Origin of the sequence: Pseudomonas sp. MF5691, from assembly GCF_016405645.1 — a bacterium.
Lineage (GTDB): Bacteria > Pseudomonadota > Gammaproteobacteria > Pseudomonadales > Pseudomonadaceae > Aquipseudomonas > Aquipseudomonas shahriarae.
In genome coordinates this window covers 1-113,627 of sequence record NZ_JAEKDC010000014.1, presented here as the reverse complement: position 1 = coordinate 113,627, position 113,627 = coordinate 1, and the positions used below count along the sequence as shown (strand labels likewise).

Sequence of the window (113,627 nt, the reverse complement as noted above, 5' to 3'; positions counted from 1 at the left end):
CATCAGCAACTTCCTGTTGTGGCAGTTGGCCTATACCGAGCTGTACTTCTCCGACCTGTTCTGGCCGGACTTCAAACACGATGCCATGCGTAATGCGCTGGCCGATTTCGCTTCCCGTCAGCGTCGCTTCGGTAAAACGAGCGAGCAGATCGAAGCTGGAGCCCGGGTTTAATGCTTAAACAACGAATCATCACGGCACTGATCCTGCTGCCGATCGCCCTGTGCGGGTTTTTCCTGCTCGAAGGTGCAGGCTTTGCGCTGTTCATTGGTCTGGTCGTGACCCTGGGCGCCTGGGAATGGGCGCGCCTGGCAGGGTTTGCCGAACAACTGCCGCGGGTGGTGTACGCCGCCGTTGTCGCGTTGTTGCTGTTCCTGATGTACATCCTGCCGGATGTCGCACCCTGGGTGCTCGGGGCGGCGGTGCTGTGGTGGGCGTTGGCGACATTCCTCGTGTTGACCTACCCGCGGACCAGCAGCAAGTGGTCCAGCGTCGCCTGCAAGCTGGTGATCGGCCTGCTGATCCTGCTGCCGGCCTGGCAGGGCCTGGTCTATATCAAGCATATGGCCCTGGGCAACTGGTTGATCATGGCGGTGATGGTCCTGGTCTGGGGCGCGGATATCGGTGCGTACTTCTCCGGCCGTGCTTTTGGCAAGCGCAAGCTGGCCCCAGCGGTCAGTCCCGGCAAGAGCTGGGAAGGGGTATACGGCGGGCTGGCCTTGACGTTGTTGATTACCCTGGTTGTTGGCGTTATGCGTGATTGGGGGGGCAAACAAATCCTCCTGGCCCTGATGGGCGCGGCGGTGGTCGTACTGATCTCGGTGGTCGGCGACCTCACCGAAAGCATGTTCAAGCGCCAGGCTGGCATCAAGGACAGCAGTAACCTGCTGCCGGGCCATGGCGGTGTGCTGGACCGCATCGACAGCCTGACGGCGGCGATCCCGGTGTTTGCCGTATTGTTGTGGATGGCCGCTTCGTGAGCCGCCTGCAGCAGGTAACCGTGCTGGGGGCAACCGGCTCGGTCGGATTGAGCGCGCTGGATGTGATTGCCCGTCACCCTGAGCGCTACCAGGTATTTGCCCTGACCGGCTTCAGTCGCTTGAGCGAGCTGTTGGCGCTGTGCGTGCGGCACCGGCCGCAGTTCGCAGTGGTGCCGGATGGGACCGCTGCCCGTGGTTTGCAGGACGATCTGCGGGCTGCGGGTCTGTCGACCCAGGTGTTGGTCGGTGAGGAGGGCTTGTGCCAGGTATCCGCTGCCTCTGAAGTGGATACCGTGGTCGCTGCTATTGTCGGCGCCGCGGGTTTGCGTCCAACCCTCGCAGCGGTGGATGCTGGCAAAAAGATCCTGTTGGCCAATAAAGAAGCGCTGGTCATGTCCGGCGCGCTGTTTATGCAGGCCGTGCGCAAGAGCGCAGCGGTACTGTTACCGCTGGACAGCGAACACAACGCGATTTTTCAGTGCATGCCGGGCGATTTTGCCCGCGGCCTGAGTCAGGTCGGCGTACGGCGTATCCTGCTGACAGCCTCTGGCGGCCCGTTCCGTCAGACGCCGCTGGCCGAGCTGGAGCACGTCTCTCCCGATCAGGCTTGCGCTCATCCCAATTGGTCGATGGGGCGCAAGATCTCGGTGGATTCGGCCAGCATGATGAACAAGGGCCTGGAACTGATCGAAGCCTGCTGGTTGTTTGATGCTCGCGCCGATCAGGTCGAAGTGGTGATTCATCCGCAAAGTGTGATTCATTCCCTGGTCGACTACGTGGATGGCTCGGTGCTGGCCCAGTTGGGCAACCCGGACATGCGCACGCCGATTGCCAATGCCCTGGCATGGCCAGAGCGGATTGACTCGGGTGTGGCGCCCCTGGACCTGTTTGCTATTGCCCGCCTGGATTTCGAAGCACCGGATGATCAGCGCTTCCCTTGCCTGCGCCTGGCACGTGAGGCGGCAGAGGCGGGCAACAGCGCTCCGGCGATGCTCAATGCGGCCAATGAGGTCGCGGTTGCTGCGTTTCTTGATCGGCGCATCCGCTTTCCACAGATCGCGAGTATCATCGAGGAAATTTTGAGCCTTGAGCCGGTGGTTGCCGTGAATGATTTGGGCGCCGTGTTCGAGGCGGATGCCAAGGCCCGGGTCTTGGCCGAGCAATGGTTGAAACGCCACGCAGGTTAGTCGGCAGGCGCTGGATTGGAATGCGGAGAGATTAGATGAGTGCGCTCTACATGATTATCGGCACCCTGGTTGCTCTGGGTGTGCTGGTCACTTTCCACGAATTCGGTCATTTCTGGGTGGCGCGCCGTTGTGGCGTCAAAGTCCTGCGTTTTTCCGTGGGTTTTGGCATGCCGCTGCTGCGCTGGCACGACCGCAAGGGCACCGAATTCGTGATTGCTGCCATTCCCCTGGGCGGCTACGTCAAGATGCTCGACGAGCGCGAAGGCGAAGTGCCGGCTGATCAGTTGGATCAATCTTTCAATCGCAAGACCGTTCGTCAGCGGATCGCTATCGTGGCTGCCGGCCCGATCGCCAACTTCCTGCTGGCCATGGTGTTCTTCTGGGTCCTGGCAATGCTGGGCAGTCAGCAAGTGCGGCCGGTCATCGGTGCGGTGGAGGCGGGCAGCATCGCCGCCAAGGCTGGTTTGAGCGCCGGGCAGGAAATTGTTGCTATTGATGGCGAGCCTACTACAGGCTGGGGGGCGGTCAATCTGCAGCTGGTTCGACGCCTGGGTGAGAGCGGCACCGTACAACTGGTGGTGCGCGAGCAGGACTCCACGGCCGAGACACCGCGCGAGCTGGTCCTGGACAAGTGGCTCAAGGGCGCTGATGAACCTGATCCGATCAAGTCCCTCGGTATTCGTCCATGGCGCCCGGCACTGCCGCCGGTATTGGCTGAGCTCGATCCGAAGGGGCCGGCCCAGGCGGCCGGCCTCAAGACCGGTGATCGTTTGCTGGCCCTGGATGGCCAAGTGCTGGGTGACTGGCAGCAAGTGGTCGATCTGGTTCGTGTACGTCCTGATACGAAAATTGTGCTGAAAGTTGAGCGCGACGGTGCTCAAATCGACGTCCCTGTCACCCTCGCGGTGCGTGGAGAGGCCAAGGCAGCCGGCGGATACCTGGGTGCCGGGGTCAAAGGTGTCGAATGGCCGCCATCGATGGTGCGGGAGGTCAGCTTCGGGCCGTTGGCTGCAATTGGCGAAGGTGCAAGACGCACTTGGACCATGAGTGTGCTGACCCTCGATTCGCTGAAGAAAATGTTGTTCGGCGAGCTCTCGGTAAAAAACTTGAGTGGGCCGATAACCATTGCTAAAGTGGCGGGCGCTTCTGCCCAGTCGGGCGTTGCTGATTTCCTGAATTTCCTGGCTTATCTGAGTATTAGCCTAGGAGTTCTGAATTTGTTGCCCATTCCAGTATTGGATGGGGGGCATCTGTTGTTTTATCTCGTCGAGTGGGTGCGTGGTCGCCCCTTGTCGGATCGGGTGCAGGGTTGGGGGATACAGATCGGTATCAGTTTGGTGGTCGGGGTGATGTTGTTAGCCTTGGTCAACGATCTGGGACGTCTGTAACGCTTCGCTGAATTGCGAATCTGCCGCATTTTGCGGCAGTTTGTTTATTGCCAGTTGGAATAAGAAAGGACTTCATGAAACGTCTGCTGCTAACTGCGGTTCTCACCGTATTGATGATCGCCGAAGTTCACGCCGAGTCCTTCACCATCTCCGATATTCGCGTCAACGGCCTCCAGCGGGTTTCCGCGGGTAGCGTCTTTGGCGCCTTGCCGTTGAACGTTGGGGAACAGGCTGACGACCGTCGCCTGGTGGAATCCACTCGTGCGCTGTTCAAAACCGGCTTCTTTCAAGATATCCAACTGGGTCGTGAAGGCAACGTCCTGGTCATCACTGTCGTCGAGCGGCCTTCTGTCGCCAGTATCGAGATCGAAGGCAACAAGGCGATCTCCACTGAAGACTTGATGAAGGGTCTCAAACAGTCCGGCCTGGCCGAAGGCGAGATCTTCCAGCGTGCCACCCTCGAAGGCGTGCGTAACGAGCTGCAACGTCAATACGTTGCCCAGGGCCGTTACTCCGCTTCCGTGGAAACCGAAGTGGTGCCGCAGCCGCGCAACCGTGTCGGTCTGAAGGTCAACATCAACGAAGGCACTGTGGCGGCGATCCAGCACATCAACGTGGTGGGTAACACCAAGTTCGCCGACGACGACCTGATCGACCTGTTCGAACTCAAGACCACCAACTGGCTGTCGTTCTTCAAGAACGACGACAAGTACGCCCGTGAAAAACTCTCCGGTGACCTGGAGCGCCTGCGTTCCTACTATCTGGACCGTGGCTATATCAACATGGATATCGCTTCGACCCAGGTGTCCATCACCCCGGACAAGAAACACGTGTACATCACCGTCAACGTCAACGAAGGCGAGAAGTACCGTGTTCGTGACGTGAAGCTCAGCGGCGACCTGAAAGTGCCTGAAGACCAGGTCAAGTCCCTGCTGCTGGTCCAGAAGGACCAGGTGTTCTCGCGCAAGCTGATGACCACGACTTCCGAGCTGATCACCCGTCGCCTGGGTAACGAAGGCTATACCTTCGCCAACGTCAACGGCGTGCCGACCCCGCACGATGATGACCACACTGTGGACATCACCTTTGTCGTCGATCCAGGCAAGCGTGCCTACGTCAACCGCATCAACTTCCGTGGCAACACCAAGTCCGAGGACGAAGTGCTGCGTCGTGAAATGCGTCAGATGGAAGGTGGCTGGGCTTCGACCTACCTGATTGACCAGTCCAAGACCCGTCTTGAGCGCCTGGGCTTCTTCAAGGAAGTCAACGTCGAAACCCCGGCCGTACCGGGTGTGGATGACCAGGTCGACGTGAACTACGCCGTGGAAGAACAAGCCTCCGGCTCGATCACCGCCAGTGTCGGTTTTGCACAGAGTGCCGGCCTGATCCTTGGTGGCTCGATCACCCAGAACAACTTCCTGGGTACTGGTAACAAGGTTTCCATCGGCCTGACCCGCAGTGAATACCAGAGCCGCTACAACTTCGGTTATGTGGACCCCTACTGGACTGCTGATGGTGTGAGCCTGGGCTACAACGCTTTCTACCGCACCACCGACTACAAAGACCTCGACGTCGACGTTGCAAGCTATGCGATCGACAGCCTGGGTGCCGGTGTCAACGTGGGCTACCCGATCAGTGAGACTTCGCGTCTGACCTTCGGCCTGACCGCGCAGCAGGATGAGATCAAGACCGGTGTCTACACCGTGGACGAGATCTTCGACTTCACCCGTCGTGAAGGTGACAAGTTCCTCAACTTCAAGGCCTCTGCCGGTTGGTCCGAGTCCACCCTGAACAAAGGCGTGCTGGCGACCCGTGGTCATTCCCAGAGCCTGACCCTGGAAGCCACCACCCCAGGTAGCGACCTGTCGTTCTTCAAACTCGACTACCGTGGCCAGTTGTTCACGCCGTTGAGCGATAACTACACCATGCGCCTGCACACGGAATTGGGCTATGGTGATGGCTACGGTTCGACCGATGGCCTGCCGTTCTACGAGAACTACTACGCCGGTGGTTTCAACTCGGTACGTGGCTTCAAGGACAGCACCCTGGGTCCACGTGGTACGCCAAGCCGTGGTGTTGGTGAAACCGGTAACGTCGGCACCGTGCGTGACTCGGACAATGATCCGCTGCCATTCGGTGGTAACGTGCTGATTCAAGGTGGTGCTGAAATTCTGTTCCCGCTGCCGTTCGTCAAGGACCAGCGTTCCCTGCGGACCTCGGTCTTCTGGGATGTGGGTAACGTATTCGACTCCAAGTGCGAGCAGATCCGTAACCCAAGCGGCTTGAAGTCCAACACCCAGTGCAACGACGTCAGCTTGAGCAATCTGGCCAGTTCCGTGGGTGTGGGGGTGACCTGGATTACTGCCCTGGGTCCGCTGAGCTTCGCCTTGGCGATGCCAGTCAAGAAACCGGATAACGCTGAAACCCAGATTTTCCAATTTTCCCTCGGCCAGACGTTCTAAGCGTCCGACCCAAGATAACGACAACGGATTCTGTAGGAGTGCATCGTGCGTAAGTTGACTCAATTGGTTCTTCTGGCAACTGTGCTGGTAGCGACCCCGGCGTTTGCCGAAATGAAAATCGCCGTCCTGAACTATCAGATGGCTCTGCTGGAATCCGATGCGGCCAAGAAGTACGCCGTGGATGCCGAGAAGAAATTTGGTCCGCAACTGACCAAGCTCAAGACCCTGGAAAGCAGCGCCAAGGGCATCCAGGATCGTCTGGTCGCCGGTGGCGATAAAATGCAGCAAGGCGAGCGCGAGCGTCTGGAGCTTGAGTTCAAGCAAAAGGCCCGTGACTATCAGTTCCAGTCCAAGGAGCTGAACGAAGCCAAGGCTGTTGCTGACCGTGAAATGCTTAAGCAACTGAAGCCAAAACTCGACAGCGCCGTGGAAGCAGTCATCAAGAAAGGTGCCTTTGACCTGGTCTTCGAGCGTGGCGCCGTGATTGACGTCAAGCCTCAATACGACATCACCCGCCAGGTGATCGAGCGCATGAACCAGCTGAAGTAAGCCATGACCGCGACTATCAAACTCGGTCAATTGGCCGAGTTCCTGGGGGCTACCTTGCGTGGCTCCCCGGAGAAGGAAATCACTGGGCTAGCCACCTTGCAGGAGGCTGGCCCAGCTCAGTTGAGCTTCCTCGCAAACCCCCAATATCGTAAATACCTGGGCGACAGCCAGGCTGCAGCCGTATTGCTGAAGGCCGCTGACGCCGAGACGTTTGCCGGGGATGCGCTGGTGGTGGCTGACCCTTACGCGGCTTACGCGCGGGTGTCGCACCTGTTCGATCCGAAACCCAAAGCGGCTCCTGGTATCCATCCTTCTGCTGTCATCGCCGATGATGCTCAGGTAGATCCTGCGGCGAGCATCGGTGCTTTTGTGGTGATCGAGAGTGGTGCGCGCATTGGCGCCGGTGTGACTGTCGGAGCCCATTGCTTTATCGGTGCCCGCAGTGAAATCGGTGCAGGTGGCTGGCTCGCGCCGCGCGTGACCCTGTACCACGATGTGCGTATCGGGCAGCGAGTGGTGATTCAGTCGGGTGCCGTGATCGGCGGCGAAGGCTTTGGCTTCGCCAACGAGAAGGGCATCTGGCAGAAGATCGCCCAGGTCGGCGGTGTGCTGATCGGTGATGATGTGGAGATTGGCGTCAACACTGCCGTCGATCGCGGGGCCCTGGCCGATACCGTGATTGGCAATGGTGTGAAGCTGGACAACCAGATCCAGATCGCCCACAACGTACAGATTGGCGATCACACGGCCATGGCCGCGTGTGTCGGCATCTCTGGCAGCACCAAGATCGGCAAGCATTGCATGCTGGCCGGCGGTGTCGGCTTGGTGGGCCATATTGAAATCTGCGACAACGTATTCATTACCGGAATGACCATGGTGACCCACTCGATTACCGAGCCAGGGGCCTACTCTTCCGGTACAGCGATGCAACCCGCGGCCGAGTGGCGCAAGAGCGCGGCCCGTTTAAGGCAGCTCGACGACATGGCGCGGCGCCTGAAACATCTGGAAAAGCGTGTTGGGGACGTGACCCCTGGCAGTAATGTTTCATCAGATGGCTGATACCATTTCCATATCAAGTGTGCACAGCAGCTAGACTGCCTTCTTGATTTGCTAGAGGGGCGTGCCTTAGTCCGCGCGCTCCCAATCTTTATTACAGGCTTCCCCCCGAAATGATGGACATCAACGAGATTCGCGAATACCTGCCTCACCGTTACCCGTTCCTGCTGGTGGACCGTGTAGTGGAACTGAATGTTGAGGAAAAGCGCATTCGTGCCTACAAGAATGTCAGCATCAACGAACCATTCTTCAACGGTCACTTTCCCGCGCATCCGATCATGCCGGGCGTGCTGATCATTGAGGCAATGGCCCAGGCCGCTGGTATCCTCGGTTTTAAAATGCTCGACCTCAAGCCTGCCGATGGCACGCTTTACTATTTCGTGGGCTCCGACAAGCTGCGCTTCCGCAACCCGGTCACCCCAGGTGACCAGTTGATCCTGGAAGCCAAGTTCGTGAGCTGCAAGCGCCAGATCTGGAAATTCGAATGCCAGGCCTCCGTTGACGGCAAGCCTGTGTGTTCCGCCGAAATCATCTGTGCGGAACGCAAACTATGAGTTTGATTGACCCTCGCGCAATCATCGATCCGACGGCCGTGCTGGCCGCCGACGTTGAGGTCGGCCCCTGGTCGATCATCGGCGCAGGTGTGGAAATCGGCGAGGGGACTGTCATCGGGCCGCACGTGATCCTCAAGGGTCCGACCCGCATTGGCAAACACAACCGCATCTACCAGTTCTCCTCGGTAGGCGAAGATACGCCGGACATGAAGTACAAGGGTGAGGAAACCCGCCTGGTAATCGGTGATCACAACATCATTCGTGAAGGCGTGACCATTCATCGTGGCACAGTGCAGGATCGGGCGGAAACGACCCTGGGTGATCACAATCTGGTGATGGCCTACGCCCATATCGGTCACGACAGTGTGATCGGCAACCACTGCATCCTCGTCAATAACACTGCGCTGGCCGGCCATGTGCACGTTGACGACTGGGCGATTCTTTCCGGTTTCACCCTGGTGCATCAGTACTGTCATATTGGTGCCCATAGCTTTTCCGGCATGGGTACCGCTATTGGCAAGGATGTACCGGCGTTCGTCACGGTTTTTGGCAACCCTGCCGAAGCCCGCAGCATGAACTTCGAAGGCATGCGCCGACGTGGTTTCAGCGAAGATGCCATCCACGCCCTGCGCCGCGCTTATAAAGTGGTGTATCGCCAGGGGCTGACGGTTGACCAGGCGCTGGCCGAGCTGGCCGAGCCGGCGGCGCTGTTTCCAGAAGTTGCCATCTTCCGCGATTCGATCCAGGCATCGACTCGCGGCATCACCCGCTGATCATGGCCACGCTGCGTATTGCATTGGTGGCCGGAGAAGCTTCCGGCGATATCCTCGGCGCTGGCCTGATGCGCGCCATCAAGGCGCAGCATCCAGCCGTTGAATTCATTGGGGTCGGCGGCCCGCTGATGCAGGCCGAAGGCCTGACTTCCTACTTTCCCATGGAGCGTTTGTCGGTCATGGGGCTGGTGGAAGTGCTGGGGCGCCTGCGCGAGCTGCTGGCTCGGCGCAAACTGCTGATCCAGACCCTGATTGCAGAAAAACCGGACGTCTTTATCGGTATCGACGCACCGGACTTCACCCTCAATATCGAACTCAAACTGCGTCAGGCCGGGATCAAGACCGTGCATTACGTCAGCCCGTCCGTATGGGCGTGGCGGCAAAAGCGTGTGCTGAAGATCCGCGAAGGCTGCGACCTGATGCTGACCCTGCTGCCTTTCGAGGCGCGGTTCTACGAAGAGAAGGGCGTGCCGGTCAGGTTTGTCGGCCACACCCTTGCCGATACCATTCCGCTGCAGGCTGATCGCGCCGCCGCCCGCGCCGCGTTGGGCCTGCCCGACGGGCCGCTGGTGGCGTTGATGCCCGGTAGCCGTGGCGGTGAAGTCGGGCGCCTGGGCGCACTGTTTTTCGATGCGGCCGAGCGTCTGCTGGCCTTGAAGCCCGGGGTGCGGTTTGTACTGCCGTGCGCCAGCCCGCAACGGCGTGCACAGATCGAGGCCTTGCTGGTAGGACGTGACCTGCCGTTGACCCTGCTCGACGGTGGTTCGCACCTGGCCCTGGCGGCCTGTGATGCGGTGTTGATCGCCTCCGGTACCGCCACGCTGGAGGCTTTGCTCTACAAGCGGCCGATGGTTGTGGCCTATCGCCTTGCGCCGCTGACCTACTGGATTCTCAAGCGCATGGTCAAAAGCCCGTACATCTCCTTGCCCAACCTGCTGGCCCAGCGGTTGTTGGTGCCGGAGTTGCTGCAGGACGCTGCTACCCCCGAGGCCTTGGCCCAGACCATTCTGCCGTTGATCGATGGTGGCGAAGAGCAAACCCGCGGCTTTGACGAAATTCACCGTACCTTGCGCCGTGATGCGTCGAACCAGGCCGCAGACGCCGTGTTGACCTTGATCGGCCGCCAGCAGGAAACCCTATGAAGACGCAAATGGGCCTGGATTTCAGCCTGGTCGCCCAAACCCACGAACTGGTCGCCGGTGTCGATGAAGTAGGGCGCGGCCCGTTGTGCGGCGCGGTGGTCACGGCGGCGGTGATTCTTGATCCGAATCGTCCGATCCTCGGTCTCAACGACTCGAAGAAGCTCACCGAAGCCCGTCGTGAAAAGCTTTTTGATGAAATTTGCGAAAAAGCCCTCAGCTGGCATATCGCCCGGGCCGAAGTCGAAGAAATCGACGAACTGAACATCCTGCATGCCACGATGCTGGCCATGCAGCGCGCCGTCGAGGGCCTGCACATCACCCCCAAGCTGGCGATGATCGACGGCAATCGCTGCCCGAAGCTGGCGATGCCGGCCGAGGCGGTGGTCAAGGGTGATAGTAAGGTGCCGGCAATTGCCGCCGCCTCCATCCTGGCCAAGGTCAGTCGTGACCGTGAGATGGCGGCGTTCGAATTGATCTATCCGGGCTATGGCATAGGCGGCCATAAAGGCTACCCGACGCCCGTTCATCTGGAAGCCCTGGCTCGATTGGGCCCGACGCCGATCCACCGCCGCTCGTTTGCCCCGGTACGCCAGGCTTATGAGGTGCGCGAAAGCCTGGTCGAGCTTTAGGCGCAGGCTGATGTTTTACTCAAGGCCCGGTACAATCCGGGCCTTGTTGTTTTCACACGTATCTAGACAGGATCACTATGCCGGCTTCATTCGTTCACCTGCGCCTGCACACTGAATACTCCCTGGTCGACGGCCTGGTACGGATCAAACCGCTGGTCAAAACCCTGGTGGGCATGAATATGCCGGCCGTGGCGGTGACCGACCAGAACAACATGTGCTCCCTGGTCAAGTTCTACAAGAGCGCCATGGGCGCCGGCATCAAGCCGATCTGCGGCGCCGACTTGTGGCTGTCCAACAAAGACCCCGATAACGCCTTGAGTCGCATCAGCCTGTTGGCGATGAACGGCGTGGGTTATCGCAACCTGACTGAACTGATTTCCCGCGGTTTTATCGACGGCCAGCGCAACGGCTCGATCATCATCGAGCGCGAATGGGTGGCCGAGGCCAGCGAAGGGCTGATTATGCTGTCGGCTGCCAAGGAAGGGGAGGTTGGCCTCGCCTTGCTGGGCGGCAATCCCCAGGAGGCAGAAGTGCTCGCCCGGGAGTGGATGGCGGTGTTCCCTGACCGCTTCTACCTGGAAGTTCAGCGCACCAATCGCCCCAACGACGAAGAGCACCTGCACGCTGCCGTGGCCCTGGCCGAAAAGCTGGGTGCGCCGCTGGTCGCCACCAACGATGTGCGTTTTATCAAGAAGGAAGACTTCGAGGCCCACGAAACCCGCGTGTGTATCGGCGAAGGCCGGGCGCTGGACGATCCGCGTCGCTCGAAGAACTACAGCGAAGAGCAGTACCTCAAAAGCGCCGAGGAAATGGCTGAGCTGTTCAGCGACTTGCCCGAGGCCCTGGAAAACTCCGTCGAAATTGCCAAGCGCTGCAATATCGAAGTGAAGCTGGGCAAACACTTTTTGCCCAACTTCCCGATTCCCGATGGCATGACCATCGATGAGTATTTCCGCAAGGTGTCGTTCGATGGTCTGGAAGAGCGTCTTTCCGTCCTGCTGCCCAAGGACACCACCGAAGATTACGAGGCCAAGCGCCAGGTGTATGTCGACCGGCTGAACTTCGAGCTGGATATCATTATCCAGATGGGGTTCCCGGGTTACTTCCTGATCGTAATGGACTTTATCCAGTGGGCCAAAAGCAACGGCGTACCGGTGGGCCCTGGCCGGGGGTCGGGTGCCGGCTCGCTGGTGGCTTATGTGCAGAAGATCACCGACCTCGACCCGCTGGAATATGACCTGCTGTTCGAACGGTTCCTGAACCCGGAACGGGTATCGATGCCCGACTTCGACGTCGACTTCTGCATGGATGGTCGCGACCGTGTCATCGAATATGTGGCCGAGAAATATGGCCGTAACGCTGTAAGCCAGATCATCACCTTTGGTTCCATGGCGGCCAAGGCGGTAATTCGCGACGTGGCGCGGGTACAGGGCAAGTCCTACGGTCTGGCGGATCGTCTGTCGAAGATGATCCCCTTTGAAGTCGGCATGACCCTGGAAAAGGCCTACGAGCAGGAAGAAATCCTGCGCGACTTCATCAAGGTCGATGAAGAAGCCGCCGAAATCTGGGACATGGCGCGCAAGCTCGAAGGCGTGGTGCGTAACGTTGGTAAGCACGCCGGTGGCGTGGTAATCGCGCCGACCAAGCTGACAGACTTTTCGCCGATCTATTGCGACGAAGAAGGCGATGGCCTGGTAACCCAGTTCGACAAGGATGACGTGGAGGCGGCCGGCCTGGTGAAGTTCGACTTCCTCGGCCTGCGTACCCTGACGATCATCGACTGGGCGCTCAAGACCATCAACCGTGAGCGCGCCAAGGTGGATGAAGCGCCGCTGGATATCGCTTTTATCCCACTGGACGACAAACCTACCTACGCGCTGCTGCAAAAAGCCGAAACCACTGCGGTGTTCCAGCTTGAATCCCGCGGCATGAAGGAGCTGATCAAAAAGCTCAAGCCCGACTGCCTGGAAGACTTGATCGCACTGGTGGCCCTGTTCCGTCCGGGCCCGCTGCAATCGGGCATGGTGGACGACTTTATCAACCGGAAGCACGGGCGCGCCGAACTGGCTTACCCGCACTCCGACTACCAGTACGAAGGCCTCAAGCCGGTACTGGCACCGACCTATGGCATCATCCTGTATCAGGAACAGGTGATGCAGATCGCCCAGGTCATGGCCGGCTACACCCTTGGCGGTGCGGACATGCTGCGCCGGGCCATGGGTAAGAAAAAACCCGAGGAAATGGCCAAGCAGCGCGGCGGCTTCATTGAGGGTTGTGCCACCAACAATATCGACGCCGACCTGGCCGGTAACATCTTTGACCTGGTGGAAAAATTCGCCGGTTATGGTTTCAACAAATCCCACTCCGCCGCCTACGGCCTGGTGTCGTACCAGACTGCCTGGCTGAAGGCCCACTACCCGGCGCCGTTCATGGCGGCGGTGCTGTCGGCGGATATGCACAACACCGACAAGGTCGTGACCTTGATCGAAGAAGTGCGGACCATGAAGCTGCGCCTCGACGCGCCGGACGTGAACGCCTCGGAGTTCAAGTTCACGGTGAACGACGAAGGCCGCATCATTTATGGCCTGGGGGCGATCAAGGGCGTGGGCGAAGGCCCGGTTGAGGCGATTACCGAGGCGCGCCAGGACGGTCCGTTCAAGGACCTGTTCGACTTCTGCGCCCGGGTCGACCTCAAGCGCATCAACAAACGTACCCTCGATGGCCTGATCCGCAGCGGCGCACTTGACCGTCTTGGTCCGTACTTCCATGACGAGTCGAAGGCCTACCAGGCCAATATCGACCGTAACCGCGCGGTACTGCTGACCGCCATGGAAGAAGCGATCAAGGCCGCTGAACAAACCGCCCGCACCCATGACAGTGGGCATGCCGACCTGTTTGGCGGGTTGTTCGTCGAAGAAGATGCCGATGTGTACGCTAACCACCGTAAGGCCAAGGAGCTGACCCTCAAGGAACGCCTCAAGGGTGAAAAAGACACCCTGGGCCTGTACCTCACCGGCCACCCGATTGACGAATATGAGGGCGAAATCCGGCGTTTTGCCCGCCAGCGCATCATCGACCTGAAACCGGCGCGCGATACCCAGACCGTGGCCGGGATGATCATTGCCCTGCGGGTAATGAAGAACAAAAAGGGCGACAAGATGGGTTTCATCACCCTCGACGACCGCTCCGGGCGTATCGAAGCGTCGCTGTTTGCCGATGCGTTCCATTCCGCGCAGTCGCTGTTGCAGACCGACGCGATGGTGGTGGTGGAGGGCGAGGTCAGCAACGATGACTTCTCCGGCGGCCTGCGCCTGCGGATCAAACGCGTAATGAGCATGGAAGATGCCCGCACCAACCTGGCCGAAAGCCTGCGCCTGAAGGTGAAAACCGAAGCGCTCAAGGGCGATCAGCTACGCTGGCTGGGGGATCTGCTCAAACGTCACCGTGGTGCGTGCCCGGTGACCATGGAGTACACCGGCAGCGATGCCAAGGCGATGTTGCAGTTTGGCGAGACGTGGCGAATTGACCCGGCTGATGGCTTGATTCAAGCATTGCGTGACCAGTTCGGGCGTGACAACGTCTTCCTCCAATACCGTTGACGGTCAGGGCTGCCCTTGTACCCCTGACCTCGACTCGACATTTAATCTCGACCTTGACGCGCCTCTCCCTTAAGGTAGGGCGCGAATAGACAACCGGCTGGCCAGGCACTCCCTGGCCGTCGACCCAAGACGGACGCTTATGAACCCGAATTTTCTTGATTTCGAACAGCCGATCGCTGACCTGCAAGCCAAGATCGAAGAGCTGCGCCTGGTCGGCAATGACAATTCGCTGAATATCGGCGATGAAATCTCCCGCCTGCAAGACAAGAGCAAGACGCTCACCGAAGACATCTTCGGCAAGCTGACCAGTTGGCAGATCGCGCGCCTGGCCCGCCACCCGCGCCGTCCGTACACCCTGGACTACATCGACCACATCTTCACCGAATTCGACGAGCTGCATGGCGACCGCCACTTCTCCGATGACGCGGCGATTGTCGGCGGCATTGCTCGCCTGGATGACCAGCCAGTGATGGTGATCGGTCACCAGAAAGGCCGTGAAGTGCGTGAGAAAGTGCGTCGCAACTTCGGCATGCCGCGTCCGGAAGGCTACCGCAAGGCCTGCCGCCTGATGGAAATGGCTGAACGTTTCAAAATGCCGATCCTGACTTTTATCGACACCCCTGGCGCCTACCCAGGCATCGACGCTGAAGAGCGCAACCAGAGCGAAGCGATTGCCTGGAACCTGCGCGTGATGGCGCGTCTGAAAACCCCGATCATCGCTACCGTGATCGGTGAAGGCGGTTCCGGTGGTGCGCTGGCCATTGGCGTCTGCGACCAACTGAACATGCTGCAATACTCCACCTATGCGGTGATCTCGCCGGAAGGCTGCGCCTCGATCCTGTGGAAAACCGCAGAAAAGGCCCCGGATGCTGCCGAAGCCATGGGGATCACCGCTGATCGCCTGAAAGGCCTGGGTATCGTCGACAAAGTGATTGCCGAACCCCTGGGCGGCGCCCACCGCGACCCGGCGGCCGCATCGGCCACCATCCGCGCCGAACTCTGCGCGCAGTTGGACATGCTCAAGAAATTCGACAACGAGGCGCTGCTGGCCCGTCGTTACGAGCGCCTGATGAGCTACGGTCTCTAAGCTACTGCATTACCCTGTGGGAGCGGGCTTGCCCGCGATAGCAATGTGTCAGTGCCAGATGGGTTGACTGGTACACCGCTGTCGCGGGCAAGCCCGTTCCCACATTGGCGTTGTATATGCTTGGCTAACGTATTCCAGTTTTGCGGCGGTAACGTGCGATGAAACCAACTCTAACCGCCAAACTCCTGCAAACCCTGGCCCCCTGGCGCGACGCCCCGGCCTGGCAGATCGCCTACTCCGGCGGACTCGACTCCACGGTTCTGCTGCACCTCCTTGCCGATCTGGCAAAAACCCAATCCTTGCCGCCACTGCAGGCTATCCATGTTCACCACGGCCTCCAGGTTGCGGCCGACGCGTGGCCAGCCCATTGCCAGGCGGTCTGTGATGCCGCCGGTGTGCCGCTGCGGGTCATGCGTGTGCAGGTGCCATCGGGTGCAAGCCTGGAGCGTGCGGCCCGTGACGCGCGCTACCAGGCGTTCGCCGAGGCAATCGGCCCAGGTGAGTTGCTACTCACTGGCCAGCACCGTGACGATCAGGCCGAGACCTTGCTGTTTCGCCTGCTGCGGGGCGCGGGAGTGCGGGGCCTCACCGGCATGCCCGCCCAGCGATCTTTGGGTGGGGGGCACCTGATGCGGCCGCTGCTGGAGGTGTCGCGAGCCGAACTGGAAACTTACGCCCGCGAGCAGCAGTTGAGCTGGATCGAAGACCCCTCCAACGGCGACCCACGCTTTTCCCGGAATTACCTGCGCCATCATGTGTTTCCCGTACTTACGGCGCGCTGGCCCCAGGCCGTGAATAGCCTGGCCCGTACTGCCGGGCATCTGGCGCAGGCCCAGGAGCTGCTCGATGAGTTGGCGCAACTGGATATGCAGGCCGCTCAACTGCCGTCGGCGTTTCCCTGGCTGGCGCTGCCATCGTTGGCACTTGCGCCACTGCGCGATCTTTCCGACGCTCGGCAGCGCAACGTCCTGCGCTATTGGCTGGCGCCGTTGACGGCGATGCCCGACAGCGAACATTGGGTTGGTTGGAGCGCCTTGCGCGATGCCAAGGAGGACGCGCAGCCGGTGTGGCGTTTGGCTGACGGCCAATTGCAGCGTTGCAACGATCGTATCTGGTGGATACCTACCAATTGGTCAGAGTTTTCCGACAGTCCTTTGAGCTGGTCGCACCCGCAAAACCCACTACAGTTACCTGGCAACGGGCAGTTGTATTTCAGCGGGCATGCCCCTGAAGGCCCTTTGAGCATCCGCTACCGCCAGGGCGGTGAAGTCATGGACGTGCCCGGCCGTGGCCGGCGCGACCTCAAGCGTCTGCTGAACGAAACGGCTGTACCGGGCTTTATCCGTGGCAGATTGCCGCTGCTCTACCAGGGCAGCCGTCTGGTGGCCGTGGCCAACCTGGCAGGGGCCTCGACAGGGCAGGGGGATGACTGGCAATTACATTGGGCGCCACCAACCTGCGATCAAGGTTTGAGCTGATAGCGCCTTTCCGGTAGACTACGCTCCCTTCTTGATACAACTTCTGTGGATTCTCCTGAAACACAGTTGTTGCCGATTACCAAGCAGTCTTTGCTGGGCGATTCCAAAAAATGTGTAGCGATCAACGTACCGGTGTTCCATTGCTGGTCTGTCACAACGCGGCGGTTTTTTTGAAAGGTGCACTGTGATTAATGCAGGTGATCGGGGGCTTCGGCCTTCCTTCGCTTTCCCCGGCGGCTCCGACCGCTTTAACGCAGACTTCTAGGGTTTTTCATGACGCGCTACATATTCGTCACGGGCGGTGTTGTTTCTTCATTGGGGAAAGGCATTGCCTCCGCTTCGTTGGCGGCCATCCTGGAGGCGCGGGGACTTAAGGTCACCATGCTCAAGCTGGACCCGTACATCAACGTCGACCCGGGCACCATGAGCCCGTTCCAGCACGGTGAAGTGTTCGTCACCCACGACGGCGCCGAGACCGACCTGGACCTGGGCCACTACGAGCGGTTCATCCGCACGACCATGACCCAGAACAACAACTTCACCACCGGCCGTGTCTACGAGCACGTGCTGCGCAAGGAGCGCCGTGGTGACTACCTGGGTGCAACCATCCAGGTGATCCCGCACATCACCGACGAAATCAAGCGCCGCATCATCAAGGGTGCAGGCGATGCTGACGTGGCGATGGTCGAGATCGGTGGCACCGTGGGTGACATCGAATCCCAACCGTTCCTCGAAGCCATCCGCCAGTTGCGTTTCGAAGTCGGCGCCAAGCGCGCGATGCTGATGCACCTGACCCTGGTGCCGTACATCGCCACCGCTGGCGAAACCAAAACCAAGCCTACCCAGCACTCGGTCAAGGAACTGCGTTCCATCGGCCTGCAGCCGGACGTGCTGGTATGCCGCTCCGATCACCCGATCGACATTTCCTCGCGTCGCAAGATCGCCCAGTTCACCAACGTTGAAGAACGTGCGGTGATTGCCCTGGAAGACGCCGATACCATCTACAAGATCCCAGGCATCCTGCATTCCCAGGGCCTGGATGATTTTGTGGTCGAGCGTTTCGGCCTGCAGTGCAATGGCGCGGACCTGTCCGAGTGGGAAGCGGTGGTTGACGCCAAGCTCAACCCTGAGCACGAAGTCACCATCGCCATGGTTGGCAAGTACATGGAGCTGCTGGACGCGTACAAGTCGCTGATCGAAGCGATGAGCCACGCGGGCATCAGCAACCGTACCAAGGTCAACCTGCGCTACATCGACTCCGAAGACATCGAAAACCAGGGCACCGCGCTGCTCGAAGGTGTGGATGCGATCCTCGTGCCAGGCGGTTTCGGCCTGCGTGGCGTGGAAGGCAAGATCACTGCCGTGCAGTACGCTCGTGAGAACAAGGTGCCTTACCTGGGTATCTGCCTGGGCATGCAAGTGGCCGTTATCGAGTTCGCTCGTAACGTGCTGGGCTGGAAAGACGCCAACTCCACCGAGTTCGATCACACCAGCGGCCACCCGGTCGTGGGCCTGATCACCGAGTGGGAAGATGCCACCGGCGCTGTCGAAACCCGTACCGAAAGCTCCGACCTGGGCGGCACCATGCGCCTTGGCGCACAGGATTGCCTGCTGGAGTCCGGCTCGCTGGTGCACGACTGCTACGGCAAGGACGTGATCGTCGAGCGTCACCGTCACCGTTACGAAGTGAACAACAACCTGCTGCCGCAGATCAAAGCGGCTGGCCTGAAAATCTCCGGTCGCTCCGGTGATGGCAAGCTGGTTGAAGTGGTCGAAGCCCCGGATCATCCATGGTTCGTCGCTTGCCAGTTCCACCCTGAGTTCACTTCGACGCCGCGCGACGGTCACCCGTTGTTCAGCGGTTTCGTTAAAGCAGCACTGACGCAACATCAGAAGAAGGCGTAAACCTGATGGCCCAGAAGATCATTCGCGTAGGCGACATCGAAATTGCCAACGACAAGCCCATGGTGCTGTTTGGCGGCATGAACGTGCTGGAAAGCCGCGACATGGCGATGCAGGTCTGTGAAGAGTACGTAAAGGTTACCGAGAAATTGGGTATCCCTTATGTATTCAAGGCCAGCTTCGACAAGGCGAACCGTTCGTCCGTGACCTCCTATCGCGGCCCGGGCCTTGAAGAAGGCATGCGGATCTTCCAGGACATCAAGCAAGCCTTCGGCGTGCCGATCATCACCGACGTCCACGAGCCTGAACAGGCTGGTGTGGTCGCCGAGGTATGCGACATCATCCAGTTGCCGGCCTTCCTGTCGCGCCAGACCGACCTGGTCGTCGCGATGGCCAAGACCGGCGCTGTGATCAATATCAAGAAAGCCCAGTTCCTCGCGCCCCAGGAGATGAAACACATCCTGAACAAGTGCGTGGAAGCGGGTAATGACCAGTTGATCCTCTGCGAGCGTGGTTCGAGCTTCGGCTACAACAACCTCGTGGTGGACATGCTTGGTTTCGGCATCATGAAACAGTTCGAATACCCGGTGTTCTTCGACGTGACCCATGCGCTGCAAATGCCTGGTGGTCGCGCCGATTCCGCCGGTGGCCGACGTGCCCAGGTACTGGATCTGGCCAAGGCCGGTATCAGCCAGTCCCTGGCAGGCCTGTTCCTGGAAGCCCACCCGGATCCGGACAACGCCAAGTGCGACGGTCCTTGCGCTCTGCGCCTGGACAAGCTGGAGCCATTCCTGGCCCAACTCAAGCAATTGGACGAACTGGTCAAGAGTTTTCCGACGGTAGAGACCGCGTAACCCGCGTTTCTCCGGTAAACTTTCCGCGCTTTATGCTCAGGCCCCCGGGCCTGAGTCTTGTCGTCTGCAAGCCTGCCCCGTTGTTCCACCCTTGCGGTCGGTCAAAAGATTTCCTTCAGCTGCGTCGTTTTCGTCAACTTTGGAGTGTTTACAACAATGGCAAAAATCGTCGACATCAAAGGTCGTGAAGTTCTCGACTCCCGTGGCAACCCCACCGTCGAAGCCGACGTGCTTCTCGATAACGGCATCATCGGCAGCGCCTGCGCGCCGTCCGGTGCTTCCACCGGTTCGCGCGAAGCGCTGGAACTGCGTGATGGCGACAAGAGCCGTTACCTGGGCAAGGGTGTCCTCAAGGCAGTAGCCAACATCAACGGTCCGATCCGCGACCTGTTGCTGGGCAAGGACCCGCTGGACCAGAAAGCCCTCGATCACGCGATGATCAAGCTCGACGGCACTGAAAACAAAGGCAGCCTCGGCGCCAATGCGATCCTCGCTGTATCCCTGGCAGCTGCCAAGGCTGCCGCCCAGGACCAGGACCTGCCGCTGTACGCGCACATTGCCAATCTGAACGGCACTCCGGGCGTGTACTCGATGCCAGTCCCAATGATGAACATCATCAACGGTGGCGAGCACGCAGACAACAACGTCGATATCCAGGAATTCATGGTGCAGCCAGTGGGCGCCAAGACCTTCTCCGAAGGCCTGCGCATGGGTACCGAGATTTTCCATCACCTCAAAGCGGTACTGAAGGCCCGTGGCCTGAGTACTGCAGTGGGTGACGAAGGTGGTTTTGCACCGAACCTGGCGTCCAACGAAGATGCACTGAAAGTGATCTCCGAAGCCGTGGCCAACGCTGGCTACAAGCTGGGCACCGACGTGACCCTGGCCCTGGACTGCGCGGCCAGCGAGTTCTACGAAGATGGCAAGTACAACCTGTCCGGCGAAGGCCAGGTGTTCAACTCCGAAGGTTTCGCGGAATACCTGAAGGGCCTGACCCAGCGCTACCCGATCATCTCGATCGAAGACGGCCTGGACGAGTCTGACTGGGACGGTTGGAAAATTCTTACCGACAAGATCGGCGAGAAGATCCAACTGGTCGGTGACGACCTGTTCGTGACCAACACCAAGATCCTGAAAGAAGGCATCGACAAGAAGATCGCCAACTCGATCCTGATCAAGTTCAACCAGATCGGCACCCTGACCGAAACCCTGGAAGCCATCCAGATGGCCAAGGCTGCGGGCTATACCGCCGTGATCTCCCACCGCTCCGGCGAAACCGAAGATTCGACCATTGCCGACCTGGCTGTGGGCACCTCGGCGGGCCAGATCAAAACCGGTTCCCTGTGCCGTTCCGACCGCGTTTCCAAGTACAACCAATTGCTGCGTATCGAAGAGCAACTGGGCGGAAAAGCCAAATACAACGGTCGTGGCGAGTTTCGCGGCTGAGTAGTTGATGGTAAAAAGACAAAGGATTGTGTCGGAAAACTCGCTGTAGAGTGAATTTGCGCACTAATCTGATGCCTATCAAGCACAAGCCTGGGTCTTCCAGGCTTCGTGCTATCAGTTGCTTCAAAAGTTTTGCATGGCTGTCTTTTTTCACTGGATACCCGATATTCGATGCGCAGTCCCAATTGGTTGTTCCTCGTCCTGCTCTTGCTGCTGGCTGGCCTGCAGTACCGCCTTTGGGTGGGCAATGGCAGTCTGGCGCAGGTGACCGACCTGACCCAGCAAATTGCCGCGCAGCACGCCGAGAACGAGGTGTTGCTGGAGCGCAACCGTGTGCTCGATGCCGAAGTGCTTGAGTTGAAAAAAGGCATGGAGACCGTTGAAGAGCGGGCTCGTCATGAATTGGGCATGGTCAAGGAGGGCGAAACCCTCTACCAGTTGGCCCAATGAGCGCCTGTTTGCCGGCCTTCTGGGCCGTGATTCCTGCCGCGGGCGTCGGTGCCCGTATGGCCGCGGACCGTCCCAAGCAGTATCTGCAGTTGGGCGGGCGCACTATTCTCGAACACAGCCTTGGCTGTTTTCTCGACCATCCGAGCCTCAAGGGGCTGGTGGTCAGTCTGGCGGTCGATGATCCTTACTGGCCCAACCTGGCGTGTGCTGCCGACCCGCGTATCCAGCGCGCGGACGGCGGGGCAGAGCGCTCAGGCTCGGTGCTCAATGCACTGCTGCAACTCAATGCCCTGGGCGCCAGCGATGACGACTGGGTGCTGGTGCACGATGCTGCGCGGCCGAACCTGAGCCGCGAAGACCTCGACACGTTATTGATGCAGTTGGCGGACGACCCAGTGGGTGGCTTGCTCGCCGTACCGGCCCGCGACACCCTCAAGCGTGTCGACAAGCGGGGGCGGGTGGTGGAAACCATTGACCGTAGCCTGATCTGGCAAGCCTACACCCCGCAAATGTTCCGCCTCGGCGCCTTGCACCGCGCGTTGGCCGATAGCCTGGTGGCTGATGCGCTCATCACCGATGAAGCCTCGGCCATGGAGTGGTCTGGCCAGGCGCCACGCCTGGTGGAAGGGCGTGCGGACAATATCAAGGTGACGCGGCCGGAGGATCTGGAGTGGCTTAGGTTGCGGTGGGCTAATCGCCGGTAGGCTGCTGGACCGAGGTGACTTCATCGCAGGCAAGCCAGCTCCCACACCTGACCGCGTATTCATGTAGAAATGCGGTCAGGTGTGGGAGCTGGCTTGCCTGCGATGAGGCCAGGCCTGACACCCCAGATCACCCGCCATACTCCGGCCGCCCAGCCAACCCCTCCTTCAAGAACTCCACCAACTTGCGCACCTTTGGCGATAAATGCCGCTGTTGCGGATACAGCGCCCACACTGCCGTATTCGGCGGTTGATGGGCTTCAAGCAGTGAAACCAGCGCGCCGCTGTGCAAGTGCTCCAGCACGTAATAGTCCGGCAACTGGCACAACCCCACCCCTTGCAACGCCGCATCCAGCACCGCTTGCCCACTGTTGCAGCGCCAGTTTCCCTGCACGCGCTGGGAAAATTCGCGTCCGTCCTGCGCCAGCTGCCAAATATCCGAACTGCCGATCAGGCAGTTATGCCGGCTCAGTTCCGACAAGCTATGGGGGCGCCCGTACCGCTCCAGGTAGGACGGCGACGCACAGAGATACATGCGTCTCGGCGCCAGGCGGCTGGCGACCATTCGTGAATCCTGCAGGCGGCCCAGGCGAATCGCCAGGTCCAAGCCTTCATGCACCAGGTCGAGGGGGCGGTTGCTCAGTTCAATATCCACCCGCAATTGCGGATAAAGCCCCATGAAGCGTGTTACCAACGGCACGATAAAACGTTCGCCATAAGCCACGGCGCAGGTCATGCGCAACATACCCTTGGGTTCACTGGTCAGGTCGCCCACCGCGCGCAAGGCTTCTTCGCGTCCGTCTTGCAGGCGTTGGCAATGTTGCAGAAAGGTCTGCCCGGCCTCGGTCAGCGTGACGCGCCGGGTGCTGCGATAGAGCAGGCGGGTTTGCAGGCGTTCTTCCAGGCGTGCCACCTGGCGGCTGATATGGGACGAGGACACGCCCAGGCGTTCGGCGGCAGCGGTAAATTGGCTGCACTCGGCCACGGCGACGAACTCATCAATGCCTTCCCAGCGGTTTTCAAGCATGGTGATTATCCCAGTACAGCAATAATGTTTTGCTTTTGTCTGGATTATTAATCAATGAGCCATGTTTTACACTGCCCGTCTTACTTTTTAAGCCCCAGGAGAAACCCGGATGATCAAGTCACGCGCCGCTGTCGCCTTTGAAGCCAAGAAACCACTGGAGATCGTGGAAGTGGATGTCGCCATGCCCAAGGCTGGTGAAGTCCTGCTGCGCGTGGTTGCCTCCGGGGTTTGCCATACCGATGCCTACACCCTGTCGGGCGCCGACCCGGAGGGTATTTTCCCGTCGATCCTCGGCCATGAAGGCGGTGCGGTAGTGGAAGCGATTGGCGAGGGTGTGACCTCGGTAGCCGTGGGTGACCACGTGATCCCGCTGTACACCCCGGAGTGCGGCAAGTGCAAGTTCTGCCTGTCGGGCAAGACCAACCTGTGCCAGGCCATCCGCGCAACCCAGGGCAAAGGCCTGATGCCGGACGGCACTACGCGCTTCTCCTACAAGGGCCAGCCGATTTTCCACTACATGGGTACTTCGACCTTTTCCGAATACACCGTGTTGCCGGAAATCTCCGTGGCCAAGATTCCTAAAGAAGCTCCGCTGGAAAAAGTCTGCCTGCTGGGCTGCGGCGTCACCACCGGTATTGGTGCGGTGATCAACACCGCCAAGGTCAAGCCGGGCGATACCGTGGCCATCTTCGGCCTCGGCGGGATTGGCTTGTCGGCTGTGATCGGTGCAGTGAAGGCCAAGGCCGGCCGTATCATCGCCATCGACATCAACCCGGCCAAGTTTGAAATCGCCAAGCAACTGGGCGCCACCGACTGCATCAACCCGAAAGACTACGACCGGCCGATCCAGGACGTTATCGTCGATTTGACCGACGGTGGCGTGGACTTTTCCTTCGAGTGCATCGGCAATGTCCAACTGATGCGCGCGGCCCTGGAGTGCTGCCACAAAGGTTGGGGCGAGTCGGTGATCATCGGTGTCGCCGGGGCCGGCCAGGAAATTTCCACCCGTCCCTTCCATCTGGTGACCGGTCGCGTCTGGCGCGGTTCGGCCTTCGGTGGCGTGCGTGGCCGCAGCGAGTTGCCAAGCTACGTGGAAATGGCCCAGAGCGGCGAAATCCCGTTGGATACCTTCATCACCCACACCATGGGCCTGGAAGATATCAATAAGGCGTTCGACCTGATGCATGAAGGCAAGAGCATTCGTACCGTCATCCATTTCTGAGGTCGGCCATGAGTCTGCAAAACCTGTCATGCCAGAAGAGCTTCGGCGGCTGGCATAAGCGTTACAAACATCATTCCGATGTGCTGGACTGCGACATGACCTTCGCCGTCTACCTGCCACCCCAGGCGGAGCAGGGCGGCAAGTTGCCGGTGCTGTACTGGCTGTCGGGGCTGACCTGCACCGATGAGAACTTCATGCAAAAGGCCGGCGCGCAACGTATGGCGGCCGAACTGGGAATAATCATCGTCGCGCCGGACACCAGCCCCCGTGGGCCGGGTGTACCGGGCGATCCGGAGAATGCCTGGGATTTTGGCCTGGGTGCCGGGTTTTACTTGAATGCCACGCAAGAGCCGTGGAGCAAGCACTATCGGATGCATGACTATGTAGTGCAGGAATTGCCGGCGTTGGTTGAAGCGCATTTCCCGGCTTCCGACAAGCGTGGCATCAGCGGGCACTCCATGGGCGGCCACGGTGCGCTGGTGTGTGCCTTGCGCAATCCTGGGCGCTACCAGTCGGTGTCGGCGTTCTCGCCGATCAACAATCCGATGGATTGCCCTTGGGGGCAGAAGGCTTTTTCCCGCTACCTGGGGGAAGAGCGTTCGAAGTGGCGCGAATGGGATGCCTGCGTGCTGATCAGCGAAGCCTCGGAAAAACTGCCGTTGCTGGTGGACCAAGGCGATCGCGACGACTTCCTCGCCACCCAGCTCAAGCCCGAGGCCTTGCAACAAGCCGCCAAGGCCGCCGGCCATCCGCTGGAGCTGCGCCTGCAGCCGGGTTATGACCACAGCTACTTCTTTATCGCCAGCTTCATCGAGGACCACTTGCGTCATCATGGACGTGCTTTGCTCGGTTAATGTCCGGCAAAAGTAGGTAGAATCACGCCCTGAATTAACTCGGGGCGTTTTTTTATGCGTATTGGCCACGGCTATGATGTGCACCGTTTCGCCGAAGGCGACTTCATCACCCTGGGCGGCGTGCGCATTGCGCACCACCATGGGTTGCTGGCTCATTCCGACGGCGACGTTGTGCTGCATGCCTTGAGCGATGCCTTGCTCGGCGCGGCGGCGTTGGGGGATATCGGTAAACACTTTCCGGACACCGATCCCACCTTCAAGGGCGCGGACAGTCGCGTGCTGCTGCGGCATGTGGTCGGCCTGATCCATGCCAAGGGCTGGAAGGTCGGTAATGTCGATAACACCATCGTCGCCCAGGCGCCCAAAATGGCCCCGCATATCGAGTCGATGCGCGCAGTGATTGCCGCCGATCTGCAAATAGAACTGGATCAAGTCAACGTGAAAGCCACCACCACCGAAAAACTCGGGTTTACCGGTCGAGAAGAGGGCATCGCCGTGCACTCCGTCGCCTTGTTGCTGCGCGCATGAACGACCTGCAACTGTTGGGGCCGCGGGCCTATGGTGAAGCACTGGGCAGCGCGGTACTCAAGGCGACGGCTGAGGACTTCCAGGTGGACGAGGTGCTGGATATCCCGCTGACCGGCGAAGGCGAGCACCTGTGGCTGTGGGTGGAAAAGCGTGGCCTGAACACCGAAGAGGCCGCGCGGCGCATTGCCAAGGCTGCCGGCGTGCCCTTGCGCACGGTCAGCTATGCCGGCCTCAAGGATCGCCAGGCGCTGACCCGCCAGTGGTTCAGCGTGCAACTGCCCGGCAAGGCCGATCCAGACCTGAGCGCGGCGGAAAACGACACCCTGAAGATCCTCAAGACCGCCCGCCACAAGCGCAAGTTGCAGCGTGGCGCCCATGCGGCCAACGGTTTTACCCTGCGCCTGACCCAACTGGTCGGTGACCACGCCGCGATCGATGCGCGCCTGCAACTGATCGCCCAACAGGGTATCCCCAACTATTTCGGCGCCCAGCGGTTTGGCCATAACGGCGGTAACGTCGTCGATGCCCGCGACTGGGCGACCCGCAAGGCCTTGCCGGAGCAGCGCAATGTGCGTTCGCGCCTGCTGTCGACCGCGCGCAGCTTTGTGTTCAATAAAGTGCTGGCGGCGCGGGTTGCCGATGGTTCATGGCAGCGCGCCCAGGTCGGTGACTTGCTGGCGTTCACCGACAGCCGCAGCTTTTTCCCGGCCGGGGAGGCGGAGTGCAGCGATCCGCGCCTGGCCATCCTCGACCTGCATCCCACCGGCCCGCAGTGGGGTGAAGGCGAATCGCCCGCCAGCGGCGCCACCCATGCGCTGGAGCAAACCGTCGCAGCGAGCGAAGCAGACCTGTGCGATTGGCTGGCCAAAGCCGGCATGAGTCAGGAGCGACGCATTCTGCGACTGCCCATTGGCGGGTTGACGTGGCATTATCCCGAGACTGACATTCTGCAATTGGAATTCGTCCTGCCGGCCGGATGCTTCGCCACTGTTTTGGTGCGCGAGCTTGTTGATCTGGTGCCGGTGGGGCAGACGGACAGCCCATGCGTATTCTGATATCTAACGACGACGGGGTCACCGCCCCCGGCCTTGCCGCGCTTCATGCTGCGCTGGCCGATTACGCCGAGTGCGTGGTGGTTGCACCGGACCAGGACAAAAGCGGCGCCAGCAGTTCGCTGACGCTCGACCGTCCTTTGCACCCGCAAACGTTGGCCAACGGCTTTATCAGCGTAAATGGCACGCCGACCGATTGCGTGCACCTGGCGATCAACAGTTTGCTGGTCGATGAGCCGGATTTAGTGGTTTCCGGGATCAACCTGGGCGCCAACCTGGGCGATGACGTGTTGTACTCCGGCACCGTGGCGGCGGCCCTTGAAGGGCGTTTCCTGGGACGCACGGCATTTGCCTTTTCGTTGGCGTCGCGCCAGGTGGATAACCTGGCGACCGCCGCGTACTTCGCGCGCAAACTGGTGGAGGCCCACGACACCCTGGTGCTGCCGCCACGTACAGTGCTCAACGTCAATATCCCCAACCTGCCCCTGGACCATATTCGCGGTATCCAGTTGACCCGCCTGGGCCATCGCGCCCGCGCCGCGGCACCGCTGAAAGTGGTCGATCCCCGTGGCAGGGAAGGCTACTGGATTGCTGCAGCGGGCGACGCCGAGGATGGCGGGCCGGGCACGGACTTTCATGCGGTGATGCAAGGTTATGTTTCGATTACCCCGTTACAACTTGATCGCACCTTCAATGATGCCTTCGGTGGTCTCGATCCCTGGCTGGAGGGGCTGCGCTGATGGCTCGTGAACAGGACGACCTGTTGCGCCGTGGCATCGGCATGACCTCCCAGCGCACCCGTGAGCGATTGATCCAGCGGCTCTACGAAGAGGGGCTGTCCAACGCCCAGGTGTTGGAAGTCATCCGTCGTACCCCGCGTCATCTGTTTGTCGATGAGGCCCTGGCCCATCGCGCCTATGAAGACACCGCGCTGCCCATTGGCCATAACCAGACCATCTCCCAGCCCTACATGGTGGCGCGCATGAGCGAGCTGCTGCTGGCGGCGGGTCCGCTGGACAAAGTGCTGGAAATCGGCACCGGCTCCGGCTACCAGACCGCCGTGCTCTCGCAGTTGGTGGAGCGGGTGTTTTCCGTCGAGCGGATCAAGGTCCTGCAGGACCGGGCCAAGGAGCGCCTGGTGGAATTGAACCTGCGCAATGTGGTGTTTCGCTGGGGGGACGGCTGGGAGGGCTGGCCGGCATTGGCGCCCTATAACGGCATCATCGTGACGGCCGTGGCCACGGATGTGCCTCAGGCGCTTCTCGACCAACTGGCCCCGGGTGGGCGCCTGGTGATTCCGGTCGGGTCGGGTGAAGTGCAGCAACTGATGTTGATTGTGCGCGAAGAAGAAGGTTTTTCGCGGCATGTCCTGGGGGCAGTGCGTTTTGTGCCGTTACTTAATGGGCCGCTGGCCTGATCATTTATGACGGCGCACTGAATTCTATTGCCGGGTATGTGTCTTACAGCGGGGTTCATTGAGTCAACATCAAGTTGGGTAGTTACTTAACGAGATGAATTTTTCGTTTCTACCTTGTTGCCGGTTAAAGTCCGGCAGCCAGTTATACTGGCGACATATTTCAAGCCTGATACAGGCGTTCATGTTTCAGCCACCACAAAGGGAGCGGCGGGTGAGTCTCACAGTCATTGCGCAGCGTATGAGTAAAACGAGCTTTCAGCGACTGGTGATTGGCCTTGTCTTGAGTTCCTTGTTGGCTGCCTGTTCCAACACAGGCGGCGGGGCACGGGTCGTCGACCGCAATAGCGCGGCACCGCAGCGGCCTACGGTGACCACCGGGCAGTACGTGGTGCGCAAGGGCGATACTATGTTCTCGATCGCCTTCCGTTATGGTTGGGATTACAAGGCGCTGGCCGCGCGGAACAACATCCCGGTGCCCTATACGATACATCCGGGGCAAACGATACGTTTCGATGGGCGCACGGGTTCGGCACCCACGGCAGTTGTGACAAAATCCGGTTCCTCGGCTTCTTCTTCCAGCAAGACGACGGTCTTCACCCGGCCTGCAGGCACCGCTGCGCCGGCGGCTGCGAGGAAGCCGGCACCCGCGCCGTTGCCACCTGTGGGGCCTGCGCCGAAGGGTTGGGGATGGCCCTCAAATGGCATTCTTATTGGAAAATTCTCTTCAAACGGTAGTTTGAATAAAGGCATTGATATCGCCGGGGATTTGGGACAGCCTGTTTTAGCTGCGTCTGATGGGACTGTTGTATACGCCGGGAGTGGTTTACGGGGCTACGGCGAATTGGTCATCATCAAACACAGCGATACCTACGTCAGTGCCTACGGTCATAACCGCAGGTTGTTGGTTCGGGAGGGGCAGCAAGTCAAAGTCGGACAGACAATTGCCGAGATGGGGTCAACTGGTACAGACCGGGTGAAACTGCACTTTGAGATTCGCCGCCAAGGTAAGCCTGTAGATCCACTGCAATTCCTACCCCGGCGTTGATGTGTTGTCAGCCTGTTCCCTCACGTAGAAGGAACAGGCTCCAGCGTTGCCAAGGATAAAGGCGTCGCTTGAGCTTGAGGTCGAACTCACCAAAGGACTATAACAATGGCTCTCAGTAAAGAAGCGCCGGAGTTTGACATCGACGATGAGGTTCTCCTTATGGAGACCGGCATCGGTACGGATTCGATGTCGAATGAGGGACCCGCTGTACCTTCAGTTCGTACCAAGTCCAAAAACTCCACAGCGTTAAAACAGCATAAGTACATTGATTACACCCGGGCGCTCGATGCGACCCAGTTGTATCTCAATGAAATCGGCTTTTCCCCCTTGCTCACTCCCGAAGAAGAAGTCCATTTTGCGCGACTGTCGCAAAAGGGTGATCCTGCTGGGCGCAAGCGCATGATTGAAAGCAATCTGCGACTGGTGGTGAAAATCGCCCGACGCTATGTCAATCGTGGGCTGTCCCTGTTGGACTTGATCGAAGAGGGCAACCTCGGCCTGATCCGGGCAGTGGAGAAGTTTGACCCCGAGCGGGGTTTTCGCTTCTCGACCTACGCTACCTGGTGGATTCGCCAGACCATCGAACGGGCAATCATGAATCAGACCCGGACCATCCGGTTGCCGATTCATGTCGTCAAGGAGCTTAACGTGTACCTGCGGGCAGCACGTGAGCTCACTCAAAAGCTGGATCATGAACCATCGCCTGAAGAGATCGCCAACCTGCTGGAAAAACCGGTGGGAGAGGTCAAGCGCATGCTGGGTCTTAATGAGCGTGTGTCTTCGGTCGATGTCTCGCTGGGTCCGGATTCCGATAAAACCCTGCTGGACACCCTGACGGATGACCGACCAACGGATCCGTGTGAGCTGTTGCAGGACGATGACTTGTCGCAGAGCATCGACCAATGGCTTTCGGAGCTGACGGACAAGCAGCGCGAAGTGGTGATTCGCCGCTTCGGTCTACGTGGCCATGAGAGCAGTACCCTGGAGGATGTTGGCCTGGAGATCGGCTTGACCCGCGAGCGGGTGCGGCAGATCCAGGTTGAGGGTCTCAAGCGTTTGCGGGAGATCCTGGAGAAGAATGGCTTGTCGAGTGAGTCGTTGTTTCAGTAACGGCTTGTAAGGTAGCTATGAGAACGCCCGGTGCATGGGAATGCACCGGGCGTTTTGCGTTGTGGGAGCCCGGCTTGCCGACGATGGCGACCTTGAGGGCGGCTCTCGCTGGCAAGGGCAGCATCAAATTCCAGGCATAAAAAAACCCCGCTTTTAAGGGCGGGGTTCTTTCGACTAAGTCAGTACAAGTTAGATAACTTGAACTTCTTCAGCTTGCATGCCTTTCTGACCGCGGGTAGCGATGAAAGAAACCTGTTGGCCTTCTTTCAGGCTTTTGAAGCCGTCGGATTGGATAGCTTTGAAGTGAACGAACAGGTCGTCACCGGATTGTGGAGTGATGAAGCCGAAGCCTTTTTCATCGTTGAACCACTTAACGGTACCAGTTTGGCGATTAGACATGGTGTATCTCCTTGGACAAAGTTAACTGCGACTCAGGAAAAGCCCTGGCCGAGACTGAGTGCAAAGAGCAGGAAAAATTCTTGGAGATGGTTGGATCGAAATTCAACATATCGTGTAGAGATTCTCAGTGACACAAGCAGCACAGTGGCGCCACCTTAACCCTTTTTCCGGAACGTGCCAATGGTATTTCCGAAGGTTTCTCTATTTTCGTGACTGGCGGTGCCTTTTACAGGCCTGCGGCCCTTTAATTCAGGGGCAGGGCCCGCCCCATACGGCTGACAGTGATCGGGCGCAACTTAATCAAGAAAAACCCCCGCGTCCTTTGAACCGCGAGGCCAGCCCCGGTAAGATGCCCAACAGAATTTTCCACCTCGCTATTCAGGACACCCGCCATGAGCATCAAATCGGACAAGTGGATTCGCCGCATGGCGCAAGAGCACGGCATGATCGAACCCTTCGTCGAGCGCCAGATGCGCGGAGAGGGCGCCGAGCGCCTGATTTCGTTCGGGGTTTCCAGCTATGGCTACGATGTGCGTTGCGCCGATGAGTTCAAGGTGTTCACCAACATCAACTCGGCCACCGTCGATCCGAAAAATTTCGATGAAAAGAGTTTCGTCGATGTGAAGAGCGACGTGTGCATCATCCCGCCAAACTCCTTTGCCCTGGCGCGCACTGTCGAGTTCTTCCGTATTCCGCGCAATGTGCTGACCATCTGCCTGGGCAAGAGCACCTACGCGCGCTGCGGCATTATCGTCAACGTGACTCCGCTTGAGCCGGAATGGGAAGGCCACGTGACCCTGGAGTTTTCCAACACCACCACCTTGCCGGCCAAGATCTACGCCAATGAAGGCGTCGCACAGATGCTGTTCTTCGAATCCGACGAAGAGTGCGAAGTGTCCTATAAAGACCGTGGCGGCAAGTACCAGGGCCAGCGCGGCGTCACCCTGCCACGCACCTGATCGAAACGTCTTACAGAGCAAGGGAATTTGTCAGCGGGCAGGCACTCTATTGGGAGTACTGCCTCGGCGCGTGCACAGCGCGCCGAGCCACGCTTGAGGAGTACCCTATGAAGATCGACCCGCGAATCAGCGCCGAACTTGCCCGGCTTGAACCCAACCAGATTGGTGTTCTGGCCTGGTCCCTGATGGCCGACCCCGCCGCCGGCGGCATACCTGGCCAGCCTGACCCCGATACCCCGGAACAACCCACCGAGCCTGGTGTGCCGACCCTGCCGGATGAGCCACCACCCGCGCCAGTGGCCTGACAGGCCTCCACAAACCGCTGGTAGCTTTTGTGGTGGCGAGCGGGCTTGCCCGCGTTGGGCTGCACAGCAGCCCTGAAACCTGGCGCCGCGGTGTATCTGAAGACAGGCGGCAACGTTACAGGGGCTGCTACGCAGCCCAACACGGGCGAGCCTGCTCGCCACAGTAAGGCCTCTTGTCTTGGCCTCTTACTTCAGATTGCCACTTAGAAACTGCCGCAAACGCTCGCTTTTCGGGTTGCCCAGTACGTCTTCCGGCGTGCCTTCCTCCTCCACCAGTCCGTGGTGCAAAAACAGCACCTGGCTGGAAACCTTGCGTGCAAAACTCATCTCGTGGGTCACCATGATCATGGTCCGCCCCTCTTCAGCCAGACCCTGGATCACCTTCAGCACTTCCCCCACCAGTTCCGGGTCGAGGGCCGATGTCGGCTCGTCGAACAGCATCACCTCCGGCTCCATCGCCAGGGCGCGTGCGATCGCCACTCGCTGTTGCTGGCCCCCCGAGAGGAACGCCGGATACTGCTCGGCCACTCGTGCCGGCAGCCCTACCTTGTCCAGATAACGCCGGGCACGGTCCTCGGCGTCCTTTTTGCTGCAACCCAAGACCCGGCGGGGGGCCATGCTGATGTTTTCCAGCACGCTCATATGGCTCCACAGGTTGAAGTGCTGGAACACCATCGCCAGGCGGGTGCGCAGGCGCTGTAGCTCGGCTTCGTCGGCCACGCGCATGCCGTGGCGGTCGCTGACCATGCGGATCGGCTGGCCATCCAGGCTAATGGCGCCGTCATTGGGTTGTTCAAGAAAGTTGATGCAACGCAGGAAGGTACTTTTCCCCGAGCCGCTGGCGCCGATCAGGCTGATCACATCACCGCTTTTGGCCTTTAGCGAAACACCTTTGAGCACTTCATGGTCGCCATAGCTTTTATGCAGGCCTTCAACGGTCAGTTTGTACATGGGGCGTGCATCCTCAAGGCGATAGTAGATAGCCGCTGCGATAGGGCGTAAGGCCGGCGACATGGGCAATCACCATCCCGGCCGTGGCCATGCGCCGTAGCGAGCGGGCGTACATCAGGCCGGCATGGCGGCAGTGAACGGGGGTGACGCGGTCGTGAATGGGGTCAATGACCTCGGCGACCAACTGCCCGGCCTCCAGGTATTCCCCTGGCAGCGCGTGGAACACCAGCAAGCCACCTAGCGGGGTTGCCACCGGTTCGACGGCAGCCAGCGGCGTGGCGGGGTAGGGCAAGTCGGGCAGGGGTGCAGGTTCGCCGCTGATGGCGCCAAATCGGATCAGATAGTCGATGATCGCCTGGCAATCGAGACTGGCCAGGCCGTGATTGACATCGCCCTGGCCGCGCAACTCCAGGGTCACGGAAAAACTGCCCTGGGGAATCTCGAAGCGCTCGCCAAAACGTTGCTGCAATTGCCACCAGAGCAGGGTGAAACACTCATCGAAGGATTGCCCCCCGGAATCGGTGGCCAGCAGGCAGGCTTCGGCGCCGATGTAACGGGCCAGCGGCTCGACCTGCGGCCAGGCCTCGGGGGTGGTGTAAAGGTGGGCGACGGCTTCGAAGTCGCAATGCAGGTCCAGCACCATATCGGCATCACAGGCCAGACGTTGCAGCACCAGGCGCTGGGATTGCAACTGCGTGGCCGGTACATGGCGGTCGAGGGCCTGGCGCAGGCTGTCGCGGATCAGCGCGACGTTGCGCCTTGGATCATCCCCCAGCCGGCCCTCGACCTGATTGCCGACCTCGTCACTGAGGTCGACAAACAGGCGATTGAAATTCTGCCCGCTCTCCAGCTCGTAGCGGCCCAGGGGAATGTCCATCAGCACTTGCTCCAGGCCCACTGGATTGGCCACCGGCACCAGCACGATTTCGCTGCGCAGGCGGCCGGCTGCAGCCAGTTCCGCCAGGCGTACCTTCAAGTGCCAGGCCACCAGCATGCCGGGCAGTTCGTCGGCGTGCAGCGAGGATTGGATGTAGATTTTGCCTTCGGCCTGCTCTGGCCCGAAGTGAAAACTGTGAATCTGCCGTGCCGTGCCTGGCACGGGGGCGAGGAGGGGATGAATCTGTTGCCGCATAGGGGCTCCTTAATGGCTCGGCCCGAGAAAGGCCAGCCAGCGCCGCTCCGCCAGACGAAACAGACCGACCAGGGCAAAGGTCACGGTCAGGTAGATCAGCGCAGCGATACCAAACGATTGGAAAGTCAGGAAGGTGGCCGAGTTGGCGTCCCGGGCGACTTTGAGGATGTCCGGGATCGTCGCGGTAAAGGCTACCGTCGTCGAGTGCAGCATCAGGATCACTTCATTACTGTAGTACGGCAATGAACGGCGCAGGGCCGACGGCATGATCACGTAGGCGTAGAGTTTCCAGCCGCTCAGGCCATAGGCTTTCGCCGCTTCGACCTCACCATGGGCCATGCTGCGGATGGCTCCGGCGAAGATTTCCGTGGTGTAGGCGCAGGTGTTGAGGGCAAAGGCCAGAAGGGTGCAGTTCATCGCGTCGCGAAAAAACGCATCCAGCAATGGTTGTGCGCGAACCGCAGCGAGGCTGTAGATACCGGTGTAGCAGATCAGCAGCTGGATATAGAGCGGTGTGCCGCGAAACAGGTAGGTGTAGAACTGCACCGGCCAACGGACCCAGCGCTTGGGCGAGACACGGGCAATGGACAACGGGATCGACACCACGAAACCCATGCAGATAGAGGCCGTGAGCAGCCACATCGTCATGGCCAGGCCGCTCATATGGTTGCCATCGCTGTAGAGGAAAGGCCGCCAGTACTCCTGCAACAGTTCGATCATCGCACGGCCTCCCGTGAGCCGGCGGCGTAACGGGCTTCCAGCCTGCGCAGGACGAAGTTTGATGCGCTGGTAATGGCCAGGTAGATCAAGGCCGCCACCACCAGGAAAAAGAACAGTTGGTAGGTACTTTTGCCGGCATCCTGGGCAGCCTTGACCACGTCGGCCAGGCCGATGATCGACACCAGTGCCGTGGCCTTGAGCATCACCATCCAGTTATTGCCAATGCCCGGCAAGGCGAAGCGCATCATTTGCGGGAAGGTCACGTAGCGAAAGCGCTGCCCGCGCTTGAGGCCATAGGCCGTGGCGGCCTCGAGCTGGCCGCGGGGCACGGCGAGGATCGCGCCGCGAAAAGTCTCGGTGAAATACGCACCGTAGATAAAGCCCAGGGTAATCACCCCGGCGCCGAACGGGTTGATCTCGATGTATTCCCATTCCATGTAGTCGGTGAAGCTGGTCAGCCAGGTTTGCAGGCTGTAGAAAATCAACAGCATCAGCACCAGGTCCGGCACGCCGCGAATCAAGGTGGTGTACAGCTGCGCGGGAATGCGCAACAGCGCCAGGCTCGACAACTTGGCGCTGGCGCCGATCAGCCCCAGCAGCACGCTGACGGCCAGGGACAGCACCGACAGCTTGATGGTCATCCAGGTGCCTTGCAGCAACAGCGGGCCAAACCCTTTCAAGCTGAACGCGCCAAGCCCGAGGGTCTGCAACAGGTCTTCAAACATGGGGTACGCCTTTGGCAATCGGTAGTGCGCCCACCCCTTGGAGCGGCGGGCGCCGCAGCGTTATTTGCCGCTGTACAGGTTCAGATCGCCGAAGTGTTTTTTCTGGATGGTGGCGTAGGTGCCATCATCGTGTAACGCTTTGATACCTTTATCCAGAAGGGCTTTGAGCTCTTTGTTACCTTTTGCGATGCCGACTGCGGTCTTGGAGGGCAGCAATTCGCTGTCTACGGGCTTGCTGACTTCATAGCCCGCCCCTTGTGGCGATTTCAGAAAGCCCAGTTCGGCCTGCAGCATGTCCTGGATCGACGCATCCAGGCGGCCCGAGGTCAGGTCGGCATAGACCTGATCCTGGTTCTGGTAGGCCTGGGTTTTCACTCCGGCCTTGTCCAGCACAGCCTTGGCGTAGGCTTCCTGAATGGTGCCTTGTTCATAGCCGACGGTCTTGCCCTTGAGAGAGGCCATGTCTTCGCTCAGGCCCGAGCCTTTCTTGAATACATAGGAGGTCGGCCCGGAAAACAGCTCGCTGGAGAAGTCGATGACCTTCTCGCGGGCCTGGGTCACGGTCATGGACGAAATCACACCGTCGAACTTCTTGGCTTTCAGGCCCGGGATCATGCCGTCAAAGTCACTTTCCACCCACTTGCAGGCGACCTTCAGCTCCGCACAAATGGCATTGCCCAGGTCGATATCGAAGCCCACCAGGCTGCCGTCGGCGGCCTTGGATTCAAATGGCGCATAGGAAGGGTCCACACCAAAACGCAATTCTTTGTATTCCTTGGCCAAGGCGGTACCGGCGGCCATGCACAGTGCAAGTGCAGAAAGGGTCAGCAATGCTTTTTTCATTAGGTAATCCCTGGGAACCAAGATAAGCGCTTGTGGCGCGATTAGGACTGTTACTGAACGGTGTCAGACGAATCGCAAGTAGCAATTTCTGCACCATAGTTCTGAACAGTCTTTTTAATTGGCGGGATTACACGAAGGGTAACGTAGGAAGCGCCCGATATCGGGCGCTAGAAATCTTCAGCACCATTGCAGTGCGGGCGGGTCGCCTACGTGGGATTACTTTCCCGGAACCAGGGTCAGACGAGTCTTGCCATACACCTTTTCAAAGTTCTGTGGCTGCATCGGGAAGCTCAGGTATTGCGCCTTGAGCCATGGATCAATGCCATTGGCATAGTTCGGGCTGGCAGGGTTGCCGGATTGGCCGATCCCGCCTTGACCCATCATCGGTTCCACCTGGCCGAAATCGACAATCATGAGCAGGGCCTGGACTTGGCTGGTGGCGAAATCCTGCCCCCAATTGTAGGGCGCTGCGTTCAACGTACTGTGATCGCCGCCGGCTGCCAATGGGCCGCGAATCGTCTGCCCGCCGGTGTTTTTCCAGGTGTAGCTGTGCAGTTTGCCCCATTGCCAGGCCTTGTGATCTGCGCCCAACTGGCTGTCGCCGGCGGTGATTGCAGCAGCCAGGCTGCGGGCGAGAATCGCCGGCTTGTCTTCTTTGCCTGGGGTGCGCAGGTCGTCCCAGAACGGGCTGTCTTCACGCCCCAGCAGATGGTCGGCCTGGGCCGCGTAGGACAGGTTGGCGTTGCTGACAAAGGCTTTCCAGGTGGCACTGGATTCCGGGCCCAGCTCGTCGAGGAAAATCTGCCTGGCGCTTTCCTGCAGGAACAGTTGGTAGATCGCGGCGTCGGCCGAGGTGGCTGCCAGCCGCCCGTCGAACGCCATCAGGCGGCCCAGGGCCTGCTGGGCCTTGGCCCGCTCTGCGGCAGGCAGGGCATCAATCGCCTGCTTCAGTGGCTGGGCCATGCCTGGCGCCTGGAACATGCTTTTGAGTTTGGCGGCGAACAGCGTGGTCTGGTCGTACTGCATGGCGATCACGCTGCGGCTGTCGTGCTTGCCGTTGCCGGCCAGTTGCGCCAGGCGTTCGCTGCGCTCCGGCGCGGCCCAGGAATTGGACAGTTGCATGCCGTAGCCGTGAGGCACCGTGCGCTGGTTGGCCGTGCCGACCCAGCCCTGTGGCGGGTCCTGGTCATAGGGGTGCAGCATCGCATCGGCGTAGCCATCCCAGTCAAAGCGCCCGTCCCAGCCCGGCGAGGGCAGCAGGCCTTCACCTTCGCGGCGGTTGGGGAAACGCCCGGTGACCTGCCAGCCGATATTGATGGCGTCGGCAAATACCATGTTCAGGGCGATGGCCCGAATCTCGCGGCTGGCGTCCGAGGCTTTTTCCACATTCTGCGCCCGGGACAGGTCGAAAAACGCATCCAGGCTCTTGTCGTCCTTGAAACTGGCGGTTTGCAGGGCCAGGCCGTAACCGCTGGTCAGCGACTGGGCGCTGTTGAGCAACGGTCCGTGGCGGGTTTCGTACACCGCCTCGCGAATCGGCCGCTGGCCCTTGGCGAAGAAGGTTTCGTTACGCACGATTGTCGGCAGCCATTTGCCGTTGTGCTCGTAGTACAGCGCGCTGCCCTGGCGTTTGACCTTCTCCAGGAACAGGTCCTGGGTATCGCCGGACACCTGGCTCATGCTCCAGGCCACCTTGCCGTTGAAACCGGACAGCAAGGTAGGAATCCCGGCAATCGACACCCCGACCGCCTGGTATTTCGGCGCGCGGATTTGTACGAAATTCCACAGGGACGGCGCCTGCATAGGCGTAGACAGGTCGTTGGCCAACAGGCTGCGACCACTGCGGCTGCGTTGCGGGGCGATGGCCCAGTTGCTGGAGGTGGAAACCCCAAGGGTGTTAAGGCTGCCCAGGTGTTCGTTGATGCTGTTGAGCGTGGCAAGGCCGGGAATCTGCCCGAGATTGACGCCCTTGAGCTTGTCGGACTCCGCCACAGGCAGCGGTTCGTCCGGGTAGCTTGGGGTCAGCCAGGCGAGTTTGTCGGCGCCGACTTTTTGCGCCAGTACCAGGGCGGACAACTCTTCCTGCAGGTTGGCCGACTCACTGAAATTCAGCAGGCAAAACAACAGCGCCGAGTCCTCTGGCTTCCAGTACTCGGGCTTGTAGCCAGTCTGGGCCAGGTCCGTCGGCAGTTTGTCGCGGTAGCGGAACAGGTAGGCGTTGACCCCGCGGGCATACACTTCAAAGAAGCGCTTGAGGCGCGGCGACGAGGCGTTGTACAGCTCGCTGGCGCTTTTCTTCAGGTTGACGGCGCGCATGAAGCGGTCGACATCCAGCACGTCCGGACCGGACATCTCCGCCAGTCGGCCCTGAGCCAACAGGCGCAGGGTAACCATCTGGTTGATCCGGTCGCTGGCGTGCACATAACCGAGGGTGAACAGCGCGTCGTGGAAGGTACTGCTTTCAATCAGCGGCATGCCCTGGCTGTTACGCCGTACGGAAACATTCTGCGCCAGGCCCTTGAGCGGCTGCACGCCGGAAACGGGGGGCAGGGTGTCCTGGCTGTTCAGTGACTGGCAACCGGCCAGGCCCAAGGCACTGGCCACTGCCGCGGCAACGCCGAACCGGGGAAGAAAACGTGAGAGGGCTGGCGAGGCCATGGCAAAGCTCCTGCGGGGGGTAGCGTCAGTAAAGGCGCTACGTTAGTGAGCGCGGCGAACCGACGCAAGCGGGAGGCGATGCTAATTTTCAGGATTTGATTGAGCAGATGTGCGAGCTGTCGAGCTTTAGCCAGGCTGCGATAGGAGCATCGCGCTGTATCTGGCAGCCCCAGCGCCTGCATCGCAGCCTCGCCGGGGCTCGACAGCTCCCACAGGGAGGAGCGTGTATCAGGATTTCGGTGGGTTGACCTTCTGCACCAGGTCATAGGCCCGCACTGTCGCCGGGCGTTCTTTGATCAGGTTGAACCAGCGATGCAGGTGGGGGAAGTCTTCCAGGCGCTGGCTCTGCCATTTATGGGACACGATCCACGGGTAGATCGCCATATCGGCAATGCTGTAGGTCTCGCCGGCAACGAAGCTGCGGTCCGCCAGGCGCCGGTCGAGCACGCCATAGAGGCGCGCGGTTTCATCGACGTAGCGTTTGATCGCGTAGGGGATTTTTTCCGGGGCGAACTGGCTGAAATGGTGATTCTGCCCGGCCATCGGACCCAGGCCGCCCATTTGCCAGAACAACCATTGCAGCACTTCCTGGCGACCGCGCAGGTCCTTGGGCAGGAACTGGCCGGTTTTTTCCGCGAGGTACAGCAGGATGGCTCCGGATTCGAACAGCGAAATCGGCGCGCCACCGTCGCTCGGGTGCTGGTCGACAATGGCAGGAATACGGTTGTTGGGAGCGATCTTCAGGAAGTCTGGCTTGAACTGGTCGCCCTGGCCAATGTTGATCGGGTGCACCTCGTAGGGCAGGCCGGCTTCTTCCAGGAACAACGAAATCTTGTGACCGTTGGGGGTGGTCCAGTAATACAGGTCGATCATGAAGCTCTCCAGGATTGGTGATGCTTGAACGGGCAGGACGCCCGCTGATGTGCCTGTAGGTATAGGTAGTGTTCAGCTACCGAAAATTCAATGAAATATTTGCGTCTAACGATAGAACTGTAGGAGCCGGCTTGCCGGCTCCTGCGGGACGCGTATCAGGCGCCGTGGCACTTCTTGAACTTCTTCTCGCTGCCGCATGGGCATGGATCGTTGCGGCCAACGTCCTTCAGGGCGTTGCGCACCGGTTCCTGGTGGGCATGGCCGCAGTTCGGGCCGTGGACATGACCATGGTCGTGATCGTGGTGATCGTGATCGTGGTTGCAGTCAGGACCATGGACATGGGGTTGCTGAGTCATTGGTGTCGCTCCGGAATAAAATCGCCGGGGATTATCTCGCCATTGCGCATCACGTGCACGTCGTTACCGATGAATAATCCGGTTTTCAGCTCACCTTCCAGGCGATAGGGGATGGGGCGGTGCGGATTTTTCAGCAGGTCGGCGATCTCCCGCACCTGTGGCCACAGGTTGGTGCGCACCGTGACCTTGAAAAATCCCCGGCCATGGGGCGGTATGGTCAGCCACTCGTTGGATTCGCCCTCGGTCAGTTCCACGTCAGCCAGACTGATCTTATAGATCAGGCCGCGCACGGTGAGGTCCGAGTCGTCACGGTTATCCACGCGAAAGTGCAGCTTGAATTTCTGCTCCAGCAGCTTGGCCCGCAGCAACTCGACCTTGACCAGGTGGATCTGTGGCGGCGGCGTGTCATCGGCGAACCAGGACGCACAGCCCGAGAGGCCAACGGTCAATACCATTAAACAGCTGTAGGTTCGTAATCGGCTGACCATGACGCAATCCCTTGTAGGAGCCGGCTTGCCGGCGATGGTCGTCAACGATGACGAGGGTTGTGTGGTTTAGCGCGGTGTCCTTGGTTTTTACAGGTAACTGGAACAGCACTTCTTGAACTTCTGCCCACTGCCGCACAGGCAGGCATCATTACGCCCGGCCTTCACCTCCACCGTAGGATCAATAAAGTACCAACGCCCATCGTTCTGTACGAAAGACGACTGTTCGCGGTGGCTGTGTTCGCCGGTGCTGTCATGCCAGCGTGCGGTAAAAGTGACAAAGGCATGTTCCGGCTGCCCACCAAACACCTCGGAGCTTTCCACCTCCAGGCCGAGCCAGGTGCTTTGCGCGCTCCAGGCCCCGATGGCATCACGGTCGAGGCCGTTCTGTTGTGCCGGTAGCGTAGTGGCCACCAGATAATCCACCAGCCCCAGCACATAGGCGCTGTAGCGTGAGCGCATCAACGCGGTGGCGCACGGCGCGGGGTGGCCAGTGTGGTAATGGCCGCAACAGGCATCCAGCAGGTTGCCGCTGCCGCAAGGGCAAATGGATGTACTCATGGTTACCACCAATACTTTCCGAAATTTTCCGGGTTGGCCCAGAACCGGGCATTCAGCCAGTCCGGCACTTGTTTGTATTCAAGCAGATCGTAGGTAAACAGCGTCAGTACCTGATTGTCGCGGCAAAACTGCTCATTGGTCTGCAGGGCCAGGGAGAAAAAGTCGGTGTCCTTCCAACCGCAGGCGGCAAGGTCGGCGAGAACGGCGATGCGGCTGGCATTGAGGTTGCGCACGCCGCCCAGCAGCTCCAGACCTGCACGTTTTGACAGGTGCTCCAGGCAATCGACCACCAGGGCCAGGTCAAATCGCTGGGCGGCCACCTCAGGTGGCAATGGCCCAGGCCCGGCGACGCAGACCACGGTGTCAGGGTGCGCCTGCTGGAATGCCTCCAGCGCCGGGAAGTGGCCGGCGCCCAACACCAGCAGGCGTTTGGGGGCTTGGCGATCAAGCAGGGCAGCGAGTGCTTGCTGCGGAGTACGGGAAGAATTGCCGGCGGTCATCGAAGATCCTCACATCAGAACCTTCAAGACTAGCCTGCTTGAGCGTGCGGGCCTAGAGCGGGCGCTCGCCTGTCGACCGGAAAAAGCGGCCTAGACCAATGAATACGGGGGTATGGCCGGCTGGCGCAGATGAAAAGAGCGGTCTTTACTCCACCCATCGGCTTGCGGCCGATCCCCTCAGGAGAAATCAAATGAGCATCATGCGGACAGCTCTACCCTTGGTTCTGCTAACCGGAGTATTGACAGGTTGCGCAGGCTTGCAAAAAACCGACTGGCCCACCTGTGCCGCCCTCGGCGGCGTAACCGGGGCCGCGCTGGGCGCTACCGAAAGCTCTTCATGGGCTGGCGGTGGCGCATTGTTGATTGGCGGCATGGCCGGCGCCTATTGCTGGGTGCATGGCGACGGTGACGAAGACGCGGATGGCGTCCCGGACAGTCGCGACCAGTGCCCGGGCACCCCGAAGGGCGTGCAGGTGGATGCCAACGGCTGCCCGCCGGTACCTGAGGCGGTCGTCGTCGAGGAAGTGGTCGTGGTCCAGGAAGAGACCATCGTGATTCGTGATGTGCACTTCGAGTTCGATTCGGCCCGGCTGACGGCCGCCGACAAAACCAAGCTCGACACGGTTGCCACACGCCTGAAACAGGAAGCACCGACTGCGCAGTTGCGGGTCAGCGGGCACACCGACAGCGTCGGTAAAGATGCCTACAACCAGAAACTTTCGGAAAAACGCGCCCGTTCGGTGACCGAGTACCTGGTCAGCTCCGGCGTGCCCCGCAGTAACTTTGTGTCGGTGAACGGGGCCGGTGAGAGCCATCCGGTGGCCGACAACAAAACCGCCGACGGCCGCGCCCAGAACCGTCGCGTGGAAATTCAAATCAACCGCTAAGACATTTCTGATATGCCCCTGGGTGGTGCCAGGGGCATTTCTTACAGCTGTATCAGACGAATCTCGGCGATCTGGCCGCCAAGTCGCAGCCTTCTCAAGTTTTTTAATCCTTCACTGGCAAATCGCCTGTAGAACTCGTTACTGTGCGCCCAAAGAATAATGTGCAAGGGGGCGTAGGGCATGAAGCTGTTGCTAGGATTGGGGAAGTTGCTGGCGATGCTGTTCTGGACGGTTGTGCTGGTCAACCTGTTCAAACCGCTGACTAATCCATTTCATCTGTTGGTCAACCTGGTCGGCAGCCTGTTGTTGCTGGTCCATCTTCTGGAGTTGGTGTTATTCAACGCCAGCGTCAAACATCGTGCTCACCCCTGGCGTGACCGCCTGCTGATCCTGTTGCTGGGGATGTTCCATATAAAGAGCCTGCCTGCGCCTACGGCTAACCAAGACAACAAGGATGCCAATCATGCGTAAGGTTTTTCTCCTGGCCCTGCTGGTCAGCCCCATTGCCCTGGCCGAAAGCGTCAGTGTCGAGACCCACTCGCTGATGCGCTTGCCCAACAGCACCAGCGTGCTGCAGTTGGAGCGCCTGGAAGTGGCGGACTATGGCACCTTGTTGATTCCGGCCAATATCACCCAGGTTACTGTCGACGAATTGCACCTGGGCCGCGAAGCGCGGATTGCCATCGTGCCCAGCGCCTCGGCCCTGCAGTTGCAGGTGCGGCACGCGCAGTTGGAGCATGGCAGCCAAATCACCTCCCGTGGCGCGCCCGGCACCCATGAAAAACCGGCCCGGCCGGGGCGTGACCTGACCCTGCGGATCAATGGGTTGATTGCAGAAGAACTGTCCGTCGATGCCCGTGGTGGCACCGGTGCCCAGGGTTACAGCGGCCTGGATGGTGCCAATGGCGAAGACCCTGGTTGCACCTGGGGTTCGGCCGGACGTGGCGCCAATGGCGACAACGGCGGCGACGGGCTGCCGGGGGCGGCGGGGGCGGCGGTGCGCATCGAGTTGCCGCGGGATTATCCGAGTGAGCAGATCAAGGTCTGGGTCGAGGGTGGTGCGGGTGGTTTACCGGGTGTGGCCGGCAAGCCGGGCAAGGGCGGGGCGTCCAAGGGCTGTCTGGTGTACCGCGCCGACGGCGGCGAGAAAGGCCGGCCGGGTCTGGAAGGCCAGGCGGGGCCGGCGGGGCCTGCCGGTACGGTGACCATCCAGCGGCTTTGAGCTATCGGCACTGGCCCATCGCGGGCAAGCCCGCTCCCACATTTTTTGGGTATTCACAAATCAAAGTGTGGGAGCGGGCTTGCCCGCGATGAGGCACTGAGGAACAACCTCAGAACATCGGCCGAGCCGAAGCCACGCCCACCACCACCAACCCGACAATCAGATTGATCCCTACCAGCTTTCGGATTCTTCCCAGCACCTGCGCGCCCGTCGCCCAGTCTTCGGCCGCCACAGCCGTGCGCAGTTCAGGCAGTTGCAACGCCTGGATGCGGATAAACAGCGCGGTCATTACCACATACAAGCCCATCATCACTTGCACATAACGCGGCGCGGTTTCAAACCCGTTGAAGCGCAGTTGCAACAGGCCGACGCCACTGATCGGCAAGATCAGCACCGCGACCCAGACCCACACGAAAAAACGCTGAAACACATTCATCCACAATTTCAGCCGTGGAGGGCCGTCGAGCGCCGCCATTGCAGCCGGGCGCAGGATCATCCAGGCGAAAAACATACCGCCGACCCATACCAGGGCGGCCAATACGTGCAGGGTGTAGGCAAGGCTAAACACGGTCATTGAGGTACTCCGTTCTGCGCGGGATTAATTAGCGGGGTATGATAGCGGCCGATCCGAACCACTGAAAATTTATCCAGCGTTTTTTGCGCCCGACTATCCATGATCAGCACTGAACTCAAAACCACGATCCAGGGCGCCTACTCGCGTTTTCTCGAAGCCAAGAGCTTGAAACCGCGCTACGGCCAGCGCCTGATGATCGCCGAAGTGGCCAAGGTCCTCGGGGATATCGACACCGACGACGAAGGCCGGCGCAGTGGCGACCCTGCGGTCGTGGCCGTCGAGGCCGGCACCGGTACCGGCAAGACTGTGGCCTACAGCCTGGCGGCGATTCCCACTGCCAAGGCCGCCGGCAAGCGCCTGGTGATTGCCACCGCCACCGTGGCCCTGCAAGAGCAGATCGTCTACAAAGACCTGCCGGACCTGATGCGCAACAGCGGCCTGAGCTTCACCTTCGCCCTGGCCAAGGGCCGTGGCCGCTATATGTGCCTGTCCAAGCTGGATGTGCTGCTGCAGGAAGGCCACGCGCAAACCGCCACGGCCTCGCTGTTCGAAGAAGAAGGCTTCAAGATCGAAGTCGATGAGGCCAGCCAGAAGCTGTTTACCAGCATGATCGAGAAGCTGGCCGGCAATAAGTGGGACGGCGACCGCGACAGTTGGCCCAACGCCCTTGAAGATGCCGACTGGGCGCGCCTGACTACCGATCATAGCCAGTGCACCAACCGGCACTGCCCCAACTTCGGCCAGTGCGCCTTCTACAAGGCCCGCGAGGGCATGGGCAAGGTCGACGTGATTGTCACCAACCACGACATGGTCCTGGCTGACCTGGCCCTGGGCGGCGGCGCCGTGCTGCCCGACCCGCGCGACACCCTCTACGTGTTCGACGAAGGCCATCACCTGCCCGACAAGGCCATCGGCCACTTTGCCCACTACACACGCCTGCGTTCCACCGCTGACTGGCTGGAAACCACCGCCAAGAACCTCACCAAGCTGCTGGCCCAGCATCCGCTGCCGGGCGACCTGGGCAAGTTGATCGAACAGGTGCCGGAGTTGGCGCGGGAGATCAAGACCCAGCAACAGTTCATGTTCAGCGCCTGCGAACAGGTGGCGGACTTCAAGCCCGGCGAAGACGTTGAAGGTCGCGAGCGGCCACGCCATCGCTTTGTCGGCGGGCTGATCCCCGAGCATATGCGCGAGATGGGTGTGGAGTTGAAGAAGGGCTTCTCACGCCTGACCGACCTGTTCACCCGCCTCACCGACCTGCTCAAGGAAGGCATGGACGGCGAGGTCAATATTGGTATCGCCAGCAACCAGGCCGAAGAGTGGTATCCGTTGTTTGGCAGCCTGTTGTCCCGTGCCCAGGGCAACTGGGAGTTGTGGACGGCCTTCACCGTTGAAGACCCGGAAGACAATCCTCCCATGGCCCGCTGGCTGACGCTGTCGGAGAGCGGTGCGCTGTTCGATATCGAGGTCAACGCCAGCCCGATCCTTGCCGCAGAAATGCTCCGGCGCAACCTGTGGAATGTGGCCTACGGCGCCCTGGTGACCTCGGCCACCCTGACGGCCCTGGGCACCTTCGACCGCTTCCGCATGCGCGCCGGCCTGCCGAAAAAAGCCGTCACTGCCGTGGTCCCCAGCCCGTTCCATCACGCCGACGCTGGCGTGCTGCGGGTGCCGGACCTCAAGGCCGACCCACGGGATGCGCCGGCCCACACCGCGGCAATCATTCGTGACCTGCCGTCGCTGGTGGAAGGCTCCAAGGGCACCCTGGTGCTGTTCTCGTCGCGTAAACAGATGCAGGACGTGTTCGACGGCCTCGACCGCGACTGGCGCAAACAGGTGTTTATCCAGGGCAACCTGTCGAAACAGGAAACCCTGAACAAGCACAAGGCGCGGGTTGATGGCGGGGACTCCAGCGTGCTGTTCGGCCTGGCGAGCTTTGCCGAAGGTGTCGACCTGCCCGGTGCCTACTGCGAGCACGTGGTGATCGCCAAGATCCCGTTCTCGGTGCCGGATGATCCGGTCGAGGCTGCGCTGGCCGAGTGGATCGAAGCCCGGGGCGGTAATCCGTTCATGGAGATCTCGGTACCGGATGCCTCGTTGAAGCTGGTCCAGGCCTGTGGTCGCTTGCTGCGTACCGAAGAAGACCGGGGCACCATCACCTTGCTCGACCGCCGTCTGGTCACTCAGCGCTATGGCAAGGCGATCCTGAATGCCTTGCCGCCTTTCCGGCGCGAAATTTCTTAAGCCGCAGTGGGCGAATTCGCCCACTTCGTGGTCTATCTCATGTATGTCATCAGGCCATTCACCGGCCAATTGGGAGAACCTTGTTCGTATGATCCGCACGCTGCCTGCTCTTTTTGCCTTGTTGTTCGCTGCGCCATTGCTGGCCGCGCCGGCCGGGCAACAGACGCTGTTCAACTTTGTCCGGCCGGCCGATGTGGTCAAGGTGGCGACCCAGGACGCCAGCCTGCCGCAATACAACGCCGAACAGACCCCGGAAGGCGAGGTGTTGCGCCGCATCACCTTCAACCCGGCGGCGGAACCGAGCCTGGTGCTCAGCCCGCAGAGTGGCGTGTGGGACTGGTCGCAATCGAGTGCCATGAGCCTGCGTATCCAGAGTGCGATGGACTGGGCGCTGACCTTGTACGTCAAGGTGCAGAGCAGCGACGGCAAGACCCTGGTCAGCCGGATTGATTTGCCGGCGGGACCTGCGCAAACGCTGCTGGTACCACTGCAAGCCAATTCGCCCTTGAGCCAGGGTATGAAAGCCGGGCCGCCGATGCCGATCACCGTGGACGGTCAGCGCGTGATGCTGGCCGGCAGCGCTGGCGAGCTCGACCGCAGCCAGGTGGTCTCGGTCACGCTGTCGATGATCCAGCCGGCTGCGCCGCAAAGTATCCTGCTGGAGCGCTTTGGCGTGCAGGACAGCGAGCCGGTGCTCAAGGCTGCCTACAGTGAGTTGGTGGATGCCTACGGGCAGTCCAACCGCGCGCGCTGGCCGGAAAAGGTCAGCAGCGACGAGCAGTTGAAAGCCGCGGCCGCCAAGGAGCAGCAACAGCTCAAGGGCTGGCTTGCGGAGCGTGACAAGGCGGGCCTGGACAAGTTTGGCGGCTGGACCAAGGGCCCGGCCTTTGACGCCAGCGGCTTCTTCCGTACCGAAAAGCGTGATGGGCGCTGGTACCTGGTGACACCCCTGGGGCATCCGTTCTACTCCCTGGGCGTCAACACGGTGACCCCGGACAACAGCCAGACCTATGTCGCCGGCCGCGAATGGATGTTTGGCGCGTTGCCCAAGGCGGGTGAGCCCTTCGACAAGTATTACGGCAGTGGCGACAACCGTGGCGGCAATGGCGCGGATGTAGGGCGTGGCTTCAATGTGGGGCGCTGGTATGACTTCTACGGCGCTAACCTGCAACGCACCTATGGCCAGGCGTGCGACCCGGCAGCCCAGGCCCAGGCCCAGCCCTGCACAGCCCAGGGGTTTGACCAGGCGCGCTGGGTTAGCCACACCCTGGACCGCCTGCAGGCCTGGGGTTTCAACACCGTCGGCAACTGGAGCGCCCCGCAACTGGTTGGCGCGGATCGCGTGCCTTACACCTTGCCGCTGTCGATCATTGGCGACTACACCAGTATCAGCACCGGTATCGACTGGTGGGGCGGCATGCCCGATCCCTTCGACCCGCGCTTTGCCATGGCCACCGAGCGGGCGGTCGCGATTGCCACCCGTGACCATCGCGACGACCCCTGGTTGATAGGCTTCTTTGCCGATAACGAACTGGCTTGGGCCGGTCCTGGCAACGATGCGAAATCCCGCTATGCCCTGGCCTACGGCACCCTGCGCATGACCACCGATGTGCCGGCCAAGCGTGCGTTCCTCAAGCAGCTGCGCGATAAATACCGTAACGAAGATGGCCTGTCCAAAGCCTGGGGTATTCAATTGGCGGGCTGGGAGTTGATGGAAGATCCAGGCTTCGAGCCGCCCGTTCCCAACCCCGAGCACCCGGAAATCGAAGCTGATTTCCAGTACTTCCAGAAGACCTTCGCCGACGCCTACTTCAAGACCATCTCCGATGCGCTGAAATGGCATGCGCCCAACCAGCTGCTGCTGGGTGGCCGCTATGCGGTCAGCACCCCGGAAGCCGTGGCGTCCTGCGCCCAGTACTGTGATGTACTGAGCTTCAATATGTACACCCTCAAGCCCCAGGACGGTTATGACTTCGCCGCCCTGCGCGGGCTGGACAAGCCGGTATTGATCAGCGAGTTCAACTTCGGCTCGACCGACCGTGGCCCGTTCTGGGGTGGCCTGACGCCCTTGGCCAGGGAGGAGGCGCGTGGCCCGGCCTACGCGACGTTCCTCAAGCAGGCCATGGCCGAGCCGTCGATTGTTGGCGTGCACTGGTTCCAGTACCTCGATCAGCCGGTGACCGGGCGATTGCTGGACGGTGAAAATGGCCATTTCGGCCTGGTGGGGATCACCGATGTGCCCTTCCAGGGTTTTGTCGACAGTGTGCGTAAAAGCAACCTGGCGGCGATCCAGCAATTGGGCCGCAAAGCTGAAAAAGCCAAGGTCGCCCAGGCTGCCACGGGTTCCCAAAGCCAGTAATGGCTGGAACAATGAACGCCATTTAACGCAGGACTTTTCCGAGGGGGATGCAGGTGCAGATTCAGGGTCATTACGAGCTTCAATTCGAAGCAGTGCGCGAAGCCTTCGCCGCGCTGTTTGACGACCCTCAGGAGCGTGGTGCGGCGCTGTGTGTACAGATTGGCGGGCAAACCGTCCTTGATCTGTGGGCCGGCACTGCCGACAAGGACGGTGCCGAGGCCTGGCACAGCGACACCATCGCCAACCTGTTCTCCTGCACCAAGACCTTCACCGCCGTCACCGCGCTGCAACTGGTAGCCGAGGGCAAATTGCAGTTGGACGCCCCGGTTGCCAACTACTGGCCGGAGTTCGCTGCGGCAGGTAAACACAACATCACCCTGCGCCAACTGCTTTGCCATAAGGCCGGGCTGCCCGCGTTGCGTGACATATTGCCTGCCGAGGCCCTGTATGACTGGCCCTTGATGACTGCCGCCCTGGCCGCCGAAACCCCCTGGTGGACACCCGGCGAAGGCCATGGCTACGCGGCCATCACTTATGGCTGGCTGGTCGGTGAACTGCTGCGCCGCGCCGATGGGCGTGGGCCGGGGGAGTCGATTGTGGCGCGGGTTGCCCGGCCACTGGGCCTGGACTTCCATGTCGGGTTGGCGGACGAGGAATTTTATCGTGTCGCCCACATTGCCCGGAGCAAGGGCAATATGGGGGATGCGGCAGCCCAACGGTTGTTACAGGTCACCCTGCGTGAGCCCGAAGCAATGACTACCCGGGCGTTTACCAATCCGCCTTCTATACTAACCAGCACTAACAAGCCTGAATGGCGCCGCATGCAGCAGCCCGCGGCAAATGGTCATGGCAATGCGCGCAGTTTGGCCGGGTTTTATAGTGGTTTGTTGGACGGAAGTTTGTTGGAAGCCGATATGCTTGAACAACTGACCCGCGAGCACAGTGTTGGGCCGGATAAAACCTTATTGACGCAAACCCGCTTTGGCCTGGGTTGCATGTTGGACCAGCCAGACGTGCCCAACGCGACGTTCGGCCTTGGCCCACGTGCATTTGGGCATCCTGGGGCCGGTGGATCCGTGGGCTTTGCCGATCCGGAACATGATGTAGCATTTGGTTTTGTGACCAATACACTGGGGCCGTATGTACTTATGGACCCGCGCGCACAAAAGTTGGTAAGAATATTGGCCGGTTGTCTGTAAATAGCTTGCTGTCTGGCGTTTTTTTGTTAAAAAGGCACCTACAAAAGACGCTGGAAAAGTATTGTTACTTTAAACTTCGTGAAGCGTCCGTTTAACGGGTCATTCAGACCCCTGTGTTTTCTCATTTTGTGGATATCTCATGTTATCGAACAAGTCCTTGGCTCTGGCGCTTTGCCTCACTATTACTGGCTGTGCACAAAACCCACAAAATGATGCGTCTGGCGAGCATTGGTGGTCATTCGGGTCCGACAAGGCGGCGGCCAAGGACGTTACCGCCAAGGCCGATGCCAAGGCGGCTGACGCCAAGGCTGATCTCAAGGCCGATCTGAAGGCGGCAACACCTGCTCCCGCTGCGGCGCCGGTAGTGGCCAAGGCTGAAAGCGACACCAAATGGTGGTGGCCGTTTGAAAGCAAGCCAAAACCCCTGAACAAAGTCGATGTGACCAACATCCCGATGCCAGACCCGAAAATCACCCAGGCCTGGTTGGATGACTACGAGCCACGCCTGCGCGCCGCGATCAAGGACAGCAACCTGCAACTGGAACGTCGCGACAACGTACTGGTGGTGATTGCCCCGGTCGATGGTTCGTACAACCCGAAGCGCCCGGCGATGTTGTTGCCGGTGACCCTGGGTCCGTTTACCCGTGTCGCCAAGGCCGTTGAAAAGGATCCGAAGACTGCCGTACTGGTCCTGGGCCACATCGACACCGTGCAGAACCAGGCCCTGACCAAGGAGCGTGCCCAGTCCATTGCTTCGATCTTCAGCCTCAGCGGCCTGAAGCAGGACCGCCTGATGTTGCGTGGCATGGGCGACCTGATGCCCCGCGCCGCCAACGACAGCACCCAGGGCCGCGCCCTGAACCGTCGCATGGAAATCATGTTCACCCAGCGCACCACCATGCTGGCACTGCTGAGCAAGTACAACTCGCCAAACCCGCCCAAGCCTGAACTGGTAGCGGTACAGGACGTCGTTGCTCCTGCGCCGGTGGCCAAGAAAGCCGTGGCCGCGAAGAAAACCCCGGCCAAGAAGGCCGCCGCCAAGCCAGCCGCGAAAAAAGCCGCCGCCAAGCCGGCAGCCAAAAAGCCGGTGGCCGCCAAGGCAGCGGCACCTGCGAAAAAAGTAGCGGCAAACGACCAGGCGAAAAACTGAGCAGTTGAGCGAGAAGGATAAAGCCCCATGAACCAGGCATTGGCGGATATGCGCCGTGACTACACGCGGGACGGTTTGAGCGAGGCCCAGGCCCCGGACGAGCCGTTTGCCTTGTTCCACCAGTGGTTCAGCGATGCGGTCAAGACCGAGCAAGCGCCGGTGGAGGCCAACGCGATGACCCTGGCGACCGTGGACCAGGAGGGCCGGCCTCACTGCCGAGTCCTGCTGCTCAAGGGCCTGGATGCCCAGGGTTTTACCTTCTTTACCAACTACCAGAGCGCCAAGGGTCAGCAAATGGCAGCCCGCCCGTTTGCTGCCATGACCTTCTTCTGGCCGACCCTGGAGCGCCAGGTGCGCATCGAGGGGCGGGTGGTCAAGGTCACGCCTGAGGAATCGGATGCCTACTATCAGGTGCGCCCCCTGGGCAGCCGCATCGGTGCCTGGGCTTCCCCGCAAAGCCAGGTGATCCGTGATCGCCAGCAATTGCAGGACTTGCTCACGCTGACCGAACAGCGCTTCAGCGATACCCAGCCGGCGTGCCCGGAGCACTGGGGGGGGTATCGCCTGCTGCCGGAACGCATCGAGTTCTGGCAGGGCCGGGCGAGCCGCTTGCACGACCGCTTGAACTATCGCTTGCAGGGTACCGACTGGACCCGCGAGCGCCTGGCGCCCTGAGTGCGCCTTTAAACACCTGTAATCCATATGGGCGCTGTGGCCTGGAGTCAGGTGTTCCTGCCGAAGTCTCTACTCCGGGGCTTGTGGTGTGTATTGCCGTGCTGCGTCCTGCAGCCATTGTGGTAAATCCTTACGCTTGACCTTCTCTGCCTTGGCGCGGTCCAACTGTTGCAGCATAAAGTTGCGCTTGCGCTGATCGTCTCCAGCCAGGGACAGCGCCAGGTCGCGATCTACCCAGCGCTTGATCCGCCGGTACAGCCACCAGTGGAAGTACAGGCCGGCGGCGGTGGTAGCTACAATGATGAAGTAGTCCATGAAATTCCTTGTCTGGGTGTAGGTGCTACCGTTTGTCGGTTTTTGCGGTACAGCCTGTCTGTACTGGGGCTGAATGAAAGCAATTTTCTCCGGGCCGTGCCGTGACAGGCGTCAAGCAGCGGAGTCTAATAAAGATATGTCCTTTGGAGTTGATGCTATGCGTAAGTCTGTTCTGCTGGTTGCCTGCTTTACCACCATGTCGTTGCTGCTGGGTGGCTGCGCCTCCAGTCTGACCGGCGACTCGTACTCCCGTGACGAAGCCCGTCGTGTGCAAAGCGTGCGCATGGGTACCATCGAATCCCTGCGTCCGGTCAAGATCGAAGGCACCAAGACCCCAATCGGCGGCGCAGCAGGCGCGGTCATCGGCGGTGTTGGCGGTAGCGCCATCGGTGGCGGTCGCGGCAGCATCGTGACTGCCGTTATCGGCGCCGTGGCGGGCGGCCTGCTGGGCTCGGCCACCGAAGAAGGCCTGACCCGTACCCAGGGCGTGGAAATCACCGTGCGCGAAGACGACGGCAGCATGCGCGCCTACGTCCAGGCGGTGCAGGAAAACGAAATCTTCCGCATCGGCGACCGGGTGCGCATCATGACTGTAGATGGGACCAGCCGCGTTACCCGCTAAGCGTCATACAGTAAAAGAAAAACCCCGACTGGGTGACTGGTCGGGGTTTTTTTCGGTTCGGCTAAGGATTTTCTTAATGTGATTTTTGATTTCGACCGGGCGCGTTAAACGTTGCAGGTAAGTTGGAAGTGATGAGCAGAGTCATTTATTACTCTGCCGGCCAAGGTTTCTATAGCCGTTAGTTGAGCGGGGGCAGGTTGTAGACCTCCCAGCCATGTTGCTCGACTACAAACGCCTGAAGGTCAGTAGCCTTATCGAAGGCTGCAATCAGATATCTCATGGTGCGAATCTTCTTTGTTCTTTTGGATTTTCGTAGAGAGGATTTGGCGAACACGCCCCCGACAGCAGGGGGCTGTCCTGGTTGTTGGCCATCCTGCCCACCTGGCCGTGACATCCGTTCTTGCAGACGGGTGTGCGACGTTAGGGGAGGCGCAGGAGAAAGAAGGTAGGAAGTGCTGTAAGCGAGGGGAGAAGAGGCTGAAACAGTGCATGGGGGCAAGACAGGCCTGCCCCCACATGACGCGTTAAGCGTTGACTGTCACCTGCTTACGACTGGCCATCGCCGTCACGGCATAACCAATCAATGCCGCGAGGATCGAGCCGGTGAGAATGCCCATCCGGTCCATCCCGGCGTATTCGCTACTGCCCGGCAAGAACGCCAGTGAGCCGACAAACAGGCTCATGGTGAAGCCGATGCCACACAGGATGGCGACACCCATGACCTGGCCCCAATTGGCGCCGGTCGGTAGGGCGGCCAGCCCGGTTTTCACGGCGAGCCAGGTCAGGCCAAACACACCGACCGTCTTGCCCACCAGCAAACCTGCCGCGATACCCATCGGCACGTGGTGGGTGAAGCTTTCCAGATTGACCCCGGCCAGCGACACGCCAGCGTTGGCAAAGGCGAACAGCGGCAGGATGCCGTATGCCACCCACGGGTGCAGGGCGTGTTCCAGGCCGAGCAGGGGCGAGGGCTCGGCGTTCTTGGTGCGCAGCGGAATGCAGAACGCCAGGGTGACGCCGGCCAGGGTGGCGTGAACACCGCTCTTGAGCACGCAGACCCACAGGATCAAGCCGATGATCAGGTACGGCCCGAGCTTGACCACGCCCAGGCGGTTCATGGCGATCAACGCGACAAGGCAGGCGCCGGCGCCCGCCAGCGACGCGCTGGACAGTTCGCCGGAGTAGAAAATCGCAATGACGATGATGGCGCCCAGGTCATCAATGATCGCCAGGGTCATCAGGAACAGCTTCAGCGACACCGGTACACGCTTGCCCAGCAGTGCCAGCACGCCCAGGGCAAAGGCGATATCGGTGGCCATCGGGATGGCCCAGCCGCCGAGTGCCGCCGGGTTATCCTTGTTCAAGGCCCAGTAGATCAGCGCCGGCACCACCATGCCGCCGATGGCCGCAGCCCCTGGCAGCACAACCTGGGAAGGCTTGGACAAATGGCCATCGAGCAGCTCGCGCTTGACCTCCAGGCCGATCAGCAGGAAGAACAGGGCCATCAGGCCGTCGTTGATCCACAGTAGCGATGGCTTGGCGATTTGCAGGGCGCCGATCTGTACGGCGACGGGCACTTCAAGAAAGCTGCTGTAGAACGACGACAGCGGCGAGTTGTTGATGATCAGGGCCAAGGCGGCTGCAGCGATCAGTAACAGACCGCTGGCCGCTTCGAGCTGGAAGAAACGGGTAAACGTGCTACGCAGAGGCAAGGGACGCTCTCCAATCAAGGTTCAATAGGGGCGTACCCTAACCCGTACTGTTAGTTGTTAAAACAAAAGTTATATTCTTTTTTGTTATATAAAAGTGCGGTGCTAGGGATTGGCTCAAAGCCTAGCAATTCTGTATCGAATTAAGTCATGACTGTATCTGTGTGCAGTGTAGGAAACACCCTAAGATCAAGCCTGAAAATTTAATGGAACTTGAGCATGAGCGACCATCGTCAGTGGGCCCGAGAGGCCATTCGTATTATTGAAGCGGACTTCCAGCGCAGCGCCGACACCCACCTGATCCCACTGGCATTGCCGGGCTTACCGGGAATCGAATTGTATTTCAAGGATGAGTCCAGCCACCCCACCGGTAGCCTTAAGCACCGCTTGGCCCGCTCCTTGTTCCTGTATGCGCTGTGCAACGGCTGGCTCAAGCCCGGCGCGCCGGTGATCGAGGCCTCCAGTGGCTCCACCGCGATTTCTGAAGCGTACTTCGCGCGCTTGCTGGGCCTGCCGTTTATTGCGGTGATGCCGGCCACCACGTCCCAGGAAAAAATTGCCCAGATCGCCTTCTATGGCGGCAAGAGCCACCTGGTGCAGGACCCCACGCAGATCTATGCCGAATCCGAGCGCCTGGCGCAGGAAAGCGGTGGGCACTTCATGGATCAGTTCACCTATGCCGAACGGGCTACCGACTGGCGGGCGAACAACAATATTGCCGAGTCGATCTTCCAGCAGTTGCGCTTCGAACGGCATCCAGAGCCGAGCTGGCTGATTTCCAGCCCGGGTACCGGCGGTACCACGGCGACTCTTGGGCGCTATGTGCGTTACCGCCAGCATTGCACCCGAGTGTTGTGTGCCGACGCCGAGCGTTCGGTATTCTTCGATTATTACCAGAGCGGTGATGCCAGCTTGCGCCTGGACTGCGGCTCACGGATCGAAGGCATTGGTCGGCCACGGGTGGAAGCGTCGTTCCTGCCCAAGGTGATTGATGCAATGGTCAAGGTGCCGGATGCCTTGTCGCTGGCTGCCATGCATTACCTGGCGCAGCGCTTGGGACGGCGGGTCGGGGGATCCAGCGGCACCAACCTGATCGGCGCGTTGATTGCTGCGCAGCAGATGCAGGCGGCGGGGGAGTCGGGGTCTATCGTGGCGATTCTGTGTGACGGTGGCGAGCGTTATGCCACGACCTACTATGACGATGCGTGGCTGGTTGGGCAGGGGTATGCGCTGGAAGAGTTGATCGACGCGGTTGCCGCCAGTGTCGAGCGTGGCGAGCCGTTGCCGGACAGCGTATTGCGCGCCAATATCTAAACTGCCTGGCGCATGACGATCACTGTGGGAGGCGGGCTTGCCCGCTCCCACAATGGAGCGCGTTTACTCAGGCTTCGATCCCGAGGATGTTGCGCGCCACGGCTTCGGCAATCCGAATCCCATCAACGCCTGCCGACAGGATCCCGCCGGCATAACCTGCGCCTTCACCCGCCGGGAACAGACCTTTCACATTCAAGCTCTGCATCGACGCGTCGCGGGTGATCCGCAGTGGCGACGAAGTGCGGGTTTCGATCCCGGTCAGGACTGCGTCATGCAGCGAGTAGCCCTTGATCTGCTTCTCAAAGGCCGGCAACGCTTCGCGGATGGCCTCGATGGCGAAGTCTGGCAAGGCCAGGGCCAAGTCGCCGAGGGCAACGCCCGGCTTGTAGGAAGGTTCCACGCTACCAATAGCGGTGGACGGCTTGCCGGCGATGAAATCACCCACCAGTTGCGCCGGTGCTTCGTAGTTGCTGCCGCCGAGGATGAACGCGTGGGATTCCAGGCGCTCCTGTAACTCGATCCCGGCCAGCGGGCCGCCCGGATAGTCCACTTCCGGGGTGATACCGACCACGATCCCGGAGTTGGCATTGCGCTCGTTACGCGAGTACTGGCTCATGCCGTTGGTCACGACCCGATTTGGCTCGGAAGTGGCCGCCACCACCGTACCGCCCGGGCACATGCAGAAGCTGTACACCGAACGGCCGTTCTTGGCGTGGTGCACCAGCTTGTAGTCGGCCGCCCCCAGTTTTGGGTGCCCGGCATACTTGCCCAGGCGCGCGGCGTCGATCAGCGACTGCGGGTGTTCGATACGGAAACCCACCGAAAACGGCTTGGCTTCCATGTATACGCCACGGCCGTGGAGCATGCGGAAGGTGTCGCGGGCACTGTGGCCGAGGGCGAGGATCACGTGCCTGGAGAGGATCTGCTCGCCACCATCGACGACCACACCATTTAACTGGCCGTCCTCGATCAGCACGTCGGTGACCCGCTGTTCGAAACGCACCTCACCGCCCAGGGCGATGATCTGCTGGCGCATGTTTTCCACCACGCCGGTCAGGCGGAAGGTACCGATATGCGGTTTGCTGACGTAGAGGATTTCGTCTGGCGCGCCGGCCTTGACGAACTCGTGCAGCACCTTGCGCCCGTGGAACTTCGGATCCTTGATCTGACTGTAGAGCTTGCCGTCGGAAAAGGTCCCGGCGCCGCCCTCGCCGAACTGCACGTTGGACTCGGGGTTGAGTACGCTTTTGCGCCACAGGCCCCAGGTGTCCTTGGTGCGCTGGCGCACTTCGCGGCCACGCTCGAGGATGATCGGCTTGAAACCCATCTGCGCCAGCAACAGCCCGGCAAAAATCCCGCAAGGACCGAAACCGACCACAATCGGTCGCTCGCTCAGGTCGGCCGGCGCCTGGCCGACTACCTTGTAGCTGACATCCGGTGCAGCGTTGATATTGCGGTCGTCGGCGAACTTGAGCAGCAGGGCGGCTTCGCCCTTGACCTCAAGGTCGACGGTGTAGATGAAGCACAGCTCCGATGATTTCTTGCGCGCATCGTAGCTGCGTTTGAACAGGGTGAAATCGAGCAGATCATCACTGGCGATGCCCAGGCGCTGCACAATCGCAGGCCGCAGGTCTTCTTCGGGATGGTCGATGGGCAGCTTGAGTTCGGTGATTCGTAGCATGACAGGATCCGGTATGCGGCGTTTGGTAGGGCCGGCGGTTTTGCAAACCGGCGATTATAAGCCCCAACGGCGGTTTCCCGTCATGCTAAAACAGCGCAGGGCCGAATCAGTCGTCTCGCGAGCCGCCAAACGCCGCGCAGCCACGCTGCACCTGGCCGTTGATCCGAAGTTCGGCGCTCATGTGCTGCAGGCTGCCGCTGACGCTGTCGATGCAGCGCTGGGGCGCGACCCACAGTTCGATCTTCTGGCCGTTGGCTTCGGTGGTGAGGTTGAAACGGCCATCGCCCAGTTGCTCTTCCACATAAGGTACCGGCAGCGGTGGCTGGCCCTCGCGCTGCAGGACCATGCCCTTGTTGGTGACATTCAGCGCCCACGCGGGTTTGTGGCCGTTGGCGCGCAGGATCATGCGCTTGAAGTCCGGGTCGTCACAGGCCGAGGTCGAGCGTTCGACGCGGTACAGCTGCTGCAGCTCCACCTGGCCCTGGGTGCCGCTGGCGACCCCGGAGAACTTGCCGCGCAAGTCGGCAAACAAGGCCCCTTGCTGGCCGGCCAGGGACGCCGCTTCCTGGAGGATGCTGGTGCCGCCGGTATCGTTGACCACGTAGTTGCGCTGGTCATGGCAGGGCTGGAACAGCAGTTTATCGCCGATGGCGGTCAACTCGCCCTGCATGCGGGTCAGGCCCGCCGTGGACGGCTTGGCCGGGTCGCGCTCAAACACCTGGCAGGCGGTGAACAGGGGCAGTAGGGCAAACAGAGCAAGGATACGGGCGGCACGCATTATCGGGTCTCCTGACAAGTGCCGCCACGTTACGCAGGCTGGCGCTGCATCACAAGTCGGTGATGGGCGATTAGGTTGCAGCATTTTAACGGAGCCTGAAATTAAGCCTTTTCCCGTGGAGGTCACGGAAGCCTTATGCCAAGTTTAAGTTTTTCGAAAGGCGCATTCATATGAACATTCGATGGGCCCTTTTCGCCCTGGCCTGCGTGGCACCCCTGGCCTGGGCCGAGGTGCCGGCCAAGCTGTTCTATACCTCACAGACCGACTTCACCGATATCACCTTGACCCTGAAAAAAGCCCAAGCCCTCCACCCCGAGTTTATCGAGGTTGACGTGACGCTCACACCGCAGGCCCAGGAGCGCACGAAAGCGCTGTCCCAGGCGGCCATGCATAAACAGATGACCCTGTACCTCAATGGCCGGCAGCTCAATACGGCGACGGTCCAGGGTGTGCTCGACGGTCCGGGCCTGAGGTTCTCCATCCCTCGCGATCAGTTGTTGGAGATGATGCCGTCGCTGATCAAGTGATCAGCCGACGATGTAAGTCTGCCCGGTCTGTAAGCCTTCCACACTCTTGGCGTAGGCCAAAGCTACATCTGCCGCAGGCACCGGCTTAAAGCCCCGGAAATAAGGCGCATAGCTACCCATGGCCTCCAGCAGTACGTTGGGGCTGACCGAGTTGATCCGCAGGCCCCGTGGCAGTTCAATTGCCGCCGCTTTGACGAAAGCATCAATGGCGCCATTGACCAGCGCCGCCGAGGCGCCGGTGCGGATCGGGTCGCGGTTGAGGATGCCGCTGGTGAAGGTGAAGGACGCACCGTCGTTGGCAAATTCGCGGCCGATCAGCAGCAGGTTGACCTGGCCCATCAGTTTGTCTTGCAGGCCGAGGTCGAAGTGGCTGGCGTCCATTTCGCCCAGGGGCACAAAGTTGACGCTGCCGGCGGCGCACACCAGGGCGTCGAACTTGCCGGTTTGTGCAAACAGTCGGCGGATCGAAGCGCTGTCGCTGATATCGACGTGAAAGTCGCCGCTCGTGCGACCAATGCTGATCACTTCATGGCGCTGGGACAGTTCTGCCTTGACCGCCGAGCCCACCGTGCCGCTGGCACCAATCAACAGGATTTTCATGTGTCGTTCCTCTAGAGGTTCAGGTGAGCCTTGAGTCTAGAGTGGTTTTTTCTGCGGATAAGCGCACTAATAGGCAACCTTTGGTTTTCAATTGGAAACAATCCATGAGCGAGATGGATGATCTGGCGGCGTTTGCGGTGTTGATCGAAGCCGGCAGTTTTACCCTGGCCGCCCAGCAACTGGGGTGCAGCAAGGGCCAGTTGTCCAAGCGCATCAGCCAGTTGGAGGCGCAGTTTTCGGTGGTGTTGCTGCATCGCACCACCCGTCGATTAAGCCTCACTGCCGCCGGCGCGGCGCTGTTACCCCAGGCCCAGGCATTGGTAATCCAGGTCGACCGCGCGCGTCAGGCATTGGCGCGGCTCAAGGACGATGTGGCAGGGCCGGTGCGTATGACCGTTCCGGTTTCCCTGGGTGAAACCTTCTTCGATGGTCTGTTGCTGGAGTTTTCCCGGCAGTACCCGCAAGTACAGATCGAGCTGGATCTGAACAACAATTATCGTGACCTGGCGCGGGACGGTTTTGATCTGGCAGTACGCTCGGCGGTGGCCAACGATGAAAGGCTGGTCGCCAGGCCGCTGTTGGCCTGGCATGAAATGACCTGCGCCAGCCCGGCCTATCTGGAGCAACACGGGGAACCGCTGACACCGGCGGAGCTGGTCGGCCACCGTTGCTTGCTCAACAGCCACTACAGTGGTCGCGAAGAGTGGCTGTATCACCAGCAACACGAATTGCTGCGGGTCCGGGTGGATGGCACGTTTGCCTCCAACCACTACAACCTGCTGAAAAAGGCTGCGTTGGTGGGTGCCGGCATCGCACGGCTGCCCTCCTATCTGTTGCAGATGGAATTGGCTGACGGCCGGCTGCGTTGGCTCCTGCGTGATTATCAGACTCGTAGCCAGCCGATGTACCTGGTCCACCCCTATCAGGGCGGGTTGCCACGCCGTACCCAAGTACTGGCCGATTACCTGGTGGGCTGGTTCAAACGCAATGGCGAGGCATTGGACCGGCTTTAGCGCCAGCGCCGGGCAATCCAGTGATCTATGGACACCCGTCCTGGCCCCTTGGCCATCAACAGCAGCAGCAAGGCGATCCAGGTGCCGTGGGTCGGGTAGGCGTCGGGGTAGACAAACAACTGGATCACCAGGGTCATACCCAACAAGGCCAGGGCCGAAAAGCGCGTGGCCAGACCCAGCAGAATCAGGACCGGGAAAAAATGCTCGGCGAACGTAGCCAGGTACGCCGCCACTTCTGCGGGTACAAACGGTACGTGGTATTCACTTTTAAACAACGGCACGGTGGAGTTGGCCAACTGCGGCACACCCAGTTCGAAGGTGCCGTCTATCAGGTCGACGGCGAAGCCCTGGACCTTGGTCTGGCCGGACTTCCAGAACACCGCCGCCATGGAAAAGCGTGCAATAAGGGCGATCAGGCTGTAGGGGATGTTCCCGAAGGTTTGGGTGGCGCGTGCAATCAGGCGCGTAGCGGCAGTGTTCATGGTTGTACCTTGATATGGGTGATGGCGCGGTGGTTGATCAGCAGTCCCAGGCAGTGGTGCAGGTCAAATTCGCTCGCTGCGTCGAGGGCGTACGCCACCGCCATTTCCAGGGGCCAATCGTTGGCCAGGCTGTTGATAAACGTCACGCAGCCGCTGTCGATGCCGAATACCTCGACCTCCAGGCCGTTGCGCAGGATCAACGCGCTTTGCTCCTGCCAGGGGTTGAGGCTGGCGACGGTGTCGGTGGTTTGATGCGCGGCCCATAACGCCACCACGGCATAGTTCGACTGCAGGGTGCTGACGCTGGGGTGCAGGTGCAGGCGTACGTTGCCCAGGCTGGGCAACTGTTGCAGTTGGTCGATGACGGCCTGGGGCTCGGCGACGGGTGTGTCGGCGGCGTGATAGGCGTTGATCCGCAAGTGCTCCAGTCGCGCGACGTCCGCCAGGTAAGGCACGCTGGCGGCGGGGGCGAAGCCCTGGATAAAGGCGGCGAGGTCGCTGCCGTACTCGTTGAGCAGTGGGCTGGTGGGTGGATAGGCCTGGACATACAACCCGGCCATGGCGCGGAAAAAACCATCGCCCACCAGTTGCCGGGTTACTGGGTAACCGTCGGCCAGGGCGCTGATTAACGAACTGTGGACGTTGTTGCGATACACCGCAAAACGGCTGGCGGGATCGGCGCCGTTGTGGCTGAACAAACCCTCCGGGCATGGCTGGCCCGGCGCCAACAGGGCCTTTGCAAACTGTTCGAGCACATTCATGGGCGCACCGCCGCAGCCAGCAAGTGGCGCTCGGCTTGCCGGGCTTCGGCGTGCAATACGCTGAAGGCCGGTACATCGTTGTCGCGCTCGATCAGCGTCGCAACCGGCCCGGTGCGTTGCAAGGCCTGCTGATACAACTGCCAGACGGCGTTGTCGATGGGCGCGCCGTGATCATCAATCAGCAGGCGATCACCAAGGCTGTCGCTGTCTTCGGCAAAGCCTGCCAGATGAATCTCGCCCACCGCGTGCAAAGGCAACGCATCGAGGTAGGCCAACGGATCCTGCTGATGATTGATGCAGGACACATACACATTGTTCACGTCCAGCAACAAACCGCAGCCGGTGCGCCGGATGACCTCGCGGATAAAGTCGGTTTCATCCAGGGTGGAGCGTTGGAACTGCAGGTAGGTCGACGGGTTCTCCAGCAGCATGGGCCGCTTGAGGGTGGTTTGTACCTGGTCCACGTGTTCGCACACTCGCTTGAGAGTTGCGTCGTCATAGGCCAGGGGCAGCAGATCGTTGAGAAACACCGGGCCGTGGCTGGACCAGGCCAGGTGTTCGGAAAAGGACTGGGGTTGATAGCGCTCGATCAGTACCGCCAGGCGCGCCAGGTGGGCCTGGCTCAGCGGGCCTTCGCCGCCGATGGACAGGCCGACGCCATGCAGTGACAGCGGATACTGCTCGCGGATCAGGCCCAGGTAGTGATGAAAAGGCCCGCCGGCCACCATGTAGTTTTCGGCGTGGACTTCAAAAAAACCAATATCGGGCAGGGTGGCGAGCACTGTATGCCAGTGTTCGCTCTTGAGCCCCAGCCCGGCCCGGCACGCAAGGCCGGGTGCCTGAGCCTGGGCGACATCAGGCAGGGATGAAAGTGTCATCGTCAGTACTCAGGCAGGGGTAATTCAGGACTTGGCCTTGAAGGCTTCCAGTTGGCCAAAACCTGTCGGCGAGGTTTGGCTTTCCATCTTCACGCAGGTGCCTTCAGGGACCAGGTTCCAGGCGTTGGCCTGGTAGTCGGTTTTCGAGGTGCCCGCACAGGTAGTGCCGGGGCCTGCGGCGCAGTCATTCTTGCCTTTGAGGGCGACGCCGAAGCATTTTTCCATCTTCGCGTCGTCGGCATGGGCGACAGTGGTCAGGGTGCTCAGGCTCAAGGCCGACCCCAGGGCGAGGACGAGGGTGGCGGCGGACAGCGAACGGGTGGTCATGGTGTTTCTCCAGCAGTGAGGTGGGTAAGCAAGCGATTGTGCTTGCATACCCCACTAGAGAAAGGGGGGAGGGGATCGTTACAGGTGGTTCGAAGAAAAGTTAAAACAACGCAAATTCTACGGTTCACACAAAGCAAATGTGGGAGCGGGTTTGCTCGCGATAGAAGTGTGTCAGCCAAACCATCCGGCACTGACACACCGCCTTCGCGGGCAAGCCCGCTCCCACATTCAGACCCTAGCCGCCGAGGTAAGCCTCGCGCACTTTCGGGTCGGTCAGCAGTTGTTCGCCGCTGCCCTGCATCACTACCCGGCCGTTTTCCAACACATAGGCGCGGTCGGCAATTTTCAGTGCCTGGTTGGCGTTCTGTTCCACCAGAAACACCGTCACACCGTCCTTGCGCAGTTGCTCGATGATGTCGAAGATCTGCTGGATGATGATCGGGGCCAGGCCCAGGGACGGCTCATCCAACAGCAGCAGCTTGGGCTTGCTCATCAGCGCACGGCCGATGGCAAGCATCTGCTGTTCGCCACCGGACATGGTGCCGCCGCGCTGGCTGAAGCGCTCCTTGAGCCGAGGGAACAGGTGCAGCACCTTGTCCATCTGCTCCTGGTAGTCGCCCTTGTCGGTAAAGAACCCACCCATGGCCAGGTTCTCTTCCACGGTCAGGCGGGCAAACACCCGACGGCCTTCCGGGACCACGGCAATGCTCTTGCGCATGATCGCCGCAGAGTGCTGGCCCACCAGTTCCTCACCCATATAGCGGATGCTGCCGCTGTGAGCCTGGGGCGAGCCGCACAAGGTCATCAGCAAGGTGGATTTGCCGGCACCGTTGGCACCGATCAGGGTGACGATCTCGCCCTGGCGCACTTCCACGTTGACGTCGTGCAGGGCCTGGATCTTGCCGTAGAAAGTGGAAACGTTTTCGAATTGCAGCATTTACGCTTCCCCCAAATAGGCTTTGATCACTTCCGGGTTGTCGCGGATCTGCTCCGGCGTCCCGTTGGCCAATGGCGCGCCCTGGTTGATCACGACGATATGGTCGGAAATGCTCATGACCAGTTTCATGTCGTGTTCGATCAGCAGCACGGTGGCGTTGTTTTCTTCACGCAGCACACCGATCAACGCCTTGAGGTCTTCGGTTTCCTTGGGGTTGAGGCCGGCAGCCGGTTCGTCGAGCATCAGGATCCGCGGGCGGGTCATCATGCAGCGGGCGATTTCCAGGCGCCGTTGCTGACCGTAGGCCAGGGTGCCGGCCGGGCGGTTGGCAAACTCGGTCAGGTTGACCTTGTCCAGCCAGTACGCGGCGTACTCCATGGCCTCGCGCTCGCTCTTGCGGAACGCCGGGGTCTTGAACAGGCCCGCGAAGAAATTGGTGTTCAGGTGCCGGTGCTGGGCGATCAGCAGGTTTTCCACGGCGGTCATGTCCTTGAACAACCGCACGTTCTGGAAGGTCCGCACCACGCCCTTGCGGGCGATCTCGTGACCGGCCAGGCCCTGGATCGGCTGGCCGTCCAGCAGGATGCTGCCACCGGCCGGTTTGTAGAAACCGGTCAGGCAGTTGAACACCGTGGTCTTGCCGGCGCCGTTGGGGCCGATCAACGCGACCACTTGTTTCTCTTTGACGGTCAGGGCGACGCCATTGACCGCCAGCAAGCCGCCGAAGCGCATGCTCAGGTTTTCGACTTTCAGGATCTCGCGGCTCATTTGCGCAGCTCCATATGTGGACGTTGCATGGGCAGCAGGCCTTGAGGGCGCCAGATCATCATCAGCACCATCATGGCGCCGAACATCAACATGCGGTACTCGCTGAATTCACGCATCAGTTCCGGCAGCAGGATCATCACGATGGCCGCAAGGATCACGCCCAACTGCGAGCCCATGCCACCCAATACCACGATGGCGAGGATGATTGCCGACTCGATGAAGGTGAACGATTCCGGTGTCACCAGGCCTTGGCGAGCGGCAAAGAAGCTACCGGCAAAACCGGCGAACGCGGCACCCAGGGTGAAGGCCGAGAGCTTGATGACGGTCGGGTTCAGGCCCAGCGCGCGGCAGGCGATTTCGTCTTCACGCAGCGCTTCCCAGGCACGCCCGATCGGCATGCGCAGCAGGCGGTTGATCACGAACAGCGCGGCCAGGGCCAGCAACAGGGCGACCAGGTACAGGAACACCACCTTGCTCACCGGGTTGTAGGCAATCCCGAAGTACTCGTGGAAGGTCTGCATGCCTTCGGCAGCGGAGCGATCAAACGACAAGCCGAAGAACGTTGGCTTGGGAATGCTGCTGATGCCGTTGGGGCCGCCGGTGATATCGGTGAGGTTACGCAGGAACAGACGGATGATTTCACCGAAGCCCAGGGTCACGATGGCCAGGTAGTCACCGCGCAGGCGCAACACAGGGAAGCCCAGCAGGAAGCCGAAGGTGGCCGCCGCCATGCCGGCCAGAGGCAGGCAGATCCAGAAGCTCCAGCCCAGGTAGTGCGAGAGCAGCGCGTAGGTGTAGGCACCTACTGCGTAGAAGCCCACATAACCCAGGTCGAGCAGGCCCGCGAGGCCCACCACGATGTTCAGGCCCAGGCCCAGCAGCACGTAGATCAGGATCAGGGTGGCGATATCCACCGCACCACGGGAGCCGAAGAATGGCCAGATCAACGCGGCCACGATCAGGCCGATGATGATGTAGCGCTGGGTGCGCGGCAGGGTCAGGAACTGGCTGACCTTGGGCGAGACCAGCGGGCCACGGTTGGACTTGAGCAGCGCACCGACCTGCTGGGTGAACAGCACCCGCAGGAACATCAGCACCGAGCACAGGGCAATGATGGTCAGGGTGACTGGCCCGGTGCCGTGTACTTCAAGGTTGATCCCGACAATGCTCAGCTTGAGCCCGAGTACCGGAAAGGCCACGGCCCATACCAGCAAGGCGCTGAAAAACGCCGATTTAAGATATCTGCTCATACTTTCTCAACCTCCGGACGGCCCAGGATGCCGGTCGGCCGGAATAACAGCACCAGAACCAATAGGCCGAATGCCACCACGTCCTTGTACTGGTCGCCGAAGATATCGGCACCAAAGGCTTCGGCCACACCCAGCACCAGCCCGCCGAGCATCGCGCCCGGAATACTGCCGATGCCGCCGAGGACCGCCGCAGTGAAGGCTTTGAGCCCCACCAGGAAGCCGGCGTTGGGGTTGATCACGCCATACTGCATGCTCAGCAACACGGCAGCGACGGCGGCCAGTGCGGCGCCGATGACGAAGGTCAGGGCAATGATGTTGTTGGTGTTGATACCCAGCAGGTTGGCCATCTTGATGTCTTCGGCGCAGGCCCGGCAGGCGCGCCCCAGACGGGAGCGGGAGATGAACAGGGTCAGGCCCAGCATGGCCACCAGGGTGACGACGAAGACCAGGATCTGCATGTAGGAAATCAGCACTTCTTCTGCACCACCTGGACCGAAGGAAAAGCTCCCCGGGATCAGGTTGGGAATGGACTTGTCCTTGGAGTCCTGGGACAGCAATACGGTGTTCTGCAGGAAAATCGACATGCCGATGGCAGAAATCAACGGGATCAGGCGGTTGCTGCCACGCAAGGGGCGGTACGCAACACGTTCGATACTGTAGCCGTAGGCACTGGTTACGACGATTGACGCAAGGAACGCGGCAGTCATTAACAGCGGCAGGGAGTGGATACCCATCATGGCCAGCCCGGCAATGGCGATAAACGCCACGTAGGAGCCAATCATGTACACCTCGCCGTGGGCGAAGTTGATCATTCCAATGATGCCGTAAACCATTGTGTAGCCAATGGCTATCAAGGCATAGGTGCTGCCAATGGTCAGGCCATTAACCAACTGTTGGAAAAAATGATAGATCTCAGGCATTACAGCGCTCCTAAAAACCCGATACGCATTTCACTGGTGGAGTCATCTTCCTGCTCGGTGCTGTGTTCTGTGAGCACATTTGCACAAAGCATTTGCCAGCGAACCGCTGGTGACGGTTTTAAGATTTTCAGGTGAACCAGCGCCCGGATCGCGGGTGCGTGGCCCATAAACCTCGTAAAACAAAACCCACTGCTTGCACAGTGGGCTTGTTATCCAGTAACGCCTGGCTTACTGAGGGGAAACTTCGGTTTTTGGTTGACCGAAGTGCCATTCGTAGACCACGAACTTGAAGTCTTTCAGGTCGCCGTTCTTATCGAAGCTCAGGTCGCCGGTCGGGGTCTTGAAGGTACCCGCGTGGATGGCCTCTGCCACTTTGGTGGTGTCTTCGCTTTTGGCAGCTGCGATGCCGCCCGCGATGATTTCAACCGCCGAGTAGGCTGGGAACACGAACGGACCGCTTGGGTCTTTGCCGTCAGCCTTGAGTGCGTCGACGATGGCCTTGTTCGCAGGGTCGGCGTCGAAGGATTTCGGCAGGGTGACCAGCAGGCCTTCGGAGGCTTTCTGGGCGATTTGCGAGATGGAGTCGTTGCCCACGCCTTCCGGGCCCATGAACTTGGCTTTCAGGCCTTTTTCCTGGGATTGGCGCAGGATCAGACCCAGTTCTGGGTGGTAGCCGCCGTAGTAGACGAAGTCGACGTTGGCTTGCTTGAGCTTCTGGATAATCGAGGAGAAGTCCTTGTCACCGGCGTTCAGGCCTTCGAACACAGCAACCTTGGTGCCTTTGCTCTCGAGGGTCTGCTTAACGGCGGTGGCGATGCCTTCACCGTATTGTTGCTTGTCGTGCAGGACTGCCACGACCTTCGGCTTGACGTGGTCGGCGATGTAGTTGCCGGCCGCTGGGCCCTGGGCGCTGTCCAGGCCGATGGTACGGAAGATCAGCTTGTAGCCACGGGAGGTGATTTCCGGGCTGGTAGCCGCCGGAGTGATCATGATCACGCCTTCGTCTTCGTAGATGTCGGTTGCAGGTTGAGTGGAGCTGGAGCAGAGGTGGCCGACCACGAACTTGACGCCGTCGTTGACCACTTTGTTGGCGACGGCAACGGCTTGTTTAGGGTCGCAAGCGTCGTCGTATTCCTTGGCCTCAAGCATTTTGCCATCGACACCGCCCTTGGCGTTGATGTCCTTGATGGCTTGCTTGGCGCCCATGAACTGCATATCGCCGTATTGGGTCACAGGGCCGGTTTTAGGGCCGGCAATACCGATCTTGATGGTGTCAGCTGCGAACGAATGGCCGGCAACCCCAGCCAGGACCATAGCGGCAAACAGTTTGGAAATCTGCTTAGTAGCCTTATTCATAGTGCTCCACTCTTACTGTTGTATTTTTTATAGTTCTAGCGGCCTTGTGGGCTACAGAACCGGATCAGATATCTCGGATATCCCCCGGCAGCGGCCTGGCAACTGTACCGGTACAGTGTAGAGCGCCGGTTGATCGCTTGAAAAGCTGGCTGCTGGGGGCAAACGCCGGGTATGTCGCTTAAATGAAAGAAAAAGACAGAATAGCGGCGGGTGCTTGCCAGAGTCTCGGGCAATCCTTGGCGTTCCTGACACTTTCAATCGGTGCCTCAATTGCAACTGGGTTTTTCTGGGGAAGCCTCGACGGTATGATTGCGCCGATTTTTTCCTCAGGTGAGTTCCCATGACGCAAGAACCTAGCACCCTCTATGCCAAGCTGCTCGGCGAAACCGCGGAAATTTCCTGGAAGGAGCTCGAACCGTTCTTTGCCAAGGGTGCCCTATTGTGGGTCGACGCTGGCCTGGATTTGATCGAAGCGGCCGAGGGAATGGCCGAGGACAACCGTGACAAAGTGGCCGCCTGGCTGGCCTCCGGGAGTCTTGGCGAAGTGTCTGCGACGCGGGCATTGGACCTGGTGGAGCGTGATCCGAGCTTGTGGGCGGTGGTGGTTTCACCGTGGATTCTGATCCAGGAAAGGGCATCGAACTAAACGCGCGCACCGAAATAGTGCGAGTTGCGCGCCATTAAAAGTGTGTAGCGGAGTAACCGCTTTGCCCATGATGGCAACTGGCCGTGAAGAAAGGTCACAGGCGAGGGTGACGTAAACGTCAGGGGAACAGTTTTGCGGGCCGCGGATGGCCCGGGGAATTGTTTCTTGGTGTGGCAAGGTTAGGGGTATTTGTTGCCGGTTAGACCGCTATCGCAGACAAGCCAGCTCCCACATCCAGCCGCATTCCAAGAGTGGAACTCGGTCAACTGTGGGAGCGGGCTTGCTCGCGATGGGCGCACCTCGGTCTAGGCGGTCTTGCCCGTATGGTTGTTCAGCGAGATCACCTTGGTCTTGCCAATCCGGTGACGATAAATCTCACGCAGGTACTTGATCGCCTTCTTCACGCAATCGCGCGACAGGCGAATGTCGTTGATCGAGACAAACTTCTCTTTGTCGTTGATCAGCTCGCGGTACTTCTTCTCATACATCGGCTTGATCGCGTACCAGTTGGTATCGAGGATCTTCGCCGGGTTCTCGAATTCGTTGAGTAACTCGTCGATACGGTCCTCGTCGAAGTCTTCATGGATGATGAAGTCCAGGATCGAGTTGTCCAGGGTCTCGTCGAAACGGTACGGGTTGCGGGCAAAGCAGCGCTTGATAAAGGCCACGATCAACGTCAGGAAGTCATCCGACAGGCACGGGCTCTTGGCGATCAGGGTGGTCAACGACAGGTTGGCCGAAGCACCGATCACCAGGGCGTAGCGCTTGAGGGTGGTGTTGGGGAACAGGCTGTTGAGGTGGGTCTTGAGCCGGTTCAGGTCCATATAGGACAGTTTGTAGTCCTTGGGCAAGGAGACGATGGACACCACCGACGAGCAGTTCTTGAAGAAGTGCAGGTCATGCAGGGCCGCTGCGTCATAGCCGGAGTTCTTGTACTGCTCCAGGGATGCCTTGTAGCGCTTGGATTCGATCGGCAACAGGCTGATGCCTTCGATGGCCTGGGTGACTTTATTGAAGTGGGGCAGGTCGATGGAACGGAAGAACAAATCGTCGATGTTCAGGCGCTGCGGCTCTTTTTCAAACACCTTGAACTTGTCGTTGCTCGGCGCCGGGGTTTCCGGGACCACCGACTCGGCGTAGGCAATTGCCACCGGCCCGGCCAGGCTCATGAACAGGTCGTTGGCGTCCAGGCGAATGGTTTCACCGATGTCGATGCCGGCGCGGCGGAAATAGTTCTGGTCATAGTCGGTCGTCACCGCCTGAGCCGTCAGGATGTTGAAGATCTGCTGTGAGATGTACTGGTTGGCGTGTTTTTCCATGGCATTGACGTCAATGTTCTGGATGTTGCCGTCGTCGCTTTCTTCGGCGTAACGCATGATGTCGTTGGAGATCAGCATCATCGCGTTCCACGGGCGGATACGGCCTTTGACACTGGCCTCGCTGCTGTCTTCATTGTCGAAGTTGTACGAGAAATCCCATTCCTCCGACAGGTACTTGCACAGCAGCCGACCGGCGTTGATGTGCAGCGCCTCGGACATTTCGCTGCGGTGATCGGAGATGTTCGGCAGCACGCAGATCCCGCTGGTGAAAATCGGCTCGAACACAAAGGCATGGCCGCTCTTGCTGTCATGCTCGTCGGCAGGTTTGGTGTCGAAGGTCTTGTTCATGTACGAGTGTTGCTGGGCCAGGCCAAACTCCGAGGCCATGCCCGAGCCGGTGCCGCCGCCGGCGCTGAAGATCGAGAAGTACAGGCGCGACTGGTTGGCCTTGATCCCGCAGGAGTCGATCAGGTACGAATGGATCATCTTCCAGTCAGGGCTGGAAAAACGCTGGGTGTCTTTGTTGAGGATGATCTTGGCCAGGTACTGGCCGAGGATCGGTGCGTTACCGGCGCCACCGGCATGCACTTCCGACAGGTCCATGATTTTCATTTTGCTGTAGTCGCGCAAAAAGCCGCTTTTCTCGCCCTTGCGCGAGAAACGGATGCGTCCGGCGATGTCTTTGTCCAGGTCGCCGAGCATCACCAGCGGCTCGACCAGAAACACCGGCTTGCTGGCCTTGCTGGCGCCCAGGCGCAAGTTGTTACGGATCCACTGGGCTGGGCTGTAGCCCTTTTCAACGTAGGATTTGTCTTCGGTGCTGAACTCGTTCAGATAAAACTTGCGGGCGTTGTACACCAGTTCCGCCACATCCAGGGCGATGTTGGAGCCACAGCGCCCCAGGCCGATCAGGCAGACCGAGGGAAACTCCTGCTCACTGTGCAGCTCGCTGTCACCGTCAAGGTGCGGCGGGCGCGGGAACACCATGTCGCGCAGGCCATCGAGGTTGTCGAGGATGCGGTCGGTGTTGGTTTCGGTGAAGTACAGGTATTGCTGGGTGCCCAGCGCACGTTGACTGGTCAATGACTTTGAACCTGAGGGTTTTTCCGCAGGCGCTGTCAGCAACACGTCGGATACCGCGGTAACAGGATTATTTTTAGAAGTCATTGTGCGCCATGTGCCTGGACGGATGGCCGGAAAACATCAAAGAGCCATCACCGAGTGAGAGTTCGCGACTTTACCCGATAGGGTTTAACCCTAGGTTTTCTAGGGAAAAGCTACGTTGGACTCTCATGAATCGGCCGTTCGTCGGCGTTCTTTAATCAAATACTGGCGATTTGCCCTGATGCTGGCGTTTCAGCGAATAGGGCGGACTACCGAAGAACCCGTCGATGAACCCTTGGCGCTGGTCGTGTCCTTGCTGCCCGCCAGGCCCGGCGGGTTGCGTTGGTCAAGTGCCGTGATCACGGCACTGATTTCACTGGCCGGCACCGCTGCACTGAGCAGGTAACCCTGCACGTAATCGCAGCCATGTTTGATCAACAGCTCCAGTTGCTGCTGGGTTTCCACGCCTTCGGTAATGACTTGCAGGTGCAGGGTGTGGGCCATGCCGATGATCGCCTGGACAATCTCCATATCGGTGGTGGACTTGGGAATGTCCTGGATAAAGGAGCGGTCGATCTTCAGCGTGTTAAGGGGCAGGCGCTTGAGGTAGGAGAGGGAGGAGTAGCCAGTGCCGAAGTCGTCGATGGACAGCGCCACACCCAGCGCGCGGATTTGCCGCAGCAGGATCAGGGTGCTGCTGATGTTGCCCATCAAGGCATTTTCGGTCACCTCCAGCTCCAGGCGGCTGGCGGCGATGCCACTGCTGCGCAAGGCGTATTCGATTTCATCTGCCAGTTCGTCACGGGCCAGGTTCAGGGCCGAACAATTCACGGCCATGACCAGCTCCGGGTGCCCCTGGTCCGTCAGCCAACCCAGGTCGGCACAGGCCTGGCGCAGCACCCAGTTGTCCAGCTCGGCGATCAGGCCGTTGTTTTCGGCGATGCCGATAAACCGTTCGGGCGCCAGTAGCCCATGTTGCGGGTGTTGCCAACGCACCAGGGCTTCGAGGCGGGTGACCTTGCCTTTGTGCAGGTCCAGAATCGGTTGGTAGTGCAGGACCAGTTCCTTTTGGTTGCGCAATGCACTGCGCAATTCCTCTTCCAACTGCAGTTCGAGAAAGGCTCGGGTTTTCAGGTTGGAGCTGAAGAAGTTCAAGCTGTTGCGCCCGCCATCCTTGGATTGATACAGCGCCAGGTCGGCGGTTTTCAGCAGTTCCTCGCAGGTGGTCCCGTCCTCGGGAAACACGCTGATACCGATGCTGGTGGTCATCACCATGCGCCGGCCAGCCAGCTCGATGGGCTCTTTCATTTTCTGCATGATGCGCTGGGCCATGTGCCGCGCTTCGTCGCGATGATGGATGTTGATCAGGATGCAGAATTCATCGCCGCCAAAGCGCGCCACTACATCATTGTGACTGCGTATCGAACTCTTGATATGGCCGGCCAGGACTGTCAGCAGCTCATCGCCGGCATCATGGCCGAGGCTGTCGTTGATCCGCTTGAAGTGGTCGATGTCGAGGAAGATCACCGCCAGCATGCCCTCGGCCTGGGCTTTCTGCGCGAGGTTTTCGGCGAAGATCTGGTTGAAGCCCCGGCGATTGAGCAGGCTGGTCAGGGCGTCGTAGTGGGCCACTTGCTGCAGGGATGCGCGCGCCTGGTCCAGTTCGGTCAGCAGGGCATTGACCCGACGCAGGTCGCGTTCCTTGTGCTGCAGTTTCTTGTCGGCGAGGGCCGCGCTGATGCTGCTGCCGATGACCAACAACGTGATGACGGCCACCGACAGGCCCAGTTGCGTCGGGTTGTTGTCGATGGGCAATGCCGGCACGGCCCCGGTGGGCAGCAGCAATTGCATGGCTGCCATACCGGTGAAGTGCATGCTGATAATGCCGGCGCCGAGCACCAGGCTGGCAGCGTACTTGAGCAGTTGGTGGAACATTCCACTGCCATTGCGCAGGTAGCGGGACAACAGCAAGGCGGCCAGGCTGGCGCCAATGGCAATGGCCACCGACAACCCGAACAGCCCGCTGGAAAAATACACCTGGGCCTCGGAGCGCATGGCGGCCATGCCCACGTAGTGCATCAGGGCGATGCCCAGGCCCATGCAGGTGGCCGCCGTCAGGTACTGATGAAAACGCATTCGGGCATGACTGAGGGTTTGCAGGGCGAACAACGAAGCGATCAACGCGATCGCCAATGAAGCCAGCGTCAGGAACCATTCGTAATGGATAGTGATGGGCGCCTGGAGCGCCAGCATGCTGATGAAGTGCGTCGACCAGATCCCGCCGGCCAGGCAACCGGCGCCGATCCAGCGCCAATGGCGTTTTGCCGTCAGGTTATCAACGTGGCCGACACGCTCGGCCATGTCCAGGGTGCCAAAACTCGCGGCGCAGGCAACCAGGTACGCCAGTAGCACCAGGAAGGGGTTATGGGTGCAATTAAGTAATAAATACCCGCTCTCGGGAAGCGGGGTAAAAAAATGCAGACCCAGCCATTCCATAGCACGTCCCGTTGCAGAGTCATCTCGTGTCACTGCGCGTGGCGATGACCTATGGAATCGAGTATAGAAGGCTCAGCGGAAGCGCAAGCTGTAATGGCATTTTGATTGCTTTGATTTTGGCATGCTCGCCATAGCCAATGGTGCTAAGCACTGATGGGCAGCTCGAACTCGTAAGGCGGTTGCTCCAGCGGCGCCAGGCCGAATGCGGCGCGGGCGGCGTCGCAATCGACGTTCACTTCACCCTGGCTCCACGAGGCCTCGAATTCCCGGCACACGCTGGAACGCTGCTCGTAGATCGAACAACGGGTGCCGCTGCCCACTTCGCCCTCCAGGCTGCAACAGCGTGCCGGTTTCTGGTCGGTGCCGATCATCGCCACCCGGCTGGGGTTGATCTGTACCACCAGTTCATCGGGCACGGTGCCGCCTGATGAGGCGCATTCGCCCCAAAAGAAAGACACGCGAAAGTGTGAACAGCAGGCACCGCAATTCAGACACGGACTGGCATCGGACATGGCACGTCATCAATAAGAGGTAAGGGGGAGCTGCGGAAGGCTCGCTATTCTATGCCTGCCAAGGCGCTTGGGAAGGGGGGCGCGTGCTTATTTTTTTAGCGGGAAAATCCGGCTGTCCTGGATGAAATTACGCCCTATCAGCTTTACGAATCATTACAGACAACCGCGCCGCGCCTGACTAGATTGCAGGTTCCGGGCAGGATGCGTCGGCATCGAGCCTCTATAACAATAAAAGAGACGGACCCATGCAGAACTCGACCCAAGCGGCGAATGCCTGGCGCATTCTGTTCCTGCTGTTCCTGGCCAACCTGTTCAACTTCTTTGATCGCACGATCCCGGCGATCATCATCGAGCCGATCCGCATGGAATGGCACCTCAGTGACTTCCAGCTCGGCATCATCGGCACTGCATTCACCATCGTCTATGCGATTGCCGGCTTGCCCCTGGGGCGCCTGGCCGATACCGGCTCGCGCAGCAAGCTGATGGGCTGGGGCCTGGCGAGTTGGAGCGCGCTGACGGCGGTCAACGGCATGGTTGGCAGCTTCTGGACCTTTCTGCTGGTGCGCATGGGCATCGGCATTGGTGAAGCCAGTTACGCGCCGGCCGCCAACTCGTTGATCGGCGACCTGTTCCCGGCTCACCGCCGCGCCCGGGCCATGGGGATTTTCATGCTGGGCCTGCCCCTGGGCCTGTTGCTGGCGTTCTTCACCATCGGTGCGATGGTCAAGGCGTTCGACAGCTGGCGTGCGCCGTTCTTTATTGCGGCCATCCCGGGGCTGATCCTTGCGGTGTTCATGTTCTACATCAAGGAGCCCAAGCGCGGCGCCGCCGAAACCGTGCAAGTCTCCCAAGAGAAAGTCGACCGGCCGATCCGTCGCGTGCTCGCGGTGCCGACCTTTCTGTGGCTGGTGCTGGCGGGGCTGTGCTTTAACTTTGCGACCTATGCCTGCAACTCGTTCCTGGTGCCGATGCTGCAACGTTACTTCCTCATGCCCCTGCAGGAAGCGGCCGTGGCGACCGGGGTGATTGTCGGCGTGACCGGTCTGTTCGGCCTGACCTTGGGCGGCCTGGTGGCGGACAAGATTCACCAGCGCATTGCCAACGGCCGCTTACTGTTTGCCGCTTTCAGTCTGATTATCTCCACCGTATGCACTGCCTGGGCCCTGCATGCGGGGCGCATCGAGATCGGGGTGTTTGTCGCGGTGTTCAGTGTGGGCTGGTTGTTTGCCTATAACTTCTACACCTGCGTGTACACGGCGATCCAGGATGTGGTGGAGCCGCGCCTGCGGGCCACGGCCATGGCGCTGTTTTTCGCCGGCCTGTATCTGCTGGGGGGTGGCATGGGACCGGTGGTGGTGGGCGCGCTGTCTGATCACTTTGCCCATGCGGCAATGTACGCGGCGGGTGCCGAGCAAATGACCGAGGCGTTCAAGGCGGTGGGGCTGCATGATGCCATGTACCTGATTCCGGTGGCGTTGTTCCTGACCATGCTGTTTCTGTTCCAGGCTTCGCGGTGTTTTGTGCGCGATGCCAAGCGGATGAAGGATGGGTTGGGGAGGGTTGAGGTGCCGGCGGCGGTAGCTACTGCTTGAAACCGAGGTGACGCCAGCGCAGCATAGGTATCTACACAACTCTTTTATCTAGTGCTTATTGGGTTTGTGTACATATCCGTTACTGCGGTCACGGCGGCTATTGGTTCCGCCCTTACGGCGGGTCACTTTCGAAGAGCGCGAAAGTAACCAAAGCGCTTTTGCCCCACCACTCGGTGCCTCGCCTAGGCTCGGCATGCCCGCAGTCAGGCATTGCTCCGTGGGCCCGCCGCGATCGGCCATCCCTGGCCGTGTCGCGGCTACCCCGGCATCCATGCCGGGGTGCCCACTGCGCAATACCTGCCTGCGGCCATCGTGGTTTAACGGGGCGCCTGAGATCAAGATCAAAAGCAGAGCAACAGCAAAGCAAGAGCGTGAAGCTGCATTCCCCTGTGGGAGCGGGCTTGCCCGCGATGACGGTGTATCAGTCGATAAATCTATTGGCTGACCTGCCGCCATCGCAGGCAAGCCAGCTCCCACAGAAGGACGCGCACGCCTCGAAGGTCAGGCCGCCTCGCTTTGCTTTTGATTTTGATCTGAGGCGCCCCGTTAAACCACGCTGGCCGTCATCCGATATTGATTTGGGGGGTAAACCGGCAGGACACCCCCATAAAAAAGGCCCGCATTGCGCGGGCCTTTTTGTTCGTCAGGGCAGGGCGCGGATCAACCGGCGACCAACACCCGAATCGCCTCCAACCGCAGCGCCGCCTTGTCGAGCATGGCCAGGCCTTGCTCGCGCTGTTGGCGCAGGGCAACCAGTTCGCTGTCGCGTACGGTCGGGTTGACGGCTTGCAGGGCGGTCAGGCGCGCCAGCTCTTCGTCGGTGTCTGCCGCCAGGCGACGTTGCGCCTCGGCCACACGTTCGGCGTGGCGCGGGGCGATTTTCTCTTCGCCGGCGTTGATCCGTGGCGTCAGCTGATCGCGCTGGGCCTGCACGAACTTGTTGGCGCTGGCCCGTGGCACGCTTTCCAGCTGGTCGTTGAGGGTGGTGAAGGACACCCGGCCCGACAAGTCATTGCCATTGGCATCCAGCAGGCAGCGCAGGGCCGCCGGGGGCAGGTAGCGACCCAGTTGCAGCGAACGCGGTGCCACCACTTCACTGACATAGAGCAGTTCCAGCAACACAGTGCCTGGCTTCAGCGCCTTGTTCTTGATCAGCGCCACTGCGGTGTTGCCCATGGAACCGGACAGCACCAGGTCCATGCCGCCCTGGACCATCGGGTGCTCCCAGGTAATGAACTGCATGTCTTCGCGAGACAGCGCCTGGTTGCGGTCGTAAGTGATGGTCACGCCTTCGTCATCGCCGAGGGGGAAGCTGGCGTCGAGCATTTTTTCGCTGGGCTTGAGGATCAGCGCGTTTTCCGAATGGTCTTCGCTGTCGATGCCGAACGCGTCGAACAGGGTTTCCATGTAGATCGGCAGGGTGAACTGATCGTCTTGCTCCAGGATGTCCTCGACCAGCGCATCACCTTCGCCAGCGCCGCCGGAGTTGAGCTCCAGCAAACGGTCGCGGCCGGTGTGCAGCTCGGCTTCAAGGCGCTCGCGCTCGGTGCGGGCTTCGTCGATCAGGGCTTGCCATTCGCCGTCGTCGGCATTTTCCAGCAGCGGCAGCAGGCGCGGGCCGAACTGGTGCTGCAAGGCGTTGCCGGTCGGGCAGGTATTAAGGAAGGCATTCAAGGCTTCGTGGTACCACTGGAACAGCCGCTCTTGCGGGCTGGTTTCCAGGTACGGCACGTGCAGCTCGATCACATGCTTCTGGCCGATCCGGTCCAGACGCCCGATGCGCTGCTCCAGCAAGTCCGGGTGCGATGGCAGGTCGAACAGCACCAGATGGTGGGCGAACTGGAAGTTGCGGCCTTCACTGCCGATTTCCGAACAGATCAGCACCTGGGCGCCGAACTCTTCATCCGCGAAGTAGGCGGCGGCACGGTCCCGTTCGAGGATGTTCATGCCCTCGTGGAACACCGTGGCCGGGATGCCGGAACGCACGCGCAGGGCGTCTTCCAGGTCCATGGCGGTTTCGGCGTGGGCGCAGATCACCAGGACTTTGGTGCGCTTGAGCATTTTCAGCTGGTCGATCAGCCACTCGACGCGCGGGTCGAAGCGCCACCAGCGGTTTTCTTCTTCTATATCCGGTTGCGACTGGAAGCTGACTTCCGGGTACAGCTCGGCATGCTCGCCCAGCGGCAGCTCCAGGTATTCGTCCGGGCACGGCAGCGGGTAGGCGTGCAGCTTGCGCTCGGGGAAGCCTTGTACGGCGGCGCGGGTGTTACGGAACAGCACGCGGCCGGTGCCGTGGCGGTCCAGCAGCTCACGCACCAGGCGCGCACTGGCTTCGGTGTCGCCATCGTTGACGGCAGCCAGCAGTGCTTCGCCTTCGTTGCCGAGGAAGCCCTGGATAGTCTTGTGCGCGGCCGGCGAGAGGCGACCCTTGTCCATCAGTTCCTGGACGGCTTCGGCGACCGGGCGATAGTTCTCGCTCTCGGCGCGGAAGGCTTTGACGTCATGGAAACGGTTCGGGTCCAGCAGGCGCAGACGGGCGAAGTGGCTGTCCTGGCCCAGTTGTTCCGGGGTTGCGGTCAGCAGCAGCACGCCGGGAATGGTCTCGGCCAGTTGCTCGACCAGTTGGTATTCAGCGCTGGCCTTTTCTTCGTGCCAAACCAGGTGGTGGGCTTCGTCGACCACCATCAAGTCCCAGCCGGCGGCAAACAGCGCGTCCTGGGCTTTTTCGTCGTCCACCAGCCATTCCAGGGCCACCAGCGCGAGTTGGGTGTCTTCGAACGGGTTGCTGGCATCGCTTTCGATAAAACGTTCTTCGTCGAACAGCGCGACCTGCAGGTTGAAACGCCGGCGCATTTCCACCAGCCATTGGTGCTGGAGGTTTTCCGGGACCAGGATCAGTACGCGATTGGCGCGCCCGGACAGCAGTTGGCGATGGATCACCAGGCCGGCTTCGATGGTCTTGCCCAGGCCCACTTCGTCGGCCAGCAGCACCCGTGGCGCGATCCGGTCAGCCACTTCACGGGCGATGTGCAGTTGGTGCGCAATCGGCTGCGCACGCACGCCGCCCAGGCCCCAGAGCGAGGACTGCAACTGGCGGCTGGTGTGTTCCAGGGTGTGGTAGCGCAGGGAGAACCAGGCCAGCGGGTCGATCTGGCCGGCGAACAGACGGTCGCTGGCGAGGCGGAACTGGATGAAGTTCGACAGTTGGGTTTCCGGCAGGGTGACCTGCTCGTTCTGCCCATTGAGGCCGTGGTAGACCAGCAGGCCGTCGACATCGTCGACCTCGCGCACGGTCATCTTCCAGCCTTCGAAGTGGGTGATGGTGTCACCCGGCGAGAACCTCACGCGAGTGAGGGGCGCATTCCGTAGCGCATACTGGCGGGTGTCGCCAGTGGCCGGATAGAGCACGGTCAACAAGCGGCCGTCCTGTGCCAGAACGGTGCCTAACCCCAGCTCTGCTTCGCTGTCACTAATCCAGCGTTGCCCCGGTTGATACTGCTGCGCCATGCTGCCTGACTCCCGCCGTGAAAAAGCCGACTATTCTAACGGAACAAGGCCCCCAGCCAAAGGACTCTGACAAAAACTACTCCGCTTGCCGGAGTGAAAGAGGACGATTCGACGGGTGGCAGGGCACTGGCGACTGACGACTGGGTCACAAGTTGGCGGCCCCAGGCTCAAGTCGCTGGTACAGCAGCCGACAGCCTGCTGACAGGAGACCAATAATTATGCTGCCACCGATCTTGCCCTTGAGTGTTGTGCCGGTCACGTCACAACTCGACCCCGTGCGCCCCAAACCCGATATCCCGCCGGTGGTGCCTGCGCAGGCGAGTTCCAACGAAAGCACCATTGACCTCAAGCACCGCGACGCCGAGCAATCGACCCTGATGCTGCGCGAGGAACAACGACGCCAGCAGGAACAGCAAAAACGCCGGCGCGAGGCCGACGAAGATCCCGAGCAGCACCTGGCCGTTCCTGGTGACGAACTGAATGCCGATAACACCGTGCCGGTCGCGCCGCTGATTGAGGATGCACCCCGCCAGGGGTTGTGGGTGGACGTCGAGGTTTGACCCCTGGGCGGGCCAGGACGCATTATTGAGTCAATCCAGCCACCACGTAAGCCATGCCATGAGTGACGACAAGCTGATCGACCTGACTGCCGAACGCGCCAAACGGGTCCACGATCTCAATGACAAGCGCCTGAATGACGTGCGCCAGGCGTTCGAGCAGGCCATGCCGCTGGGCAAGGCGAAGAAAAAGTCGAAAAACAAACCGAAAAAGCGCTGAAATGCCCTGAATCTATTGATTCAGGTCAGTTATCTCCCTTCTTTACGCCCCGTTGCGGGCGACATTGATCCCCGTCAATTTCTGCCCCCGACTTCTTGGTTAACTTAGCCCTATCGCAACAGGGCAAGAGCAGGAGGCCGGTCATGTTTTTCGATAATGTGGTTTTTGCCGGGGTGCTGACTGTCGGCCTCATGGTGCTGTTTTTTGTAGGGTTTGGATTTTTTATCTGGAAAGACGCGAACAAGCGTAAAAAACCATAGGTTTTTCCGGGTTACATGAGCACGCAAGGCATTTTGGGCGACTTCGGTCGCCCTTTTTTTTGCCCGATATTTAGCTCCCTAGCCACAAAAGCACAAAAAAAGGCGTGACCCTCGCAGGTCACGCCTTTTTAATTGCGTTGTCGGTTAACTGCCCAACGCCTTGGACGCCAGCCAGAACAAGCCGGCCGACAGGCTCACTGTGGCTGGCAGGGTCAGGATCCAGGCCATCAGGATGGTCTTCACGGTGCCGCCTTGCAGCCCGCTCTTGTTCGCGACCATGGTCCCGGCCACGCCCGAAGACAGCACGTGGGTGGTGGACACCGGCAAGGCGAAGATATTGGCAAAGCCAATCATGGTGGCGGTGGTGATTTGCGCCGACATGCCCTGGGCATAGGTCATGCCCTGCTTGCCGATCTTCTCGCCAATCGTCAGTACCACGCGCTTCCAGCCCACCATGGTGCCCAGGCCAAGGGCCAGGGCCACGGCGAGGATTACCCAGAACGGTGCGTATTCGGTGGTGGCAGTCAGGTCTTTGCGCAGTTTTTCCAGGTCCGACTTCTCGCGGGAATCAAGGCCAGGCAGCTTGCCGACTTTCTTCGCGGTGTCGTCCAGGCACAACAGGTAGCGACGGACCTCAATGCGCTGGTCGGAGGTCAAGGAATGGTAGTCAGAGACACCCTTCAATGTGCCGAGGAGGGCGTTGATGGTCGGCTCGGTCTGTTGCGGGTTGCAACGGAACTTGCCTGGCAGGTCGTCTCTGACACTTTTGCCCAGGGCAAGGAATTCGCCGAGGGTTTCGTGGTTGCGCTGGTAGAACTGGTTGAGGTGCAGGGTGGCGTCGCGGGTTCGCTCGATCTGGTAAGTGGTGCTGCCCAGATCGAGTACAAACTGCGCGGGCACGATACCGATCAGCACCAGCATGATCAGGCCAATACCTTTCTGACCGTCGTTGGAGCCATGCACGAAACTCACGGCCATCGCGGAAATCACCAGTACCAGGCGGTTCCAGAACGGCGGGTGTTTCTTGTCGTCGAGCTTGCGGCGCTGGTCCGGTGTCTTGTGCATCTTGGACAGCGGACGCCACCATTTAAGGCCAATCAACACCAGGGCTGCGACCAGGAAGCCGGCCATGGGCGAGAACACCAGCGAGGCGCCGATATCAATGGCCTTCTGCCAGTTGACCCCGTCTGCCAGCGGAATATCGTTGATCAAGGCATTGGCCAGGCCGACACCGAGGATCGAACCGATCAGGGTGTGGGAGCTGGATGCCGGGATCCCGAAATACCAGGTGCCGAGATTCCAGGTGATGGCCGCTGCTAATAATGAAAACACCATGGCCAGACCATGGCCGGTGTTTACATTGATCAGCAACTCCACCGGCAGCAGGTGCACGATGGCGTAGGCAACGCCCACCCCGCCGAGCAACACGCCGAGGAAGTTGAACACCCCGGAAAAGAATACGGCCAGGTGCGGCGGCATCGCTTTGGTATAGATGACTGTGGCCACCGCGTTAGCGGTGTCATGAAAGCCATTGATGAACTCGAAGGCGAGGACAAAGGCGAGGGCGAGCAACAGGCTCACAAGAACCCAAGCATCCAGTCCGCTGAATAAATCGATCATGAAGGTTTTATGACCCGGTCGTAAGGGGGCGCGATTATGCCAGAAAACCTCAGTAATCTATGCACTAGCTGCTCGCCGGTAACATTCTTCAACGAATTAATTTGGAGGAGGGGTGCGACTACCAGATATTTCGGTGGTTTGGCAACTCATTGATTTATAAAGAATAGAGGGGCCGTGGCAGGGTGCGACAATTAAGATGAAGGGTCTGAAACAGGTGTATGAAATTTCGTCAGAGCGGCGAAACTGACGATTGCTGGGCAAACCCCGTGCGCCCCTGCCAGGGGGGCTGGCAGGGCAATGACTTGCCAGGAAGGCTCAATCCGAGAGGCTTATGGCTCTTCGGCCTTGAGGTCCTTTTCGATCTTTTGGATTTCCTGGGCAAACGCCTGGTCGAGCAGACTGGCTCGTTTGCGCCATGGTTTGCGCTCCGGCTCAGGTTGGGCGGCGTAGGTGGTGACTTCCCCGCCGTAAACATCCTTGTAACGTTGTTCCTGGCGCTCAAGTTCCGCGCGCAGTTCGTCTTTCGTCACTTTGTTACCTAATTGAGTTGAGTTTGATTCCGGTGATGCGCGATGACGCAAGTGATGGGCGTATTACACGATCAACCACTTCAGTTATTGCACGCGGCCACGGCACCGGGGAAGAACAGCTGTCGTAGCAACAGTTTTCTTTTTACATCACAAATATGGGCAGGCTGTGGAACTGAATACCCGGTATCTGCAACCCAGGCCAGGACAAGGAAAAGCTGAGGCTTGGTGGGGGCAGGCATGCCCTTGAGGCTAACTCGACCTTGTCACAGGGTGCATTATAGCGGCGCATTTGCATAAGACTATCGTCAACAAGTTAAAAAACGTCAACTTGGCGTAGCTGTATTGCTATTCACCTCATGTCGGGAACTTGACGCCGTACTTGCCTAATACTCTGTGTGTGACAGTTGCACGGTCGTTAATTAAGTCAACATTGCCAGGCCGGACGCCGTCAGTTAAGTGAGCGCAACAAATTCAGTGCGGGGACCTGGCAGCGCCCAGCGGCGCAAATTGCGATTATCGAATGACCGTCCGATAATCGCCCAATGTTGGCGCCCTTGCCTTGTACATCCGTTGCCTGCCGGCTTGTAATGGCGCTTGAAAATAAGAGAAAGGACCTGAAATGAACGATCAATTGCGCAACTCCTTTGCCTCAGTGGCGCCGCCGATCGTTGCGTCACCGGCCAAGCGCATCCAGGCGTTTACCGGCGACCCGGATTTCATGACCTCCCTGGCCCGCGGGCTGGCCGTGGTGCAGGCGTTCCAGGAGCGCAAGCGGCACCTGACCATCGCCCAGATCAGCCATCGCACGGAAATCCCCCGCGCTGCCGTCAGGCGTTGCCTGCATACCTTGATCAAACTCGGCTACGCCACCACCGACGGGCGCACGTACTCCCTGCTGCCCAAGGTCCTGACCCTGGGCCATGCCTATCTGTCGTCCACGCCCCTGGCGGTTTCTGCCCAGCCTTACCTGGACCGCATGAGTGAGCAGCTTCATGAAGCCTGCAACATGGCGACCCTGGAGGGCGACGACATCCTCTATATCGCCCGATCCGCCACCACCCAACGCCTGATTTCGGTGGATCTTTCGGTCGGTGGCCGGCTGCCAGCTTATTGCACCTCCATGGGCCGAATCCTCCTGGCAGCCCTGGATGACGCGTCGCTGCAGGACTACCTGGATCATGCCGACCTGCAAACCAAGACCAGCCGCACCCTGACCACGCCGCAAGCCTTGCTTGAATGCCTGCAACAAGTGCGGCAACAGGGCTGGTGCATTGTCGACCAGGAACTGGAGCAGGGTCTGCGCTCCATCGCCGTGCCGGTGTATGACGCGTCCGGCCAGGTATTGGCTGCGCTGAATGTCAGCACCCATGCCGGGCGGGTCAGCCGCAGTGAGCTGGAACAACGTTTCCTGCCGAGCATGCTCTGCGCCAGCCAGGAGCTGAGTGCCCAGTTGTTTGCTTAAGCTGTTCGGTGACCGCACAGATCCCGGTTTGACGAATTGACGGTGTTTCCCCTGGCTCATTAATGTCGCGGCAGCGTGATTGACCGCGACAGCTTCTACCGCTGCGGTTTCGGTTTCGCCCCAATAATAATGACGACTCGCCGTCGTCCGCCCGCCATCGGTGTGGAAATAAAAATAATGAATCAGCCTTCGCCTTCTGTTGGTACATGTCTGGACGTGCAGTCCTTTATCAATGCGCAACCGCTGTCCCGCTATCAATGGCGGGTGGTGATCCTGTGCTTCCTGATTGTCTTTCTCGACGGGCTGGATACTGCGGCCATGGGCTTTATTGCGCCGGCACTGTCCCAGGATTGGGGGATCGACCGTGCCAGCCTCGGCCCGGTGATGAGTGCCGCGTTGATTGGCATGGTGTTTGGCGCCCTGGGTTCAGGCCCGTTGGCCGACCGTTTCGGACGCAAGGTGGTGTTGGTCGGCGCCGTGCTGGTGTTCGGTGCGTTCAGCCTGGCCTCGGCCTATAGCAGCAACGTTGATCAGTTGCTGGTATTGCGCTTCCTGACCGGCCTGGGCCTGGGCGCTGGCATGCCGAACGCCACGACGTTGCTGTCCGAATACACCCCGGAGCGCCACAAGTCGTTGCTGGTGACCAGCATGTTCTGCGGCTTCAACCTGGGCATGGCCGGTGGCGGGTTTATCTCGGCCAAGCTGATCCCGATGTTCGGCTGGCACAGCCTGCTGCTGATCGGCGGCATCCTGCCCTTGATCCTGGTGGGCGTGCTGGTGCTGTGGCTGCCGGAGTCGGCACGCTACCTGGTGGTGCGCAATCGCGGCACAGACAAGGTGCGCAAGGCCTTGTCACCCATCGACCCGGCCACCGTCGCCCAGGCTTCCAGCTTCAGCGTCCCGGAACAGAAAACCGTCAAGGCGCGCAATGTGTTCGCGGTGATCTTCTCTGGCACCTACAGCGCCGGCACCCTGTTGCTGTGGCTCACCTACTTTATGGGTCTGGTGATTGTGTACCTGCTGACTAGTTGGTTGCCGACCCTGATGCGTGACAGCGGCGCCAGCATGGAGCAGGCGGCTTTTATCGGCGCGTTGTTCCAGTTTGGCGGGGTACTCAGCGCCGTGGGCGTGGGCTGGGCCATGGACCGGTTCAATCCGCACAAGGTCATCGGCACTTTCTACCTGCTGGCTGGGGTCTTTGCCTACGCCGTGGGCCAGAGCCTGGGCAATATCACCCTCCTGGCCACCCTGGTGTTGATCGCCGGGATGTGCGTCAACGGTGCGCAATCGGCCATGCCTTCGTTGGCGGCGCGGTTTTACCCGACCCAGGGCCGGGCGACCGGGGTGTCCTGGATGCTGGGGATTGGCCGTTTTGGCGCGATCCTCGGTGCGTGGATGGGAGCCACGCTGTTGGGGCTGGGTTGGAACTTCGAGCAAGTGCTGACGGCACTGGTGATTCCGGCTGCATTGGCCACCACTGCGGTATTGATCAAGGGCTTCGTCAGCCACGCCGACGCCACCTGAGACTTAATGCAGGCACGGTTGAAAAATGTGGGAGCGGGCTTGCTCGCGAAGGCGGTGGCTCAGGACAAAAGTGTGTTGACTGACACACCGCCTTCGCGAGCAAGCCCGCTCCCACAGGGACGCTGTTCGCATGGAAAGCAGGGGTGTTTGGAGGAATGTTAGCCAGGTAACAATCTGTTCGATTATCGAACGGTTAGTCGATTATCGGATTGTTTGACCCCTGACCCCGGCTTACTCTTCAAGCACTTCGGCGCTGCCTCCAGCGCCTTTTTCGACCTACACCGGGAGCCCAACCCCATGGCTGAAATCCTTTCGCTGGCTGATGCGGTAAAGCAGTTCGTCAATGACGGCGATACCGTCGCGCTCGAAGGCTTTACCCACCTGATCCCTACAGCGGCAGGTCATGAAATCATCCGTCAGGGCAAGAAAGACCTGACGCTGGTGCGCATGACGCCCGACCTGATCTACGACCAACTGATCGGGGCCGGCTGTGCGCGCAAGTTGATTTTTTCCTGGGGCGGCAACCCGGGCGTAGGTTCCCTGCATCGCCTGCGGGATGCGGTGGAAAAGCAATGGCCGCAACCGTTGGAGATCGAAGAACACAGCCATGCGGACCTGGCCAACGCCTACGTGGCCGGCGCCTCCGGCCTGCCGTTCGCGGTGCTGCGGGCGTATGCCGGTTCTGACCTGCCCAAGGTCAACCCGCTGATCAAGACCGTGACCTGTCCCTTCACCGGCGAAGTGCTGGCGGCGGTGCCGTCGGTGCGCCCGGACATCACCGTGATCCATGCGCAAAAGGCCGACCGCAAGGGCAACGTGCTGTTGTGGGGGATTCTCGGGGTGCAGAAAGAGGCGGCATTGGCGGCCAAGCGTTGCATCGTCACTGTCGAAGAAATCGTCGACGACCTCAACGCCCCCATGAACGCCTGCGTGCTGCCGACCTGGGCCCTGACCGCCGTGTGCCATGTACCAGGGGGCGCGCACCCTTCCTACGCCCACGGTTACACCGAGCGTGACAATCGCTTTTATCAAGCCTGGGATCCGATCGCTCGGGACCGTGGGACGTTTACCGCATGGATCAATGAATACATCCATGGCACCGCTGACTTCAGTCAATTCCAGGCCAAACTGGCTGCCGCGCAGGAGGCCAAGTAATGACTTACTCGACCAATGAAATGATGACCGTCGCCGCCGCGCGCCGCCTGAAGAACGGTGCCGTGTGCTTCGTCGGCATCGGCCTGCCGTCCAAGGCTGCCAACCTGGCCCGCCTGACGTCGTCGCCGGATGTGGTGTTGATCTACGAGTCCGGCCCGATTGGCGCCAAGCCCTCGGTCCTGCCGCTGTCCATTGGCGACGGCGAGTTGGCGGAAACCGCCGACAGTGTCGTGCCCACGGGTGAGATTTTTCGCTACTGGCTGCAAGGCGGGCGCATTGACGTCGGTTTTCTCGGCGCAGCCCAGGTCGACCGCTTCGGCAATATCAACACCACGGTGGTCGGTGATTACCACCAACCCAAGGTGCGCCTGCCGGGTGCCGGTGGTGCGCCGGAGATTGCCGGCTCCGCCAAGAGCGTGTTGATCATCCTCAAACAGTCGTCCCGTTCGTTTGTCGACAAACTGGATTTCATCACCTCGGTCGGCCATGGCGAAGGCGGCGACTCGCGCAAGCGCCTCGGCCTGCCAGGCGCAGGCCCGGTCGGGATTATTACCGACCTGTGCATCATGGAGCCGGAGGAGGGCACCCACGAATTTGTGGTTACCGCCTTGCATCCCGGCGTGACCCGCGAGCAAGTGATTGCCGCCACCGGCTGGGCGATCCGCTTTGCCGAGCAGGTCAGCACCAGCGCCGAACCCACGCCAGTCGAACTGAACGCCTTGCGCGATCTTGAAGCCCGTACCGCCGCGGCCCATGGCCAAACCCCAGGAGAAGCCTGATGCGCGACGTGTTTATCTGTGATGCGATCCGCACCCCCATCGGCCGTTTCGGCGGTGGCCTGTCCACGGTGCGCGCCGATGACCTGGCGGCCCTGCCGATCAAGGCCCTGATGGCGCGCAACCCGTCGGTAGACTGGAGCGCGGTCGACGAAGTGTTCCTCGGCTGCGCCAACCAGTCCGGCGAAGACAACCGTAACGTGGCGCGCATGGCCGCGCTGCTGGCCGGCCTGCCGCCGAGCATTCCCGGGGTGACGGTCAACCGCTTGTGCGCCTCGGGCATGGACGCCATCGGCACCGCGTTCCGCGCCATTGCCAGTGGCGAAATGGAGCTGGCGATTGCCGGTGGTGTCGAGTCGATGTCCCGTGCACCGTTCGTGATGGGCAAGGCGGACGCCGCGTTCTCGCGCAACATGAAGCTGGAAGACACCACCATCGGCTGGCGCTTTATCAACCCGTTGATGAAGGCCCAGTACGGTGTGGATGCCATGCCGCAGACCGCTGACAATGTGGCGGATGACTACAACGTCTCGCGCGCCGACCAGGACGCCTTCGCCTTGCGTAGCCAGCAACGCACAGCCGTGGCCCAGGCCGCGGGGTTTTTCGCTGAAGAAATCGTCCCGGTACGGGTCGCCCATAAAAAAGGCGAGACCCTGGTGGAGCACGACGAACACCCGCGTGCCGATACCACCCTCGAAGCCCTGACCAAGCTCAAGCCGGTCAACGGCCCGGACAAGACCGTCACCGCCGGCAACGCTTCCGGGGTCAACGACGGCGCCGCCGCGTTGATTCTGGCCAGCGCGGACGCGGTGAAAAAGCACGGCCTGACCGCCCGCGCCCGGGTGTTGGGCATGGCCAGTGCCGGGGTCGAACCCCGGGTGATGGGCATCGGCCCGGTGCCAGCGGTGCGCAAGTTGGTAGAGCGCCTGGGCCTGGCGGTCAGCGACTTTGATGTGATCGAACTCAACGAAGCCTTCGCCAGCCAGGGTTTGGCGGTGCTGCGTGAGTTGGGCCTGGCGGACGACGCACCCCAGGTCAATCCCAACGGCGGCGCGATTGCCTTGGGTCATCCCCTGGGCATGAGCGGTGCGCGCCTGGTCTTGACGGCCCTGCATCAACTGGAAAAAACCGGCGGCAGCAAAGGCCTGGCGACCCTGTGTGTCGGCGTTGGCCAAGGCTTGGCGTTGGCCATCGAACGCGTTTGAGACCTACAAGAAAAAGAGGAATGCTCCATGAGTGACAAGCCCGGATACCGGCGCCCGCAAGCGGGTACTCAGCCTGATTACCTGCACCCGGCGTACCAGTCGACGAACCTGCGTTCGCCGTCCAAGCCGCTGGTGTTTTTGCCCCATTCTCTGTCGGAAATCACCGGCCCGACCATCGGCGTCGAACGCATTGCCGAGCACGACAACGACCTGACCGCCCAGCACGAGGGCGAGCCCCAAGGCGAGCGCATCATCATTCACGGCCGGGTCCTGGATGAAAACGGCCTGCCTGTGCCGGGCATTCTGGTGGAGATCTGGCAGGCCAACGCCGCCGGTCGCTACAACCACAAGCGCGACCAGCACGACGCGCCCCTGGACCCGAACTTCACCGGCACCGGGCGCACCGTCACCGATGCCGATGGCTGGTACCAGTTCCAGACCATCAAGCCCGGCGCCTATCCGTGGGGCAATCACCACAACGCCTGGCGCCCGGCGCATATCCACTTCTCGCTGTTCGGCCCCAGTGTGCTGACGCGCCTGGTGACCCAGATGTACTTCCCCGGCGACCCGCTGCTGGCCTATGACCCGATCTACAACTGCGTGCCGGACACCTCGGCCAAGGAACGCCTGATCGCCCGTTTCGACCTGGAAAAGACCGTGCCGCACTATGCCCTCGGCTATCGCTGGGACATCGTCCTGCGCGGCCGCGACGCCACGCCGATGGAGAAATGACATGACCCTCAACGCAACCACGTCCCACACCGTCGGGCCGTACTATCACATCGGCCTGACTTGGTTGAACTGCGAAGACCTGGCGAATGCGGGCACCCTCGGCGAGCGTGTGGCCATCACCGGGCAGGTGGTGGATGGCAATGGCGAGGTGGTCAACGATGCCATGCTGGAAGTCTGGCAGGCCAACGCCGCCGGTAAATATGACCACCCCGAGGACGACCAGGACAAAGCCCTGGACCCCAATTTCGCAGGCTTTGGCCGGGTGCCGGTGGATGCGCAAGGGCGTTTCCGTTTCAGCACCATCAAGCCCGGTAGTGTGCCGGGCCTGAAGGGTACGACCCAGGCGCCGCATTTGGTGGTGTTGGTGTTTGCCCGTGGTTTGGTGAAGCACTTGCTGACGCGGATTTATTTCGACGGCGAAGCGGCCAATGGCGATGACCCGTTGCTGGCGTGTGTGCCGGCAGAGCGGCGCGGCACGTTGGTTGCCAAGGCGGATGCGTCGGGGGTGTATCAGTGGAATGTGGTGCTTCAGGGCACCGATGAAGAGACGGTGTTTTTCGATTATTGAGTTGCCTGCCAGGGCGCTGTCGCGGGCAAGCCCGCTCTCACAGTGGAATGCGATCACCTGTGGGAGCGGGCTTGGCTGCCATTCAAAGGTCTGCTTGCGGAACGAGGTTGTTGCAAAGTGTGTCTAGACTCTAACCCGTTCCCTACGAGTGAAAACAACATGACAACGAGTACCAGTCACTACACCGGAGAAGAACGCAGCAAACGGATTTTTGCGATTGTCGGGGCCTCTTCCGGCAACCTGGTCGAATGGTTCGACTTCTACGTCTATGCCTTCTGCGCGATCTATTTCGCTCCGGCGTTTTTCCCCTCCGACGACCCCACGGTGCAACTGCTCAACACCGCTGGCGTGTTCGCCGCAGGCTTCTTGATGCGCCCCATCGGTGGCTGGCTGTTTGGCCGGGTCGCCGACAAGCACGGGCGCAAGAATTCGATGATGATTTCGGTGCTGATGATGTGCGCCGGTTCCCTGGTCATCGCCTTTCTACCGACCTACAAAGACATCGGCGCCTGGGCTCCGGCCCTGCTGCTGATGGCGCGGCTGTTCCAGGGCCTGTCGGTGGGGGGCGAGTACGGCACCACGGCGACCTACATGAGTGAAGTCGCGCTCAAAGGCCAGCGCGGCTTCTTCGCCTCGTTCCAGTACGTGACCCTGATTGGCGGGCAACTGCTGGCGGTGTCGGTGGTGGTGATCCTGCAACAACTGCTCACCGAGGACGAGCTGCGGGCCTGGGGCTGGCGCATTCCGTTTGTGATCGGGGCCGTGGCGGCGGTGATTTCGCTGTTGCTGCGCCGCTCCCTGAAAGAAACCACCAGCAAGGAAATGCGGGAAAACAAGGACGCCGGCAGCATTGCCGCGTTGTTCCGCGATCACAAGGCCGCGTTTATCACCGTGCTCGGCTACACCGCCGGCGGCTCGCTGATCTTCTACACCTTTACCACGTACATGCAGAAGTACCTGGTGAACACCGCCGGCATGCACGCCAAGACCGCCAGCTACATCATGACCGGCGCTCTGTTCCTCTATATGTGCATGCAGCCGCTGTTCGGCATGCTCTCGGACAAGATCGGCCGCCGTAACTCGATGCTCTGGTTCGGCGCGCTCGGGACCTTGTGCACAGTCCCGATCCTGCTGACCCTGAAAACCGTGACCAGCCCGTTCCTGGCCTTTGTATTGATTACCCTGGCGCTGGCGATTGTGAGTTTCTACACCTCCATCAGTGGCCTGGTAAAAGCCGAAATGTTCCCGCCACAAGTGCGCGCTCTCGGTGTGGGCCTGGCCTATGCGGTGGCCAACGCGATCTTCGGTGGTTCGGCGGAATACGTGGCCCTGGGCCTGAAATCCATTGGCCTGGAAAACACCTTCTACTGGTACGTGACCGGCATGATGGCGATTGCGTTCCTGTTCAGCCTGCGCCTGCCGAAACAGGCTGAGTACTTGCACCACGATCTGTAAGGGATGACTTATGACACTGCGCACGAGCAACCAACTGTTCGACGCTTACTTCACCGCCGACAGCATGGCCGAGGTGTTCTGTGACCAGGGACGCTTGCAGGGCATGCTGGATGTCGAAGCCGCACTGGCCCGGGCGCAGGCGCGGATCGGGTTGATTCCCCAGGCCGCCGTCGCGCCGATTGCCCAGGCATGCCTGGCCTCGTTGTACGACGTGGATGCCCTCGGCGCGGCGATTGCCACGGCGGGCAATTCGGCGATCCCGCTGGTCAAGGCCCTGGGCAAACTGATTGCCAGCGAGGACGCCGGCGCCGAGCGCTATGTGCATCTGGGCGCCACCAGCCAGGATGTGATGGACACCGGCCTGGTGCTGCAACTGCGGCGGGCGCTGGAACTGATCGACACGGACCTGGCCCGGCTGGGCGCGGTTCTCGCGGCCCAGGCGCAGCGCTATGCCGACGTGCCGTTGGCCGGGCGTACCTGGTTGCAGCACGCAACGCCGGTCACCCTGGGGATGAAAATCGCCGGTTGGCTGGGGGCGGTGACGCGCAATCGCCAACGGTTGGTGGAGCTGCAGCCGCGCCTGCTGGTCCTGCAGTTCGGCGGCGCGTCCGGCACCTTGGCGGCACTGGGTGAACACGCCATGCCGGTGGCGCAAGCCCTGGCAGCGGAGTTGCAACTGACGCTGCCCGAACAACCCTGGCACACCCAGCGTGACCGTCTGGTGGAGTTCGCCAGCGTGCTGGGCCTGATCGCCGGCAGCCTGGGCAAGCTCGGGCGGGATATCAGCCTGCTGATGCAGACCGAAGCGGCGGAAGTGTTCGAGCCGTCAGCCCCAGGCAAGGGCGGCTCCTCGACCATGCCGCACAAGCGCAACCCGGTTGGCGCGGCGGTGTTGATCAGCGCTGCTACGCGAGTGCCGGGGCTGGTGGCGACGATGTTCAGCGCCATGCCCCAGGAGCACGAGCGCAGCCTGGGCCTGTGGCATGCCGAATGGGAAACCCTGCCCGAAATCTGCCGCCTGGTGTCCGGTGCCTTGCATCAGGCATTGCTGGTGAGTGAAGGCCTGGAAGTCGATGCGCAACGCATGGGCCACAACCTCGACCTGACCCAGGGCCTGGTGCTGGCCGAGGCCGTCAGTAGCACATTGGCCCAGCGCCTGGGCCGTGAAACCGCCCATCACCTGCTGGAACAGTGTTGCAAACGCGCGGTCGCCGAGCAGCGCCATTTGCGCGCGGTATTGGCCGATGAGCCGCAAGTCACCGCCGAGCTGTCGGCGGTGGAATTGGATCGCCTGCTGGACCCGGCGCATTACCTGGGCCAGGCACAGACCTGGGTCAGCCGCGCCGTGGCTGAGCACTTTGCTTTTTCTGCCTGAGGAGGCTGCTGTGGGATTTGTACGACTCGCCGATGGCGAACTGAATTACCAACTGGAAGGCCCTGAAGGCGCGCCGGTACTGGTGCTGTCCAACTCACTGGGCACCGACCTGCATATGTGGGATACCCAGATGCCGGCCTTCACCGAGCATTTTCGGGTGCTGCGCCTGGACACCCGTGGCCACGGCAAATCCCTGGTCACCGAGGGCCCCTACAGCATTGAGCAACTGGGGCGTGACGTGCTGGCGTTGCTGGATGCGCTGGATATCCAGCGTGCGCATTTCTGCGGTTTGTCCATGGGCGGGTTGATTGGCCAGTGGCTGGGCATCAACGCCGGTGAGCGCTTGCTCAAGCTGGTGCTGTGCAACACGGCAGCCAAGATCGGCACTGCGGACATCTGGAACCCGCGGATCGAAATGGTCCTGCGCGAGGGCCAGGCGGCAATGGTCGGCTTGCGTGATGCGTCGGTTGCGCGTTGGTTTACTGCCGATTTTGCCCAGGCTCATCCCGCTCAGGCCAAGCGCATTACCGACATGCTCGCGGCCACATCGCCCCAAGGCTATGCCGCCAACTGTGGCGCGGTGCGCGATGCGGATCTGCGTGAGCAACTGGCGTCTATCAAGGTGCCGACGCTGGTGATTGCCGGTACTGAGGATGCCGTCACACCGCCGGCCGGCGGGCACTTTATTCAAGAGCGTGTCGCGGGCGCCGAGTATGCCGAGTTTTATGCGGCGCACTTGTCCAACGTACAGGCCGGGGCTGCGTTCAGCGAGCGGGTACTGGCGTTCTTGTTGGCGGGCTGATGGTCCAGGCGAGTAGCGCTTGTTGTGGCACAGTCATTAATGGTTGCTTTTAGGAGGTTTTGTGGATGAGAAACAACGTTACGCCGATGGGCTCAAGGTGCGGCGTGAAGTGCTGGGCGATGCCCATGTCGATCGCAGCCTCAATGCTTTGACCGAGTTCAACAGCGAGTTCCAGGAAATGATCACCCGCCATGCCTGGGGTGATATCTGGACCCGCCCGGGCTTGCCCCGGCACACCCGCAGCCTGATCACCATTGCCATGCTGATCGGTATGAACCGCAACGAAGAGCTCAAACTGCACCTGCGCGCCGCCGCCAGCAATGGCGTGACCCGTGCCGAGATCAAGGAAGTACTGATGCAGAGCGCAATCTACTGCGGGATCCCGGCGGCCAATGCGACGTTTCACCTGGCCGAGTCGGTGTGGGATGAGTTGGGGGTCGAGTCGCGGGATTGACGGCGATTTACCCCCGCCTGGAGCCGCTCACCCCTTGTCAGGCGGAAAGTAAGCATCCCGCCGCGCAGTACCCGTTTCTTCACGCAGTGCGTTTTCATTAAAGGGGTTGGGGTTGGTAGTCGTCGGGGGCGTCGACGGGTCGTTGTCAAAATCAAAGGCGGGGGCATTGGTCTCTACCCCGACGGCTTGGCGCTCCGGATTCGGTTCATCTGCGGTTTTGCCGGGTAAAAAGGTGCCATTGGCGCCGTTATAGGCGTGGGCCATTTCATGGTAGAGGCTGATGACCGGAGGCTCGCGGAAGATCAGGCCGGGATTGTTGTGTATCTTTGCCCCCGTGGCGACCGAGCCTTTGGTGTTGCCGTGTATGAAACCCAATTGGGGCGATTCTGCGAGGTCGTCATATTCTTTTAATTGTTTATCGTGTTCTCTGGTGAAGTTGTTGGTGAATGTATAATTGGGGCGGACGGTAGTCTCTCGGATTGTTACGGGGGAACCGTTGCGCTCGGCGGCCCGGTCCAGTTCACTCAGCATTTTTTGTGCCGTTGGTGAGTTTCTGAAGAATTCAAGATCATCCTGGGTTTGTTGTTTGAATTTGCTTGAGCCCTCGATCTTGAACGCTTTATGACCCGCATTGCTGATGTTGACTTTTTTATATCGGGTGCCGGGGATACTGGTGACGAGGTCATATTTCTTGGCATAGACAGTATCGTTTGCATTGTATGAGTTGACACGATCCCGACCTCGCCCTGTATAGAACACGGTCTGTGCCTTTCCTGTCATCAAATCATCACCGGGGCCGCCATGCATGACATTCATCGGGCTTTCGCTGACCATCGTGTCGTTGCCGTTGCCGCCATCCATATAGCTGAATGTGCCTTCGCTGCCAGTCCCGGAGGACATAGTGTCGTTGCCGTTATTCCCATACATGACGGCTATTCCTGATCCGCCCTTCATTGTGTCATTGCCGTCATTCCCTTCGGCGTAGCCGTTGCCGCTACCCAGCGTGATGTTGTCGTTCCCCGCTCCTCCGTAGACACGGGTATCACCACTGCCAAGGGCTTCAATCCGGTCTCGACCTTTACCGCCCTCGATCGTAATGGGGATCGTCACGCGCGGATCAACCCGAATGTGATCATCGCCGCCTTTTGACTTGATGTGCAGTTCTTCAGGGTAACTTTCGTGATTGTTGATTTTTAATGTGTAATGCCTGTCGTTGACTTGCAGCTGGACTTCATTGTTCGAAGGTTGATTGACTTTTATAACGTCGGGCTTTTCACCTGTTTCGATTTTGATGACGTTGCTTCTGTTTGTGCGTTCATTGTCGCTGACCGTCTCCCAAGTGGTTTTATGGGTGATTTTGATAAGGTCGTCCTTATATAAAGGAGCAGAGTTTGTATAGGTTGGATATTTTTCTACGTAGTGTTGGTCTGGTGTTAGTTTTGATTTCGGTGTGAAAGTCGCATTTGAGTTTTGTAGCAGGGGAACTTCAATGGAAATGGGGTTTTGCAGGGCGTTAGCAGCCGGTGTTGGACTGAGTGCGGATGAGGAGAATACGTTTGGATACTGTGCAGGGGCTGAGATGGACATTGCATCGTCTCGCGATAGGGGGGTTGGAGATGAGTGGTTGGCCGCCTGAACAGGATTCCGCCGAACTTCAATACCGTTTTTTTCGGACCACACATGAACGCGTAGAACTTCGCGGTCGCGCACGGTTATGTATCATTGGCCTGCTTTAAAACAAGGAGTGTCAGGTATAGCGATTGCGCAGATTAAGTCCCATTTCTTTGCGTAAAGAGTTTTCCGTGAAGGGGGCGGGATTGGTGGCGGTCGGCGGGGTGAGCGGATCATGGTCAAAGTCGAACGGCTCGGCACCGGTCGGCAGACCGACAGCCTGTCGTTCAATATTGGGTGTGTCTTCGGGAGGTTCACCCGCGACCGGCTCCTCGGTCGTTCCGGGGAGGAAGGAACCCGTGGCGCCGTTATAGGCATGCACCATTTCATGGTAGAGATTTGTTATCGGAAAACCGCCTGATACAGGGGCGTCAAACGTACTGGAAGGGGAGTAGCGGACGACGCCATCGGTGATTGGCGCGCCCTGTACCCCGTTGTGAACATAACCTTTCACGGGGGCCTCAGGATCCAACTGATCCGGCTCTTGCTGGTTGAACGCGTAATCTGTCCTGTCTCTTTTTCCGCCATCCTGAAGGGTTACCGGTACTCCATTTCTGTCAGCGGCGGCGTCCATCTCGGCAAGCATTTTCTGGCCTGCCGGCGAGCTGCGTAAAAGCTCCAGGTCATCTTCGACGCGTTGTTTGAACTCTGCTGTGCCTTGGACGTTAAACCCTCTTTTACCGGCTTCACTGGGTATGACCGCTCTTAACTTCGCGTGCGCAGAGTTCAGGAACCTGTCGCTGGGTTTTGCGTAGATAAGGTCGTCCCGATTGTTGGAGCGGATCGTGTCGTTACCTTTGCCGCTGTAAAAGGTGGTTCGATCGCGACCCAGCATCACATCGTCACCCCGGCCGCCATTCATAATCGTGTGGCCGTTGCCGGCATACATTGTGTCTGAGCCGCTGCCGCCGTCCATGTGGCTTTTTTTGCTGGCTGCCCCAGGCCCCGCATACATCCAGTCGTTGCCGTTATTGCCGTACAGAATGGCGTTACCGGAGCCGCCTATCATCATGTCGCTACCCTCATTGCCTTCGGCATAGCCTGCACCGCTGCCCAACTGGAGAAAGTCGTTGCCATTGCCTCCCAGCAGGCGGCTTGGACCACCTCCCGCCCTTACGTGATCATTGCCATCCCCCGCTTCAATCGTTACGTAAAGCATGACATCGGCATCGACCTTTATCTTGTCGTCACCACCGTTACTTTTAATCACGAGTTTTGTGGGGACTTCATCCTTCGCGTCTCTTGCGTCAAAGATGTATGACTTGCCATTGACCTCTACATTGAGTCGTCCGTCGGTACGGTTACTGACATGAATAGTGTCTGAGGTATTACCTGTTTCAAGCGTCAGCTTATCGTCCAGCAGGGTGGGTTTATCCAGGTCATATTGCCGGGTGCGGATTGAATGCCGGGCAATCAGATTACCGTCATCGACCAGTATCGCTTCCTGTTCTTGCGATGGGCGAACGCGTCTCGCAGGCGGAGCAGGGCTTTCTCCAGTGTCCTGCGCCAAGGAGGGCGCTTGACGGCGCTCCCTCTTGGCGGGGGCGGGTGCCGAGTGTGTGGAAGGCTCAAGGGAAGGGAGGGGCAGACTGTGGTTCAGTGGCGCGATAGTGTTCATCAGAGAACCTTTCTATTCGAGATAGGGGGCTCTCTGTAGGTTGATGATTGGAATAAAAGGGTTCCGCCATACTGGCCGATGCTTTGTGTCCTGGCGTAATGAAATTTGCTCGCGCCCGCTGCACACGTCGCTAAATCGTCTGGGGTGTCGGTTAACGAAACACGGCTCTGTGGTCGGGTTGGATCATTGGGGGGCGGCGTCCCACACCCAGTCCCACATCCCCGGTAAGTGCACGGCTTGGCTGGCATCCTTCACCGTGCGCGCCAGGGCCCCGCGCTCCAGTGCCGAGCGGTCGGTGTAGAACGGTTCGGCGGCGGTCTTCAGGCCATTGGCCTGGGCGCTGTCCATCAGGATCTGCAGGTACTCCTGCAGATGCCGTGCGGTGTAGCGATTGATGTCGTGAAAGGTCACCACCACCGGGATCACCCCTTCTACAGTCGGCAGTTCGCCCAGGGCAATGCGTTCGCGCACCAGCGACAGCTGCCGCAGCAGGTTGGCCCGACGCCGTGGGCTGGCATTGAAGCCCCAGATCTTGCCGTCATTGGCGCTCAGGTCGGTCAGCAAAATCTGCATGCCGTGGCGCTGGTAGGCGGCGAAGGTGCGTTTGTCGTAGTTCCAGAAGGGCGGGCGTATCAGGTTCGGCGCAGCGCCGGTGATCGAGGCGATAGTCGCGGCGCCCAGGCTCAAGGTCTGCGTCAGCTCTTCGTCGTTCAACAGGCGATGATTGCTATGCCAGCGCGTGGCGGTGTGAAACGCCAGGATATGGCCGGCGGCGTGCTCGCGCTCCATGGTCTTGCGCCCGCGCGGGCTGCCGCCAGAGCGCCAGGCCTCGGTCTGCAAAAAGAAGATCGCCTTGATTCCCGGTTGCACCGGGTTGTTGGCCAGGCTCTCGATGACCAAACGGCTAGGGTTGGCGTAGCCCGAGGCGCTGGGGCCGTCATCGAACGTCAGCAGGAAACGGATCGGGGCCTGGGCGTGCAGGCGCTGTTCGGTCTGGGGTGTCAATGCCACGGGCGCGCCGATGCAGGCGCTGAGGCTCAGTGCCAAAGCGAACACGGCGGCGGTGATGGCGAAGGATTTCATGGTATGGGCCGGGCTCTGACACAGATTGCGCCTAAGGAGAGGCCGCAACAGGCGGGCACCATACAGCAAGAATAACCGGGGTGATCAACTGGCTGACGAACTACAACGGGCGACCATCTCTTCATTGAGGCTAAACGCTGGTGGGCCGGTGCGCTACTCGCGGCAAGCGGCCCCTTCAGCGCTGACACTGAAGGGGGGGGCGGCAGCGGTCGGCAGACCGGCGGCCTGAAGTTCGCCGTTGGGCGTATCTCGCGCAGGTTTGTCGCCGGCCTGCTCCAGGGGGGGCCACCGCAGATATCCAGTGCTGGTACCCCTAGTCAGTGCGAGGCAGCCTACAGCAGGCTAAGGGGATAACTGACAATCAACCGATTCTCATCAAACTCATTGTTGCTGAAGTCGCGACGGATGCTGGAATTGCGCCAGCGCAGGGTCAGGCTTTTCAGGCTGCCGCTTTGCACGGTGTAGCCCACTTCGCTTTCCCGCCCCCATTCCTTGCCATCGCTGACGGTGGCGGTGTGCACGTTGCTGCCGCTGATGTAGCGGTTCATCAGGGTCAGGCCCGGCACGCCGAGTGCGGCGAAGTTGTAGTCGTGGCGCAGCTGCCAGGAGCGTTCTTCGGCGTTGTCATAGCTGGCATTGAAGCTGTCGTTGGCCAGGGTGCCGCCGCTGGTGCCATTGACCCGCATCCAGGCGCTGTTGCCATTGAGTTTTTGCAGGCCGACATAGAAGGTGTGGCCGCCGTACCTGGCCGAGAACAGGCCGGACCAGGTCCGGTTGTCCAGGTTGCCGGCACGGGCGCTGCCGTCGTCCTGGCCATAGAAAAAGCCGAGGTTGGCGCCCAGGGTCCAGTCGCCCACGGGCTGGCTGTGGGTCAGGTTGAGGTATTGCTGGCGGTAGATGTCCTTGAGCTGGGCATTCCACGCGCCGACCTGGGTGCGCTTGTCGTTGAACGCATATTCGGCGCCCTGGAAGTTGAAGCGATCGGAGGTGAACGCGGTTTTACCGAACATCGACATGTCCGTCATGCTGCTGTCGTCCCGCGGGCTGTTGGCGCGGAACTGGCCGCCATACAGGGTCAGGCCGGCGATCTCTTTGGACGTGATCTGCCCGCCGCGCAGGGTTTGCGGCAGGGAGCGGCCATCGTCCGAACGCAGGATCGGCAGCACCGGCATCCACTCGCCGACTTTCAATTCGGTCTGGGAAATCCGTGCCTTGAACGCCACCCCCAGGCGGCCGAAGTTGTCGGCCGGTTTGCCATCGTGATCCAGGGGCAGCAATTGGGTGCCACCGGAGCCGCCGCCGCCATCGAGCTTTTGCGCGTACATGCCCAGCACATCCACCCCGAACCCCACGGTGCCCTGGGTGAAACCGGACTTGGCGTCGAGGATGAAACTCTGCGTCCACTCCTGCGCGCCGCCCTGGGCCTTGGTCGGGTTGGTGAAATTGCGGTTGAAGAAGAAATTGCGCAGGTTGAGGTTGGCGCTGGCATCTTCCAGAAAGCCGTGTTCCTCGGCGACGACTGGGAGGGCAAGGCTGGCGACAGCGGTAGCCAGCAATAGCCGGCGAGGGTGCAAGGTGCTCATGGCGTGGGACCTGTTGTTATTGGTGGTTTTCAGGTGCGGGCCATGGTGCGGGGCGTTGCCGGGGCGGTTCAATTGGGGGAGGGCGGGTTCTGGGCGGTGATCGAACGGAACTGTACGCCCATGAAAAAGCCCACCAAAGGTGGGCTTCCTGTGTTGCTACGCCGATCAGAACAACTTGAGCTTCGGCGCTTCTTCTTTCACCGGCTCATTCTGCGCCGTCTGTTCGTTCCAACCGCCACCGAGGGCCTTGTACAAGGTCACTTCGCTGGTCAGTTGGGCCAGGCGGTCGGTGATCAGCGTTTGCTGGGCAGCGAACAGCTGGCGCTGGGCGTCGAGGAAGGTCAGGTTGCTATCAACCCCGATGCGGTAGCGACGCTCGGCCAGACGGTAGTAGTCCTGGTTGGCCGAGACGAAGTCACGCTGGGCCTGCAACTGTTGGTTGTAGGTCGCACGTGCTGCCAGGCCGTCGGAGACTTCCTGGAACGCGGTCTGGATCGACTTCTCGTAGGTCGCGACGTTGATCTCTTTCTGGATCTTCGAGTAGTCCAGGCTTGCGCGCAGGCTACCGGCGTTGAAGATCGGGATGTTGATCTGCGGTGCGAACGACCAGGTACCCGAGCCGCCCTTGAACAGGCCGCCGAGGTCCGGGCTCAAAGTCCCGGCATTGGCCGTCAGGCTGATGCTCGGGAAGAACGCAGCCCGTGCCGCGCCGATATTGGCGTTGGCAGCCTTGAGGTTGTGCTCGGCCTGGAGGATGTCGGGGCGACGTTGCAGCAGGTCTGAAGGCAGGCCGGCCGGTACTTCGCTCAACAGGTCGTCGGACAGCGGCTGAGTAACGAGATTCGCTGGCAGACCGGTGCCCAGCAGCAGGGTCAGGTTGTTTTCATCCTGGGCCACCTGGCGGGTGTAGCGGGCCAGTTGCACGCGGGCGCTTTCAACCGAGGTCCGCGCCTGGCTCAAGTCCAGGGCCGAGGCCACGCCGACTTCGTTGCTGCGCGAGGTGAGCTTGAAGCTCTGCTCGTAGGCGGCCAGGGTGTCCTGGGTCAGCTTCAGCAGTTCCTTGTCGGCCTGCCAGGTCAGGTAGGCATTGGCCACGCTGGCCACCAGGCTGATCTGCGTGCTGCGGCGTGCTTCTTCAGTGGCGAAGTACTTCTGCAACGCTTCTTCGCTCAGGCTGCGCACCCGGCCGAACAGGTCCAGTTCGTAGGCGTTGATCCCGAGGGTCGCCGAGTAGGAGCTGGTGATGTTCGATTCGCCGGTTTGCGAGGCCCGTGCCGGAACGCGCTGGCGGCTGCCGCTGCCATTGGCGCCGACGGCCGGGAACAGGTCGGCACGCTGGATGCGGTACTGCGCGGCGAAGGCGTCGATGTTCAGCGCGGCGACGCGCAGGTCACGGTTGTTGACCAACGCGACCTGAATCAGTTGCTGCAGGGCAGGGTCGTGGAAAAACTGCTTCCAGCCTTGCTCGGCCGCGGCCTGGCTCGGTGCCTGGGCCGACGAGTACGCCGGCCCCTGCGGGAACTGGGCGGCCACCGGCGCTTCAGGCTGCTGATAATCAGGGATCAGCGAGCAGCCACTGAGCACAAATGCCGTGACTGCCAGGGAGAGTAGCGACTTGCGCATTAGCCAGCCTCTTTAGGAGTATTCGGTGTATCGGACTTGTCAGTTTTTTTCCGGCTGCCAATGGCGGACACGGTCACGAAGAACAGTGGCACCCAGAAGATAGCCAGAACAGTGGCGGTGATCATACCGCCAATTACGCCGGTACCGATTGCGTGTTGGCTGCCCGAACCTGCACCCGAGGAGATCGCCAGCGGCAGTACGCCGAGGATGAACGCCATGGACGTCATGATGATCGGACGCAAACGCATGCGGGACGCCTCGATGGCCGCCTCGACGATGCCCTTGCCCTGTTCATGCAGTTCCTTGGCGAACTCGACGATCAGGATGGCGTTCTTCGAGGCCAGGCCCACGGTGACCAACAACCCCACCTGGAAGAACACGTCGTTGGACAGTCCTCGCAGGCTGGTGGCCATCAGTGCGCCGATCACGCCCAGCGGTACTACCAGCACTACCGCAATCGGGATCGACCAGCTTTCGTACAACGCTGCCAGGCAAAGGAACACCACCAGCAACGACAGGGCATACAGCGCAGGTGCCTGGGAGCCGGACAAGCGTTCTTCATAGGACAGGCCGGTCCAGGCATAGCCCACACCTGCCGGCAATTGCTTGGCGATGCGTTCGACTTCCGCCATCGCATCACCGGTGCTGTAGCCAGGCGCCGGGGTACCGAGGACTTCCATCGCCGCTACACCGTTGTACCGCGACAGTTTCGGCGAACCGAAGATCCAGTTGCCAGAGGCAATTGCTGATAGTGGCACCATTTTTCCGTCGTTGGCGCGCACGAACCATTTGTTCAGGTCTTCAGGGGTCATCCGGCCAGCGGCCTCACCCTGGATGTAGACCTTCTTCACTCGACCGCGGTCGATGAAGTCATTGACGTAGCTGCCACCCAAGGCAATCGCCAGGGTCTGGTTGATGCTCGACAGACTGATGCCCTGGGCACTGGCTTTCTCGTCGTCGATGGTCAGCTCGTACTGCGGCTCATCGTTGACTCCGTTGGGACGTACGCCGGCCAGGATCTTGCTCTGCGCGGCCATGCCGAGGAACTGGTTACGTGCGTTCATCAACGCTTCGTGACCCACACCGCCCTGGTCCTGCAGGAACACGTCGAAACCGGTGGCGTTACCCAACTCCAGTACCGATGGGGGCACGATGGCAAACACCATGGCGTCCTTGAAGGTCTGGAAGAAGTAGCCCTGGGCACGCTTGGCCACTTCGAACACCGACATGGATGCGTCGCGCTGGTCCCATGGCTTGAGCATGACGAATGCCAGGCCCGAGCTTTGGCCACGACCGGCAAAGTTGAAGCCGTTTACGGTAAATACCGATTGCACGGCCTTGCCTTCACCGGGCTCGCCTTCCTTGTCGTTCAACAGGAAAGCACGCATGTCGTCGATAACGGTCTGGGTGCGTTCGGCCGAAGAACCAACCGGCGTCTGTACCTGGGCGAAGATCACGCCCTGGTCTTCCTCGGGCAGGAACGCGCTTGGGATACGGGTGAACAGCCAGATCATGCCGGCGAAGATGATCAGGTACACCAGGAACGAAGGCGCCTTGTGCTTGATCATGTTGCCCACGCCGCGCTCGTAGCTCAGTACGCCACGGTCGAAGGTACGGTTGAACCAGCCGAAGAAACCACGCTTGGGTTGGCCGTGTTTCTCGGGGTCGACCGGCTTGAGCATGGTGGCGCACAGTGCCGGGGTGAAGATCAGTGCAACCAGTACCGAAAGTGCCATCGCCGACACAATGGTGATGGAGAACTGTTTATAGATGACCCCCGTCGAGCCGCCAAAGAACGCCATCGGCAGCAGTACCGCCGAGAGTACCAGGGCAATACCTACCAGGGCGCCCTGGATCTGGTCCATGGACTTGACCGTTGCCTCTTTAGGCGACAGATGCTCCTCGGCCATCACCCGCTCGACGTTTTCCACTACCACGATCGCATCGTCCACCAGCAAGCCGATGGCCAGGATCATGCCGAACATGGTCAAGGTGTTGATGGTGAAGCCGAAGGCCGCGAGGATGCCGAACGTACCCAGCAATACCACCGGTACTGTCATGGTGGTGATGATGGTGGCGCGGAAGTTTTGCAGGAACAGGTACATCACCAGGAACACCAGGATGATCGCCTCGACCAGGGTATCGACTACCCCGGAAATCGACTCGGTCACCACTGGGGTGGTGTCATACGGAACCACGGCTTTCATGCCTGGCGGGAAGAACGGCTCCAGGGACGCGACCGTGGCACGGATGGCCTTGGCGGTGTCCAGGGCGTTGGCGCCCGAGGCCAGTTTGATCGCCATGCCGGAAGCCGGCTTGCCGTTGAACTGGGCACTGATGCTGTAGTTCTGGCCACCCAACTCGACACGGGCGACATCGCCCAGGCGCACCTGGGAGCCATCGCTGTTCACGCGCAGCAGGATCTTTTCAAACTGCTCGGCGCTTTGCAGACGGGTCTTGCCGATGATGGTGGCGTTCAACTGGGTGCCGGGCAGGGCTGGCAGGCCGCCCAACTGGCCGGTGGCCACCTGGACGTTCTGCGCCGCAATGGCACTGCTGACATCCACCGGGGTCATCTGGAAGTTGTTCAACTTGGCCGGATCCAGCCAGATACGCATGGCATACTGGGAACCGAAGACCTGGAAGTCACCCACGCCAGACGTCCGCGAAATCGGATCCTGGATGTTGGAAACGATGTAGTTGGACAGGTCATCCTTGCTCATGGTGCCGTCTTCGGACACCAGGCCGATCACCATCAGGAAGTTCTTCACCGACTTGGTTACGCGGATCCCTTGTTGCTGCACTTCTTGCGGCAGCAATGGGGTCGCCAGGTTCAGCTTGTTCTGCACCTGAACCTGGGCGATGTCCGGGTTGGTACCCTGGTTGAACGTCGCGGTGATGGTCATGCTGCCGTCGGAGTTACTGTCCGAGGCCACATAACGCAGGTTGTCGATACCGTTGAGCTGCTGCTCGATCACCTGTACCACGGTGTCCTGCACGGTTTGTGCGGACGCGCCTGGGTAGGTCACCTGGATATCAATGGCGGTTGGCGCGATGGCCGGGTATTGGTTGATGGGCAACTTCAGGATCGACAGTGCCCCGACCAGCATGATCACCAGGGCAATTACCCAAGCGAAAATGGGACGGTCGATAAAAAATTTCGACATGTATTACTCCCCTTTGCCAGCGGCGGCGGCAGGAGCAGTACCGGCAGGCTTGGCGTTGGTGGCTTCCTTCGCGTCAACCGTGATGCCCGGCTTGATGAACTGCAAGCCTTCGGTGATCACACGGTCACCGGCATTCAGGCCCTTTTCCACCAGCCAGTAGGCGCCAGCGGTACGGTTGGCCACCAGCACGCGTTGTTCGACCTTGTTGTCGGCGGTCACGACCAGCGCAGTCGGGATGCCCCGGATGTCGCGGGTCACGCCTTGTTGTGGGGCGAGGATCGCCTTGCTGTTCACGCCTGCTTGCAGTTGGGCGTGGACGAACATGCCCGGCAACAGGGTGTGATCAGGGTTGGGGAACACGGCGCGCAGGGTTACCGAACCGGTGGTCTGGTCGACCGACACTTCAGAGAATTCCAGCTTGCCCTGTTGCGCGTACTCGCTGCCGTCTTCCAGGGTCAGCTTGACCATGGCCGCGTTTTCACCGGATTTCTGCAGTTGGCCGCTTTCCAGGTCGCGACGCAGCTTCAGCATCTCGGCGGAGGATTGCGTGACGTCGACGTAGATCGGGTCCAGTTGCTGGATCACGGCCATGGCGTCGGCCTGGCCATTGCTGACCAGAGCGCCTTCGGTGACCGAGGAACGCCCGATACGCCCGGAGATCGGGGCGAACACCTTGGTGTAGCGCACGTTGATCTGGGCGGTTTGCAGGTTGGCTTCGGAAGTCATGCGGTTGGATACGGCGGTGTCGTATTCCTGGCGGCTGACGGCCTGCTCGTTGACCAGTTGTTTGTAGCGGTCGGCAATCGACTTGGTCTGTTGCAGGTTGGCCTGGGCGCTTTTCAGGGTCGCCTCATACACCGACGGGTCGATCTGATAGAGCTGCTGGCCTTCCTTGACGTCGCCGCCTTCCTTGAACAGACGCTTGAGAATGATGCCGTTGACCTGCGGGCGGACTTCCGCGATGCGGAATGCAGTGGTGCGGCCCGGCAATTCGGAGGTCAGGGTATAGGCTTGAGGTTGAATAGTGACCACGCCGACCTGAGGGGTTTGAGCGGGCGGAGCCGCTTCTTCCTTTTTACATCCGCTGAGCAGCGATGCCAGGGCGACGGCAGTGACCAGAGCGGTAACAGCTGGCTTAAGTTGCATGAAGATCCTCGGGTCAGGCGCGCTCGATGCGCACAAGAAGTGTGGAAGGGTAAAAAACAGGCAGTGAGTAGATAAGTAGCTTGCTAGGCAATATACTTACGTTCATGGTTGTTTGTAAACTCTTGACAGGCTTCGCGGATTCCTTGCAAGGCAGCGCTGAAAGCCTCGATTCTATTACGTTCGGCGCCCTTGACGGTGTCGTCCCATAATTATTCAGAAGGTGGTTATCAACCACCGCTCGTGTCCTGATTGAGGTGTTACTGCCATGGTTCGTCGTACCAAAGAGGAAGCTCAGGAAACGCGCAGCCAGATTCTTGAAGCTGCCGAGCAAGCCTTTTATGAGCGTGGCGTTGCCCGTACTACGCTGGCGGATATCGCGGCGCGGGCGGGCGTGACGCGAGGCGCGATCTATTGGCACTTCAGCAACAAGTCGGACCTGCTGCAGGCGCTGCTGGACACGCTGCACGAGCCCCTGGACGAATTGGCCAGGGCCAGTGAAAGCGAGGATGAGGTAGATCCGCTGGGCTGCATGCGCAAGCTGCTGATCCATCTTTTTCATCAGGTGGCCCTGGACCCGAAAACCCGGCGCATTAATGAGATCTTGTTCCATAAGTGCGAATTTACCGATGAAATGTGTGACATGCGCCGTCAGCGCCAGACCCACAGCCTTGAGTGCAACCTGCGCATTGGCCTGACACTGCGCAATGCAGTCCACCGCGGGCAACTTCCGGAAAACCTCGACACCGCTCGCGGGGCGGTGTGCATTCATGCCTACATCAACGGGCTTATTGGCCAATGGCTACTGGTGCCAGACAGCTTTGAGCTGTATCAGCAGGCCGAGCGCCTGGTGGATATCGGGCTGGACATGCTGCGCTTGAGTCCCAGCCTGCACAATTGATACAAAATGCGTAATTGCGTTCGTTGGTGTCAACAGTAAAGCCTAAGGATGATCAATCGTCCTTCCGACTTATTTGTGGGGTGACGTTATATACGCGCTGGCCCCAGGTTGAAAGGTAGCCGGCTAAGTATTTTGTAGCGATATTGTTTCATTGCTGTGAAGGATTGTTACCGAACCTGTGGGAGCGGGCGCGGTGTTTTCAAGATCCAATAAAAAGCCCCGGCTCTTGCGAGCCGGGGCTTTTGCATTGTTGCGGGTCAGAGCGCCAGGGTCGGGTAGTCGATATAGCCGACCGGGCCTGGGCTGTAGAAGGTTTGCGGGTTCGCTTCGTTTAATGATGCATCGGCCTTGAGACGGGCCGGCAGGTCCGGGTTGGCGATAAACGGCACGCCAAACGCCACCGCATCGGCCTTGCCCGAGGCCAGCCAGGCATTGGCGCTGTCCTTGGTGAAGCGTTCGTTGGCAATGTACGGACCGCCGAACGCGGCTTTCAATTGCGGGCCCAGGCTGTCGCCGGCTTCTTTCTCGCGGGCGCAGATAAAGGCGATGCCACGCTTGCCCAGTTCACGGGCGACGTAGGTGAAGGTTTCTGCCAGGTTGGCATCGCCCATGTCATGCAGGTCGGCCCGTGGCGACAGATGCATCCCCACGCGGCCGGCGCCCCAGACTTCGATCACCGCGTCAGTCACTTCCAGTAACAGTCGCGCGCGGTTTTCCAGGGAACCGCCGTATTCGTCGGTGCGCTGATTGGTGCTGCTTTGCAGGAACTGGTCGAGCAGGTAGCCATTGGCGCCGTGCACTTCCACCCCGTCAAAACCGGCAGCCTTGGCGTTCTCGGCACCCACGCGATAGGCATCGACGATATCGGCGATTTCTGCGGTTTCCAGGGCTCGTGGGGTTGGGTAGTCGGCCAGCGGGCGCACCAGGCTGACGTGGCCGGCGGGCTGGATGGCGCTCGGGGCTACTGGGCTCTCGCCGTTCAGGTACGACGGGTGGGAGATCCGCCCCACGTGCCACAGTTGCAGGAAGATCTTGCCGCCGGCGCCGTGCACGGCCTTGGTGATGTTGGTCCAGCCGCGCACCTGGTCGTTGGACCAGATGCCTGGGGTGTTCGGGTAGCCCACGCCCATCGGCGTCACCGAAGTGGCTTCGCTGAGGATCAGGCCGGCAGACGCCCGCTGCACGTAGTATTCAGCCATCAGCGCATTGGGCACGCGACCGGCGTCGGCACGGCAGCGGGTCAGCGGTGCCATGATGATGCGGTTCGACAGCTGCACATCACCCAGTTTGATCGGATCGAAAATAGTCGTCATCGCAAATACTCGTCTGTTCTAAGTGATTAATGGGTAGCAGGGGCCAGGTCGGCATCGGCGCTCTGGCGGAAGGTGATCAGCGTGACCACCAGCGCCAGGATCGCCAGGGCCGCAGCCGCCAGCGGCACGCTGGTCAGGCCGAAACCGTGGGCAATCACACTGCCGCCGACCCAGGCGCCCAGGGCGTTGCCGATATTGAAAGCGCCGATATTGAGGGTCGACACCAGGTTGGGCGCGGCCTTGCCGAAGGTCACCACGTTGATCTGCAGTGCCGGTACGGCGGCAAACGACGCGGTGGCCCAGAGGAACAGGGTGATTTCGGTGGGGATGATGGCGACGCTGGTCCAGGTCAATGCGGTGGATACCACGGCCATGCTGATAAACACGCCGATCAGGGTCGCCGCCAGGCGTTTGTCCGCCAGTTTGCCGCCGATGATATTGCCCACGGTCAGGCCCAGGCCGATCAGCAGCAGGGTCCAGGTCACGCCTTTGGGCGAGACGCCGGTGACATCACCGAGCAGCGGCGCGACGTAGGTGAAGAGGGTGAACATCGACGCGGCAAACAGCGCGGTCATGCTCAGCGACAACCAGATCCCGGCACCCTTGAGGGCCGCCAGTTCGGCGCGCATATCGAGTTTCTCTTCATCACGCTTGGCCGGCAGGAAGCGGATCAGGCCGATCAGCGCGATCACACCAATCACCGTCACCGCCCAGAAGGTCGAGCGCCAGCCGGCTTCCTGGCCCAGCGCGGTGCCCAGGGGCACGCCGAGCACGTTGGCCAGGGTCAGGCCGGTGAACATCAGGGCCACGGCTGATGCGCGTTTGTTGGCTGGCACCAGGTTGGCGGCCACCACCGAGCCGATCCCAAAGAAGGCACCGTGGCACAACGCGGTGACTACCCGGGCAAACATCAACACGTTGTAGTCACTGGCCAGGGCGCAGAGCAGATTGCCGACGATGAAAATGCCCATCAACGCTACCAGGGCAGCCTTGCGCGGCAGTTTGGCGGTGGCCAGTGCCATGAAGGGTGCACCAATGGCCACGCCCAGGGCGTAGCCAGTCACCAGCCAGCCGGCGCCAGGAATCGACACACCAAGGTCGGCCGCCACATCGGGCAACAGGCCCATGATGACGAATTCGGTGGTGCCGATGGCGAAGGCGCTTAAGGCCAGTATGAGGAGCGAGAGAGGCATGCGGGATCCTTTACAGCGGTGGGCTGAGTTCTTCGGTGATGGCTTGGATAAACGCCTGGATGACGTCTTCATTGCGGCGGAAAAAGTGCCACTGCCCGGCTTTCTGGCTACTGATCAGGCCTGCCCGTTGCAGGGTTGCCAGGTGCGCCGACACGGTGGACTGCGACAGGCCGCAGCGTTGGTCGATCTGCCCGGCGCAGATGCCGTACTCGTGGTTGTGGACTTGTTCGGGGAACTGCACTTTCGGGTCTTTCAGCCAGTTGAGAATGTCTCGCCGTACTGGGTGTGCCAGGGCTTTTATTATTTCGTCGAGGTCAATGGACATGGCAGGGCTCGGTGTGGGTAAAACGTTATATCGCGATGAGGCGAACTTTAAATCGCTATATCCCGATATACCAATACGATTTTGATCTTGTTACTTAATAAATCGGTATATCGGGTTATAACGATACGTTGGCAGCAGTGCTAAACTGCGCGCCATGAATTATCTCGCACATCTGCACCTCGGCGGCCAACTTCCTGCACAACTGCTGGGCAGCCTCTATGGCGATTTCGTCAAAGGCCGCCTGCAGGGCCAGTACAGCCCGCAAATCGAGGCGGCGATCCAGCTGCATCGCTCCATCGACCGTTTCACCGACAGCCACCCATTGGTCGGGCAGGCGTTGTCACGGTTTACCCTGACTCGGCGTCGTTATGCGGGGATCGTCCTCGACGTGTTCTTCGACCATTGCCTGGCGCGGGATTGGGCGTTGTATGCCGATCAGCCACTGGAGCGCTTTACCTCCCAGGTGTACCAGGTGCTGGCGGCCGAACCGCAATTGCCGGGGCGCCTGGCGCAGATTGCACCGTCTATGGCGACGGATGACTGGCTGGGCTCCTACCGCGAGTTTGCGGTGATGGAGCATGTGCTGCGGGGGATTTCCCGGCGCCTGAGCCAACCCCAGGAACTGGACCAGGCGATGCAGGAGTTGCGGGTGCTGTATGAGCCGTTGAGCGAGGATTTCCGGGTGTTCTATCCCCAATTGCAGGCGTTCTCGAATAGCCACTTGGTAATACAAACCTGAATGTGGGAGCAAGCCCCCACATTGGGTACTGCGTTTGCTTCAGGCCGCATACGCCGGCCGAACCGGCACTGGCTGGTTTTGTGGCACCGGCCCGAACAAGGCCTTCTGCACCGCCTGCTGCGCCTGATACGCCAGCGCCGCACGTTCCTGGCCGGCGCAGGCAATGGGCTTGAGCAGATGAATCTCAACGTCGCCCTGATCATTGGCAAACAAACGCATCAGGTGCGAGAGCAAATCATCGTCACCAATAAACGGTGCGAGCGGATCAATCTGTCCATCGCGCAAATAACGGATCGCCACTGGTTGCAGCGCCACCTCGGCATCAATCGCGCTGGCCAGTAGCCGGCCATGGAAGGTGCGCAGGCTGCGGCCATCGGTGGTGGTGCCTTCGGGGAACATCAGCAGCGGGTGTTTTTGCTCGAGATGACGAGTCATCTGTTTGCGAATCAACTGACTGTCCCCCGAGCCACGGCGGATAAACAGGCTGCCGGCCTTCGCGGCCAGCCAACCGGCCACTGGCCAGGTGCGCACTTCGGCCTTGGACAGGAATGACAGCGGCGCCACCATCCCCAGCAGCGGGATGTCGGTCCAGGACACATGGTTGCTGACCCACAGCATCGGCTGTTGCGGCAGCTCACCGTGCACCGTCACGCGAAAGGGCAGGGCATTGCTCAGGCGCGCCATGAAAAACCGCGACCAGCGCTGGCGCCGCACCATGGAGTTGGCGATTCCCAGGCGCTCGAACACACCAAACACGCCGGCCATGCTCAAGCCCAGGGCCACCACCAGCAGCACGCGGGCGATCCGCCCGTAAACCCGCAGGCGACCCATCACATGGCCGCCTTGAAGTGGCGGGCATACCGCGGGCACAACTCGTCGCGTTTGAGCAGGATGAACACGTCGGCCACCTGGAAATCCTCGTCCCAGCACGGCTCGCCGCAGATCTTCGCGCCCAGGCGCATGTAGGCCTTGAGCAGCGGCGGCATTTCGGCGATGACGTTGGACGGCAAGTCCAGGCTCGGCAGGGGTTTTTTCGGTTCGGCGCGCAGGTGTTCGTTGCACAGGTAGCGTTCGCGCAGGCGCTGCATGATCGCGTGGGCCTGGATGCCGCCGTCGTGCATCGGGATGCTCGCGCAGCCCATCAGGTAGCTGTAGCCGCCCTGGTTGAGCACCTCGGCCAACTCGCCCCATAGCACCGCGATGGTGCCGCCGTTACGGTAGGCCGGGTCGACACAGGTACGGCCGATCTCCAGGATCGGCCCCTGCAAATGCAGGAGGCCGTGGAGGCTGAACTCTTCTTCGCTGTAGAACCGGCCCAGGGTGCTGGCCGCCTGGTGATCCAGCAGGCGGGTGGTGGCCACCAGGCGCCCGGTGTTCAAGTCCCGTACGCCAATGTGGCTGCAGTGAACATCATAGTCATCCATGTCCAGGCCCAGCTCCGCGCCTTTCAGCTTGGCATTGAACTCGCCGCTGAAAACGCTGAAACGCAGGGCCTGAGCTTCCTGCAAAGCCTGGGCGCCGATCAGGCGTTCGGCTTGCAGACGGCGTTCATTGCCGGTGTCACTGATGCGGGCGATCTGAGTCATGGCGAGTCTCCAGGTGCCGGCCAGGGTTGCGGCCAGTCGACTTTGTTGTGCAAAGTCAGGCTATGTACCCCCGGTGTCATCTCCATGAATCTACGGTGACGCTTAGATGACAGCCCCCAAGGAGCCTTTCATGCCCTGGCACGCGTTGCTCGACCGACCTGCCCGACTGCCCGTCCACGCCAACCTGGCCGAGGGCTACAGCGTTTTATTGCAACGCCTGGGGCCGCTCACGCCCTTTGAGTTGGCAACCCAGGGCGCCCGCCTGATGGCCACGCCCGGCCTGGCGTTCCTGGTGGGTTATCAAGCAGCATTGCGCGCGTTATGGCCCAGCGCGCCCCACAGCCTGGGCGCCCTGTGTGCGACCGAACAGCGCAGCCTGCGCCCGCTGGACATGCAAACGCGCCTGGACGACCTGCGCCTGAGCGGACGCAAGGACTTCGTCACCGCCGGCGATGCCGCCGACTGGCTGTTGATCGCCGCCCGCTGCGAGGCCCCCGGCGAAAAGCCGCGCCTGACCCTGGCCGTGGTGCTGGCCGGCGAGCCCGGCGTGCGTGTGGAGCCCTTGCCGGCGATCCCCTTGATGCCCGATATCAGCCATGGTCGCGTCCACCTCGACCACGCCGCCTGCGAGCGCTTGCCGGGGGATGGCTGGGACGATTACGTCAAACCCTTCCGCACCCTGGAGGACACCTATGTACTCAGCGCGATGACCGCCTGGTTGCATGGCATCGGCCAGGAGTGCGACTGGCCCCAGGCCCTGCGTTTGCAGTTATTGGCATTGCTGGCCGGCTGTGCCGAGGTTGTTCGCCAACCCAGCGCGTCGGCGGCGGGGCATGTGTTGTTGGGGGGATTGTTTGTGCAGTTCGAGGGGCTGAAGGCGCAGGTCAATCAGGCGATGGGGGCGGGACCGTGGGCCGCGATGTGGCAGCGCGACCAAGCCGTGCTGGACCTCGCCGCCAGCGCCCGGGCCAAACGTCTGGAAAAAGCCCTGAGTCCAGCCCCCCGCTGACTGTGGGATGAGCTTGTGTGGGAGCGGGCTTGCCCGCGATAGCAGGGGGCAGGCAATACAGGCGGTGACTGATACACCGCCATCGGGGCATAGGTATCTACACACTCTCTTCTGGGTATGTGTACATATCCGTTTTTACGGTCACGGCGGCTATTGGTTCCGCCCTTACGTGAACTGCCCCCCGAATGTTGGACAGGGACGCTATTGATTCAGCGTCTGGATACGAAATTGTACCGGACTCAAGCCATTCAGTCTGAGGCTTATGCGGTCTTGGTTGTAGTAGGCAATGTAATCCTC

107 protein-coding genes (1 of these 107 running past the window's edge) are annotated in these 113,627 nt (G+C 60.5%); 60 read left to right on the top strand and 47 right to left on the bottom strand.

What is annotated here, in order from left to right; all coding sequences use genetic code 11:
• The 19 genes from uppS to ispD form a co-directional block, all read left to right on the top strand.
• Positions 1-172: the 3' end of a polyprenyl diphosphate synthase gene (uppS, locus tag JFT44_RS19850; protein WP_057439905.1), read on the top strand. The gene continues 584 nt to the left of window position 1, outside the view; the window shows 172 of its 756 coding nt (coding positions 585-756); its start codon lies off the left edge, out of view; its stop codon occupies positions 170-172.
• A complete protein-coding gene (locus tag JFT44_RS19845) occupies positions 172-978 on the top strand; it encodes a phosphatidate cytidylyltransferase (protein ID WP_057439903.1) in 807 nt (268 codons plus the stop codon). The genes uppS and JFT44_RS19845 overlap by 1 nt, the downstream gene beginning before the upstream one ends.
• Entirely contained in the window at positions 975-2,165 is a 1,191-nt protein-coding gene (gene ispC, locus JFT44_RS19840; RefSeq protein WP_169990168.1) for a 1-deoxy-D-xylulose-5-phosphate reductoisomerase, read from the top strand. Before JFT44_RS19845 ends, ispC begins: the two co-directional genes overlap by 4 nt.
• Positions 2,166-2,200: 35 nt before the next feature.
• On the top strand, positions 2,201-3,553 hold the full coding sequence (rseP, locus tag JFT44_RS19835) for a sigma E protease regulator RseP (protein WP_057958696.1): 1,353 nt from the start codon (positions 2,201-2,203) through the stop codon (positions 3,551-3,553).
• A 74-nt stretch (positions 3,554-3,627) separates the two neighbouring features.
• A complete protein-coding gene (gene bamA / locus JFT44_RS19830; RefSeq protein ID WP_198831051.1) occupies positions 3,628-6,015 on the top strand; it encodes an outer membrane protein assembly factor BamA in 2,388 nt (795 codons plus the stop codon).
• 45 nt (positions 6,016-6,060) lie between these two features.
• Positions 6,061-6,564, top strand: coding sequence for an OmpH family outer membrane protein (locus tag JFT44_RS19825; protein ID WP_057958698.1), 504 nt, complete (start codon positions 6,061-6,063; stop codon positions 6,562-6,564).
• A 3-nt stretch (positions 6,565-6,567) separates the two neighbouring features.
• Complete coding sequence (gene lpxD, locus JFT44_RS19820; protein WP_115127530.1) at positions 6,568-7,623, top strand: UDP-3-O-(3-hydroxymyristoyl)glucosamine N-acyltransferase; 1,056 nt, start codon at positions 6,568-6,570, stop codon at positions 7,621-7,623.
• A gap of 110 nt (positions 7,624-7,733) precedes the next feature.
• On the top strand, positions 7,734-8,174 hold the full coding sequence (gene fabZ, locus JFT44_RS19815; protein WP_029297270.1) for a 3-hydroxyacyl-ACP dehydratase FabZ: 441 nt from the start codon (positions 7,734-7,736) through the stop codon (positions 8,172-8,174).
• Positions 8,171-8,947 carry an acyl-ACP--UDP-N-acetylglucosamine O-acyltransferase gene (gene lpxA, locus JFT44_RS19810; RefSeq protein ID WP_032858160.1) on the top strand — a complete coding sequence of 259 codons (777 nt, stop codon included), beginning with the start codon at positions 8,171-8,173 and terminating at the stop codon, positions 8,945-8,947. Before fabZ ends, lpxA begins: the two co-directional genes overlap by 4 nt.
• 2 nt (positions 8,948-8,949) lie before the next feature.
• Entirely contained in the window at positions 8,950-10,089 is a 1,140-nt protein-coding gene (gene lpxB, locus JFT44_RS19805) for a lipid-A-disaccharide synthase (protein ID WP_198831050.1), read from the top strand.
• On the top strand, positions 10,086-10,718 hold the full coding sequence (gene rnhB / locus JFT44_RS19800; protein ID WP_057439893.1) for a ribonuclease HII: 633 nt from the start codon (positions 10,086-10,088) through the stop codon (positions 10,716-10,718). Before lpxB ends, rnhB begins: the two co-directional genes overlap by 4 nt.
• 77 nt (positions 10,719-10,795) lie before the next feature.
• The gene (gene dnaE, locus JFT44_RS19795) at positions 10,796-14,317 is read left to right on the top strand and encodes a DNA polymerase III subunit alpha (RefSeq protein ID WP_057958701.1); all 3,522 of its coding nucleotides are present in this window, start codon (positions 10,796-10,798) and stop codon (positions 14,315-14,317) included.
• Positions 14,318-14,456: 139 nt separating this feature from the next.
• Positions 14,457-15,404, top strand: coding sequence for an acetyl-CoA carboxylase carboxyltransferase subunit alpha (locus JFT44_RS19790; protein WP_029297260.1), 948 nt, complete (start codon positions 14,457-14,459; stop codon positions 15,402-15,404).
• A gap of 158 nt (positions 15,405-15,562) precedes the next feature.
• The gene (tilS, locus tag JFT44_RS19785) at positions 15,563-16,882 is read left to right on the top strand and encodes a tRNA lysidine(34) synthetase TilS (RefSeq protein WP_057958702.1); all 1,320 of its coding nucleotides are present in this window, start codon (positions 15,563-15,565) and stop codon (positions 16,880-16,882) included.
• A 273-nt stretch (positions 16,883-17,155) separates the two neighbouring features.
• A complete protein-coding gene (locus JFT44_RS19780) occupies positions 17,156-18,787 on the top strand; it encodes a CTP synthase (RefSeq protein WP_057439891.1) in 1,632 nt (543 codons plus the stop codon).
• 5 nt (positions 18,788-18,792) lie between these two features.
• Positions 18,793-19,638 (top strand): 3-deoxy-8-phosphooctulonate synthase, encoded by an 846-nt coding sequence (gene kdsA / locus JFT44_RS19775; RefSeq protein ID WP_057439889.1) that lies wholly within the window; start codon positions 18,793-18,795, stop codon positions 19,636-19,638.
• Between the two features lie 156 nt (positions 19,639-19,794).
• Complete coding sequence (eno, locus tag JFT44_RS19770; RefSeq protein WP_029297253.1) at positions 19,795-21,084, top strand: phosphopyruvate hydratase; 1,290 nt, start codon at positions 19,795-19,797, stop codon at positions 21,082-21,084.
• 171 nt (positions 21,085-21,255) lie between these two features.
• Entirely contained in the window at positions 21,256-21,534 is a 279-nt protein-coding gene (gene ftsB / locus JFT44_RS19765; RefSeq protein ID WP_029297251.1) for a cell division protein FtsB, read from the top strand.
• Entirely contained in the window at positions 21,531-22,238 is a 708-nt protein-coding gene (gene ispD / locus JFT44_RS19760; RefSeq protein WP_198831049.1) for a 2-C-methyl-D-erythritol 4-phosphate cytidylyltransferase, read from the top strand. The genes ftsB and ispD overlap by 4 nt, the downstream gene beginning before the upstream one ends.
• 127 nt (positions 22,239-22,365) lie before the next feature.
• On the opposite strand, the gene JFT44_RS19755 is transcribed toward ispD, so the two are convergent.
• Entirely contained in the window at positions 22,366-23,262 is an 897-nt protein-coding gene (locus tag JFT44_RS19755; protein ID WP_038446476.1) for a LysR substrate-binding domain-containing protein, read from the bottom strand.
• Positions 23,263-23,371: 109 nt separating this feature from the next.
• Here JFT44_RS19755 and JFT44_RS19750 point away from each other — a divergent pair, with 109 nt between their 5' ends.
• The 8 genes from JFT44_RS19750 to rpoS all read left to right on the top strand — a co-directional run bounded on the left by JFT44_RS19750 (position 23,372) and on the right by rpoS (position 30,490).
• Positions 23,372-24,484, top strand: a complete 1,113-nt coding sequence (locus JFT44_RS19750) for an S-(hydroxymethyl)glutathione dehydrogenase/class III alcohol dehydrogenase (protein WP_198831048.1) — start codon at positions 23,372-23,374, stop codon at positions 24,482-24,484.
• An 8-nt stretch (positions 24,485-24,492) separates the two neighbouring features.
• Positions 24,493-25,338 carry an S-formylglutathione hydrolase gene (gene fghA, locus JFT44_RS19745; RefSeq protein WP_057958705.1) on the top strand — a complete coding sequence of 282 codons (846 nt, stop codon included), beginning with the start codon at positions 24,493-24,495 and terminating at the stop codon, positions 25,336-25,338.
• Positions 25,339-25,392: 54 nt separating this feature from the next.
• The gene (ispF, locus tag JFT44_RS19740) at positions 25,393-25,866 is read left to right on the top strand and encodes a 2-C-methyl-D-erythritol 2,4-cyclodiphosphate synthase (RefSeq protein ID WP_029297241.1); all 474 of its coding nucleotides are present in this window, start codon (positions 25,393-25,395) and stop codon (positions 25,864-25,866) included.
• The gene (gene truD / locus JFT44_RS19735) at positions 25,863-26,921 is read left to right on the top strand and encodes a tRNA pseudouridine(13) synthase TruD (RefSeq protein ID WP_169990175.1); all 1,059 of its coding nucleotides are present in this window, start codon (positions 25,863-25,865) and stop codon (positions 26,919-26,921) included. The genes ispF and truD overlap by 4 nt, the downstream gene beginning before the upstream one ends.
• Positions 26,909-27,658, top strand: coding sequence for a 5'/3'-nucleotidase SurE (gene surE, locus JFT44_RS19730; RefSeq protein WP_057958707.1), 750 nt, complete (start codon positions 26,909-26,911; stop codon positions 27,656-27,658). The genes truD and surE overlap by 13 nt, the downstream gene beginning before the upstream one ends.
• A 41-nt stretch (positions 27,659-27,699) precedes the next feature.
• Entirely contained in the window at positions 27,700-28,335 is a 636-nt protein-coding gene (locus tag JFT44_RS19725) for a protein-L-isoaspartate(D-aspartate) O-methyltransferase (RefSeq protein WP_169865481.1), read from the top strand.
• Positions 28,336-28,546: 211 nt separating this feature from the next.
• Positions 28,547-29,380, top strand: a complete 834-nt coding sequence (locus tag JFT44_RS19720; protein WP_057958708.1) for a peptidoglycan DD-metalloendopeptidase family protein — start codon at positions 28,547-28,549, stop codon at positions 29,378-29,380.
• A gap of 105 nt (positions 29,381-29,485) precedes the next feature.
• Positions 29,486-30,490: an RNA polymerase sigma factor RpoS gene (gene rpoS, locus JFT44_RS19715; RefSeq protein ID WP_057958709.1), complete on the top strand. Its 1,005-nt coding sequence runs from the start codon at positions 29,486-29,488 to the stop codon at positions 30,488-30,490.
• 189 nt (positions 30,491-30,679) lie between these two features.
• Here rpoS and JFT44_RS19710 read toward each other — a convergent pair whose 3' ends face one another.
• Positions 30,680-30,889 (bottom strand): cold-shock protein, encoded by a 210-nt coding sequence (locus tag JFT44_RS19710; protein ID WP_002554837.1) that lies wholly within the window; start codon positions 30,887-30,889, stop codon positions 30,680-30,682.
• Positions 30,890-31,281: 392 nt separating this feature from the next.
• Between JFT44_RS19710 and dcd the strand changes: the two genes are divergently transcribed.
• Positions 31,282-31,848 carry a dCTP deaminase gene (dcd, locus tag JFT44_RS19705; protein ID WP_003219273.1) on the top strand — a complete coding sequence of 189 codons (567 nt, stop codon included), beginning with the start codon at positions 31,282-31,284 and terminating at the stop codon, positions 31,846-31,848.
• 107 nt (positions 31,849-31,955) lie between these two features.
• The gene (locus tag JFT44_RS19700) at positions 31,956-32,153 is read left to right on the top strand and encodes a hypothetical protein (protein ID WP_029297182.1); all 198 of its coding nucleotides are present in this window, start codon (positions 31,956-31,958) and stop codon (positions 32,151-32,153) included.
• Positions 32,154-32,339: 186 nt separating this feature from the next.
• Here JFT44_RS19700 and JFT44_RS19695 read toward each other — a convergent pair whose 3' ends face one another.
• The 11 genes from JFT44_RS19695 to JFT44_RS19645 form a co-directional block, all read right to left on the bottom strand.
• Complete coding sequence (locus JFT44_RS19695) at positions 32,340-33,104, bottom strand: ABC transporter ATP-binding protein (RefSeq protein WP_115127539.1); 765 nt, start codon at positions 33,102-33,104, stop codon at positions 32,340-32,342.
• Positions 33,105-33,117: 13 nt separating this feature from the next.
• Complete coding sequence (locus JFT44_RS19690) at positions 33,118-34,236, bottom strand: succinylglutamate desuccinylase/aspartoacylase family protein (protein WP_057958711.1); 1,119 nt, start codon at positions 34,234-34,236, stop codon at positions 33,118-33,120.
• 9 nt (positions 34,237-34,245) lie between these two features.
• Complete coding sequence (locus JFT44_RS19685) at positions 34,246-34,956, bottom strand: ABC transporter permease (RefSeq protein ID WP_057958712.1); 711 nt, start codon at positions 34,954-34,956, stop codon at positions 34,246-34,248.
• Positions 34,953-35,681, bottom strand: a complete 729-nt coding sequence (locus JFT44_RS19680) for an ABC transporter permease (RefSeq protein WP_057439877.1) — start codon at positions 35,679-35,681, stop codon at positions 34,953-34,955. Before JFT44_RS19680 ends, JFT44_RS19685 begins: the two co-directional genes overlap by 4 nt.
• A gap of 60 nt (positions 35,682-35,741) precedes the next feature.
• On the bottom strand, positions 35,742-36,524 hold the full coding sequence (locus JFT44_RS19675; protein WP_120731945.1) for a transporter substrate-binding domain-containing protein: 783 nt from the start codon (positions 36,522-36,524) through the stop codon (positions 35,742-35,744).
• A 216-nt stretch (positions 36,525-36,740) separates the two neighbouring features.
• The gene (locus JFT44_RS19670; RefSeq protein ID WP_198831047.1) at positions 36,741-39,182 is read right to left on the bottom strand and encodes a penicillin acylase family protein; all 2,442 of its coding nucleotides are present in this window, start codon (positions 39,180-39,182) and stop codon (positions 36,741-36,743) included.
• A gap of 228 nt (positions 39,183-39,410) precedes the next feature.
• Complete coding sequence (locus JFT44_RS19665; RefSeq protein ID WP_057439873.1) at positions 39,411-40,055, bottom strand: glutathione S-transferase N-terminal domain-containing protein; 645 nt, start codon at positions 40,053-40,055, stop codon at positions 39,411-39,413.
• A gap of 155 nt (positions 40,056-40,210) precedes the next feature.
• Positions 40,211-40,411, bottom strand: a complete 201-nt coding sequence (locus JFT44_RS19660; RefSeq protein WP_003189235.1) for an SEC-C metal-binding domain-containing protein — start codon at positions 40,409-40,411, stop codon at positions 40,211-40,213.
• Entirely contained in the window at positions 40,408-40,866 is a 459-nt protein-coding gene (locus JFT44_RS19655; protein WP_374068252.1) for an LEA type 2 family protein, read from the bottom strand. Before JFT44_RS19655 ends, JFT44_RS19660 begins: the two co-directional genes overlap by 4 nt.
• Positions 40,867-40,986: 120 nt before the next feature.
• Positions 40,987-41,457 (bottom strand): YchJ family protein, encoded by a 471-nt coding sequence (locus tag JFT44_RS19650; protein ID WP_057439866.1) that lies wholly within the window; start codon positions 41,455-41,457, stop codon positions 40,987-40,989.
• A gap of 2 nt (positions 41,458-41,459) precedes the next feature.
• A complete protein-coding gene (locus JFT44_RS19645; protein WP_057439863.1) occupies positions 41,460-41,957 on the bottom strand; it encodes a DUF6231 family protein in 498 nt (165 codons plus the stop codon).
• 191 nt (positions 41,958-42,148) lie between these two features.
• On the opposite strand from JFT44_RS19645, the gene JFT44_RS19640 reads away from it, so the two are divergent.
• The 3 genes from JFT44_RS19640 (at position 42,149) to JFT44_RS19630 (ending at position 44,066) form a co-directional block, all read left to right on the top strand.
• Positions 42,149-42,844 (top strand): OmpA family protein, encoded by a 696-nt coding sequence (locus JFT44_RS19640; RefSeq protein WP_198831045.1) that lies wholly within the window; start codon positions 42,149-42,151, stop codon positions 42,842-42,844.
• Positions 42,845-43,024: 180 nt separating this feature from the next.
• Positions 43,025-43,315 (top strand): DUF1145 domain-containing protein, encoded by a 291-nt coding sequence (locus tag JFT44_RS19635; protein ID WP_057439859.1) that lies wholly within the window; start codon positions 43,025-43,027, stop codon positions 43,313-43,315.
• On the top strand, positions 43,308-44,066 hold the full coding sequence (locus tag JFT44_RS19630) for a hypothetical protein (protein WP_057958715.1): 759 nt from the start codon (positions 43,308-43,310) through the stop codon (positions 44,064-44,066). The genes JFT44_RS19635 and JFT44_RS19630 overlap by 8 nt, the downstream gene beginning before the upstream one ends.
• A gap of 109 nt (positions 44,067-44,175) precedes the next feature.
• On the opposite strand, the gene JFT44_RS19625 is transcribed toward JFT44_RS19630, so the two are convergent.
• Positions 44,176-44,640 carry a CopD family protein gene (locus JFT44_RS19625; RefSeq protein WP_057439857.1) on the bottom strand — a complete coding sequence of 155 codons (465 nt, stop codon included), beginning with the start codon at positions 44,638-44,640 and terminating at the stop codon, positions 44,176-44,178.
• A 99-nt stretch (positions 44,641-44,739) separates the two neighbouring features.
• Here JFT44_RS19625 and dinG point away from each other — a divergent pair, with 99 nt between their 5' ends.
• From dinG to pdxH, 5 genes are all read left to right on the top strand, one after another.
• Positions 44,740-46,884 carry an ATP-dependent DNA helicase DinG gene (gene dinG / locus JFT44_RS19620; RefSeq protein ID WP_032858113.1) on the top strand — a complete coding sequence of 715 codons (2,145 nt, stop codon included), beginning with the start codon at positions 44,740-44,742 and terminating at the stop codon, positions 46,882-46,884.
• An 88-nt stretch (positions 46,885-46,972) separates the two neighbouring features.
• Positions 46,973-49,243, top strand: coding sequence for a beta-galactosidase (locus JFT44_RS19615; protein WP_198831044.1), 2,271 nt, complete (start codon positions 46,973-46,975; stop codon positions 49,241-49,243).
• A gap of 53 nt (positions 49,244-49,296) precedes the next feature.
• Positions 49,297-50,442, top strand: coding sequence for a serine hydrolase domain-containing protein (locus JFT44_RS19610; RefSeq protein WP_057439926.1), 1,146 nt, complete (start codon positions 49,297-49,299; stop codon positions 50,440-50,442).
• Between the two features lie 139 nt (positions 50,443-50,581).
• A complete protein-coding gene (locus JFT44_RS19605; RefSeq protein WP_128593659.1) occupies positions 50,582-51,592 on the top strand; it encodes an OmpA family protein in 1,011 nt (336 codons plus the stop codon).
• A gap of 27 nt (positions 51,593-51,619) precedes the next feature.
• Positions 51,620-52,267, top strand: a complete 648-nt coding sequence (pdxH, locus tag JFT44_RS19600; RefSeq protein WP_057958718.1) for a pyridoxamine 5'-phosphate oxidase — start codon at positions 51,620-51,622, stop codon at positions 52,265-52,267.
• Between the two features lie 69 nt (positions 52,268-52,336).
• On the opposite strand, the gene JFT44_RS19595 is transcribed toward pdxH, so the two are convergent.
• The gene (locus JFT44_RS19595; RefSeq protein ID WP_057439854.1) at positions 52,337-52,582 is read right to left on the bottom strand and encodes a hypothetical protein; all 246 of its coding nucleotides are present in this window, start codon (positions 52,580-52,582) and stop codon (positions 52,337-52,339) included.
• Between the two features lie 157 nt (positions 52,583-52,739).
• Between JFT44_RS19595 and JFT44_RS19590 the strand changes: the two genes are divergently transcribed.
• A complete protein-coding gene (locus tag JFT44_RS19590; protein ID WP_029297142.1) occupies positions 52,740-53,204 on the top strand; it encodes a glycine zipper 2TM domain-containing protein in 465 nt (154 codons plus the stop codon).
• A gap of 524 nt (positions 53,205-53,728) precedes the next feature.
• Here JFT44_RS19590 and nhaA read toward each other — a convergent pair.
• Entirely contained in the window at positions 53,729-54,916 is a 1,188-nt protein-coding gene (gene nhaA / locus JFT44_RS19585; protein WP_057439852.1) for a Na+/H+ antiporter NhaA, read from the bottom strand.
• A gap of 216 nt (positions 54,917-55,132) precedes the next feature.
• Between nhaA and JFT44_RS19580 the strand changes: the two genes are divergently transcribed.
• Complete coding sequence (locus JFT44_RS19580; RefSeq protein ID WP_057439850.1) at positions 55,133-56,227, top strand: PLP-dependent cysteine synthase family protein; 1,095 nt, start codon at positions 55,133-55,135, stop codon at positions 56,225-56,227.
• Between the two features lie 67 nt (positions 56,228-56,294).
• Here JFT44_RS19580 and JFT44_RS19575 read toward each other — a convergent pair whose 3' ends face one another.
• Together JFT44_RS19575 and JFT44_RS19570 are read right to left on the bottom strand one after the other, a co-directional pair.
• Entirely contained in the window at positions 56,295-57,908 is a 1,614-nt protein-coding gene (locus JFT44_RS19575) for an NAD(P)/FAD-dependent oxidoreductase (RefSeq protein ID WP_057958721.1), read from the bottom strand.
• Positions 57,909-58,014: 106 nt separating this feature from the next.
• Positions 58,015-58,686: a COG3650 family protein gene (locus tag JFT44_RS19570; protein WP_115127548.1), complete on the bottom strand. Its 672-nt coding sequence runs from the start codon at positions 58,684-58,686 to the stop codon at positions 58,015-58,017.
• 170 nt (positions 58,687-58,856) lie between these two features.
• Between JFT44_RS19570 and JFT44_RS19565 the strand changes: the two genes are divergently transcribed.
• The gene (locus JFT44_RS19565) at positions 58,857-59,213 is read left to right on the top strand and encodes a hypothetical protein (protein ID WP_198831043.1); all 357 of its coding nucleotides are present in this window, start codon (positions 58,857-58,859) and stop codon (positions 59,211-59,213) included.
• On the opposite strand, the gene JFT44_RS19560 is transcribed toward JFT44_RS19565, so the two are convergent.
• On the bottom strand, positions 59,214-59,813 hold the full coding sequence (locus tag JFT44_RS19560; RefSeq protein WP_128593658.1) for a short chain dehydrogenase: 600 nt from the start codon (positions 59,811-59,813) through the stop codon (positions 59,214-59,216).
• Between the two features lie 104 nt (positions 59,814-59,917).
• On the opposite strand from JFT44_RS19560, the gene JFT44_RS19555 reads away from it, so the two are divergent.
• Positions 59,918-60,826 carry a LysR family transcriptional regulator gene (locus JFT44_RS19555; protein WP_057439842.1) on the top strand — a complete coding sequence of 303 codons (909 nt, stop codon included), beginning with the start codon at positions 59,918-59,920 and terminating at the stop codon, positions 60,824-60,826.
• Here the strand turns inward: JFT44_RS19555 and JFT44_RS19550 are convergent.
• The 9 genes from JFT44_RS19550 to JFT44_RS19510 form a co-directional block, all read right to left on the bottom strand.
• A complete protein-coding gene (locus JFT44_RS19550) occupies positions 60,823-61,308 on the bottom strand; it encodes a DoxX family protein (protein ID WP_057439839.1) in 486 nt (161 codons plus the stop codon). The two genes, JFT44_RS19555 and JFT44_RS19550, sit on opposite strands and share 4 nt — an antisense overlap.
• Positions 61,305-62,069: a DUF2063 domain-containing protein gene (locus tag JFT44_RS19545; RefSeq protein WP_057958726.1), complete on the bottom strand. Its 765-nt coding sequence runs from the start codon at positions 62,067-62,069 to the stop codon at positions 61,305-61,307. The genes JFT44_RS19550 and JFT44_RS19545 overlap by 4 nt, the downstream gene beginning before the upstream one ends.
• Positions 62,066-62,947, bottom strand: a complete 882-nt coding sequence (locus tag JFT44_RS19540) for a DUF692 domain-containing protein (RefSeq protein WP_057958727.1) — start codon at positions 62,945-62,947, stop codon at positions 62,066-62,068. The genes JFT44_RS19545 and JFT44_RS19540 overlap by 4 nt, the downstream gene beginning before the upstream one ends.
• A gap of 24 nt (positions 62,948-62,971) precedes the next feature.
• Entirely contained in the window at positions 62,972-63,274 is a 303-nt protein-coding gene (locus JFT44_RS19535; protein ID WP_057439836.1) for a DUF2282 domain-containing protein, read from the bottom strand.
• 235 nt (positions 63,275-63,509) lie between these two features.
• Positions 63,510-64,211, bottom strand: a complete 702-nt coding sequence (locus JFT44_RS19530; RefSeq protein ID WP_029297115.1) for an ABC transporter ATP-binding protein — start codon at positions 64,209-64,211, stop codon at positions 63,510-63,512.
• Entirely contained in the window at positions 64,212-64,979 is a 768-nt protein-coding gene (gene livG / locus JFT44_RS19525; protein WP_057958728.1) for a high-affinity branched-chain amino acid ABC transporter ATP-binding protein LivG, read from the bottom strand.
• Positions 64,976-66,229 carry a high-affinity branched-chain amino acid ABC transporter permease LivM gene (locus JFT44_RS19520; protein ID WP_032858082.1) on the bottom strand — a complete coding sequence of 418 codons (1,254 nt, stop codon included), beginning with the start codon at positions 66,227-66,229 and terminating at the stop codon, positions 64,976-64,978. Before JFT44_RS19520 ends, livG begins: the two co-directional genes overlap by 4 nt.
• Entirely contained in the window at positions 66,226-67,149 is a 924-nt protein-coding gene (livH, locus tag JFT44_RS19515) for a high-affinity branched-chain amino acid ABC transporter permease LivH (RefSeq protein WP_057958729.1), read from the bottom strand. The genes JFT44_RS19520 and livH overlap by 4 nt, the downstream gene beginning before the upstream one ends.
• A gap of 228 nt (positions 67,150-67,377) precedes the next feature.
• Complete coding sequence (locus tag JFT44_RS19510; RefSeq protein WP_057958730.1) at positions 67,378-68,505, bottom strand: branched-chain amino acid ABC transporter substrate-binding protein; 1,128 nt, start codon at positions 68,503-68,505, stop codon at positions 67,378-67,380.
• Between the two features lie 340 nt (positions 68,506-68,845).
• On the opposite strand from JFT44_RS19510, the gene JFT44_RS19505 reads away from it, so the two are divergent.
• A complete protein-coding gene (locus JFT44_RS19505; RefSeq protein ID WP_057958731.1) occupies positions 68,846-69,151 on the top strand; it encodes a DUF2288 domain-containing protein in 306 nt (101 codons plus the stop codon).
• Positions 69,152-69,456: 305 nt separating this feature from the next.
• On the opposite strand, the gene JFT44_RS19500 is transcribed toward JFT44_RS19505, so the two are convergent.
• The 3 genes from JFT44_RS19500 to JFT44_RS19490 form a co-directional block, all read right to left on the bottom strand.
• Entirely contained in the window at positions 69,457-71,637 is a 2,181-nt protein-coding gene (locus JFT44_RS19500) for a hypothetical protein (protein ID WP_057958732.1), read from the bottom strand.
• 189 nt (positions 71,638-71,826) lie between these two features.
• A complete protein-coding gene (locus JFT44_RS19495) occupies positions 71,827-74,070 on the bottom strand; it encodes a bifunctional diguanylate cyclase/phosphodiesterase (protein WP_057439826.1) in 2,244 nt (747 codons plus the stop codon).
• Between the two features lie 143 nt (positions 74,071-74,213).
• Positions 74,214-74,582: a YkgJ family cysteine cluster protein gene (locus JFT44_RS19490; protein ID WP_057439824.1), complete on the bottom strand. Its 369-nt coding sequence runs from the start codon at positions 74,580-74,582 to the stop codon at positions 74,214-74,216.
• A 245-nt stretch (positions 74,583-74,827) separates the two neighbouring features.
• Between JFT44_RS19490 and JFT44_RS19485 the strand changes: the two genes are divergently transcribed.
• Positions 74,828-76,174 (top strand): MFS transporter, encoded by a 1,347-nt coding sequence (locus JFT44_RS19485; protein WP_170045312.1) that lies wholly within the window; start codon positions 74,828-74,830, stop codon positions 76,172-76,174.
• Between the two features lie 660 nt (positions 76,175-76,834).
• On the opposite strand, the gene rapA is transcribed toward JFT44_RS19485, so the two are convergent.
• Positions 76,835-79,681 (bottom strand): RNA polymerase-associated protein RapA, encoded by a 2,847-nt coding sequence (gene rapA / locus JFT44_RS19480; protein ID WP_057439822.1) that lies wholly within the window; start codon positions 79,679-79,681, stop codon positions 76,835-76,837.
• A gap of 218 nt (positions 79,682-79,899) precedes the next feature.
• On the opposite strand from rapA, the gene JFT44_RS19475 reads away from it, so the two are divergent.
• From JFT44_RS19475 to ccoM, 3 genes are all read left to right on the top strand, one after another.
• The gene (locus JFT44_RS19475; protein WP_057439820.1) at positions 79,900-80,241 is read left to right on the top strand and encodes a hypothetical protein; all 342 of its coding nucleotides are present in this window, start codon (positions 79,900-79,902) and stop codon (positions 80,239-80,241) included.
• Positions 80,242-80,266: 25 nt separating this feature from the next.
• Positions 80,267-80,458 carry a hypothetical protein gene (locus JFT44_RS19470; RefSeq protein ID WP_128593654.1) on the top strand — a complete coding sequence of 64 codons (192 nt, stop codon included), beginning with the start codon at positions 80,267-80,269 and terminating at the stop codon, positions 80,456-80,458.
• 143 nt (positions 80,459-80,601) lie between these two features.
• The gene (gene ccoM / locus JFT44_RS29005) at positions 80,602-80,718 is read left to right on the top strand and encodes a cytochrome c oxidase subunit CcoM (protein ID WP_029297086.1); all 117 of its coding nucleotides are present in this window, start codon (positions 80,602-80,604) and stop codon (positions 80,716-80,718) included.
• A gap of 144 nt (positions 80,719-80,862) precedes the next feature.
• On the opposite strand, the gene JFT44_RS19465 is transcribed toward ccoM, so the two are convergent.
• Both JFT44_RS19465 and JFT44_RS19460 read right to left on the bottom strand, forming a co-directional pair.
• Entirely contained in the window at positions 80,863-82,338 is a 1,476-nt protein-coding gene (locus tag JFT44_RS19465; RefSeq protein WP_057439817.1) for an inorganic phosphate transporter, read from the bottom strand.
• A 329-nt stretch (positions 82,339-82,667) separates the two neighbouring features.
• A complete protein-coding gene (locus JFT44_RS19460; RefSeq protein ID WP_029297082.1) occupies positions 82,668-82,868 on the bottom strand; it encodes a hypothetical protein in 201 nt (66 codons plus the stop codon).
• A 619-nt stretch (positions 82,869-83,487) separates the two neighbouring features.
• Between JFT44_RS19460 and pcaR the strand changes: the two genes are divergently transcribed.
• From pcaR to pcaC, 11 genes are all read left to right on the top strand, one after another.
• Complete coding sequence (gene pcaR / locus JFT44_RS19455) at positions 83,488-84,330, top strand: pca regulon transcriptional regulator PcaR (protein ID WP_057439816.1); 843 nt, start codon at positions 83,488-83,490, stop codon at positions 84,328-84,330.
• Positions 84,331-84,507: 177 nt separating this feature from the next.
• On the top strand, positions 84,508-85,854 hold the full coding sequence (locus JFT44_RS19450) for an MFS transporter (protein WP_057958737.1): 1,347 nt from the start codon (positions 84,508-84,510) through the stop codon (positions 85,852-85,854).
• 297 nt (positions 85,855-86,151) lie between these two features.
• On the top strand, positions 86,152-87,009 hold the full coding sequence (locus tag JFT44_RS19445; RefSeq protein ID WP_057439815.1) for a CoA transferase subunit A: 858 nt from the start codon (positions 86,152-86,154) through the stop codon (positions 87,007-87,009).
• A complete protein-coding gene (locus JFT44_RS19440; RefSeq protein ID WP_057439814.1) occupies positions 87,009-87,788 on the top strand; it encodes a CoA-transferase subunit beta in 780 nt (259 codons plus the stop codon). Before JFT44_RS19445 ends, JFT44_RS19440 begins: the two co-directional genes overlap by 1 nt.
• The gene (pcaF, locus tag JFT44_RS19435) at positions 87,785-88,990 is read left to right on the top strand and encodes a 3-oxoadipyl-CoA thiolase (protein ID WP_169960733.1); all 1,206 of its coding nucleotides are present in this window, start codon (positions 87,785-87,787) and stop codon (positions 88,988-88,990) included. Before JFT44_RS19440 ends, pcaF begins: the two co-directional genes overlap by 4 nt.
• A gap of 27 nt (positions 88,991-89,017) precedes the next feature.
• Complete coding sequence (gene pcaH, locus JFT44_RS19430; RefSeq protein ID WP_198831042.1) at positions 89,018-89,722, top strand: protocatechuate 3,4-dioxygenase subunit beta; 705 nt, start codon at positions 89,018-89,020, stop codon at positions 89,720-89,722.
• 1 nt (position 89,723) lies between these two features.
• Positions 89,724-90,290 carry a protocatechuate 3,4-dioxygenase subunit alpha gene (gene pcaG, locus JFT44_RS19425; protein WP_057439808.1) on the top strand — a complete coding sequence of 189 codons (567 nt, stop codon included), beginning with the start codon at positions 89,724-89,726 and terminating at the stop codon, positions 90,288-90,290.
• 159 nt (positions 90,291-90,449) lie between these two features.
• Positions 90,450-91,745, top strand: a complete 1,296-nt coding sequence (locus JFT44_RS19420) for an MFS family transporter (protein ID WP_057444387.1) — start codon at positions 90,450-90,452, stop codon at positions 91,743-91,745.
• 10 nt (positions 91,746-91,755) lie between these two features.
• On the top strand, positions 91,756-93,120 hold the full coding sequence (locus tag JFT44_RS19415) for a 3-carboxy-cis,cis-muconate cycloisomerase (RefSeq protein WP_057958740.1): 1,365 nt from the start codon (positions 91,756-91,758) through the stop codon (positions 93,118-93,120).
• A gap of 10 nt (positions 93,121-93,130) precedes the next feature.
• Positions 93,131-93,922, top strand: coding sequence for a 3-oxoadipate enol-lactonase (gene pcaD / locus JFT44_RS19410; RefSeq protein WP_057958741.1), 792 nt, complete (start codon positions 93,131-93,133; stop codon positions 93,920-93,922).
• 61 nt (positions 93,923-93,983) lie between these two features.
• A complete protein-coding gene (gene pcaC, locus JFT44_RS19405; protein WP_057958742.1) occupies positions 93,984-94,376 on the top strand; it encodes a 4-carboxymuconolactone decarboxylase in 393 nt (130 codons plus the stop codon).
• A 27-nt stretch (positions 94,377-94,403) separates the two neighbouring features.
• On the opposite strand, the gene JFT44_RS28920 is transcribed toward pcaC, so the two are convergent.
• The 7 genes from JFT44_RS28920 to JFT44_RS19370 all read right to left on the bottom strand — a co-directional run bounded on the left by JFT44_RS28920 (position 94,404) and on the right by JFT44_RS19370 (position 106,267).
• Positions 94,404-96,086, bottom strand: a complete 1,683-nt coding sequence (locus JFT44_RS28920; RefSeq protein WP_198831041.1) for a M91 family zinc metallopeptidase — start codon at positions 96,084-96,086, stop codon at positions 94,404-94,406.
• Between the two features lie 37 nt (positions 96,087-96,123).
• The gene (locus JFT44_RS19395) at positions 96,124-97,665 is read right to left on the bottom strand and encodes a M91 family zinc metallopeptidase (protein WP_170045318.1); all 1,542 of its coding nucleotides are present in this window, start codon (positions 97,663-97,665) and stop codon (positions 96,124-96,126) included.
• Between the two features lie 183 nt (positions 97,666-97,848).
• Positions 97,849-98,748 (bottom strand): polysaccharide deacetylase family protein, encoded by a 900-nt coding sequence (locus JFT44_RS19390; RefSeq protein ID WP_057958745.1) that lies wholly within the window; start codon positions 98,746-98,748, stop codon positions 97,849-97,851.
• Positions 98,749-99,080: 332 nt separating this feature from the next.
• The gene (locus JFT44_RS19385) at positions 99,081-100,331 is read right to left on the bottom strand and encodes an OprD family porin (RefSeq protein ID WP_198831040.1); all 1,251 of its coding nucleotides are present in this window, start codon (positions 100,329-100,331) and stop codon (positions 99,081-99,083) included.
• Between the two features lie 165 nt (positions 100,332-100,496).
• Complete coding sequence (gene adeC, locus JFT44_RS19380) at positions 100,497-101,954, bottom strand: AdeC/AdeK/OprM family multidrug efflux complex outer membrane factor (protein ID WP_057958747.1); 1,458 nt, start codon at positions 101,952-101,954, stop codon at positions 100,497-100,499.
• Positions 101,954-105,121, bottom strand: a complete 3,168-nt coding sequence (locus tag JFT44_RS19375) for an efflux RND transporter permease subunit (protein ID WP_057958748.1) — start codon at positions 105,119-105,121, stop codon at positions 101,954-101,956. The genes adeC and JFT44_RS19375 overlap by 1 nt, the downstream gene beginning before the upstream one ends.
• Positions 105,122-105,124: 3 nt before the next feature.
• Positions 105,125-106,267: an efflux RND transporter periplasmic adaptor subunit gene (locus JFT44_RS19370; protein WP_057439798.1), complete on the bottom strand. Its 1,143-nt coding sequence runs from the start codon at positions 106,265-106,267 to the stop codon at positions 105,125-105,127.
• Positions 106,268-106,532: 265 nt separating this feature from the next.
• Here JFT44_RS19370 and JFT44_RS19365 point away from each other — a divergent pair, with 265 nt between their 5' ends.
• A complete protein-coding gene (locus JFT44_RS19365) occupies positions 106,533-107,165 on the top strand; it encodes a TetR family transcriptional regulator (RefSeq protein WP_057439796.1) in 633 nt (210 codons plus the stop codon).
• A gap of 257 nt (positions 107,166-107,422) precedes the next feature.
• On the opposite strand, the gene JFT44_RS19360 is transcribed toward JFT44_RS19365, so the two are convergent.
• Genes JFT44_RS19360 through JFT44_RS19350 form a run of 3 tightly spaced genes read right to left on the bottom strand, consistent with a single transcriptional unit; the run spans position 107,423 to position 109,996 of the window.
• Entirely contained in the window at positions 107,423-108,478 is a 1,056-nt protein-coding gene (locus JFT44_RS19360) for an alkene reductase (RefSeq protein WP_057439794.1), read from the bottom strand.
• A 26-nt stretch (positions 108,479-108,504) separates the two neighbouring features.
• A complete protein-coding gene (locus tag JFT44_RS19355) occupies positions 108,505-109,671 on the bottom strand; it encodes an MFS transporter (RefSeq protein WP_057958749.1) in 1,167 nt (388 codons plus the stop codon).
• A gap of 10 nt (positions 109,672-109,681) precedes the next feature.
• Positions 109,682-109,996: a helix-turn-helix transcriptional regulator gene (locus JFT44_RS19350; RefSeq protein WP_029297039.1), complete on the bottom strand. Its 315-nt coding sequence runs from the start codon at positions 109,994-109,996 to the stop codon at positions 109,682-109,684.
• Positions 109,997-110,150: 154 nt separating this feature from the next.
• Here JFT44_RS19350 and JFT44_RS19345 point away from each other — a divergent pair, with 154 nt between their 5' ends.
• Positions 110,151-110,735, top strand: coding sequence for an ACP phosphodiesterase (locus tag JFT44_RS19345; protein WP_115127561.1), 585 nt, complete (start codon positions 110,151-110,153; stop codon positions 110,733-110,735).
• A gap of 39 nt (positions 110,736-110,774) precedes the next feature.
• Here the strand turns inward: JFT44_RS19345 and JFT44_RS19340 are convergent, their stop codons facing one another.
• Positions 110,775-111,566 (bottom strand): 1-acyl-sn-glycerol-3-phosphate acyltransferase, encoded by a 792-nt coding sequence (locus tag JFT44_RS19340; RefSeq protein ID WP_170045321.1) that lies wholly within the window; start codon positions 111,564-111,566, stop codon positions 110,775-110,777.
• Positions 111,566-112,321, bottom strand: coding sequence for an L-ornithine N(alpha)-acyltransferase (olsB, locus tag JFT44_RS19335; RefSeq protein ID WP_057439788.1), 756 nt, complete (start codon positions 112,319-112,321; stop codon positions 111,566-111,568). Before olsB ends, JFT44_RS19340 begins: the two co-directional genes overlap by 1 nt.
• Before the next feature lie 130 nt (positions 112,322-112,451).
• Between olsB and JFT44_RS19330 the strand changes: the two genes are divergently transcribed.
• Positions 112,452-113,330, top strand: a complete 879-nt coding sequence (locus JFT44_RS19330) for an acyl-CoA dehydrogenase family protein (RefSeq protein WP_057958752.1) — start codon at positions 112,452-112,454, stop codon at positions 113,328-113,330.
• A 201-nt stretch (positions 113,331-113,531) separates the two neighbouring features.
• On the opposite strand, the gene JFT44_RS19325 is transcribed toward JFT44_RS19330, so the two are convergent.
• The gene (locus tag JFT44_RS19325) at positions 113,532-113,618 is read right to left on the bottom strand and encodes an IS3 family transposase (protein WP_374068253.1); all 87 of its coding nucleotides are present in this window, start codon (positions 113,616-113,618) and stop codon (positions 113,532-113,534) included.
• Positions 113,619-113,627: the final 9 nt, after the last annotated feature.

Coding starts and splice junctions, on each gene's coding strand:
- JFT44_RS19535 (WP_057439836.1), bottom strand. CDS start 63,274: ATGACCACCCGTTCGCTGTCCGCCGCCACCCTCGTCCTCGCCCTGGGG.
- JFT44_RS19655 (WP_374068252.1), bottom strand. CDS start 40,866: ATGGTATTGACCGTTGGCCTCTCGGGCTGTGCGTCCTGGTTCGCCGAT.
- JFT44_RS19845 (WP_057439903.1), top strand. CDS start 172: ATGCTTAAACAACGAATCATCACGGCACTGATCCTGCTGCCGATCGCC.
- JFT44_RS19790 (WP_029297260.1), top strand. CDS start 14,457: ATGAACCCGAATTTTCTTGATTTCGAACAGCCGATCGCTGACCTGCAA.
- JFT44_RS19565 (WP_198831043.1), top strand. CDS start 58,857: ATGAACATTCGATGGGCCCTTTTCGCCCTGGCCTGCGTGGCACCCCTG.
- pcaH (WP_198831042.1), top strand. CDS start 89,018: ATGAGTGACAAGCCCGGATACCGGCGCCCGCAAGCGGGTACTCAGCCT.
- dnaE (WP_057958701.1), top strand. CDS start 10,796: ATGCCGGCTTCATTCGTTCACCTGCGCCTGCACACTGAATACTCCCTG.
- JFT44_RS19330 (WP_057958752.1), top strand. CDS start 112,452: ATGCCCTGGCACGCGTTGCTCGACCGACCTGCCCGACTGCCCGTCCAC.
- lpxD (WP_115127530.1), top strand. CDS start 6,568: ATGACCGCGACTATCAAACTCGGTCAATTGGCCGAGTTCCTGGGGGCT.
- JFT44_RS19635 (WP_057439859.1), top strand. CDS start 43,025: ATGAAGCTGTTGCTAGGATTGGGGAAGTTGCTGGCGATGCTGTTCTGG.
- JFT44_RS19725 (WP_169865481.1), top strand. CDS start 27,700: ATGACCTCCCAGCGCACCCGTGAGCGATTGATCCAGCGGCTCTACGAA.
- ispF (WP_029297241.1), top strand. CDS start 25,393: ATGCGTATTGGCCACGGCTATGATGTGCACCGTTTCGCCGAAGGCGAC.
- JFT44_RS19365 (WP_057439796.1), top strand. CDS start 106,533: ATGGTTCGTCGTACCAAAGAGGAAGCTCAGGAAACGCGCAGCCAGATT.
- JFT44_RS19345 (WP_115127561.1), top strand. CDS start 110,151: ATGAATTATCTCGCACATCTGCACCTCGGCGGCCAACTTCCTGCACAA.
- JFT44_RS19540 (WP_057958727.1), bottom strand. CDS start 62,947: ATGACACTTTCATCCCTGCCTGATGTCGCCCAGGCTCAGGCACCCGGC.
- pcaR (WP_057439816.1), top strand. CDS start 83,488: ATGAACGATCAATTGCGCAACTCCTTTGCCTCAGTGGCGCCGCCGATC.
- JFT44_RS19685 (WP_057958712.1), bottom strand. CDS start 34,956: ATGATCGAACTGTTGCAGGAGTACTGGCGGCCTTTCCTCTACAGCGAT.
- JFT44_RS19465 (WP_057439817.1), bottom strand. CDS start 82,338: ATGATCGATTTATTCAGCGGACTGGATGCTTGGGTTCTTGTGAGCCTG.
- JFT44_RS19625 (WP_057439857.1), bottom strand. CDS start 44,640: ATGACCGTGTTTAGCCTTGCCTACACCCTGCACGTATTGGCCGCCCTG.
- JFT44_RS19570 (WP_115127548.1), bottom strand. CDS start 58,686: ATGCGTGCCGCCCGTATCCTTGCTCTGTTTGCCCTACTGCCCCTGTTC.
- JFT44_RS19450 (WP_057958737.1), top strand. CDS start 84,508: ATGAATCAGCCTTCGCCTTCTGTTGGTACATGTCTGGACGTGCAGTCC.
- JFT44_RS19495 (WP_057439826.1), bottom strand. CDS start 74,070: ATGGAATGGCTGGGTCTGCATTTTTTTACCCCGCTTCCCGAGAGCGGG.
- ccoM (WP_029297086.1), top strand. CDS start 80,602: ATGTTTTTCGATAATGTGGTTTTTGCCGGGGTGCTGACTGTCGGCCTC.
- truD (WP_169990175.1), top strand. CDS start 25,863: ATGAACGACCTGCAACTGTTGGGGCCGCGGGCCTATGGTGAAGCACTG.
- ftsB (WP_029297251.1), top strand. CDS start 21,256: ATGCGCAGTCCCAATTGGTTGTTCCTCGTCCTGCTCTTGCTGCTGGCT.
- JFT44_RS19360 (WP_057439794.1), bottom strand. CDS start 108,478: ATGACGACTATTTTCGATCCGATCAAACTGGGTGATGTGCAGCTGTCG.
- JFT44_RS19630 (WP_057958715.1), top strand. CDS start 43,308: ATGCGTAAGGTTTTTCTCCTGGCCCTGCTGGTCAGCCCCATTGCCCTG.
- JFT44_RS19355 (WP_057958749.1), bottom strand. CDS start 109,671: ATGCCTCTCTCGCTCCTCATACTGGCCTTAAGCGCCTTCGCCATCGGC.
- JFT44_RS19595 (WP_057439854.1), bottom strand. CDS start 52,582: ATGGACTACTTCATCATTGTAGCTACCACCGCCGCCGGCCTGTACTTC.
- lpxA (WP_032858160.1), top strand. CDS start 8,171: ATGAGTTTGATTGACCCTCGCGCAATCATCGATCCGACGGCCGTGCTG.
- ispD (WP_198831049.1), top strand. CDS start 21,531: ATGAGCGCCTGTTTGCCGGCCTTCTGGGCCGTGATTCCTGCCGCGGGC.
- JFT44_RS19510 (WP_057958730.1), bottom strand. CDS start 68,505: ATGAATAAGGCTACTAAGCAGATTTCCAAACTGTTTGCCGCTATGGTC.
- JFT44_RS19475 (WP_057439820.1), top strand. CDS start 79,900: ATGCTGCCACCGATCTTGCCCTTGAGTGTTGTGCCGGTCACGTCACAA.
- JFT44_RS19575 (WP_057958721.1), bottom strand. CDS start 57,908: ATGCTACGAATCACCGAACTCAAGCTGCCCATCGACCATCCCGAAGAA.
- rnhB (WP_057439893.1), top strand. CDS start 10,086: ATGAAGACGCAAATGGGCCTGGATTTCAGCCTGGTCGCCCAAACCCAC.
- JFT44_RS19665 (WP_057439873.1), bottom strand. CDS start 40,055: ATGATCGACCTGTATTACTGGACCACCCCCAACGGTCACAAGATTTCG.
- lpxB (WP_198831050.1), top strand. CDS start 8,950: ATGGCCACGCTGCGTATTGCATTGGTGGCCGGAGAAGCTTCCGGCGAT.
- JFT44_RS19645 (WP_057439863.1), bottom strand. CDS start 41,957: ATGACCGCCGGCAATTCTTCCCGTACTCCGCAGCAAGCACTCGCTGCC.
- JFT44_RS19530 (WP_029297115.1), bottom strand. CDS start 64,211: ATGCTGCAATTCGAAAACGTTTCCACTTTCTACGGCAAGATCCAGGCC.
- JFT44_RS19420 (WP_057444387.1), top strand. CDS start 90,450: ATGACAACGAGTACCAGTCACTACACCGGAGAAGAACGCAGCAAACGG.
- bamA (WP_198831051.1), top strand. CDS start 3,628: ATGAAACGTCTGCTGCTAACTGCGGTTCTCACCGTATTGATGATCGCC.
- JFT44_RS19750 (WP_198831048.1), top strand. CDS start 23,372: ATGATCAAGTCACGCGCCGCTGTCGCCTTTGAAGCCAAGAAACCACTG.
- surE (WP_057958707.1), top strand. CDS start 26,909: ATGCGTATTCTGATATCTAACGACGACGGGGTCACCGCCCCCGGCCTT.
- kdsA (WP_057439889.1), top strand. CDS start 18,793: ATGGCCCAGAAGATCATTCGCGTAGGCGACATCGAAATTGCCAACGAC.
- JFT44_RS19675 (WP_120731945.1), bottom strand. CDS start 36,524: ATGAAAAAAGCATTGCTGACCCTTTCTGCACTTGCACTGTGCATGGCC.
- JFT44_RS19590 (WP_029297142.1), top strand. CDS start 52,740: ATGCGTAAGTCTGTTCTGCTGGTTGCCTGCTTTACCACCATGTCGTTG.
- JFT44_RS19755 (WP_038446476.1), bottom strand. CDS start 23,262: ATGCTTGAAAACCGCTGGGAAGGCATTGATGAGTTCGTCGCCGTGGCC.
- JFT44_RS19445 (WP_057439815.1), top strand. CDS start 86,152: ATGGCTGAAATCCTTTCGCTGGCTGATGCGGTAAAGCAGTTCGTCAAT.
- JFT44_RS19440 (WP_057439814.1), top strand. CDS start 87,009: ATGACTTACTCGACCAATGAAATGATGACCGTCGCCGCCGCGCGCCGC.
- JFT44_RS19690 (WP_057958711.1), bottom strand. CDS start 34,236: ATGCGGCAACAGATTCATCCCCTCCTCGCCCCCGTGCCAGGCACGGCA.
- JFT44_RS19640 (WP_198831045.1), top strand. CDS start 42,149: ATGAGCATCATGCGGACAGCTCTACCCTTGGTTCTGCTAACCGGAGTA.
- JFT44_RS19375 (WP_057958748.1), bottom strand. CDS start 105,121: ATGTCGAAATTTTTTATCGACCGTCCCATTTTCGCTTGGGTAATTGCC.
- JFT44_RS19415 (WP_057958740.1), top strand. CDS start 91,756: ATGACACTGCGCACGAGCAACCAACTGTTCGACGCTTACTTCACCGCC.
- JFT44_RS19670 (WP_198831047.1), bottom strand. CDS start 39,182: ATGGCCTCGCCAGCCCTCTCACGTTTTCTTCCCCGGTTCGGCGTTGCC.
- JFT44_RS19390 (WP_057958745.1), bottom strand. CDS start 98,748: ATGAAATCCTTCGCCATCACCGCCGCCGTGTTCGCTTTGGCACTGAGC.
- JFT44_RS19485 (WP_170045312.1), top strand. CDS start 74,828: ATGCAGAACTCGACCCAAGCGGCGAATGCCTGGCGCATTCTGTTCCTG.
- JFT44_RS19550 (WP_057439839.1), bottom strand. CDS start 61,308: ATGAACACTGCCGCTACGCGCCTGATTGCACGCGCCACCCAAACCTTC.
- JFT44_RS19680 (WP_057439877.1), bottom strand. CDS start 35,681: ATGTTTGAAGACCTGTTGCAGACCCTCGGGCTTGGCGCGTTCAGCTTG.
- JFT44_RS19660 (WP_003189235.1), bottom strand. CDS start 40,411: ATGACTCAGCAACCCCATGTCCATGGTCCTGACTGCAACCACGATCAC.
- livH (WP_057958729.1), bottom strand. CDS start 67,149: ATGCCTGAGATCTATCATTTTTTCCAACAGTTGGTTAATGGCCTGACC.
- dcd (WP_003219273.1), top strand. CDS start 31,282: ATGAGCATCAAATCGGACAAGTGGATTCGCCGCATGGCGCAAGAGCAC.
- JFT44_RS19650 (WP_057439866.1), bottom strand. CDS start 41,457: ATGAGTACATCCATTTGCCCTTGCGGCAGCGGCAACCTGCTGGATGCC.
- JFT44_RS19700 (WP_029297182.1), top strand. CDS start 31,956: ATGAAGATCGACCCGCGAATCAGCGCCGAACTTGCCCGGCTTGAACCC.
- adeC (WP_057958747.1), bottom strand. CDS start 101,954: ATGCGCAAGTCGCTACTCTCCCTGGCAGTCACGGCATTTGTGCTCAGT.
- JFT44_RS19580 (WP_057439850.1), top strand. CDS start 55,133: ATGAGCGACCATCGTCAGTGGGCCCGAGAGGCCATTCGTATTATTGAA.
- JFT44_RS19385 (WP_198831040.1), bottom strand. CDS start 100,331: ATGAGCACCTTGCACCCTCGCCGGCTATTGCTGGCTACCGCTGTCGCC.
- JFT44_RS19545 (WP_057958726.1), bottom strand. CDS start 62,069: ATGAATGTGCTCGAACAGTTTGCAAAGGCCCTGTTGGCGCCGGGCCAG.
- JFT44_RS19395 (WP_170045318.1), bottom strand. CDS start 97,665: ATGAACACTATCGCGCCACTGAACCACAGTCTGCCCCTCCCTTCCCTT.
- JFT44_RS19500 (WP_057958732.1), bottom strand. CDS start 71,637: ATGACTTCTAAAAATAATCCTGTTACCGCGGTATCCGACGTGTTGCTG.
- fabZ (WP_029297270.1), top strand. CDS start 7,734: ATGATGGACATCAACGAGATTCGCGAATACCTGCCTCACCGTTACCCG.
- JFT44_RS19605 (WP_128593659.1), top strand. CDS start 50,582: ATGTTATCGAACAAGTCCTTGGCTCTGGCGCTTTGCCTCACTATTACT.
- rpoS (WP_057958709.1), top strand. CDS start 29,486: ATGGCTCTCAGTAAAGAAGCGCCGGAGTTTGACATCGACGATGAGGTT.
- JFT44_RS19520 (WP_032858082.1), bottom strand. CDS start 66,229: ATGAGCAGATATCTTAAATCGGCGTTTTTCAGCGCCTTGCTGGTATGG.
- eno (WP_029297253.1), top strand. CDS start 19,795: ATGGCAAAAATCGTCGACATCAAAGGTCGTGAAGTTCTCGACTCCCGT.
- pdxH (WP_057958718.1), top strand. CDS start 51,620: ATGAACCAGGCATTGGCGGATATGCGCCGTGACTACACGCGGGACGGT.
- JFT44_RS19560 (WP_128593658.1), bottom strand. CDS start 59,813: ATGAAAATCCTGTTGATTGGTGCCAGCGGCACGGTGGGCTCGGCGGTC.
- olsB (WP_057439788.1), bottom strand. CDS start 112,321: ATGACTCAGATCGCCCGCATCAGTGACACCGGCAATGAACGCCGTCTG.
- JFT44_RS19710 (WP_002554837.1), bottom strand. CDS start 30,889: ATGTCTAATCGCCAAACTGGTACCGTTAAGTGGTTCAACGATGAAAAA.
- pcaG (WP_057439808.1), top strand. CDS start 89,724: ATGACCCTCAACGCAACCACGTCCCACACCGTCGGGCCGTACTATCAC.
- JFT44_RS19370 (WP_057439798.1), bottom strand. CDS start 106,267: ATGCAACTTAAGCCAGCTGTTACCGCTCTGGTCACTGCCGTCGCCCTG.
- JFT44_RS19340 (WP_170045321.1), bottom strand. CDS start 111,566: ATGGGTCGCCTGCGGGTTTACGGGCGGATCGCCCGCGTGCTGCTGGTG.
- JFT44_RS19555 (WP_057439842.1), top strand. CDS start 59,918: ATGAGCGAGATGGATGATCTGGCGGCGTTTGCGGTGTTGATCGAAGCC.
- JFT44_RS19350 (WP_029297039.1), bottom strand. CDS start 109,996: ATGTCCATTGACCTCGACGAAATAATAAAAGCCCTGGCACACCCAGTA.
- JFT44_RS19505 (WP_057958731.1), top strand. CDS start 68,846: ATGACGCAAGAACCTAGCACCCTCTATGCCAAGCTGCTCGGCGAAACC.
- livG (WP_057958728.1), bottom strand. CDS start 64,979: ATGAGCCGCGAGATCCTGAAAGTCGAAAACCTGAGCATGCGCTTCGGC.
- JFT44_RS19615 (WP_198831044.1), top strand. CDS start 46,973: ATGATCCGCACGCTGCCTGCTCTTTTTGCCTTGTTGTTCGCTGCGCCA.
- JFT44_RS19695 (WP_115127539.1), bottom strand. CDS start 33,104: ATGTACAAACTGACCGTTGAAGGCCTGCATAAAAGCTATGGCGACCAT.
- tilS (WP_057958702.1), top strand. CDS start 15,563: ATGAAACCAACTCTAACCGCCAAACTCCTGCAAACCCTGGCCCCCTGG.
- rseP (WP_057958696.1), top strand. CDS start 2,201: ATGAGTGCGCTCTACATGATTATCGGCACCCTGGTTGCTCTGGGTGTG.
- JFT44_RS19780 (WP_057439891.1), top strand. CDS start 17,156: ATGACGCGCTACATATTCGTCACGGGCGGTGTTGTTTCTTCATTGGGG.
- dinG (WP_032858113.1), top strand. CDS start 44,740: ATGATCAGCACTGAACTCAAAACCACGATCCAGGGCGCCTACTCGCGT.
- rapA (WP_057439822.1), bottom strand. CDS start 79,681: ATGGCGCAGCAGTATCAACCGGGGCAACGCTGGATTAGTGACAGCGAA.
- fghA (WP_057958705.1), top strand. CDS start 24,493: ATGAGTCTGCAAAACCTGTCATGCCAGAAGAGCTTCGGCGGCTGGCAT.
- JFT44_RS19490 (WP_057439824.1), bottom strand. CDS start 74,582: ATGTCCGATGCCAGTCCGTGTCTGAATTGCGGTGCCTGCTGTTCACAC.